The 90,906-nt window shown below is 42.4% G+C and carries 88 protein-coding genes and 1 tRNA gene (1 of these 89 cut by a window edge); 29 read left to right on the top strand and 60 right to left on the bottom strand.

What is annotated here, in order from left to right:
* From BSHG_RS18350 to BSHG_RS18340, 3 genes are all read left to right on the top strand, one after another.
* Nucleotides 1–1,072 carry the 3' portion of an MATE family efflux transporter gene (locus tag BSHG_RS18350; RefSeq protein WP_008657522.1) on the top strand. Its footprint begins 281 nt before the window's first position, so only the last 1,072 of its 1,353 coding nucleotides appear in the window; its start codon lies beyond the left edge, outside the window; the stop codon is at nt 1,070–1,072.
* 40 nt (nt 1,073–1,112) lie between these two features.
* A complete protein-coding gene (locus tag BSHG_RS18345) occupies nt 1,113–1,682 on the top strand; it encodes a Crp/Fnr family transcriptional regulator (RefSeq protein ID WP_008657523.1) in 570 nt (189 codons plus the stop codon).
* A gap of 284 nt (nt 1,683–1,966) precedes the next feature.
* On the top strand, nt 1,967–2,458 hold the full coding sequence (locus tag BSHG_RS18340) for an HU family DNA-binding protein (RefSeq protein WP_008657524.1): 492 nt from the start codon (nt 1,967–1,969) through the stop codon (nt 2,456–2,458).
* 217 nt (nt 2,459–2,675) lie between these two features.
* Here BSHG_RS18340 and BSHG_RS18335 read toward each other — a convergent pair whose 3' ends face one another.
* A complete protein-coding gene (locus tag BSHG_RS18335) occupies nt 2,676–4,886 on the bottom strand; it encodes a patatin-like phospholipase family protein (RefSeq protein ID WP_008657525.1) in 2,211 nt (736 codons plus the stop codon).
* A 188-nt stretch (nt 4,887–5,074) separates the two neighbouring features.
* Complete coding sequence (locus BSHG_RS18330; protein WP_005790896.1) at nt 5,075–6,466, bottom strand: MATE family efflux transporter; 1,392 nt, start codon at nt 6,464–6,466, stop codon at nt 5,075–5,077.
* 107 nt (nt 6,467–6,573) lie between these two features.
* Here BSHG_RS18330 and lysS point away from each other — a divergent pair, with 107 nt between their 5' ends.
* From lysS to BSHG_RS18315, 3 genes are all read left to right on the top strand, one after another.
* The gene (gene lysS, locus BSHG_RS18325) at nt 6,574–8,301 is read left to right on the top strand and encodes a lysine--tRNA ligase (protein ID WP_005790897.1); all 1,728 of its coding nucleotides are present in this window, start codon (nt 6,574–6,576) and stop codon (nt 8,299–8,301) included.
* A 99-nt stretch (nt 8,302–8,400) separates the two neighbouring features.
* Nucleotides 8,401–9,396 (top strand): NAD(P)H-dependent glycerol-3-phosphate dehydrogenase, encoded by a 996-nt coding sequence (locus BSHG_RS18320; RefSeq protein WP_005781396.1) that lies wholly within the window; start codon nt 8,401–8,403, stop codon nt 9,394–9,396.
* 47 nt (nt 9,397–9,443) lie between these two features.
* Entirely contained in the window at nt 9,444–10,781 is a 1,338-nt protein-coding gene (locus BSHG_RS18315; RefSeq protein ID WP_005790898.1) for a glucose-6-phosphate isomerase, read from the top strand.
* Nucleotides 10,782–10,865: 84 nt separating this feature from the next.
* On the opposite strand, the gene BSHG_RS18310 is transcribed toward BSHG_RS18315, so the two are convergent.
* Nucleotides 10,866–11,372 (bottom strand): DUF5035 family protein, encoded by a 507-nt coding sequence (locus tag BSHG_RS18310; RefSeq protein WP_005798172.1) that lies wholly within the window; start codon nt 11,370–11,372, stop codon nt 10,866–10,868.
* Between the two features lie 97 nt (nt 11,373–11,469).
* Here BSHG_RS18310 and BSHG_RS18305 point away from each other — a divergent pair, with 97 nt between their 5' ends.
* Together BSHG_RS18305 and BSHG_RS18300 are read left to right on the top strand one after the other, a co-directional pair.
* Nucleotides 11,470–12,198, top strand: a complete 729-nt coding sequence (locus BSHG_RS18305) for an HAD family hydrolase (protein ID WP_008657527.1) — start codon at nt 11,470–11,472, stop codon at nt 12,196–12,198.
* 229 nt (nt 12,199–12,427) lie between these two features.
* On the top strand, nt 12,428–13,762 hold the full coding sequence (locus tag BSHG_RS18300; RefSeq protein ID WP_008657529.1) for a site-specific integrase: 1,335 nt from the start codon (nt 12,428–12,430) through the stop codon (nt 13,760–13,762).
* Between the two features lie 692 nt (nt 13,763–14,454).
* Here BSHG_RS18300 and BSHG_RS18290 read toward each other — a convergent pair.
* From BSHG_RS18290 to BSHG_RS23205, 43 genes are all read right to left on the bottom strand, one after another.
* Nucleotides 14,455–16,332, bottom strand: coding sequence for a hypothetical protein (locus tag BSHG_RS18290; RefSeq protein ID WP_008657531.1), 1,878 nt, complete (start codon nt 16,330–16,332; stop codon nt 14,455–14,457).
* 11 nt (nt 16,333–16,343) lie between these two features.
* Nucleotides 16,344–16,868 (bottom strand): type II toxin-antitoxin system antitoxin SocA domain-containing protein, encoded by a 525-nt coding sequence (locus BSHG_RS18285; RefSeq protein ID WP_008657532.1) that lies wholly within the window; start codon nt 16,866–16,868, stop codon nt 16,344–16,346.
* An 801-nt stretch (nt 16,869–17,669) separates the two neighbouring features.
* A complete protein-coding gene (locus tag BSHG_RS18280; protein ID WP_005789339.1) occupies nt 17,670–18,389 on the bottom strand; it encodes a hypothetical protein in 720 nt (239 codons plus the stop codon).
* Nucleotides 18,390–18,523: 134 nt separating this feature from the next.
* Nucleotides 18,524–18,988: a DUF6808 domain-containing protein gene (locus BSHG_RS18275; RefSeq protein ID WP_008657534.1), complete on the bottom strand. Its 465-nt coding sequence runs from the start codon at nt 18,986–18,988 to the stop codon at nt 18,524–18,526.
* Nucleotides 18,985–19,479, bottom strand: coding sequence for an N-acetylmuramoyl-L-alanine amidase (locus BSHG_RS18270; protein WP_005821740.1), 495 nt, complete (start codon nt 19,477–19,479; stop codon nt 18,985–18,987). The genes BSHG_RS18275 and BSHG_RS18270 overlap by 4 nt, the downstream gene beginning before the upstream one ends.
* An 885-nt stretch (nt 19,480–20,364) precedes the next feature.
* Nucleotides 20,365–20,799 carry a bacteriophage holin gene (locus tag BSHG_RS18265; protein ID WP_032497314.1) on the bottom strand — a complete coding sequence of 145 codons (435 nt, stop codon included), beginning with the start codon at nt 20,797–20,799 and terminating at the stop codon, nt 20,365–20,367.
* A 288-nt stretch (nt 20,800–21,087) separates the two neighbouring features.
* Complete coding sequence (locus BSHG_RS18260) at nt 21,088–21,420, bottom strand: hypothetical protein (RefSeq protein ID WP_005821742.1); 333 nt, start codon at nt 21,418–21,420, stop codon at nt 21,088–21,090.
* 3 nt (nt 21,421–21,423) lie between these two features.
* A complete protein-coding gene (locus tag BSHG_RS18255) occupies nt 21,424–21,708 on the bottom strand; it encodes a hypothetical protein (RefSeq protein WP_005821743.1) in 285 nt (94 codons plus the stop codon).
* Between the two features lie 50 nt (nt 21,709–21,758).
* Nucleotides 21,759–26,222, bottom strand: a complete 4,464-nt coding sequence (locus tag BSHG_RS18250; RefSeq protein WP_008657539.1) for a hypothetical protein — start codon at nt 26,220–26,222, stop codon at nt 21,759–21,761.
* Nucleotides 26,219–28,267, bottom strand: a complete 2,049-nt coding sequence (locus tag BSHG_RS18245) for a hypothetical protein (protein WP_008657541.1) — start codon at nt 28,265–28,267, stop codon at nt 26,219–26,221. The genes BSHG_RS18250 and BSHG_RS18245 overlap by 4 nt, the downstream gene beginning before the upstream one ends.
* Nucleotides 28,264–31,257, bottom strand: coding sequence for a tape measure protein (locus BSHG_RS18240; protein WP_226777236.1), 2,994 nt, complete (start codon nt 31,255–31,257; stop codon nt 28,264–28,266). The genes BSHG_RS18245 and BSHG_RS18240 overlap by 4 nt, the downstream gene beginning before the upstream one ends.
* Nucleotides 31,258–31,357: 100 nt before the next feature.
* Nucleotides 31,358–31,975, bottom strand: coding sequence for a hypothetical protein (locus tag BSHG_RS18235; RefSeq protein ID WP_014299363.1), 618 nt, complete (start codon nt 31,973–31,975; stop codon nt 31,358–31,360).
* 66 nt (nt 31,976–32,041) lie between these two features.
* On the bottom strand, nt 32,042–32,521 hold the full coding sequence (locus tag BSHG_RS18230; protein WP_005821751.1) for a hypothetical protein: 480 nt from the start codon (nt 32,519–32,521) through the stop codon (nt 32,042–32,044).
* Nucleotides 32,522–32,552: 31 nt separating this feature from the next.
* Complete coding sequence (locus BSHG_RS18225; protein ID WP_005821752.1) at nt 32,553–32,921, bottom strand: DUF3168 domain-containing protein; 369 nt, start codon at nt 32,919–32,921, stop codon at nt 32,553–32,555.
* Nucleotides 32,921–33,376, bottom strand: a complete 456-nt coding sequence (locus tag BSHG_RS18220; RefSeq protein WP_005821754.1) for a hypothetical protein — start codon at nt 33,374–33,376, stop codon at nt 32,921–32,923. The genes BSHG_RS18225 and BSHG_RS18220 overlap by 1 nt, the downstream gene beginning before the upstream one ends.
* Nucleotides 33,373–33,696, bottom strand: coding sequence for a head-tail adaptor protein (locus tag BSHG_RS18215; RefSeq protein ID WP_005821755.1), 324 nt, complete (start codon nt 33,694–33,696; stop codon nt 33,373–33,375). The genes BSHG_RS18220 and BSHG_RS18215 overlap by 4 nt, the downstream gene beginning before the upstream one ends.
* Nucleotides 33,693–33,980 (bottom strand): head-tail connector protein, encoded by a 288-nt coding sequence (locus BSHG_RS18210; RefSeq protein ID WP_229067008.1) that lies wholly within the window; start codon nt 33,978–33,980, stop codon nt 33,693–33,695. Before BSHG_RS18210 ends, BSHG_RS18215 begins: the two co-directional genes overlap by 4 nt.
* A 24-nt stretch (nt 33,981–34,004) precedes the next feature.
* Entirely contained in the window at nt 34,005–35,249 is a 1,245-nt protein-coding gene (locus BSHG_RS18205; protein ID WP_005821758.1) for a phage major capsid protein, read from the bottom strand.
* Between the two features lie 10 nt (nt 35,250–35,259).
* Complete coding sequence (locus tag BSHG_RS18200; RefSeq protein ID WP_005821759.1) at nt 35,260–35,856, bottom strand: HK97 family phage prohead protease; 597 nt, start codon at nt 35,854–35,856, stop codon at nt 35,260–35,262.
* Between the two features lie 2 nt (nt 35,857–35,858).
* The gene (locus tag BSHG_RS18195) at nt 35,859–37,109 is read right to left on the bottom strand and encodes a phage portal protein (protein ID WP_005821760.1); all 1,251 of its coding nucleotides are present in this window, start codon (nt 37,107–37,109) and stop codon (nt 35,859–35,861) included.
* Nucleotides 37,110–37,149: 40 nt separating this feature from the next.
* A complete protein-coding gene (locus tag BSHG_RS18190) occupies nt 37,150–38,772 on the bottom strand; it encodes a terminase large subunit (RefSeq protein WP_005821761.1) in 1,623 nt (540 codons plus the stop codon).
* Nucleotides 38,769–39,152 carry a phage terminase small subunit P27 family gene (locus tag BSHG_RS18185; protein ID WP_005821762.1) on the bottom strand — a complete coding sequence of 128 codons (384 nt, stop codon included), beginning with the start codon at nt 39,150–39,152 and terminating at the stop codon, nt 38,769–38,771. The genes BSHG_RS18190 and BSHG_RS18185 overlap by 4 nt, the downstream gene beginning before the upstream one ends.
* Before the next feature lie 301 nt (nt 39,153–39,453).
* The gene (locus BSHG_RS18180; RefSeq protein ID WP_005821764.1) at nt 39,454–39,846 is read right to left on the bottom strand and encodes a DUF5053 domain-containing protein; all 393 of its coding nucleotides are present in this window, start codon (nt 39,844–39,846) and stop codon (nt 39,454–39,456) included.
* Nucleotides 39,847–39,894: 48 nt separating this feature from the next.
* A complete protein-coding gene (locus BSHG_RS18175) occupies nt 39,895–40,050 on the bottom strand; it encodes a hypothetical protein (RefSeq protein WP_225481586.1) in 156 nt (51 codons plus the stop codon).
* 77 nt (nt 40,051–40,127) lie between these two features.
* Nucleotides 40,128–40,430 (bottom strand): HNH endonuclease signature motif containing protein, encoded by a 303-nt coding sequence (locus BSHG_RS18170; RefSeq protein ID WP_005821766.1) that lies wholly within the window; start codon nt 40,428–40,430, stop codon nt 40,128–40,130.
* 257 nt (nt 40,431–40,687) lie between these two features.
* On the bottom strand, nt 40,688–40,873 hold the full coding sequence (locus tag BSHG_RS18160; RefSeq protein ID WP_005821768.1) for a hypothetical protein: 186 nt from the start codon (nt 40,871–40,873) through the stop codon (nt 40,688–40,690).
* Nucleotides 40,874–40,905: 32 nt separating this feature from the next.
* A complete protein-coding gene (locus BSHG_RS18155; protein WP_005821769.1) occupies nt 40,906–41,184 on the bottom strand; it encodes a hypothetical protein in 279 nt (92 codons plus the stop codon).
* A 14-nt stretch (nt 41,185–41,198) separates the two neighbouring features.
* Nucleotides 41,199–41,750, bottom strand: a complete 552-nt coding sequence (locus tag BSHG_RS18150) for a hypothetical protein (protein ID WP_008657554.1) — start codon at nt 41,748–41,750, stop codon at nt 41,199–41,201.
* 19 nt (nt 41,751–41,769) lie between these two features.
* Nucleotides 41,770–42,051: a DUF3127 domain-containing protein gene (locus BSHG_RS18145; RefSeq protein WP_008657556.1), complete on the bottom strand. Its 282-nt coding sequence runs from the start codon at nt 42,049–42,051 to the stop codon at nt 41,770–41,772.
* A gap of 195 nt (nt 42,052–42,246) precedes the next feature.
* Nucleotides 42,247–43,188, bottom strand: a complete 942-nt coding sequence (locus BSHG_RS18140) for a hypothetical protein (RefSeq protein WP_005793660.1) — start codon at nt 43,186–43,188, stop codon at nt 42,247–42,249.
* A 668-nt stretch (nt 43,189–43,856) separates the two neighbouring features.
* Nucleotides 43,857–45,140, bottom strand: a complete 1,284-nt coding sequence (locus BSHG_RS18135) for a PcfJ domain-containing protein (protein WP_008657561.1) — start codon at nt 45,138–45,140, stop codon at nt 43,857–43,859.
* Between the two features lie 3 nt (nt 45,141–45,143).
* On the bottom strand, nt 45,144–45,563 hold the full coding sequence (locus BSHG_RS18130) for a PcfK-like family protein (RefSeq protein WP_005821775.1): 420 nt from the start codon (nt 45,561–45,563) through the stop codon (nt 45,144–45,146).
* 68 nt (nt 45,564–45,631) lie between these two features.
* Nucleotides 45,632–46,387: a DNA-methyltransferase gene (locus BSHG_RS18125; protein ID WP_005793656.1), complete on the bottom strand. Its 756-nt coding sequence runs from the start codon at nt 46,385–46,387 to the stop codon at nt 45,632–45,634.
* Nucleotides 46,387–46,731: a hypothetical protein gene (locus BSHG_RS18120; protein WP_223129628.1), complete on the bottom strand. Its 345-nt coding sequence runs from the start codon at nt 46,729–46,731 to the stop codon at nt 46,387–46,389. Before BSHG_RS18120 ends, BSHG_RS18125 begins: the two co-directional genes overlap by 1 nt.
* A gap of 2 nt (nt 46,732–46,733) precedes the next feature.
* Entirely contained in the window at nt 46,734–46,946 is a 213-nt protein-coding gene (locus BSHG_RS21100; RefSeq protein WP_014299380.1) for a hypothetical protein, read from the bottom strand.
* A gap of 22 nt (nt 46,947–46,968) precedes the next feature.
* Entirely contained in the window at nt 46,969–47,406 is a 438-nt protein-coding gene (locus BSHG_RS18115) for a recombination protein NinG (RefSeq protein ID WP_005793653.1), read from the bottom strand.
* A complete protein-coding gene (locus tag BSHG_RS18110; protein ID WP_005793652.1) occupies nt 47,384–47,734 on the bottom strand; it encodes a hypothetical protein in 351 nt (116 codons plus the stop codon). Before BSHG_RS18110 ends, BSHG_RS18115 begins: the two co-directional genes overlap by 23 nt.
* A 54-nt stretch (nt 47,735–47,788) precedes the next feature.
* Nucleotides 47,789–48,217, bottom strand: coding sequence for a hypothetical protein (locus BSHG_RS18105; protein ID WP_005821779.1), 429 nt, complete (start codon nt 48,215–48,217; stop codon nt 47,789–47,791).
* Nucleotides 48,218–48,235: 18 nt separating this feature from the next.
* Nucleotides 48,236–48,469 (bottom strand): hypothetical protein, encoded by a 234-nt coding sequence (locus tag BSHG_RS18100; protein WP_005821780.1) that lies wholly within the window; start codon nt 48,467–48,469, stop codon nt 48,236–48,238.
* Nucleotides 48,453–48,767, bottom strand: coding sequence for a helix-turn-helix transcriptional regulator (locus tag BSHG_RS18095; RefSeq protein ID WP_005821781.1), 315 nt, complete (start codon nt 48,765–48,767; stop codon nt 48,453–48,455). The genes BSHG_RS18100 and BSHG_RS18095 overlap by 17 nt, the downstream gene beginning before the upstream one ends.
* A gap of 16 nt (nt 48,768–48,783) precedes the next feature.
* A complete protein-coding gene (locus BSHG_RS18090) occupies nt 48,784–49,341 on the bottom strand; it encodes a hypothetical protein (RefSeq protein ID WP_005821782.1) in 558 nt (185 codons plus the stop codon).
* A 32-nt stretch (nt 49,342–49,373) separates the two neighbouring features.
* Nucleotides 49,374–49,607, bottom strand: a complete 234-nt coding sequence (locus tag BSHG_RS18085) for a hypothetical protein (protein ID WP_005821783.1) — start codon at nt 49,605–49,607, stop codon at nt 49,374–49,376.
* 12 nt (nt 49,608–49,619) lie between these two features.
* Nucleotides 49,620–49,826, bottom strand: coding sequence for a hypothetical protein (locus tag BSHG_RS23205; RefSeq protein WP_005821784.1), 207 nt, complete (start codon nt 49,824–49,826; stop codon nt 49,620–49,622).
* A 153-nt stretch (nt 49,827–49,979) separates the two neighbouring features.
* Between BSHG_RS23205 and BSHG_RS18075 the strand changes: the two genes are divergently transcribed.
* Nucleotides 49,980–50,369: a hypothetical protein gene (locus BSHG_RS18075; protein WP_005821785.1), complete on the top strand. Its 390-nt coding sequence runs from the start codon at nt 49,980–49,982 to the stop codon at nt 50,367–50,369.
* Between the two features lie 103 nt (nt 50,370–50,472).
* A complete protein-coding gene (locus BSHG_RS18070) occupies nt 50,473–50,988 on the top strand; it encodes a hypothetical protein (protein WP_005821786.1) in 516 nt (171 codons plus the stop codon).
* A 90-nt stretch (nt 50,989–51,078) separates the two neighbouring features.
* On the opposite strand, the gene BSHG_RS18065 is transcribed toward BSHG_RS18070, so the two are convergent.
* On the bottom strand, nt 51,079–51,258 hold the full coding sequence (locus tag BSHG_RS18065) for a hypothetical protein (protein ID WP_005821788.1): 180 nt from the start codon (nt 51,256–51,258) through the stop codon (nt 51,079–51,081).
* A gap of 182 nt (nt 51,259–51,440) precedes the next feature.
* Here BSHG_RS18065 and BSHG_RS18060 point away from each other — a divergent pair, with 182 nt between their 5' ends.
* Both BSHG_RS18060 and BSHG_RS18055 read left to right on the top strand, forming a co-directional pair.
* Nucleotides 51,441–52,694: a C10 family peptidase gene (locus BSHG_RS18060; protein WP_005821789.1), complete on the top strand. Its 1,254-nt coding sequence runs from the start codon at nt 51,441–51,443 to the stop codon at nt 52,692–52,694.
* Complete coding sequence (locus tag BSHG_RS18055) at nt 52,691–53,347, top strand: hypothetical protein (RefSeq protein WP_008657565.1); 657 nt, start codon at nt 52,691–52,693, stop codon at nt 53,345–53,347. Before BSHG_RS18060 ends, BSHG_RS18055 begins: the two co-directional genes overlap by 4 nt.
* A 207-nt stretch (nt 53,348–53,554) precedes the next feature.
* Here BSHG_RS18055 and BSHG_RS18050 read toward each other — a convergent pair.
* Nucleotides 53,555–53,626: transfer RNA gene (locus BSHG_RS18050), tRNA-Arg, on the bottom strand.
* Between the two features lie 219 nt (nt 53,627–53,845).
* On the opposite strand from BSHG_RS18050, the gene asnA reads away from it, so the two are divergent.
* Nucleotides 53,846–54,883 (top strand): aspartate--ammonia ligase, encoded by a 1,038-nt coding sequence (gene asnA, locus BSHG_RS18045; RefSeq protein WP_005790904.1) that lies wholly within the window; start codon nt 53,846–53,848, stop codon nt 54,881–54,883.
* A 6-nt stretch (nt 54,884–54,889) separates the two neighbouring features.
* Nucleotides 54,890–55,552, top strand: a complete 663-nt coding sequence (ung, locus tag BSHG_RS18040) for a uracil-DNA glycosylase (RefSeq protein ID WP_005798174.1) — start codon at nt 54,890–54,892, stop codon at nt 55,550–55,552.
* 110 nt (nt 55,553–55,662) lie between these two features.
* Here ung and BSHG_RS18035 read toward each other — a convergent pair whose 3' ends face one another.
* On the bottom strand, nt 55,663–58,401 hold the full coding sequence (locus tag BSHG_RS18035) for a putative LPS assembly protein LptD (RefSeq protein ID WP_005802226.1): 2,739 nt from the start codon (nt 58,399–58,401) through the stop codon (nt 55,663–55,665).
* 91 nt (nt 58,402–58,492) lie between these two features.
* Complete coding sequence (locus BSHG_RS18030; RefSeq protein ID WP_005790909.1) at nt 58,493–59,029, bottom strand: HD domain-containing protein; 537 nt, start codon at nt 59,027–59,029, stop codon at nt 58,493–58,495.
* A gap of 435 nt (nt 59,030–59,464) precedes the next feature.
* Between BSHG_RS18030 and BSHG_RS18025 the strand changes: the two genes are divergently transcribed.
* From BSHG_RS18025 to BSHG_RS18015, 3 genes are all read left to right on the top strand, one after another.
* Nucleotides 59,465–61,771, top strand: a complete 2,307-nt coding sequence (locus BSHG_RS18025; RefSeq protein ID WP_008657570.1) for a family 20 glycosylhydrolase — start codon at nt 59,465–59,467, stop codon at nt 61,769–61,771.
* Between the two features lie 137 nt (nt 61,772–61,908).
* Complete coding sequence (locus tag BSHG_RS18020; RefSeq protein ID WP_008657581.1) at nt 61,909–64,083, top strand: retropepsin-like aspartic protease; 2,175 nt, start codon at nt 61,909–61,911, stop codon at nt 64,081–64,083.
* A 37-nt stretch (nt 64,084–64,120) separates the two neighbouring features.
* Nucleotides 64,121–66,355 (top strand): glycoside hydrolase family 3 C-terminal domain-containing protein, encoded by a 2,235-nt coding sequence (locus BSHG_RS18015; RefSeq protein ID WP_008657583.1) that lies wholly within the window; start codon nt 64,121–64,123, stop codon nt 66,353–66,355.
* Between the two features lie 346 nt (nt 66,356–66,701).
* Here the strand turns inward: BSHG_RS18015 and BSHG_RS18010 are convergent, their stop codons facing one another.
* On the bottom strand, nt 66,702–67,157 hold the full coding sequence (locus BSHG_RS18010) for a GNAT family N-acetyltransferase (RefSeq protein ID WP_005790915.1): 456 nt from the start codon (nt 67,155–67,157) through the stop codon (nt 66,702–66,704).
* A 17-nt stretch (nt 67,158–67,174) separates the two neighbouring features.
* Nucleotides 67,175–68,092 carry a bile acid:sodium symporter family protein gene (locus BSHG_RS18005; RefSeq protein ID WP_005790916.1) on the bottom strand — a complete coding sequence of 306 codons (918 nt, stop codon included), beginning with the start codon at nt 68,090–68,092 and terminating at the stop codon, nt 67,175–67,177.
* Nucleotides 68,093–68,199: 107 nt separating this feature from the next.
* On the opposite strand from BSHG_RS18005, the gene BSHG_RS18000 reads away from it, so the two are divergent.
* The 3 genes from BSHG_RS18000 (at nt 68,200) to dnaA (ending at nt 72,136) form a co-directional block, all read left to right on the top strand.
* Nucleotides 68,200–69,444 carry an N-acetylmuramoyl-L-alanine amidase gene (locus tag BSHG_RS18000; protein WP_005790917.1) on the top strand — a complete coding sequence of 415 codons (1,245 nt, stop codon included), beginning with the start codon at nt 68,200–68,202 and terminating at the stop codon, nt 69,442–69,444.
* 19 nt (nt 69,445–69,463) lie between these two features.
* A complete protein-coding gene (locus tag BSHG_RS17995) occupies nt 69,464–70,357 on the top strand; it encodes an MlaD family protein (RefSeq protein WP_005790918.1) in 894 nt (297 codons plus the stop codon).
* Nucleotides 70,358–70,705: 348 nt separating this feature from the next.
* Nucleotides 70,706–72,136: a chromosomal replication initiator protein DnaA gene (gene dnaA, locus BSHG_RS17990; protein ID WP_008657587.1), complete on the top strand. Its 1,431-nt coding sequence runs from the start codon at nt 70,706–70,708 to the stop codon at nt 72,134–72,136.
* Between the two features lie 87 nt (nt 72,137–72,223).
* Here the strand turns inward: dnaA and BSHG_RS17985 are convergent, their stop codons facing one another.
* Nucleotides 72,224–72,967: an NADPH-dependent oxidoreductase gene (locus tag BSHG_RS17985; RefSeq protein ID WP_014299392.1), complete on the bottom strand. Its 744-nt coding sequence runs from the start codon at nt 72,965–72,967 to the stop codon at nt 72,224–72,226.
* A 284-nt stretch (nt 72,968–73,251) separates the two neighbouring features.
* Here BSHG_RS17985 and BSHG_RS17980 point away from each other — a divergent pair, with 284 nt between their 5' ends.
* The 5 genes from BSHG_RS17980 (at nt 73,252) to BSHG_RS17960 (ending at nt 81,720) form a co-directional block, all read left to right on the top strand.
* On the top strand, nt 73,252–75,795 hold the full coding sequence (locus tag BSHG_RS17980) for an adenosylcobalamin-dependent ribonucleoside-diphosphate reductase (RefSeq protein ID WP_008769973.1): 2,544 nt from the start codon (nt 73,252–73,254) through the stop codon (nt 75,793–75,795).
* Between the two features lie 197 nt (nt 75,796–75,992).
* A complete protein-coding gene (locus BSHG_RS17975) occupies nt 75,993–78,695 on the top strand; it encodes a 4-alpha-glucanotransferase (protein ID WP_008657591.1) in 2,703 nt (900 codons plus the stop codon).
* 129 nt (nt 78,696–78,824) lie between these two features.
* Complete coding sequence (locus BSHG_RS17970; protein ID WP_008657593.1) at nt 78,825–79,856, top strand: acyltransferase family protein; 1,032 nt, start codon at nt 78,825–78,827, stop codon at nt 79,854–79,856.
* A gap of 50 nt (nt 79,857–79,906) precedes the next feature.
* Nucleotides 79,907–80,275, top strand: a complete 369-nt coding sequence (gene folB, locus BSHG_RS17965) for a dihydroneopterin aldolase (protein WP_008657595.1) — start codon at nt 79,907–79,909, stop codon at nt 80,273–80,275.
* A gap of 23 nt (nt 80,276–80,298) precedes the next feature.
* On the top strand, nt 80,299–81,720 hold the full coding sequence (locus BSHG_RS17960; protein WP_005798202.1) for a TlpA family protein disulfide reductase: 1,422 nt from the start codon (nt 80,299–80,301) through the stop codon (nt 81,718–81,720).
* Between the two features lie 564 nt (nt 81,721–82,284).
* Here BSHG_RS17960 and BSHG_RS17950 read toward each other — a convergent pair.
* Genes BSHG_RS17950 through mtaB form a run of 4 tightly spaced genes read right to left on the bottom strand, consistent with a single transcriptional unit; the run spans nt 82,285 to nt 86,050 of the window.
* A complete protein-coding gene (locus BSHG_RS17950) occupies nt 82,285–82,803 on the bottom strand; it encodes a methylglyoxal synthase (protein WP_005790931.1) in 519 nt (172 codons plus the stop codon).
* 4 nt (nt 82,804–82,807) lie between these two features.
* Complete coding sequence (locus BSHG_RS17945) at nt 82,808–83,839, bottom strand: glycosyltransferase family 2 protein (RefSeq protein WP_008657599.1); 1,032 nt, start codon at nt 83,837–83,839, stop codon at nt 82,808–82,810.
* Nucleotides 83,832–84,728, bottom strand: a complete 897-nt coding sequence (locus tag BSHG_RS17940) for a lysophospholipid acyltransferase family protein (protein WP_005790934.1) — start codon at nt 84,726–84,728, stop codon at nt 83,832–83,834. Before BSHG_RS17940 ends, BSHG_RS17945 begins: the two co-directional genes overlap by 8 nt.
* Nucleotides 84,729–84,730: 2 nt before the next feature.
* On the bottom strand, nt 84,731–86,050 hold the full coding sequence (gene mtaB, locus BSHG_RS17935) for a tRNA (N(6)-L-threonylcarbamoyladenosine(37)-C(2))-methylthiotransferase MtaB (protein WP_005802175.1): 1,320 nt from the start codon (nt 86,048–86,050) through the stop codon (nt 84,731–84,733).
* A 428-nt stretch (nt 86,051–86,478) separates the two neighbouring features.
* Between mtaB and BSHG_RS17930 the strand changes: the two genes are divergently transcribed.
* Both BSHG_RS17930 and BSHG_RS17925 read left to right on the top strand, forming a co-directional pair.
* Nucleotides 86,479–88,152 (top strand): long-chain fatty acid--CoA ligase, encoded by a 1,674-nt coding sequence (locus BSHG_RS17930; protein WP_005798215.1) that lies wholly within the window; start codon nt 86,479–86,481, stop codon nt 88,150–88,152.
* A gap of 158 nt (nt 88,153–88,310) precedes the next feature.
* The gene (locus BSHG_RS17925) at nt 88,311–88,529 is read left to right on the top strand and encodes a hypothetical protein (RefSeq protein WP_005790940.1); all 219 of its coding nucleotides are present in this window, start codon (nt 88,311–88,313) and stop codon (nt 88,527–88,529) included.
* A 323-nt stretch (nt 88,530–88,852) separates the two neighbouring features.
* Here BSHG_RS17925 and rplI read toward each other — a convergent pair whose 3' ends face one another.
* From rplI to rpsF, 3 genes are read right to left on the bottom strand one after another with little or no spacing between them, the layout of a single operon-like run.
* The gene (gene rplI / locus BSHG_RS17920) at nt 88,853–89,296 is read right to left on the bottom strand and encodes a 50S ribosomal protein L9 (protein ID WP_005790944.1); all 444 of its coding nucleotides are present in this window, start codon (nt 89,294–89,296) and stop codon (nt 88,853–88,855) included.
* A gap of 11 nt (nt 89,297–89,307) precedes the next feature.
* Nucleotides 89,308–89,580, bottom strand: a complete 273-nt coding sequence (gene rpsR / locus BSHG_RS17915) for a 30S ribosomal protein S18 (protein ID WP_005790946.1) — start codon at nt 89,578–89,580, stop codon at nt 89,308–89,310.
* A gap of 2 nt (nt 89,581–89,582) precedes the next feature.
* Complete coding sequence (gene rpsF, locus BSHG_RS17910) at nt 89,583–89,927, bottom strand: 30S ribosomal protein S6 (protein ID WP_005781453.1); 345 nt, start codon at nt 89,925–89,927, stop codon at nt 89,583–89,585.
* 161 nt (nt 89,928–90,088) lie between these two features.
* Between rpsF and BSHG_RS17905 the strand changes: the two genes are divergently transcribed.
* A complete protein-coding gene (locus tag BSHG_RS17905) occupies nt 90,089–90,535 on the top strand; it encodes a MarR family winged helix-turn-helix transcriptional regulator (protein ID WP_005790948.1) in 447 nt (148 codons plus the stop codon).
* Between the two features lie 141 nt (nt 90,536–90,676).
* A complete protein-coding gene (locus tag BSHG_RS23210; protein WP_005790950.1) occupies nt 90,677–90,853 on the top strand; it encodes a hypothetical protein in 177 nt (58 codons plus the stop codon).
* The last annotated feature ends 53 nt before the right edge of the window (nt 90,854–90,906 follow it).

The following is a 90,906-nucleotide window of genomic DNA, read 5'->3' on the forward strand; positions in this document are numbered from 1 at the left end:
CACACAGGCACTTGCCTTTTCGGCCTTACTTATTCTAGTGCTATCGGCACTCTGCTGCTATTTCGCAGAGCCTATCGGCCGATTACTCGGCAGCTCGGAACGGTTGTTGCCTCTGGTGGTGGAGTATATCAATTGGTACGTACCTTTCCTCGTATTCTACCTGCTCCTAAGCGCCGGCATGTTTTACATCCGCCTGGACGGATCGCCCAACTATGCCATGATGTGCAACGCCGTATCGGCCATTATCAATATCATACTCGATTATGTCTTTATTTTCCAATTGGGCTGGGGAATGATGGGAGCTGCTTTTGCCACCAGCCTGGGCACTATGGTCGGCGGATTGATGACACTCATTTATCTCCTCCGTTTTTCCCGTAACGTAGGTATTTACCGTATCAAGCTGAGCTGGAAAAGCATGCGGCTTACCTGCCGTAACATCGGCTACATGATCAGGCTGGGATCTTCCGCCTTTATCAGCGAGGCATCCATTGCCAGCATGATGTTCCTGGGGAATTATGTGTTTATCAGCCATTTGGGAGAAAGCGGTGTAGCCGCATTCAGCATTGTATGTTACTTCTTTCCTATCATTTTTATGGTATACAATGCCATCGCCCAATCGGCACAACCCATCATCAGCTATAATTTCGGACAACAGAACCCGGTACGGGTCGCACGTACCATCCGGTTGGCATTGAAAACAGCTTTAGGCTGCGGCATTTTTTTCTTTGCCGCCACTCTGGTATTCAATCACCAGATAGTCGGGCTGTTTATCGATAAAAGCTACCAAGCCTATGATATTGCGGTAAACGGTATTCCTTACTTTGCAGTCGGCTATCTGTTTTTTGCGCTCAACATAGTGGGCATCGGCTATTATCAAAGTATCGAACGTGCCCGGCGCGCCACTGTCATCACCCTTTTCCGGGGAACATTGTTCATGCTGGCAGGTTTCCTGCTCTTGCCTCCGGTGCTGGGAGTAAGGGGCATTTGGCTGGCCGTTCCTTTGGCCGAACTGCTGACCTTATTGCTTATTATCGGAATTTACCTGAAGGACTCTTTCACCGTTCGCCGATGATACGTATCTTTGCATCACTCAAACAGATGCAAAGAGTCTTATGGAAACATTTATTGAAAAGTTCAGAAACAGCTATCATCTTTCAGAAAACGACACGCAAACCCTGCTCAGCTATATGGAGGAGATCCGTTTCAAAAAGAAAGAAGTCATCGTCCATGAAGGCTCCAAAAACGGAAATCTGTATCTGATAAAGCAGGGCATCTGGCGTGCCCATTATCTGAAAGATGGAGTGGACACTACCATTTGGTTTGCCGGTGCAGGCGAAGCTGCCTTTTCGGTATGGGGATATGTGGAAAATACTGCATCGCACATCACGATTGAAGTCATGTGCGATAGCATAGCCTACTGTATTCCGGGATCAACCCTGAACAATCTTTATGCTTCATCGCTCGGACTCGCCAACCTGGGACGGCAACTGATGGAACGGCAACTGCTCAGCCTCGAAAACTGGCTGATCAGCGCCGGAAGCCCCAAAGCTAAAGAACGTTATCTGACTCTTATCAAAGAACACCCCGAACTATTACAAAATGTGCCTTTAAAGCATATAGCCTCTTATTTGTGGATTACACCACAGTCGCTGAGCAGAATCCGGAGAGAAATGACAATGTAATTTCGGAGCTTGACACAGCGACAGAGCGGGTGAAGACCTCAACAGAGGCTTTGCCATACTCCTCTTTCCATATTTCTCTCGTTATACCAATCATTCGCTCCATTTAGTCCTCAATCTCTTTCCTTTCTATCTCTTTTTAGTTACCTTTGTAAGGAAGCGAATACGAGTTGCACAACTGGTACATGACGAGTTGCACAACTGGTATACGACGAGTTGTACAACTGGTAACGTACAAGTTGTGTAACCGGTACATCGAATCATATTAACCTTTCATACAAAGCACTATGGGACTCATTTATTTAGTCAGAAAGAAAAAGTTCAGAACAGCCGAAGGGATCAGAGAACTCTATTTTGCCATCCAGCGGAAACTTCAGAAAAGAGGTGGCAAGAACGAAGAAGACCTTGCCGAAATCCTTTCGGCAAACAGTTCACGAAGCAAAGGGGAAGTATTGAGCATCCTCACCGATCTGCCGGACGTGATAGAAGAGATATTGAAAAATGGAGAATCCGTATCCATCAGAGGGTTGGGATCGTTTCATGCCTCCATTACAAGCAATGGCTTCGAGCATCCGGAAGATGTATTGCCTCACGAGGTACGGGTATCCAAAGTATATTTCATTGCCGACCGCAAGTTTACCCAACGTGTCAGCCGGATGAAATTCTTTCGCTACCCACTATCCAAATATTTCCCAAAGGACTTGTTACGCCCCGAAACAATCAGGGAAGAAGAGACTCGGGAAGAGGAACCGGAGTTCATTCCTGACGATGACGAATGAAACGGATACCGCATAAAAAACATGGAGCTTGTCCGGCATCTCTGCCCGATCAAAAGAGGAATCTGATACATCCCATTACAGACAGATGACAGCAGCCCTCCGGATTCATGAGTAAACTGACGAACCGACTTGAACTTCAGGCCTGCGTCATCCGGTGGTCTGCGGCAAAGGAGACCGGTCCGGGACAAGCTCTCTGTCTCGTTCCCGAACCGGTTTATCAAAAGACATATCCCAGATTTACATAAAATCCCACCTTGTGAGATCTGCTGGAGTATCCCAAAGAAGCCTCGAGCGGACCGAACAGACTATCGTAACCATATCCCACACTACCGCCCCAAACCGGTTTTGCTCCCCAGATATCAAAAAAGTTATCATTCCGGAAAGCCACGTTTCCGGTAAAGGTGACATAGTTCTTGCTACCGATACGCTGCCGCAACTTCAGGCTTGTCACCAGAACAGAGTTGTCCACAATCTCCAGATTCGTGATGCCGGCAAAAGGAAGTTGTTGAGGCAGATAGTGCCCGAAATTCTCGCCTCCCATGGCATTCAGATACGGATAAGGTATATTTTTACCGATAAGCACCCGCCCATACAAAGAGGGAATCAGGGCAAAGCGATCGGTCAGTGAAAAGACACCGGCCCATGATGCCGCAAGGGCAGAGAAGGGAGCATGGCCTTTATAATGTGTCAGATTATCGGTATAGAGCGAGTAGCGTCCCTGCACATCGGTCCCCTTGGAAGGGAAATATCCCTTGTTGTACGTATTGTAATGCAACTGTGCAAAATAGCTGAAGAAGTGTTGGGGCTTCACCTCCAGACGCTGCCCGCCGGTGTTGTAAAGAAAGTCTTTATACTTAAAGAACTCAAAATTCAGCCCGGCGCCAAAGCGCAGGTTGCGAAACCATACATCCGAGAATCCAAACTCACCCGAATGATACTTATAAGTAGTGTTATAGGAACGCCTTCCGTGATCGTAGATATTGATATCGTTGTACTCAAACTGATAAGCAAAATTGAAATTGCGCATCTGCATCGGTGCCAATGTATATTCGACCCGGGCGAGATAACGTTTTCCCAGCCTTCCCGTCACCGAAACCCACGAAGGAACACGCGTATCGAGCCGGCTCCTGACGTTCAACAGAAGCGAGGCAATCTCTTCCGAATCAAAACGGATACCCAGATTAAGATTACGTTCATACTTCTCTTCCAGGATGAAGTGCAACTGATATCCCTGAGGGGTGTCGGTCAGTTTATAGCTGACATTGGAGTAAGCCTGACTGCCGCGCAAGGTGGTCAGAGCTTCATAAAGCTGTTCCATACGCATCTTGCTGTTTTCCTTCAGGTGACAGCGATGCATGATCCATTTCTTGTCACTATCCTCGATGCCGTCAAAAGTGATCTCCTTAACAAAAATGTCTTTCGAAGACCACAATGAACTGAACGGACCATGACGCGGGGCAACATAGTTCTCAGGCAGTCCTATTTCCTTCTTCAGCTTTTGCAAAGCGGTCCACTGTTCACGGGCAGCCTCTTCGCCCCGGTTCACCAAAGTATCAAGCGCGGGAATATTGAAACTTGCAGCAGAATACCCTTTCACATCCACCTTGATATAGACAGTGGCCAGTTTGATATTCTCTTCGTATCGGGTCTGCCCGGTCAGATTGATAATCTGATTGAAGATTTCACTGAGGTTGTTCAGTTCATCGGCAGTGCGGAGATCATTCTGCACATCGACACCGATAATGACATCAGCTCCCATGGCATGGGCTATGTTGGTCGGGAAATTATTTTTCATGCCACCGTCCACAAGAATCTTATCACCCAGGCGCACCGGAGTGAATACGCCGGGAATAGCCATACTGGCGCGCATGGCGGTAGCCAACACTCCGTTATGAAATACGACTTCATCTCCGTTTACTATATTCTCCGAAACACAGGCAAACGGGATAGGCAGTTTATTGAAGTTGATGGAGTCGTGATAACCGACTGTCAGTTCCGAAAAAAGATTGGCCAGATTCTGGCCTTTGATAACGCCTCCGAACACATTGGCCTTCAGATTCTTCTTTAAAGGAACAGAGAGGACGTAGGTTTCCGAGTTCTGACGTTCGGTCATGGTCTGGTCTTCCCAACTGATACGGTCGCTGAGCAAGAGAGGCCAATTCTGATGATTGACCATGCTATCGAGCTGATGGGGAGTATAACCGATGGAATAAAGCCCGCCGATGATGGACCCCATACTAGTTCCGACAATATAATCGATAGGGATACCTGCTTCTTCAATCACTTTCAGAGCGCCGATGTGGGCCACTCCCTTGGCACCTCCACCACTCAAGACCACAGCAACACTCTTACGCTGCTGGGCATGTACAGGTGAGAAAACAAACAGACTGATACACAGGATAAGGACAAAACAGATTCGCTTTTTCATGACTACTACATTGGTTTCTGATCATTACAGATAAAAGACAAATGCCGGCTGCAATTTGTTTAGCCCACCGGCATGAAAGTAGTCAATCCTTATTTTTGCTTCAACCGAAAGAATAGAATAAGGTGTGCATGAAGGAAGACGGTCCGCATGGTATACGCCGCAACGTTCTCCGGCAGTTGCCACCGAAGTCAGGCAGCCTGTCTGTCATGGATACGGAACAAGCGGAACTGCCACCACAACATCCCCGCCGAGATCAGACTGGCTATCAAGTCGGAAACAGGCATACTTACCCATACGCCTGTCTGACCGAAATACCGGGGCAGGATCAACAGACAGGGAATCAGTATCAGCACCTGACGGGTGATAGACAGAAAGATAGCTTTACTCGCCATCCCGATGCTTTGGAAGAAGTTCGACGTCACCATCTGGAACCCGACTATCGGAAAGAACAGCACCACAATCCGAAGTCCTTCGGCCGACTGACGGATCAATTCTTCGTGGGAAGTAAAGATAGATACGGCCAAGCCGGGGATCAACATTCCCATCAGGAAACCCGTAGTTGTTACAATGGTGGCTCCATAAATGGTAAGCTTCAACACACGGGTCACCCGGGGATAGAGCCGGGCGCCGAAATTATATCCGGCTATGGGCTGCATCCCTTGGTTCAGCCCCATCACAATCATCACAAACAAGAAAACAAGACGATTGACAATACCAAACGCACCGATAGCAAGATCTCCGCCATATTTTTTCAACCCCTGGTTAATCAGGATTACGATAAAACACGACGCAAGGTTCATCAGGAAAGGAGCCATACCGATGGCGAGCGAGTCGAATACGATTTTCCGTTTCAACCGGAAAATGCCCCGATGAAAATGGAGCAACTCTTCCTTATTGCTGAATAGCCTGAACTGCCACATCAGAGAAATGACCTGTGCCAGGATAGTGGCTATGGCTGCTCCTTGAATGCCCCAGCCGAAGCCGTAAATAAACAGGGGATCGAGAATCGTATTGATAACCACTGTAGCAATAGTGGCATACATTGCCTTTTGCGGATGACCGGCCGAACGAAGCACGGCATTCAGTCCCAGGTAAAGATGGGTAATGACATTACCATAAAGTATCACTTTCATATAATCGCGGGCATACCCCACAGTTTCGTCGCTGCCTCCGAAAAAATAAAGGATAGGATCGAGAAAAATAAGGGTAAGTATCGTAAAAGCAAGCCCGATGATGATATTCAGCACCAATACATTTCCCAGCACACGTTGCGCCGTATCGTAATCTTTTTGTCCCAGCTTTACCGAAACCAGCGTGGCAGCCCCCACTCCGACCAACGAACCGAAAGCCGCCGCAAGATTCATCAGCGGAAATGTCAGAGCAAGCCCCGAAATAGCCATCGGACCAACCCCGTGACCAATAAAAATGCTGTCTACCATGTTGTAAAGTGAAGATGCGGTCATAGCGATAATAGCCGGAATGGCATACTGCATCAAGAGTTTTCCAATCTTTTCGGTGCCCAGCGCAGTGGGCGTCTTTTGTCCTGTCATACCTATTATTTTGAGGGTGCAAAGATACAAATCTATTTAGAATTAAAGGTGAAGAATAAAGAATAAGAGTTACAATGCCGTATTTCTAAGAAAAGTTTCGTATTTTTGCCTCCAAAATTGAGTTAATATCTAACGAAATGAACATATTAGAACTAAGTGAACAGGAAATCATCCGACGTAACAGTCTGAATGAACTTCGCGCGATGGGCATCGAACCCTATCCCGCAGCAGAGTATGTAACCAATGCTTTCTCAACTGATATTAAAGCCGAATTCAAAGATGACGAGACACCCCGCCAGGTATCCGTAGCCGGTCGCATGATGAGCCGCCGCATAATGGGTAAAGCCTCTTTCATTGAATTGCAGGACTCTAAAGGCCGCATCCAGGTATATATCACCCGTGATGACATTTGCCCGGGAGAAGACAAGGAAATGTACAACACTGTGTTCAAACGCCTGCTCGACTTAGGCGACTTCATCGGAATCGAAGGCTTCGTATTCCGCACACAGATGGGCGAAATCAGTATCCATGCACAAAAGCTGACGGTACTCGCCAAATCGATCAAACCACTGCCTATTGTTAAATACAAAGACGGCGTAACTTACGACTCTTTTGAAGATCCTGAATTGCGTTACCGCCAGCGCTATGTCGACCTGGCTGTCAACGAAGGTGTTAAAGATATTTTCATCAAACGCAGCAAAGTATACAGTTCCATGCGCGAATACTTCAACTCAAAGGGATACATGGAAGTGGAAACTCCGATCCTGCAGGCCATTGCCGGAGGAGCAGCCGCGCGTCCGTTCATGACTCACCACAATGCTTTGGATATTCCTTTATACATGCGAATCGCCAGTGAGCTTTACCTGAAACGCCTTATTGTCGGCGGTTTTGAAGGTGTATACGAGATCGGTAAAAACTTCCGTAACGAAGGTATGGACCGTACACACAATCCAGAATTCACCTGTATGGAGATATATGTAGCCTACAAAGACTACAACTGGATGATGGAATTTACTGAAAAAATGATCGAAAAGATCTGTCTGGACGTAAACGGTACTACCGAAGTAAAAGTAGGCGACAACATCATCAATTTCAAAGCGCCCTATAAGCGTGTCACTATGCTGGGAGCCATCAAAGAGCACACCGGTTACGATCTGACAGGAATGAATGAAGAGCAGATTCGCGAAGTTTGCAAGAAACTGAACATGGAAATCGATGATACGATGGGTAAAGGTAAACTGATCGATGAGATCTTCGGTGAGTTCTGCGAAGGCACTTATATACAGCCTACATTCATCACGGATTACCCGATCGAGATGTCTCCTCTTACCAAGAAGCATCGTGACAACCCTGAACTGACAGAACGTTTCGAATTGATGGTAAACGGTAAAGAGTTGTGTAACGCATATTCTGAGTTGAACGATCCGATCGACCAGTTGGAACGTTTCGAAGACCAGATGAAGCTGAGCGAAAAGGGAGATGATGAAGCGATGATCATCGATAAGGACTTCGTCCGTGCATTGGAATATGGTATGCCTCCTACTTCGGGTATGGGTATCGGTATGGACCGTCTGACTATGCTGATGACCGGTCAGTCGACCATTCAGGAAGTATTGTTCTTCCCACAGATGCGTCCGGAGAAAGTCGTACCGAAAGACAGTGCTTCCAAATTTATGGAACTGGGCATTGCCGAAGAGTGGGTACCTGTCATCCAGAAAGCAGGATACAATCAGGTGGCCGACATGAAAGAGGTTAATCCGCAGAAATTCCACCAGGATATTTGTGGCATCAACAAGAAATACAAATTGGAACTGACCAATCCGTCAGTTAACGATGTAGCCGAGTGGATACAGAAAATTAAATAAATTAAGAATGAAGAATGGCGATGAGGAGCCGGAGCATTTGACCTCCGGTCTTCCCTGCACCATTCTTCATTCTTCATTTTTAATTCTTAATTTATAGAAATGAAATTACCCGGTAAGATAGCGATAATGGGCGGAGGAAGCTGGGCTACAGCCATCGCAAAGATGTGTCTGGCTCAGGAAGAGTCTATCAATTGGTATATGCGGCGCGACGACCGCATCGCCGATTTCAAACGGCTCGGGCATAATCCAGCCTATCTGACAGGCGTAAAGTTCGACATGAAGCGCATTAATTTCAGCTCCAACATCAATGATGTGGTGAAAGAGTCTGATACGCTAATCTTCGTCACCCCTTCTCCATATCTGAAAGCTCACCTGAAAAAGCTGAAAACACGGATCAGAGACAAGTTCATTATTACCGCTATCAAAGGTATTGTCCCCGATGACAATCTGATTGTCTCGGAATACTTTAACAAGGAATATGGCGTTCCTCCCGAAAATATTGCCGTACTGGCCGGTCCATGTCATGCCGAAGAAGTGGCTCTGGAACGTCTCTCTTATCTCACCATCGCTTGTCCGGACAAGGATAAAGCACGCGTTTTTGCCCGCCGACTGGGCAGCAGTTTCATCAAGACTTCTGTTAGCGATGACGTGATAGGAATTGAATACAGTTCCGTACTGAAAAATGTATATGCCATAGCAGCAGGCATCTGTAGCGGTTTGAAATATGGAGACAACTTCCAGGCCGTACTGATATCAAACGCTATCCAAGAGATGAATCGCTTCTTAAATACGGTACATCCGATAAACAGAAACGTAGATGAATCTGTTTATCTGGGTGATTTGTTGGTGACCGGCTACTCTAACTTCAGCCGTAACCGTACGTTTGGTACCATGATCGGTAAGGGATACTCTGTAAAAAGTGCCCAAATCGAAATGGAGATGATAGCGGAAGGATATTATGGAACAAAGTGTATTAAGGAAATCAATAAACATCATCACGTAAATATGCCGATACTGGATGCTGTATACAACATCTTATATGAGCGCATATCTCCGATGATTGAAATAAAATTGCTGACTGACTCGTTTAGATAAACAAGGAAGCAGACAAATAACTCTTTAACTCCTAAATAAAGAAAGATATGATTAGTTTGAACATTGAAAAAACTTTTGGATTCATTTCCAAGGAATCGGTTTCTGCCTACGAAGCTCAGGTAAAAGCCGCACAGGAAGCGCTGGAAAACGGCACTGGTAAAGGTAACGACTTTCTGGGGTGGTTGCATCTGCCCTCTTCTATCAGTAAAGAGCACCTGGCCGACCTGAAAGCTACCGCACAAGTATTGAGAGACAATTGTGAGGTAGTGATCGTAGCCGGTATCGGAGGAAGTTACCTGGGTGCCCGTGCGGTGATCGAGGCATTGTCAAACAGCTTCACTTGGTTACAGGAAAAGAAAACAGCACCGGTCATGATTTATGCCGGCCACAATATTGGTGAAGATTATCTGTACGAACTGACAGAGTTTCTGAAAGATAAAAAATTCGGTGTAATCAATATCTCTAAATCCGGTACAACTACAGAGACCGCTCTGGCATTCCGCCTGCTGAAGAAACAGTGTGAAGATCAACGCGGCAAAGAGATGGCAAAGAAAGTAATCGTAGCCGTTACAGATGCCAAGAAAGGTGCGGCACGCGTTACTGCAGATAAAGAAGGATACAAATCTTTCATTATCCCTGACAATGTAGGAGGACGTTTTTCCGTGTTGACTCCGGTAGGTTTATTGCCCATTGCAGTAGCCGGATTCGATATCGAGCAACTGGTAAATGGTGCTGCCGACATGGAGAAAGCTTGTGGAGCCGATGTTCCTTTCGCAGAAAACCCTGCAGCGATTTATGCCGCTACTCGTAACGAGTTATACAAGAACGGCAAGAAGATAGAGATTCTTGTTAACTTCTGCCCGAAGCTTCACTACGTAAGCGAATGGTGGAAACAACTTTACGGAGAATCTGAAGGAAAAGATAATAAAGGTATCTTCCCGGCAGCAGTCGATTTCTCTACAGACCTGCACTCGATGGGTCAGTGGATTCAGGAAGGTGAACGCACAATCTTCGAAACAGTGATCTCTGTAGACAAAGTGAACCATAAGTTAGAAGTACCTTCGGATGAAGCTAACCTGGATGGCTTAAACTTCCTGGCCGGCAAGCGCGTAGACGAAGTAAACAAAATGGCCGAATTGGGAACCCAATTGGCTCACGTAGACGGAGGAGTTCCCAATATGCGTATCGTGATTCCGGAACTGAGCGAATTCAGCATCGGACAATTACTCTATTTCTTCGAAAAAGCTTGCGGTATCAGCGGCTATCTGCTGGGCGTAAATCCGTTCAACCAGCCGGGTGTAGAAGCATACAAAAAGAACATGTTTGCTTTACTGAACAAACCCGGATACGAAGAAGAATCAAAAGCTATTCAGGCAAGACTGTAAGAGCCCAATAAAACAAGTATATAATAGAAAAGAGCGGTACTATCGGAAGTATCGCTCTTTTCTATTATATACCGATCCGTCAGATCAATCGTCTTGTTTATCGGAAGTTTTGATTTCCAATTCATACTTGGCCCCTTCACAATTAACAGGTTTGGAGAAAAGGTAGAATTTAAGTTTCACTCCATCTTCGGTCACTTGCTGCACCTTTGCCCTGATACCTATTTGAGTCTGAGAAACTCCATCCTTAAACCCTAACTTGCCATTATCCTTATCCGTAAACTCTTTATCATCACTGAGCGTCTCTTCCGGCAAATCATTAAAATCAATCTCCACAGCAGTCTCTTTACTACCCGGAGTTTCCTCTTTTACCAGAAACGTATTCAACTCCTCTCCATTGCCGTCCAGTTTTAACGAAATTTCGAGTTCATCATCTACTTTGAGAGGAGGTAAGGCCTCCATTTGCCGGGTATAATCCATCTCTCCGTCATTGACGTACAGTCCCTGCATTTCGATCGTAGGACTTGGAACAGAATCTTTGCAAGCGGTAGTCAGCAAGCATAACGACAGTAAAGGGAAAAATAGTTTTTTCATGCAATCATATCACTTAATAGATTTTGCAAAAATACATATTCTGTTCGATTCACCAAAATAATCGTATCTTTGCACTCCAAATCAATAGGTATATATCATGTTTCAGGAAGCAATTGCGCAATATCTCAAGCAAAATCATTATGAATCTATCCAACTGAAATCCGTGCTTTTCGATATGGACGGCGTACTTTTCGACTCCATGCCTTATCATGCCGAAGCATGGCACAAGACCATGAAGGCCCATGGACTGAATCTAAGTCAGGAAGAAGCTTACATGCACGAAGGCCGTACGGGGGCCGGAACTATCAACATCGTATGTCAACGTCAATTGGGACGTGACGCCACTCAAGAAGAAATAGAGAGCATTTATCTCGAAAAGAGCATCGAATTCAACAAGCATCCCCAAGCCGAACGCATGCCGGGTGCATGGGAATTACTACAAAAAATCAAAGCGGAAGGTATCATCCCGACCGTGGTTACCGGTTCCGGACAAGCCTCACTGCTGGATAGACTCGAGCATAACTTTCCGGGAATGTTTCGTCAGGAATTGATGGTGACTGCCTTCGATGTCAAATACGGAAAGCCGAATCCGGAACCCTATCTGATGGCATTGGAAAAAGGAGGATTGAAACCTAATGAAGCTATTGTCATCGAAAATGCCCCTTTAGGTGTAGAAGCCGGACATAAAGCCGGAATATTCACCATTGCTGTCAACACCGGACCTCTGAACGGGGAAATACTACTGAATGCCGGTGCCGATTTATTATTCCCTTCAATGCAAGCCTTATGTGAATCCTGGGAGAAATTAGTCCGGCTCCTACATTAATTGGTCAATAAAACTAAAATGGCTGATAATTGTTTAATTATCAGCCATTTCTTTGTACTCCCGAAGGGAGTAATATTTTTAAAACAAAGCAAAACAGAAATAAACATATTCTATTGATTTAATGCACATTTACAAAATAATTACTCCTAATTATGTTTGGTTTTGTTGTGCAATATTGCGTATATGTTGTGCAAAAGCCTTATATTTGCACAACCAAAAACAATAAAGAATGGCAACCGTAAAAGCATTTATTAGAACTGGCAAAAAAGACAGAGAAGCTAATATCAGGTTTCGTATTTCAGATGGACGAAATGTCCAACTATACCACAAATCCGAACTCCTAATACTACCTTCCTTATGGGATGAAAAGAGAGAGCAATATAAAGCTAAATGCATCGTCAAAACAGAAGACCGAATACGGTTAAATACAGCGATATCAGATCGTAAAAAACTACTCCTTTCTATCTACAATGAAACCCCAGGCATAACGAGCGAGAAGCTGGAACAACTTGCAGATGAACATCTACATCCCGAGAAGTACCATAAAAGCAACAATAACTTTTTCGATCTAATGGAAAGCTATCTGCAAAAGAGGAAGTTGTCAGAAGTTAGAGAAAGAAACTTTCAGGTACTCTTACGATCATTGAAGCGATATGAACTATTCATTTCAGCTTGCTATAAAAAAGATTTTAAACTAGACATTAACAAGATAGACACCGATACAATCGAAGATATAGAAAGCTTTCTTCGTAATGAACATACACTTTATAATGAATATCCTGAGATTTACGAAAAAATCCCGGCAGTAATCGGTACGATACGCAAAGCACCAAAGCCTCAGCCCAGAGGCAATAATACTATATGCGCACTCTTCAGCAAATTTAGAGCTTTCTATAATTGGTGCAACAAACAAGGAATAACCAACAATCGCCCTTTTGAAAAGTACAGTGGCAATACAACAGAGAAGTACGGAACCCCTTTCTACCTAACATTAGACGAACGTAATATCATAGCGGACTTTGATCTCTCAGCACGACCACAATTAGCAATACAAAGAGATATTTTCATCTTTCAGTGTTTAATCGGATGCCGCGTTTCTGATTTACTAAAAATGACCCAAGGTAACATCATTAATGAAGCAGTAGAATATATACCACATAAAACCAAAGATGAACGCCCTGCGGTTGTCCGTGTACCTCTTAATGGACGTGCAAAAGAATTAATAGAAAAATATAAAGGCATTGATACAAAAAAGCGTTTATTCCCGTTCATTAGTGCTCAAAGGTATAATGACGACATAAAAGACATACTTCGGTTATGTGGAATAGATAGATATGTGACCATACTTAATCCCACTACAGGAAAAGAAGAAAAACGACCAATTTATGAAGTGGCTTCTTCGCATATGGCCCGTAGAACGTTTATTGGCAATCTTTATAAGAAAGTGAAAGACCCCAATTTAGTTGGTTCATTGTCGGGACATGCAGAAGGCAGCAGGGCATTTACCCGATATAGAGAGATAGACGACGATATTAAGAAAGAACTTGTTGATATGCTTGAATAGCAGGCAATTATAATAGTATATTGTACAACCTAAAAAGTTCCCAAAGATAAAGGCGACTTATTCAGTCGCCTTATTCATTTCTTCTGTCATCGCTCTATCTGATACAGCCGATTAATCACTGAGTTATAAAACAGATCAAGGAGATGCTTCTACGTGACAAAGATGGTATTTCTTTCCGATATACCTCGAATCAGGAAGGCGAGGTATATAAAAAAATTGCCAACTCCAAAAAGTTAAGGCAATTGATATTAAACTTAACTTTCTACTTCAAATCCATGATCGAACTATTTCCTAAACGCAAAGATCAAGGTTTAGAATTATCTTCCCAAATATAAACTTGAGCAACATAACCTGCATCGAAGTACTCTATAGATTCATCTTGGGGGAATTCGAGAATATAATAAACCTGACCTGACTTAGTCCCATAAAACGTACTAAATTCAGGCACTTCTTTTTCTTCTTTTCTTTTTGTAGAATCAATTAATTGGGCTTGAGAAACAGCTTGTATTCTATGGTCTACAAAACAATGTGGTTTCTCTTTTTTCTATCAAAAGTCTTTCACAATTGACTCTCTTGCCTATTATCATATTCCTCAATGACATATAAATTAAAAAGTTAATAGGTAAAGATAGAATAAATATTAAAAAGATGTATTTATTAGTTACATGTTTTGAGGACATAAGAAAAGGTAGCTATTGTGCTACCTTAATTTGTTGCATTTCCAACTTCTGTTTATTATGCAATGAATCTTTTACTATAGATTCAGTCTGTCCTATCTTATCTATTACGGACCGACTAGTTTCTGCTAAAGTAAAAACCAATATAACATATATAGCTATAAATACTATACCGGCAATAAAACGACCTGTTTTTAAATATTGACGCCAATTTATCCTCTGAATTAATAATGGTGAAATAAACAAATATAAAGATGCAAAAAGTAACAATAATATTCCAAAGCCAATCGTATTAGCTGTTAATTGGTATAAATCCAAAGTAGTATTATTTATAAAGATATTCACAATACCAAAAAGAAAAGTGATAGCAGCTGTAAATATCGCTATTAAATCATAAGCTTTTTTATCTGAAGTTTTAATATCATTTTTTATCTGAGTTATCTCCTTCCTTTCCATTGATAAATCACAACGAAATCTCAAATACTCTTTAGTCCTATTAAATTGCTCTAATCGCTCTTTCAGCGTATTATAGTCAATATATCTAGCATAAGCGGAAGGTACAAACAAGTTGATAGACTCATTTCCAGCACTATACATAGATTCTTCAAATGGTAATTGAAAAGGAAAAAATTGATGTGCCCGACTCCATTCATAAGCCTCTTTATATAAATCAATTACACGGCTCAATTCCTCCAACTTATCCTCTATTAATCTTTCATCAAAATCTTCTTTCCCAATATGAAGCTCAATACATCGAATTATAGCTTCTATAGCCTTCTCATAGGGGTGAAAATTTTTCACACCAGTCCTTGCTTGTATATTTTCTATATGACGTAATTCTTCTTTTATTTGCTTTAAGTTAGGTTCACATTTTTGAACATAAAATGAAAAACGACAGTTATACAAGAAATTAAATATCGAATTCAAAGAAAACCTATCATATTTTTCTATTGAATTACTAGGGCTAATGAATGCTTGTGTATTTCGTCTTATTTGATAAATATTTGAAAACTGCTTTAAAACTAAATCCATCTTCTTTATGTCAGACTTGTCTATAAAATTCTGTTTGTAATATTTCATTAACAAGACAAAAGATTTCAATTTAGGATTAGCACTATTAATATTATCTAAAAGCTCACTTACTTTTGATTCACTACTACATTCTTCTATAACAAACTCATCATAGTAACCAATATCTAATTCTTTAGGATTTAGGCATACAATATTGGATTCTGAATTAATATATAAAGGAGTTTCTTTAATTTTACGTATAATAAAATGACATTTATGAAGCAATACAGATAAAATAGCTCTTCTTTCTGAACTACCTTCACTTATGTATTCCATTAGTCTGTCTCTACTAAAAAGTAGTTTTTGGAATTCATCCTCACTAGTAGGGAACCGATAATCAAATAAGCACAGAGGCATTGTTATCTCAGAAAATAATTTTAAAATTATATCTGTTGATTTTATGTTTTTCAACTTATAAAAACCGTACTCATACCTATCCTCTTCTGTATCAAATTTGTTTTTTGAGATTGTTACGAAATAATTATAGTGTTTTAATGCATTATAAATAGAATAATTTAAATCCCGATATCTTGATAGAAGCTTGTCTACTTTTTCATTAACTGCCCCAGAAAGTGAAGGGGGAGCATATTCTACTGTTGTCTTTTCAAGGAAGTTGTTCAACACATCAAGAAAATTAGGAACATTAATATACTCCCCACTAATGATCGACTTACTTAATAGTATAAAGCATGTCTCAAAAAAGCTTTCAATCTGAATATTTTTGGAAAAAAAGACAACTTCCTCCTCATTACCGTTTGGAAGCCAAGATTCAGGAAACTCTTCTATGAATTGATCATAACATTGCTCTAATATAGAACTCATCCTATTTTAATTTATTCAAAGTATTTATTTCTATCGTTCCTAATCGATTCTACGGTCATTTTATAACTTGACATCTCCATTAACTTAGCAAAATCTATAGACTGCTTCCAGCTTTCCCATTTATGTGTAATATCCACCAAATCAAAGGCATTCAATAGTATAAGATGTTTATTTTTCACCTTTAAAGCATTTACAGCCTCCTCTACTTTAACATAATCCTCTATCCTATATGGCAATGTATCTATTACTTTTTTAGTTATTGATCTTTCTGTTATTGTGTAAGATGGTAAGTTGTTACCTTGAATGGCATTATAGATATCACTTTCGACAGGACCATAAGGTAATGCGAAAAATTTATTAAATATATTCAAGAGATCTCCAGTACCTTCTCCTTTAGGAGCTGCAGCCAAAAATAAAAGCTTAAGCATAGACAACTTAGAACAGTTCTCGAATCCTCTATTCTGTTCTTTATTCTCTTCGTTATACCATTCTTCAAATAAGAATAGCATATAATCAAACGCATATATTTTATTCATAGGTCTTATTTATTTCTTCATACAAATAATACTACTCTTGTCTGAATAATACAAATTAAGAACACAAATAGTTTGATGTATTATGTAGTATTAGCACAAAAACAGCGTAATTATGCTGCAAAAGTAGCGTAATTTCTCAAAAGTGAGCATTATTTAGCTAAATAATTAGCTAAATAATGCTGTCAAACATGTATATTTAGATATAGATATTACTAAAAAATGCATCGTTTCTGCACCTTTTTTATCTCAGTGTACTCAACCTCTGACTTCGAATTTAAGTTTACCGCTCCCACAAATTACAATTCACTTCAAAACTAACATAAGGCTCAACTCATCCCCAGCTATTCTGTACCTAATCTGCATGCTTGATACGAACTAGCTTCACTTTACTTGCAACAAATAGGGTCCACCCTTAATTTATCTGAACTCATTTGTATAAAGGATACATTGCAAAAATGTAAAATAAGGGAATAAAAAGCAATTGTATATTTTAAATAGTGGAACTAATCTTCCAGATGCAGAAAGATTTCTTTTGAATGAAAAAGCCCCGACTCCTAAGAATCGAGGCCAGCAACTTAATGATAAGATATTTCTACACAGTGCGAAGATGGTATTTCTTTCTAAACCAGTAACTGCTATTATTAGAAAACAGATAGCCCACCATACACAAGCAACTGTGGTATTGAAGGAGGCTTATTCAGTTATCTTATTCATTTATTCGGTCATTAATCTAATCTGATATAAACTATAATAATACTTCTGCTTAAACCGCTACCATCATTCTCTAAAACAATATATATATCATTCTTCTTTTTTTGCCGAATACTTTATTTTATAATGTTGATCATCATATTCTGATATTTGGACTATCAAACGACCATCCAAACTTTTCCATCCCCCTTTGCCTAATGCTAAATATCGTTCTTCGAAGAAAATATATAAATCCTGCTCTGTTACTTTACTTTTATTCACAATTAAATATGAAGTAAAAAGTGAACCAGTCTGTTTATCAAAGAAATAATATTCTCCCACTGGCGATACTCCTCCCCACCTATAATAAAAGATATCTGGATCTACTTGCATATCATATCCATCTCCTTTTTGTTGAATAAGTTCTTTTTTAGTTAATGTAAAGTTGTATAATGGCTCTAAAAAATTGGAAGGGCGAGGGATAACATTAACTTTTACCTTTATACTTTTCAGGTCTCCTTGAACAACAATATTTGTAGAACCAGCACGCATTCCAACAACCTTCCCGTCGGGAGACACCCTTGCGATTTTCTCATTTTCAGATTTAAAAGAAACCGCCCTTGTACCGTACACATTAATCTTATGAACACTCGGTGGCCAATCCACATCTACCCACAAGGTACTTAAAGTTATTTCATTAACATCCACATACATTTCTGGCGGTGTTAATTCATTGTTACTGGTGCAAGAAGTAAATGAAGCAAACATAAATAAAAATAATCCAATCAAAAACGCAACAAATGCTACTGTTGCATAAAATAATTTTCTCATAACTGTTTTAATAGGTTTTATTATTTTAATATAAAGACAGTATTATAAAGGAAACCCCCTATTCTATTAATGAAAAACACCATATTTTAACAACTTACTTCTGAGCCACGATAATATTCCTTGATTAATAAGGATTACCATTCCCACAAATTATAACTCACCCCAATCCCAACATAAGGGGTTGCCTTATTCCCAGAAAAACCGTATCCGGCCTGCACACCCAGCCCGAACCGTTTCCGCTTTGCCCGCTCTCTGATGAACATCGTGCGCGTTTTGCTGTACACCTCTATACTATCCAGCTTGGCTCGGTATCCTGACACATAAGCCGTATAAAGGCTGTCTTTGTAGATTTTCTGTGTAATAGGCAAATACACCGTGTCCCGAACCGTATCACCCGGCACAGGAACAGGAACAACGAACGGGAACGAATCTACAACGCTTTCATAAACCGGAATGGGTACTGTACCCCAGACCGTATCAATACGATTTGTAATGATCGTATCTCTGACCACTTCACCCGGTACGCGTTCCACCCTTGTCGGGCGGAATACGATAAACAGGACAAGAATGATTATGATAATGTAAGGCAAAGATTTCATGGCCGTATGATTACAGGTTTCATAAAATTAGAGAACTCCTTCCGTACATCGAAACATGGACAAGCCTTGATATATTCAAACGGTTCTACCTCCCCATTATCATTTAAGTCAGGTGATGTATCCCGGTGTCCAAGTACCTCGATAATAGGGTAGTCTCTACAGAGCTTCTCTACCAAATCGCGCAAAGCTATTCGTTGCGCTTCTGTCCGGGTATCAGCAGCTTTCCCATTGACATCCAGGCCGCCGATATAGCAGATACCAATCGAATGTTTGTTATACGACCGCCCACTGTCCCCTTTCGTATTGCAATGTGCCCCGTCCACAGACAAGGGCCTACCGTTCTCCACAGTCCCATCAATATCTATTACGTAATTATACCCGATCTGATTAAAGCCTCTCTGTTTATGCATCCGGTCAATGTCTTTTGCACGCAAATCCTGTCCGAAGCGCGTGGCCGAACAGTGAATAATGATTGAATCAATTGTTTTCATATTGTTTATTTTTTTATTAGTTTATAAAACTTTTCAAGAGTTAAGTTGTTAAGGAGATAAAACATAACATAAATCAATAACTTTGTTGCCTTAATAGCCGTTTGTAACGCTTTTGCCTGTGAAGGTAGAAGCGTTATTTCTTGTTTTCACATTTTTAAATACAAATTCATTACACAAGCTCAATAATTATCCTTATTTATTCCCTCCATGAAAATATCTCCATGATAAAAAATATTATTATCCCACAGGTTTATAAGCATTTTTAATAGATACACAATGAACTTTTATAGGAATAAATATGCTATATAACATGCTTAAACTTTAAAAACACGGTTATGCGGTCTGTGAAGATAGTACGCCGTATCTTATTGCATACAGATGAAAAACTATATCTTTCAAAATAATAAATGCATTTAAGATAAATGCTATGTGCATCCATTATTAATAAGTCAAAAACCGACTCAATTAAAAAATAGTCCAATAACAACTCCTGCTTTTTTCTTCATCGCTAATGTAACATCAGCCATTCCGTAATGATAGCCACCGAATGTTGCAACAGTGTCTCAAGAGATGATATTTATCCCAAATTGGTCAAAATATTCTAAAACAACCTCGCTAAACAATGAATTACTTTAACTATCAGAACATTACTTGTTCCAAGCACTGTAACCACATCGCTATGACTTAATTCTTGGAGTAAAAATATTGCATATATTATTCTTTTAGCGGTTTTATTAACACTTTTATTAAAAATAAAAATCAACCTTTGTATTCCAATATTTTATATTTTGTAAACTTGGTCTGGGAAGATAAAGTTATACATTTGTTTGTTTTGTTTGTGTAATTCCCCGTCGCTAAGCGTAGCGACGGGAGATTTTATCTAAACTACTCTTTCTTTCCCGAAACATTATCGAACCCCTTCAGCTTATTTATGATAGCCTTCGGGAAAAAGCCCGGGCAAATCTCTTCTACGTTCTCAATAATACTTAAGGCCTCACGTATCATTAATGCCGTACAAGCGAAATACCGGAACCAGACGAAACTATCGACCACCTGACCGGCGATCGAGAAATTACCCATCACATGTGACAGGATCAATACACAACTGTAAATGATAAGCTTACGCCCAATCATACCATATGCCTTACTACTGATGTCTTTGGATAACCAGTGCTTGACAAAGCCGAGCACCGTATCAACACATACAAGGACAATCAACCATTTGACAAACTCCCAGTCACCAAAGACATAGCGCTCAAAGAGTTCCAGCAAAGGAGAAAGAGGCAAGGCAATCAATGCAATCATCTTCAAATTTTTCATATTCTTGGATATATAAATTTAAATAGTATATTTATTATTTTTTTAAAGAAACTAATTCCCTAAAAGTAGCAAACCATCATAGCTATGATGCAACCTATGTTGATAAGAACTATTTTACTCTATATAATTTTTTTATTAGAATGTACAACAATTATACGAATTTACGTGTTATTGAGAGAACATCTTAAATAAGTATTATCAAATGCGGTATGAATAAACTACGGTTATTATTCATTTCCTTTATACCGCATCTTTCCGCCCCATCTGTGAAGACAGGGCGGATTCTTGTTACTTGGATTTAGATGCCGGTTTGGGCTCTAAAGTGGCTTTTACCTCTTTGGTGATCTGATCGAATACTTCAAAGTGCGCTGCAACATTCTCCGACTCCGGAAGGGACATTTGTTTACTGCCTGATTCTAACAGCAAATACCCGATATACCGCCCGGAGGTTACGGGTTGCTTACCTGTAGGGGTGTCAATCTCTTCCGTGACCGTTTTAATGATTTCACAATGAAGACGACTGAGATTATCGTTATTGACACTGTAGTTTACATTGTACTGATAATCTCCTGAAACGGCTTTACCGTTTACTTGAACTGTTCTTGATTCTTCTTGAAACATAATTTATTGATTTTGAGAGTTCATAATTACTTTGTCTAATTCATTATAAATAGCGGTTTTCACCACTGCGAGGATCGGAGCCGGATCAACGTAATTTCGAATGATATTTGCACCTTGTTCGTCAACTTCAACTTCACCTTCTTTATATATCCGTTGGGCAAACTCCAATTCACCCAAATCGGGTGTATTACAGTAAATAGCGTTTCCTACTGTTTTAGCTACGTCGAACTCTTTAATTTCTCCATCAATAGCTGTTTTTACTTTAATTCTTCTAAAATTGATTTTCATATTCTATTTCTTTTGAATTTATTATTGTAATCTGCGCTCACAATGGGCATTTACCAAACATTGCGACCTACAACGAACACACGGAATGGACAATCACGGGGACCCTTGTTTGCGTCAAGCATTAAAACCTCAAAATAAGAGTTGTTTTGTGTCTCTACCTGACCGAATACCCAGCCATACCCCCCTAAGCCTTGTACTAAAACAGCGTACTGCAGATGCTTCAAACTGTGGTATATCCTGTATTTTCCAGTAGCTATTTTCTGTGCACTGGTTAAGGTGCACCCGTTGCCCCATTCATTAGTGACTGTACCCGCTTGATATACATATCCGGTACACAGCATTCCGGGAGCGTTCCACTTTTCACCGCCCCTTTGGGCGAAAATATGACTTCCATACGATTCTATCGAATTTGCAGTGCCTGCGTTAGCCAAACATCTTAGAGCAAAACCGGAACTTCCGTATGATTCAATACTTAGACCACTGTAATTGTCGTTTCGTATGGACATCAATGCAGTGCGTGAAGTTGTAGGGCTGTCCCCCTCTTCGTTAATACGAAGGAATTTATTACCGGACATGTTTAACAGGATCTTAGCCTGCGAATTGCTTGCCGAAACAAGAGAGCCTCCCGATATATTCCAGGCACCGATCTTTGCACCATCAGTTACCGTAAGGTTTCCGGTTGTGATCCTCTGTGCTGAAAATGCCTGTGCCACCACTTCCGCAGCTTCAATCACATTGGCAGACAGTTTGCCGTTTGCGTTGATGGCGGCTGTCTGTTGACCTGTGTTATTTTGGAATAGCAGGTTATCGGCTTTCAGAATGATTTTTCGGGACGTGATGTTGATTCCGGTTTCGACTAAGCCGTTTTGGGTGGCGGTGACACGACCGTCTGCGGCTTCGGCTTTGTTATTGGCTGTGCCTGCTAAGGAATTGGCGGAATTTGCCGCTTGTTCTACTACGCTTAATTTTGCGTGGTCTGAACTTAGAGTTAACTCAGCCGCACTTAATCGCCTACCTTGATCGTCCACTTTGTTCGCAGTTAAAGCTATGCTTTCCTGCGTCTGCTTTATTTCGGTATAGTATCCGTATGTGCGGACGGGTTCAGTTCCATCGGTGCGAACGGGGAACGATGTATTATACGAACCGTGATAATCGGTTTGATAAACGTTGATTACGTTTGGGTCAATAGTATCATCTACGGTTACGTCATACATAGAACCGCCCCTAATACCCATTCTACACGTAGACGTTTCAGTTATTTGTCCCAAATCAACAACTATCTTTGCACCCGCAGAAGTCCATGCTTTAGTATAGTCAAAGATATTGGTTACTGCTGGCAACGAACCCCAACCCGAACCGGACATCTCAAACGTTAAGTTCATAGAAAAACCGCCATCGTGAGTACCGTATGAAGGTTTTCCGTATCCCGCATCAAGAGGCCTACTTATTTCAACCCTTGTTTTGTGGTAAACCGGAATACTTATAACCAACGGGAAAAACTTATTATTGTCCCATCCTCTTAAATCTATTCGCTTTGATATATGCCTATTGGTGGTACTATTAATAACACCAATATCACCAACAACAGACGTGATACTTTTTTCGGTCTGTTCGACGCGTGAAGCAAGTCCGGTAACACGTCCATCAACGGTATTTATCTTTTCAACGGTGGATGTTATCTTACCTTCGACTACACTAATTTGACTATTAGTATATTCAGCACCTTTGTAAACTGCATCCTGAAAATTGGGACTCCATGCGGTTGCAATTTCACCCGCTTCTACTTTAAAGTCTTTTACCCATATATAAGCCCAATCAATTCTTTCTATATCAACAAAATTATATACATCCTTTTGTTCCTCTGTATTTTTCGTTACGTTAAATGTATGCTTGAAATAACTCCATTGGTTATCTGCTGTTGATTTAACAATTACGTTTTCAGAATCACACACATCAATAGTAAAACCAACTGGGGTATTTTGACTACCTTTAATCCATCCGGAAACGGTATACTTACCGGGGATAGGCGGGATAATATTAGGTATCCGCATAGCTCCTCCATTACCTTGTGAACCAACCAAATAGAAACCATGCAGAGACATTTGCCTTTCAATAGTAGGAGATGGATATAAAGTATTAAGCAGTGAACTTGTGTAACTATACAGGTTGTTAGCACCTATACCCAAATTTTCTACCTTAGTTTTAACGGATAGTTCAATTTTCCCGTCAACGGCAAGTATTTGTGTGTCGGTGTACTTTTTTGACTCAGTGAAAGAATCTTTAGGGGCAGGCTTCCATCCGGTCGCCGTGTCTCCTATTTCTATTTGAAAGTTATTGATCCGGCAAACTGATCCAGCGCCTAACTGTATATATGCAATAATATCAGTATCCAAAGAGTCCTCTATATCTTCGGGGACTTTGATAGTGTGAACGTACCTACCTTTGTCAGCCGTGGGGCTGGTAGAATCTACATACTTAAATGCACCGATATAGTAATATTGGGATGTGCCCGATTTATAAATAGCTTTTTCAAGCCCGAACCTTTGTGATGATCCCATCTTTAGATTGCTATACGCATAGTCGAACGAGATTGTTAAGGTTTTGCCTTTTAAATCCGTCCACGCTTTCGATAACTGAAACGCATATTGTGCGCCTGATCCATCCAATGCCTGTTGGGATTGTAACATCAGGTTTTCGCCTCCGATATTCAATTTTCTTTCAGTTGCAGACGGTATCCAATTAGCTACACCCACACTACCCTCGGTGATTACAGCCCATTTAATGTATGTCTCCGTTGATTCCTGTTGGGGAAACTTATAGAAGTAGAAATATGCCCCATCCGGATTAATAGGCGTTATAGGCTGCGAAAGTACCGTTTCTTCTGCGCTTTTCGGCAAAGTGCCTATCCAGCCGTACGAAGGATTGTTATACGCCCTGATAACATCAGAGTCCGCACACTTATAGCACACTGTAAGGGTATAGGTTTTGCCTGCTTCTAAATGAACGTCATACTTATACGATCCCATTTGATAGGGGTTAGCATTTAGTTTGTGGTTAGAGTCGTAAAGCAGATTAACGTCCGCTACTTTCATACTGCGTATGGCAAGCTCGATCTTTCCCGGTATAGCCGCTAACTCGGTAGCAATATTACTAAACTCCTGTTCAATGCTCTTTCCATTTCTCAGAATGAAAATACCTTTCAGGAAACAGTTCATCGCATACAGGCCGTATCCGGAGGGTTGGAAGTCAGCCGGAAAGTCTGTATCCGTCATGCCATCGAGACAACCCAAAATCACTTTGTTCTTTCCGGCCAAAGACGTGGAGTTTACCCCGTCCAGTACAGAAATGCGCGGCTTGCCATCTTCCGAAGCTGTGAGATACAAAATGCCCTGTCTGTTCGGATTCGTGAGGTTACCCATCTGAACCAGATCATCACCAACGGCCGGAGTTGTACCATTGGGAAATACGGATTTAAGTATAAGAATCGAATCATCATTAACCGAGGCAACCGGAACCCAGTAGTATTTAACGTGTCCGGATGTGTAGACCTGACAACGTACCAAGTCATCAGCGACAAACATCATGTCGCCCTCTATACCTAAAACATAGTAAGCCGGATCGCCGGACGTTTCCGAAACGGACTTAACACGCCCGTTAGCAGATGAAATCACCAGACCGCCGTTAACCGCACGAACTTTCGAAATGATAAGTTCAAAAATGGTCATGGCCTTACGGACTACGGCATTATCTATTTCAAGGTTCCAATCCCCATTGATAGCCTTGTATAGCTTCATCCCTTCACCCATCAGTCCGGGGATGAATCTTTCTGAACTGATATAGTCCTTGACTATGGTTTGAAACAGGGTTGCGACGTGCTCAACATTCAGATCGTATGTTTTTGCAAGTGCCTGAACGAGTAAATTTAAAGTATGCGTGTCACCTTTAGCCCAAATATCCGCGCCTGTTGAAATATTCCCTTCCGAATGGAGTGTGCCAACATTGGCCGAACCGGTTACTTCCAATGTAGCGGCTTTAACTTTCATCCGGGCAACTAAAGATTGCAATTCCGTGTCGCCACTTTCGTTGATAAATGTAAGCCCATCACCAACAAACAGCCCTTTCAGGAAAGTGATAGGCTCTTTAGCTATATCCGCTTTTACCTTGCTTAAATAAAGATCATCTATCTTCTTCAAAGCCTCTTTAATCGCTGCATCTATCTCCTTCAAAGTGCGCTTTGAAGAAAGCGTATTATCATCGGTTAATTCCGTGGTTGTATCCGATTCGGCAATGATACGCGAACGGATCTCTAACAGCGTCCGGAGCGATGACAGTACGTTGCTATCGGTAAACGACTTTGTGTCGGTAGCCTTTACAATGTCAACCGAAGCACCTCCACCGCCTCCGCCGTTAACAGTAATGCCGCCAGCCGTCCGGGTGATAACAGCCCCAGCCGGATAGTTCTTTGACCGGGGTTTCGCAGGAATGGATGTAGTTTTAATCTTTACGTCTTTCATGTCTCTATCATAATACACCGGAACTGCTCCATCTTATAATCGATACTTCCTCCGGCATTAATGAATATCTTATTAACCAGAGATTTGTCCGACAGTCTGGAAATAGGAGTTAAACCAATCGTTTCTTCTATTTCTTGTGTTAGCTTGATACGAGTAGTGCTATATCGATTGATTATACGCTGGATTAAATGCTCCTCCGGACGAATAGCCCTGTCAACCAGTACCGAATACAAATTATCACGAAGATAGTCCTCTCCTATCATCACTTTCGAATAGCATGCCCCATCATTGTTGTAACTGGATATTTTAAACTCGATTTCGTCTAATTCGTTAATGTAGTCTTCGTTAACGACATTTTCATAATAACGGTCTGTATTGTCGGTAGTCTTTTCGGCCTCGGTGCTCTTTCCATATTTAAAGGAAAAGTCTTTTAACAAGAATCCATTTATAAAAATAGCATTATGTATTTTAGATGCGTAAAGAGTAAATTCAAGCTCGCCATATAATAGGGTATCAATAGGGATTATTACGCCTGAAACACCTTTATATGGCATATATATTGTTTTTTGGTTCTCAATGGATACATAATCTAATCGGGCTTTGTTATTCTCTTCGGAGGCGGGAAGTCTAAAAAAATAATTGGGATTTGCAGACCATGCGAATGGGGCCAATCCGTTAGTACTGCCATAATATTTATTACCGATCCGTAATTGGCAAGCAGCCAACGGCATGTACGTGCCCCGGCTATTGTCCCAAGGAATCAAATCCATATCCGCTATCGTCTTATAGCTTCCAGATACAGCAAAGGCCCCTGATTCGTACACTGAGGACGCACCTTTAAAATCCATTATCTTTGTTAAGAGTTCCAGCCCGCCTATCATTGATAAGTCACCGACAGCACCCAAACACCTGGCTTGTATAACATTTGTAAACGAATAGTCTGAAATATCCGGCTTACCGTCCACTATTTTATAATTGCAGTACCTTTCCTGTATTCCTCCTATAAGTTTATGCGCATCATAAGCACGTAACTCTAAATCGTCATTGGTGATAACCGTATCGCCATCATACAGATACATGTTCCAGTTTTTCGGATAAAGAAACTGACGGTAACATTTTCTATCTTTATTCGTATTTAAACGTGACGAAAGAACTTTTGCATCTTCGTAACTCTCTTCCGGAAGTAAATTCCCAACCGGATAATTACTGTCTTTTACTGTTACTTTATTATAACCGCCCAAAATATCGAGCGTATGATTATCGCCGCTAAAGCCAACTTTTTGGACGTTGATAGTAAATCCCCTCACGGTTGCATATGCGGAAAAGTCCAACGCATACTTATAGTAATCGCCTGCATGATCCACATCTACGAAGTAAAGATCACCCCTCCAATCCACACAAGTCCAATTGAGGAATTTGCATATCTCTTCAAGCACCTCTTTTAGTTTCATTGGCTTGTCATCTTCATCAAAGAAATTCTGTTCACTTATCATCATGTCCTTCAGAACATTTGTCCAAGCCGTATAATTCGATTTATCCTTTGCGTAAACATGTGGAATATATACGTTTGAATAACAGCCTCGAGATTCAGAGACACAACGGGTTAATAATTCCCATAAAGTTACAAACCCTCTTTCTGTCCCGTTTTTGGGTTTATAATCGATATACTCCAAAGCGGACATGGCGCTGACACATTCAAGTTCCAATTCGAATATAGTACTGCTATAATCTTGTGTGTACAACTCCGGCTTGATAAAGCCACACCACGTTACCACGCCATCACGCTTAAATGTTACACGGTATTGCTGATAAGCTGTGGAAAACAAACTTTGCAAATAATCCGAACCTACTATCCGGATATTGGCCGTACTGAACCTGGACGGGACGTATAAGAAATCATCATCATCGATATCTACAGTAAATGGATTTCCAGCCCCCACTAATTCAGTAGGAGCCCCCACATACCCTTCTTTCTCTATTTCTATAATGCAAGATTTATTACGGAGACTTGCAAAAGGAATCGTATAAATCAATCCGTAGCTCATAATGGTTTCTTTCCTTGTTTTTTTAATGTGTTATTTATGGAGAGCAGAATATCCGGTCCGAGCACCTTGGCTTTCCCAAATTCTATTTGGACCCTATTTGAACTCCCCAAATTACCAGAGTTGATAGCATCAAACAAATTAGATTGCTGGGTCATATTCAAAATCATTTCCCCTTTATTCAGACGCGCCAATCCTTTATCTCCAAAAGATGTGCCCCCTAAATAGATCCCCCCTGAATTAAATCCGGGAGCGCTAATTCTCGCTGCTTCTATCATAGCCATCATTGTCGCTATTTGTCCCGCTGCCAGAGCCGCCCCGACAAAAGGTATTCCCGCATAAGCCGCTGTACTCTTCGATGCCATTTCTGTAACAGCCGCCGCACTTTTCTTCTGACTATTTTCTAATTCCATTTTTGTCGCTACCTCATCTGCGGCTATTTTAACAACTGTTCCTGCAACCGTTCCTGCTGTACTTTTCTCAAGTCCTTGCTGTGCCTCCTTGGCGCCAGCCAACTTTTTAGCCAAAACTGATATATTCTCAATAGTACGAACTATAGACGTAAAAGAATCAATCGTATTTATCATTGCATTCCAAATGGCCATGATTTTCTCCCATCCCGTTGCATCTACATCATTCATCACATCACGAAGGCTCGTAAAGGCCGATACGACACGATCGGAGCTTGTAGCGATATCCTTGATCCCTGAGTAAAGCGATTCATCCAGCTCCTTAGTGAATTTTTTCACGTCTTCTTTTACTTTAGCTAATTTCAAAGCCTCCTCCAAAGTAGGGACATTGGCTATCGCATTTGACAGTTCATCCGAAAGTTCCTTACCTACTTTCTTTGCCTGTTCCTGTAATTCTTTTGCGTATTCCTTTGCTTTATCAAGATTCTCAGAGGCAATATCCACTTTTGATTTTTTATAATCAAAAGTGGTATCGCGTGATTTCATCTTCACGGATGGGATATGTGATATCGCCTGATCCAGCATGTCCTTGATAAAAGCATCAGCCCTCTCACCGATTCCTTTAATGCTTGCGGCAGACTTAGCGGCCTCAACCGATAGCCCCGCAAGATGTTCATTGAAAGCCTTTTGAGAGATAAGTCCTTTTGAAAGCAAGGTTTTATTTTCTTTAACCTTATCATTGTACTCCTTCTGCACCTTCTCCATCTCTGCGGCCGCCTCATCATATAAAGGATGATCAATAACATCCTGAAGCATTTTGAGATATTTGCTATTAAGTATCTCTTTGTCACCTGACGCTTTGGCCTCTATCAACATCTTCCTCCCGAGTTCATCGACAGCTTTATAATATTCCGACTCCGACATCTTCTCGACTTCCCGGCGGGCATCCAATTCCCTTAAGGATTTAGCGTATTTCTCTTCGGCCTTTTGAAGTTCCGTCTTTTTAGAATCAGGTTCAGGAGGTGTAGAATCAGCCGTAGCCACAGAATTAGCAATCTCCTTGCCTAATCGACCTTTAGCGTCTTTTAGTATCTTGGCGTGTTCGATAAATGCATTCAAGTCATCTTTAAGCCCGTTTTCCCAGCCTAAAGCATCTTGGGTATGCACATCGTATTTCTTTTTAAATCTTTCCTCTTTTACTAAATCCCCGCGAGCCATCGCCCAGTCCGGAGCCATACTTCGTATCGTTTTGCCATTATATGATTTACCACCAATCTTTCCTAATTCATTTTCGCTATCAGCCACCTCTTTAGCAGCCAGTTCGGCTCTTGCTGCACTTTCTAATAATGATATACGCTTTTCAATAACTTTGTTAACATCTTGATTAACAATCAATTCAGTCCCTAAAATCCCATTTATCTGGGCTAAAATTCTTTTCTTATCTGATAATGTGACATTGGTCTTATTGTATTCCTCTTGCAGAGCGCGAATCTTGATTATTTCAGGAGTTTTTGAGGGAACATCATTCATTCGTTTCTGATATTCATCGAATAACCCTTTTATACGCTTTGACTCCCGATAGGCATTATACAATTTAGCGACTACAGCCCCAATGACCGTCAATATAGCCGTAGGAGCCATGGATATCAGGGTTGCCCTAATCGACATGGCGGCCTTAGAGAACGCCATTTTAATGGAGGCAGAAGTTCTCTGTGCTTTCCACGCTATTTCATTGAATTTTTGGCCGGCATCTTTAGCCGCCCGGCGTGCAGCGGATTTAGCAGCCAACTCAGCCCGGGATATCGACAGAAGTATTTTATTCACCAACCGGCTTGTTACCATAACCATGATGGCGGCAACCGTATAGGTAATTACCGATCTTATATTGTCAGCCGCCACCTTTACCGCGTTCGTTAGCCAATCGATCAAGGCTTTATATTTGCTCTGTACTTCCGTTCCATTCACGAATTCAGTGAATGCATTCTTAAGCCGGTTCACGGAAGTTTCCAAATTATCCGTATCTACGTTGGGAATCATCTTGTCAAGAGCCTCAGCAAACTTAGGAAGAACATCTTTACTCATTAATTTGCCCTGCTTTAACAACTTGTCAAGCCCCCCTACCGATACCCCTGCGGCTTTTGCCATGGCTTGCAGAGCGATAGGTAGGCGCTCTCCCATTTGTAAACGAAGCTCCTCTGAACTAACCTTTCCCTTGGACATCATTTGAGATAATGCCAGAAAGACGCCGTTGCTATCTTCCGCACTCATCCCAAATGCGGTTACTGCACGGGACACAGACTCAAATATTTTCCGCTGATCCATCATAGACATGCCCGATATGGAAGCGGCAGCCGTAAACTTAGCGTAATTCCCGGTCAACGCGTTGATCTCAATACCATATTTCTTCGCCATGTCCAACAAAAAACGCTGGTTATCAGCGAACCGGACCATGCTACCGGATACATTCTTCAAAGCAGTGGTAACCCGGCTGGTTTCCCTGGCAACATCGATCAGACGGGATACAAAGTTGCTCAACCCCAATCCACCGGCACCCAGTGCCGCCGCAAAAGTTAAGACCTGCATCTGCATCACTCTTAGACCGTTTTTAACGGAATTCGTACCTCTCTTGAAGTTTTCAGTCAGGAGGTTTATCGCAATCGAAAATGATAATCTACCTGCCATACTATTTATTTATTAGTTTCTTACCCTCTTTCATAAACTGTTCGAAGCGGTCTATATCTTCATTTATTGCTCTTTCCGCTTCCCTGGCCGCCTCTACTTCCTCCCATGGGAATGTTATCAGGTCCATAGCCCCGTTTTTCATCTTCTTGGAATCAATATGCGGCAACATGGTAAAGAATGTCCATAACCGGCTGGCTTCCATCTCTTCTTTACGTTTACGTTCATAGGCTTCAATATACATGGGCAAATCACACAACTCCATTTCCTCCAATGCATATGTAGCATCCAGACCGGACATGATAAGCGTTGACACGATATTGCCTATCATCCCCGGAGTGGTATCGGAATTGATCTTATCTGTACCAGCTCGTTTATTTTGAAACTGGGCCAATACAGACATCCTATTTTCCAAAGACAATACCATCTCACGAACCAATTTCCGGTTGGATAGTGTCTTTTTAAAAACATCAAACGTATATACTTCTCCTTTAGCAACTATTGTGGAGGTATATAACAATGCGTTTACATCCTCTTTATCTGAATAGTCCATTAAAGAAAATGATTTACCCCTGAGTTGTTCCCAGCGGATAACAGCCTTTATTGTCAATCTTGCTTCCATCCAATTTATTAATTAAAAAGGCGGCCATCTACGGACCGCCTTCGATATTCATCATTATTGTATTTCTTATCCTCCCACCCCGACAGGCTCAACCGGGGCAAGGGCGCCAATTCCCTTAAAAGAAGCACTGCATGAAACAATCTGTCCATTATCTGATTTAATGGATAAGGACGTGATAATTACTTTACCCGTATAGTTCTTTTGCTTTGTATCCTTAGTGAAAGTTCCACCGAAATTATCCTTATCGGCAGACGCAGGGCTCCCCAAAAAGAAGTCAAGTACCTCACCTGCTATCTGCTTACTCAAAAGAGTGTCAAAGCTCATTGCACCTTCTTTTCGGGTTAACAATGATTCACTTGACAGGGTAAAGCTTTTTTTCCCAGGAAGCGAACCGGCCCAGTCCCCCATCATTTTATTAGAAATATCAATCTCTTCTGTTGAAACATCCAACCCGCAGCTGGAAGCAAAAGCAATAGGTTCATCACCGATGAAAAGCATAAGCTCCCCCCGATAAATGTCTTTGCTGGAATCTAATTTTGTTGCCATTGTTTTTAAAATTTTAGTTTTACGTTTCATATTAATCAATTGAAAACTGCAAGACTTGGAAATATTTTCCGGATTCATAATCCTCTGTAGAATCTTCCATCCTGATTTTCATTACCGGATCTACAAAATCCCCCTCCAAAGCATCATAGATAAGACTTGCCAATTCCTGGGAGCGGGTGTAATTATCACTCACGGCAGTTACGAATATGGTCGGAACCTGACGGGCAACTGCCATCTTGGTGTACTCCTGCTTGAATCCATCCCGTTGATATATAATAAAATCTCCCTCGGTTCCATTCGGGGCAACCAACGGAAATATTTTATCACCTACCATTGTCTTGATACCCAAAGAATCCTGCAAGATAGTCCGTACCTCTGTTGTTACTTTAAACTTGTTCATTATCCCCTGTCGTTAATACGTTGCACGGCTCTTTCAATCCCCGCATATAGAGCATCCATCGCCTTCTTTTCCTCAGAAACTTTCGCATCTTCCCAGAATCGGTTAGCAGGCATAAGTCCGCGAGATGCCCCCGCCCTTACGCTTTTCTTTCCGGTGGTAGTTCTCGCCCTGGTTCCGGCATCAACCAAATGGGAGTGATTTCCTCCCGGACGATCAAAACCGGCCAAAGCCCCTAATTTGTTCCGTTTAACCCTGGTGGTAAAAGAGTTCATCAAATGCCCGGTCTGCTTCCCGTGATGCAATAGACGCGAACGTAAATTGCTACGCCCTCTCACACGAAAAACATTCACAGCGGCCCGAAGCCCACTTTTTATGGCCTTATCCTTCTCAAAGGTCTCTAACTGGTCTACCAAATAAATTATGTTTTCCCTGTCTATGGTCCTTATCTGTATCATATATTCAGTTTTTCAAGTGTGATTACAAGCGTGTTATCTCTTTGTGGATCAATCATCTTTATCGCATATTCCACTCCCCGATAAACAACCCTCTGGTTTTCTTTAATCGCCGGATAATTCCGAACCTGGAATACTATAATACTACCAATAAATTGCTCCATGGCATTCACTCCGCTCTTGTCTGCAACAGCAGACATCTTCCGGCGCGAAGCCTTGCAAGTCAACACCGTTTCATATCTATTGGATACAAAACCGTTCAGGTCCTGGCTTTTCACCTCTTCCCTGAATTCCAGAATCTCACGTAACAGTCCCGCTTTCATTTGGAGTAATCAATGTATGGTTGTAATAAATAGTCCAGCAAACCGACTTTGTCCCGCGCCCGTTCCGCGACAAAGTTGACTTCCCGATCCCGAAACAAACCTCCGGCAACAAGAAGGATAGCTGAGAGAATAGGGTCGGGCAGCTTCCCTTCGCTATCCTCCAGCGTATCTAGATCCCGACGTATGTGATTAGCTACAGCCCCTTCAGCGGCGGCAACATATACACCAATGATACTATCATCATCGGTGTATTCTGTTTCGATGTAAAGGTGCTTCTTCGCCAAATCTAACGATACGTACTTCATGGCTTACTTCATTGAGGCAATGGAGAATGACTCAGGGCGAATCATACCCATATTCCAATAAGAATTAATCACCAAACGTACAACTCCCTCCAACATGCGGGAATACGGATCCACTTTGATTTCCAGCGCTCCCCACTGACCTATAAAGTAGTCATTCCAGTTACCAAAAACAATGCCGAATTCATCTTTAGCGGTCTGCAAGCCTTTAGGCAGGTTATTGGTGCGAAGCGCTTTATATCCGTTAAGAGTACCTTCACCCTTATCGCCAAAAATGAAGCCTCCGGCACCGGAAGCATCTTTCACTTTAGTTTTGGCCTTACCTACCAAAGACGGGTGCATAATGTAAGCCAAATTACCAAAGAGCGCATTGTTGATATCCGCATTGGTTTCCAACTCCACAATTTTAGCCCAATCCATGACACCGTTAATGGCCGGCACTGTCTGAAACAGCCCGTCGGGCGTATTATCATTGTGAGCGTGCGTACCAAATGCGGTTTGCTCAACCTTTTGCGCAATAGCAGCAGCCAACGTTTGTCGAATAATTGCCTCAACCGAAGTATTTTCCTGGACAAGCAACTGCTCGGAGATATCAACATAAGCCGTCAGTCTCTTGGGTTTATAGGCGTCACCTTTGCTGAATTGCCCGGCACCGTCTTTGGCTTTAGCGTTTTCACCCTCCCAGAAAACATTGGAACCGCTATACTTCGGCCAATAAATATCCCCCTGTAAACCGGTCATAAATCTGGCTCCCGCCTGAGCCAAGACCAAAGAGGATTGAAGCGGCAGCAACAATTCCTGCTGCTCCTGATCAATGACTACTCCCGTAGCCGATTCGGTTGCCGCCGTAAACATTGCCCGCTTCTCCAAGCTCATCGGGATTACCAATGAATTTTGAGATGACCTCGTTACCCCTGCGCTATTATGCAGGCGCGTTGCCGCCTCAATAACGGAAGCATCCGCATCATGCTGTCCCTGTCCGGAAATATAGTTGGCCAATGAACGACGGAGAGAAAAGCGTTCCTGACCGGGTTCTACATGGGGAGTCCCTTTACCTCTGTTCTCGGCCTCCTTGGTTGCAATCTCCATATTAATGTCAGTCATCCGGCACTGGATCTCTCCAAGTTCCGTATTTTCGCCCTCGTTTAACATGCGTTTTTCGGCTCTCGCACCATCAGTTATCGCTTTAGCACGGATAGAAAGCTGGGTTCTTTCGTCTTTTAAATCTGTAATTGATTTTTCTCTTGGCATAATCGTTAAATTAATTATTAAATAATTTTTCTATATTCTCGTAATATTCATCCAACTCTCCGGATTTTCTCTGTTCTTCCTGTTTACGAAAATCTTCTTCGGCCTGCTCCTTGCCTCTCATATAAACCGATGTTTTGCTATATGCGGCATTATATACAGGCGCGACATCATATAAATGATCTATTTTCAATATTGTCCGCTTCCATGTTCCATCACTTTTCTTTTCCCAAGTCTCTTCCTCTACATCAAAGCAAAAAGAACTCTCGGCGATCTCGCCTCTCCGGATATTTTCCATCAGCTCATCTCCGAGCCCAGTCTTTGGAGCCTCAAAACGGTATCTCAATCCCTTGCTATCAATAGATAATGTCAACGAGCCAGTCCCCCGATTGCATCGGGCAAGAATCCCCCGACTTTGGTCATGGTTTAGCAACGCAAATACATCACTTTTCTCAATAACACCATCCAGAGCTCCATGCTCAATCACCTCTTCAAAACTTAAACCGTCCGAAGACACGCCAAAAAGCAAAGCATACCCTTCAACGGTTCGCTTTTCTTCGTCTGACACCACTTGATAGGCAGTATTTCTTATTTCTCTCTTTTCATCCATAATCAATCCTTTTCTTCATTAACCACAGAACTGTCGGACAACTTGGAATTTTTATCTATGACAGGGTCGGCTACCGCACGATCTAATGTTTGTGTATTGACTTGCACAAAGGCTTTATCTCCATTTTCTAATCGGGGCAAATTATTCTCCCGGCGAATTTCATTGGGTGTCATCCCTGCAACATAAAACATATCCTTTGCATATGCGGCCTGCGCCTTTTTGTCTGTACGCAAAATTGCCGATGTATCAAATTCAGCCAATATCCGGCCACGTTCGGATTTAAGAAAAACTTTCCGATTGATCTCCTGCTCAATCTTGGTAATGACAGCCAGCACCGTATCCGTCAGGTATTGAAGCTGCGTAGCCTCAACAGTGGAGTAGCTCGATTTAGACAGGTCAAAAGCCTTAACAGGAGAGACGGAGAAAAAACGGCATAAATCCACCACATTAAACTCCCTGGACTCCAATAGTTGCGAATCCTTGGGACTGATAGTGATCGGCTGGTACTTCATATTCCCTTCAAGCACAGCAATGCCATTGGGTTTCCCCCCTACAGAAGAAGTACGATTTTCCCAAGTTTCATAGATCTGGTCTTTTTGTTTTTTATCCAAGCGGCCCTCAAATGCCAAGATACCCGCCACGTTACCGCCACCCTTAAAGAATCCTGCGGCATGCGCCTCACTGTCAGAGGCGATACCCAGCGTTTGCCGGGCATGGGTCAGCGTAGACACCCCAATGATTCCGTCATAAGAAAAGTTCAATACATGAATCATATCCTTAGGCTGTACCAGATCCTTAAACCCTGTAATCCTGTAACGTTTTCTACGAATGCCTTTCGCATCTACTATCCATTCTATACCTACTTGGAAAGAAGGAACATAGATTAGTTGTAAATCCGTCCCATCCCTTTCGATATAGGCATAACCGTTACCTGTTAAAAGGACTGAGGCCATCAATGTTTTAAAGAAGACGTACCTGGTCATGTCTTCATTAGGCTCTGTATTCAGAACATGGTAAGCTGGATGCCATTTACACTCCTTCTTAAAACCTTCTTCATCCAATTGATAGGTTTTTAATGGCAAGACAGCCACACTGTCAGAAATCAAGTCCACACACCGATAAACAGTAGAAAGCAACATTGGCTTATCACGGCTCAACAACAGCGATCTTCCACCGGAACTCCAAGCAGCTATATTAGATACCTCCTGTTTGGACGCTTTTCTAATCTCAATATTTAGAATTGGTATTTTCATTGTTTTCCTTTTACCATCTAACCAGAAAATTGTCCGACAGTTAATAGAATTCCCCGTACCGCGGAGACATCAGATAAATGCCAAGGGCTTCCAGCTTGGCTATTACTCCGTCTATTTTCTTCTCTTCAAACTGCTTCGACGGTTTGGTATTTCCATTCCGATCCCGTGCCATAATCACATTGCGGAAACAATGCCGGTTAATGACATTGTTGTCAATCACTGCCCGTCCGGATAATAACAAGCGCTCCATCTCCTTTGTGGGACGGTTAAAGTTTCCCAATGCTTGGGAAAACTCCTCCATCGGCAACCCCTGATCTGTGGCGTTGATAACAAACTGTGTTGCGTTCCATGCATCATAAGCCACTTTTTGAATGAAAACAATCTCCCGGATACGCATCAGGTCATTGAGTATATAATCATAGTCCGTTACATTGCCCGGCGTAATGGTAATCAATCCCTGCCTACGCCAATCGCCATACAAATCCTTAAATCGTTTTTCTTGTAACGCCGCCTCTGGAAGATAATACAGGGTTTTAAAGTAATATTTGTCCTGAGTCGGAAACATAAAACTCATACAGGTGAGATCACTCGTACTTGATAAGTCAATACCTGCATAGCAATCCATGTCCCGGAATTGCTCGAAATCAAGATTGGCAGAAGCGTTAAGGATGTAGTGATCCGGTATCCAAACAGTTTCCGCATCACACCACATATTGATATTCTTCGTTTTGATTCCAACTTCTTCTGAAGGAGAATTTATTGCCTTTTGAACCTGTTCCCTCAAATATTTAGGCTTTACTGTGACCCCTAAATTAGGATTACTCTTGCCCCACACTTTTTCATTTTTCCAATCATCCCCTTCATCTAAAGCATAAATCAAAGCAAAAAGGGTATCATCTTCTTTCAAGCCCTTCAACACTTCCGTACACATTTCACGAAACTGGTAGCATGGACCCAATTTATCAAAACCGGCGGTAGTGATAATGATACTCATCGGATCATCACGCATACCCTGCCCGGATTGGAGTACATCTTTCAAACCTGAATTTTTAGCCGCATGGTATTCATCAAGTAAAAACATAGACGGATTAGGGCCATCTAATTTGCTGGAATCAGCGGCAAGCACTTTCAAAAACGACAATGTTTTATCGAAGTTTATTTGATCGCGGAAAGACACAAGATACCGATGCTTAGGATCAAGCCCGGATACAAAGTTACGGCACATTGTAAAACTAACCTTTGCCTGATCTTTACTGTTAGCCGCCAAGTAGACTTCCGCAGCCGACTCGCCATCGGCGATAAGATGATATAGACAAAGTGCAGCCGCAAAAGCCGACTTGCCATTTTTACGGGCCATCTCAATGTATACAGATGAAACCAACCTGCACCAAGAGCCATCCTCATCTTTTTTATAGAATCCGTAGATACTTGCTACTGCAAACTCTTGCCAAGGCAGTAACGTAAACGATTTTCCGGCATGACGACCGGTGTAATGCCTCAACAAAGAAATAAATTCAATAGCATAATCCGCCCGATTCTCTCTAAAATCTATATCATCCCGTTCAAAAAGAACATAAAACCGTTCGACGGCCTGCTTAATAAACTCTCCCACTACAATCTTGCCATCTCTAACATCAGCGGCATATTGATAGTATCCTTTCATCGTCTCTCACGGGCCCCTTTCTTTAAAAATTGGTCTAAAGGAGAATCATTTTTATCTTCTGATTTCATAGCCTTAATATTTCCACGGCTTTTAATAGTCAAACCATACTCTGTCATGATTTTCATTACCTGAGCATAGTTTTTAGTGGCAATATTTTGAGCCGGATTAGCTGCTTTTTCGTATTTTATCTCAATAACGGGGCCTTCTTTAAGCAGGATATCAGTTGCCTGCATATACATCTCGTAGCTGGTTGCAAGCATTCTAATAGCTCCGAGATCAATATTCTGAATAGCTTTTCTAGCATTTAGCTCTTTTACCACATCCTTTATAAACTTCTGTGTTTCATCGGATAAATTATCGGGCATTACAAATTTCACCATATTCTGTTTTTATAATAACCACATGAATGTCCGACAAATAAAACGTTAATGCTTTAACAAATTCAAAATTTGAAAAAATTCCGTGCGTGTGAAGAAGGGTTGGGCGAGGTTTCGGAAGTCGATTTGCTCAAAATTCAACCCCATACCCGTGGAACAATGTTAATCCAGTTTTAACACAGTGTTTCACGGAAACACTGCCGTGGAACATAGCAGACTGCGTTTTAACATATAGTTCCACGAAAAGTGGAACAAAAAAGCCCCACCTTTACAGATGGGGCCACAAACTATTGCTTAGTTATCGTCAAAAAACAAAAGCAGCAGCTTGACTTATCTTCTTACCTATATCGGTCAATGCACCGGCCAAGGTTTTTAACTCAGCATCATTAAACCGAATGGGCTTCCCGTTGACAATACTTCCATTTAAACGTTGGTAAAACCACTGGGGAGACCTCTTAAAATATGTTTTGGCTAATGCTGAAACAGAGATAAACGGCAACACCGATTCCAACTTCTCTCTTAGTAATATTTCATCCGCTTCTTTGTTGGTGTCCTTGATGCATTCTATCAAACCTTCCGCAAACTGATCCATATCTTGATCCGCCAAAGCTTTCATCTCTTTGTCTACTGCCTCAATCTCCGCTTCGGTATTAGCATTGGCAAAGCGTTCCTTTAGTCTTTCTATATCTGTCTTCATAACTTCTTTATTTAGCCTCCCTGTCTTTCAAGGGAGGCGGTTGACAACTTACATTTCCTTTAACTTTTTAGTTAATAACTCGATTTGATAATCAAGCTCTTGTTTATAATGCCCTCTGTCCTGTAGCTCTTTGTAGTAGCGAAGGTAGAACAGCAAATCCTTCTCTAACTTTATCCGTTCTTTACTTACCGGTTTTTCTCCCATATTGCTTTTGTTTTTTGACACTACAAATATAATAACATTATTGTTATTAAGCAAATATTCCAATAACTTTTTTGTTATTATTTTGAGTTATGTATATTCTGATGGCATTGCTTACAAAGGCTCATTAAGTTGTCATAATCGTATGCTAATGATTTACGCTGTAAAGGATCATTCGTAGTCATGAATGATACGATATGATGAACATCCTCAGCCGGTGTAGCCAATCCCTTTTGCCAGCATACCTCACATAGAGGGTTATTCACCATCTTCCATGCTCGAAGCCTGCGCCATCGCTCTGAATTATATATCTTACGACGGGCATCATCATACATATTATTGCTCTTCTGTTCCCTCTTTTTGGGTTTGTAAATAGTCGGCATATGGTATTTCTCTTAATTGTTTAGAATCTTGAATTATCTGAAATGCTATCATTTTGTAACGATAGCAAAAGTGTTTTATAATATCCTCTTCCGATTCTAACAGGCTGGCCTCAACATCTTGAATGACATAAAGCACCGTGTCCTGAAAGATGTCCTCACGAGATAGTGAGCCATGAAACGTATCGAATTCGACACAACAAAGCGATCGAAGCTTAAGATAATTCTTTCCGATTGCTTCGGCCACCTTAGGATAATAACTATTTCGCTTGTACCTGTTTCTCATTTAGAATCAGATTACCGGAATCATCCGTTATTTCCCTCAAACTGCGCGCAACCATGCTTCTGATTACAACTGACATATTGACTCCCATTTTCTCAGATACCTCTTTCAATAGCATCCAAGTATGTTCATCAAATCGGACTGACCTTCTTTTGTTTCCCATTCCAATACGACTTATTAATCCTCTAAAACATATCAATAATTATAATTCGCCCGCCTAGGCTGATCAAGCCGGCGGCTATCCGTCAGCCGTGACAACTCTTCCTCCTTCCGGTGTATAGAAACCATCAGGTTATTACGAATATCCGAAAGACGCAGCCACTCTTCCAAGGAGGGGGTATCTTTAGCTCCCAGCTTTTCATTGATCCGGGCTAACTCTTCACTGCTGCGATTAATTTGACTACGAATACACAGTATCCGATCCTGTCTGGTTTGAAATCCACCCAGACCATTACTATCTATCGTTGTTTCCATTTCTGTATCGAGAATTAATATTTCTTCCCGTGCATTTTCCCACAGTGTTCATTATACTTCATCTTCTGCTCAATGTGCCACTCCAAATCCATATCGTAAAATTCGGCAAGCTCAAACACCTGACGAATAGCATAATTAAGACATTCCTCCGTTGTGTATTTGTAATTCACAATATCTTTGATGATAGCATAGCAGTTCTCGGTAAATGACTTCTTCCTGCTTACAATGTATGCAACAATGAATATACCATTCAAATTAATACCCCGAAGACCGGCCATATCAAGCATACGAATAACCGTATCGGCCAATTCAGCCTCAACCGTATCTTTGACCAGCCTTTCAAAAGCATCCACAAAAGCCTCAGACATATGATCGGAATTGGAACTGACAACCGATTCAAATTCCGCTTTGTCAGCCCGCCTGCCTTTTCTGTCAGCTTCTACAGCTTCGGACAACTCTGTTATTACAAGCATGAAACAATGATTGTCACTCAATTCTCTATCATGAAATCCATGATCACAGGCATTTTGATAAGCCCTGTTACGAAGGGTGTTCAAATCTAACATAACGTATATCTTTATAAGTTTAACATTCAATATTCTCCGTCCGATGCGCTCTTACTTCATTATACCAGTTCCCTTTATATTCGCGGGCCTCAACGGTAAAGTTAACTCTGATCTTATTTCCTACCTTTGGAGGGTTCTCAACAGGACCATCGAAACTGCAAACGGAAAAGCGCATCTTACTGTGATAACGTTCGCTGGTTTCCATGATGTACTCTCTCTTCTCCCAGTCTTTACCATCCTTGGTAACTCCACCGGTGGATGGCAGCTCCACCAAAATTTTGCCTTCTGCTTCACATTTCATATATTCAGTTTTTAAATTATAATTTATCAGCCCTTATAAGTCGGTTCCCGACAACCCTGCGGGCTGTATAGGACAAGTTGCCGAAAAGTGTTAAATTTTAGATTTTAAAAACGTAATCACTTAATTTCCAACATTTTAATTGCGCACCATAAGGTGCTTTTTGTATTTACAGATAAAATGCTGATTTTCAATATGTTATATTTTTCTGCAAATGGGCGTAAATATCCCTGTCTGGTAGCCTGATAAAAGTTTGTCCTTAAATTCACGCTCCATGTCACCGATTTCCTCCACGTACTTCTCACGCTCTTCCGGCCAGCTACGGGCAAAATTGCGTATAGTCTCCCATTGCTTTTTAGTCAGCTTACCCGAAAGATAAAGCTTCTTGTAACGCTCCTTGTACCGGGTAACTCCTATCCGGTATATCTCCCTGGCCCTTTCAAGCTGGGACACCTTTACGCCCTTGGCCGCAGACAGTTCTCTGGTAAAGCATATTTCTGACCAGTCCTTATAGAATATACGGCCGATCCTCGACAAGAAGAGGTTGTCCGTTAGCTCCATCAATGAAACAGACTGGTGCTTGTATATCGTTTCGATACGAAGAATGTTAGCCCCGACATTCCGTCCTTTCTCCCCGGCCTCAAAGCTCTTATCATAGACCTTCAGGATCTTCCGGAAATACTTGCTTTTCTCCGTTGTCTGTTGCTTGAACGCCGAATAGTTGGCATCGTTCCAAAGGAGCTTTCCTGAGACTTCATACATCTGTTTAATGTAAGAATCGGCAGGAAGGGACATCTTCATTGTGATACCTATCTCGTAATACGTTACCACGGCATTCTCAATACGGACACATAGCCTCAACAGCAGCTCTTTGATTGTCCTTACAGCTATTGCAAAGGTTATCGGGCGGCTGTTATCCAGTTTCCCGGTCTTTCCCTTGGAGTAAAGCTTGCAAATGGAACATGTGCACCGTAACCTGTTACCGCGAACCTCAATGAAACAACCATCAAAGTTGGCGTAAGCGGTAGACTTGTAATAGACTTCATCGCCCTCCGTACACTCCTCCAAATAATTTCGTAAAACGATCGTCTCAATATCCGCCGTGTCAATCGTTGCCTTTATGGTTATCTTGTCGAACATCTCTTCTTCTCTATAAAATACTCACACATTCTAAGGCCGGTTGATCGCCCACAGTCATGTATCGGGCAATACACCATGAAATTCTCAACCGGGCCGGCGCGTCTGCATTGCCGGCAATCACACTTTACTTTCTGCCTGATTTCCTCTTCTTTTCCCTTATTCTTATTCATCGCCTTGCTTTTTGATAGGTTGACGCTTTCAAAGACTTACACCTTCTGCATTCAGAACTGAAGGTGGAATAGACCTTCTCTCCCCGATTTAAAGTTCTGGGGTAGAACCGGTGAAAATAGTACCACTCGCCACAGATGGAACACCGTTTCATTAAACGACCGTCGGGGGAAGTACGGTAATTGTTTCTTTCCCGTCGATGGACCAACCGGCAATTTATACACTCTTCGTCCGTAAGTTTATACCGCCTGCAATGGGATAAAGACTTCTTTCCGCATTTGGCGAATGCCTTGCAATCAATACGCGGGATGGTTTGGGGGATATTCATAAACTGAGCGTTTTAAGCCTCCCACTCCGGGGGAATCCAAATCCCGGGGAGAAGTCCCCAGGGAGTGGTTTGCAAAATATAAAACTTAACCGGGGCACACTCCCGACGGCATCCTTTAGTACCGGCATTGGTTATTGTTTAACATGTTTCCTGCATTTAAGCAGGACTCCTTTCATGATGCAAGTTTTTGTTTGATCAACCTTGTGTTCTTTTTCACAAGCCCTATGATCCGGTCATGGTATTCAGTGTTCTGGTTACAGGCTCCTCGGGACTGTACGACATTTAAGGTTTTCAAGTCAACCTCAATTGTCTCGATACGCTTGTCACCAATGCGGGCGGAGAGAATAAGGGATTCAGGCTTCAGGTAATAATTATTCGTAAATACGCAGTGATGAAGTGCATCTCCTTCCTCCATGACTTCCCGAACACTTTCAAGTACCCTCACTTCAATAAACCCGTCAGTAAATCGCAACCCAAAAAACTTAGCTTTGAGGGCTCTAAATTTAGCTTCGTCTTCAATTGCCCTCTTTCGTTTACGTTCAGCTTCTTCTTTTTCCTGAAGTTGCCGTTTCTTAATGACCAACTTATCGTGTTCTTTCTTAAGATTATCCGGGCAAACATAGTGTGCATTATGCAGGTCTTTGTGGAAGTACCGAAGCAAATCAAGATAATCAAACCATATTTTCACATCCTTTATCCTGTATTTGTTTCTTAGGCATATCTTTATGGACGGCCAATAACGCTCAATCTTATATTTTTCATTTGAAGCATACCCTAATAGTTCGTACCTCCTTGCCTTTAGCAATGTTTCCATTTTCGGGTTATCAGGAATCATGTTAATAGCTTCCAGTGGCGTAAGCCCTTGCAATCTGTGGTCTATACCGTAGCGTCCTATATCCGGACGGAACTCAGAATCAGGATGCAGCCTGGAAGGATAAATATCATACCTGACACCGGAAGAATAGTAACCACGTCTATGTTCAACACGTATCTCCATATCTCCGCCCCAGGAATCACAATACCAATTCACAGTGTGATTCAATGCGACAACCGTATTCTTTCCATCTTGCCGTATCCAGTGTTGGAGTACCTCATTAATAAAGTATTTTGGAACCGCACCGGCTTTATAGTACGCCCGAATCTCAAAATTCCGAATTACCTGAAACTCCCCATGAATCTCAGCGATCGCAACATACCTGCTCTGTTTGTCTGTAGTGCATCTTGATTGCTCTACTTTCAACTTTGCCCCACAGTGAGGGCATACAGCCAGTTTACGCCTGACAATATCCGGGGAGAACCTCTGGCCGCAGTCCATGCAAACAACCCGTGATTTAGTCGCAAAGCCTTTATGTTCCAAGCAGTCCGTTTTAGCCCATGCAAGCATATAGCTATCAATATCAGGAAGACACCTGCTTTGCTCCAATATCTGAACTTGTAACTTGGTCCTTGGTTTCATAATTTAGAATAATGACATCTGTTGAACTTCTATTATCTCTTTCTTTGCCCGTGTAGGCTTTTTCTTGAGCAAGGCATACTGTTCCTCTTCCAAGCGTCTTAATGCCGCTTCACGGGCTTTCTCCTTATCCTCCTCGGTAAGTACCGTAGAGGCAGACAAACCGCTGACTGAGGATCCGGTATTTGCGGGTATCTTCTCTACTTTGATATTATCCTCATCGTAATAGTGAACCGCCATGCCGAATACCTCCGCATCAGAGATGGCAACCGCGTTGCCCCTCTTTTTCGCTTCTCCCAAGATATAGCTGCAGCATTCATCAATACTCTTGTTTTCTTTGTTATAAGCCTTGGCAAAGAGTTCGTCCGCCTTGGCACGCTCATCAAGATAAGACTTGATGGCGGCTTGAAATGAATTGTCTTTCATAATTGCTCTATCGTTACCAGTATTGTTTAAATCCTGAGTTTTATATTCATTTTTTGATATTAAGAGAGTTATACAAATAGCGATTGCTGAATACGTGATAATATCAATTTATTAGCATCAGCAAAGAACTGCTTCTTAATCTCGAACCCGTAAGCTTTTCGTCCCAATTGGGCGGCAGCCAATAAAGTAGAACCACTACCGGCACACGGATCTATGACTACATCACCCTTGTCGGTGAATATTTCTATCAATCTACGGAGTAGCGGTACTGGCTTTTGCGTTGGGTGCACCTTGGGAGTCTCACCGTCCCGCACCCAATCGAAGCAGTTGAATATCATCCGTCCGTCATTGTTGAACTTAGGGAGTTTGTCTCTATATAAAAGCAAACCATACTCACAGTTACCGACAATCTTCATGTTTGCCTTTAAGACTTGTGCGGAGAAGTCTTTTCTAAACACAAGGTTTATGTAATTATTCAGCCCGTAACGTTTCCCGAGTTCAATGTATCTGAACTGATCTTCAAATTCACAGAAGATAATCATACAGGGAGCCTTACCCTTCTCCTTCGGTTCTTTCATCAACATTTGGCTACAGAAGTGCATAAACTCTGCGGGTCTAAAGTCTTTATCTGTATCAAAGAACTCTTTGCCGGCCAGATCGCTTTCGCCATTCTTGTTATCGCCATCGACATACCAAGAAGGATTGGAGGCATAAGCGTTGTTTCCAAGATTGTAGGGCACATCTGCAATGATTAATTGTGCTTTGGGAATCCCGTAAACTTTATAATTCTGGAAATGATTATTAAATAATTCGATATCTTTCATTACTCAACCTCCTTTTTAGGTTCCCAATCGGCCGACACCTTGGCCCACTCCCTGAATGACTTGTCGAAGCCATCCAAATCGCCAAACATATCCATCTTGGATTTATCCGTAGTTACAAGCGTGGCGAACTCTCTGAAATAGCGGTCAGCACATTTCACAAAATCATTATGCAGCTTCTTCAGGTTTCCAAGTAACAGACCCTTGGCCAACATAACATCGGACGCTTCCTCTATCAGGCTGTTTGCCTCGCAATTCAACAGATGCGCGGCTGAGAGGAGCATATTCATTCTGTCTATACTGCCATCTTTTACGGCTGTTTCAATTAATTGTTTCTTTGGTTTCATAATCATATTTTCTTTGTTGATTTCCTGCATCTAAGCAGGGTTGATTTTATGATGATCGCCCTATCTGTCAAGATGGTGGATTCATCCGAACGATGCAGCAATGTGCGCTTCTTAATTCCTATGTCGTTTTCATCCAAATGCTCAAAAATGGCACTGAGAGAACCGAAGTAGTAGTTCTTCTTTTTGAAGATCAAATACACATGTATCACTTTCATATTTTCAAAAGTTCCATATATGTCATATTTGGCGTATCTGCTTCTCTTCTTTCAGACGTTTAACCTCGCCCTGATAATACTTGATCATGGCACTGTACTCAAAATCGGAGATCTTATTTGTCTGAGTCTTCATGGATTCAAGCAACAGAACCGCAGGTTCACCGTATTTCAATATCAGACCACGGCGATAACCCTGCATGTTGCCTTCATCGAAACGATTGCACGATCGGCATTGGGCATTGCAGTTTTTTTCACTGAATCGGGTGGACATGTGCTGCCTGTTTATGTAATGCCCGCAATCCGCCTGATCCAGAGGCAAAATCCTCCCACAGGAGATGCACTGAAATGTCCCGTCTTTCCTGGCGTCACGTAAACGGATAAAGCGGCTGAACACAGTATCCAACTTGTTCTTCAGATTAGGAGACTTCTTCTTTAAATCAGTCGTTTTCTTTTTCCACATCATGCCTTTGAGTTATTAAGCGGTATTGTTCGTCACTTCGAAAGCGGATGGCGTTTTCGTACCAGACATCATTGGCGGCCTGATACGCTTGTACACCGTTTATACGGTCTTCATCTATCAGTCGGGCAATAATGGCGGAACCTCTATAGGCGGTATCCCAGAACAAAGCTAAATCACCGATCCTGGGAGTCTGCTCTATATGGTCCGTTTCCTGACAGAAGAAATCTGAAAGATTCTCCGGTTCAAATGTGATTATTAACCTATTGTCTACAGCCTCAACAGAGGCATGCCGACATTCGGGGGGAATACTAAAGTTTTGTATCTTCATCTTATTGATTCAGTTCTTTCTTATTAAGAATTTAACTTTTCATATCTTATTCGTTTAGAGGTATTTCTTTAGTTCTTCTCGATCTATAAAAAAGGCACATGCCATATACTTACCTGGTAAACCCATTGTTTGGGTAAGGGCATCATCTCCGCAAACTTTTTCAGTCCCAAAGCCAACGATTGAGCCGCGCGGATCATCTTTAACATCGACTATCGTAGTGGTCATTCTCAAACCTTTATTGTCATCTGCTGCCATTCTCTTAATAGCATCCAGAATTTTATTACCATCACTATTCATTTCTTCTATGCTGTCTAATTCTCTCCTAAGCTCTATGATTTCATCCGAACGGGATTCATAACCAGCCGTTACACAATCACTGATGATTGTTGTTAAATCAATGCCATGTACTTCAAGGCATTTTTCAATAAAGTCGCTATAATAGCGATTAATTTTTCCTTTTACTTCTTCTATCTTTTGCTTCATTTCTAAACTGATTTGAATTTAATAGGCGATTGAATCATAGAACTGTCGATTACGCAAATACTCCTTTACCACATCCGATGAAGTGGCACGATCACCGATACGATCATGGATGTACTGGTACTTCTCAAAACTCATACCTGAGAGGATATCATCATTCATCTCTACGTTGCCGGCATAGATGCAACCGGCAACCGTAACTATGGATATGATGACCATAAGCAGATGCTTAGAAAGACTATTCATATTCTTCATCGGTTCGTTTATTTTTAAGAATTGAATCAATATCACTTATTTTATAGCGACGCTTCCCGCCTATCTCAACAGGACATAAGTATCCCTTTTTGTTCCAACTCCATAAAGTACTACGATTAACACAAAGCATCTTTGCGGTTTCGTTGACGGTTAAATACTCTTCATCCGACTTCATATTAGAGGCCAAAACCTCTTTGATCGTCTGTTTTATAATATGATCCGCAAACTCTTTCAAATCAGTAGATTTTATTGTTACACTTAAATTTGAATCACTACTCAGTATTTCTTTAATGCTCATTTGTTACCTCCTTTCCTCACTGATTACCATTCAAAATGTAGTCATAAAGCCTCTGAGCATCTTCTATCCGGAGATACACCTGATCTTTATTGGTCTGCTCTATGCAGTATTTACGAAGTTCTATATCACTAAGAGATGAAGGCGGCGTAATAGTACCATTAGGCGTGGCGCTTTCGGGGCTGAGGCCGGATTTAGAGACACTCTCTGATTTGAGATTAAGCTCTTTTCCCGCTTCTTGCATTCCCCTTGCTAAGAGATGTACTGGAATGCCGTAGAACTTACAAATATCCTCCAAGCAGTCACGGAGACTCCGTGTGCTATCTAAATCCAGAGGACAGAGGCTGGATTTAGATGCGTTCTCTGAATCGGGGCTAAGATCTTTCTTCGATTCACCGATATACTTCACTAACAGATGCTTTAAACTACTATAGGTTCCATATATATCATTCCGACTTTCTTTTGCGGATTCGTCGATTAAGTTCCTTATATTGCAACATTGCCAAATGACAGCCACTCCAAGTACCAGCACGAGGGCGGCAATTAATGTTAAAAAGATAATTGTTCCTGTAGTCATTGTTATTTCTCCTTATTGTTTTAATTTAGTTATTACTCAAATTCTATTGTTTCATCTCCCTGGTAATGATCCGCGAAACATACCGGACATACTGTTATCATTTTAGTGCCGGGATGTCCGGATATGATAGCCTCAACTTCGATACTGATACCTTCACCCGGTTCTATTTCGATTCCGCAATCTTCGCAATGAAGATGATCGGGCGGGCATTTGCACAGATCAGGACAGAGGCGGCAATTGCCGATGCAGTTCGGTTTTTCTTCCACTGTCAATCTTTCCTATTTTAATCTCATTACTGCTGTTGTATCAATCCGGCCGGCGCTGGACACGCTAAATAGATATCCTTTCTTTTTCAGCTTAATAGCTGCATTGCGGATAGAGTACTCTTTGAAATCTTTGATGTTGATTTCAATAACTTCTTTTACGGACATGTTGGCTAATGTTCCGGTCAATGATTTTTTGGTCACGAAATTTGTTGTTTCCATAATTTAATATTATAATTGTTGATTATTTCAAATTGTAATTCGTGGTTAATAGGGTTTGATATTAATCACGATGCAAATATAAAGATTATATTCTTTTATATTCACTTTATCAAAGAATATAATCTTTAATTAACACTTATTAAAAAACGCACTATGACAGTCAAAGAGAAAATCAAAGAATTCCTTGATTATAAAGGGATTTCACCGACATCAGCAGAACGAGAATTAAATTGGGGAGTTGGCGCTTTCACCAAGCCTAAAAGCATAACCGTAGATAGAGCTAAAGAATTTCTTCTTTTATACACTGATTTATCCTCTGAATGGCTATTCCGTGAAATTGGAGAAATGATCAGGCCTACAATAAATGAAACCAAAATATCACCTATCAACGTCGATGGTGAATTAACAAATACAGAAATGGAAAAAGAAATCAAGAGATTAAGAGCATCGATAGACGCTCTCATCGAAAAGAATGAAAGGTTAGAGGCTGAATTAGCCAAGTATAAAGAAAAAGAAAGTCTGAATAAAGGACTTGCAAGCTAACACTCATACCTAATATTGATAACAAAATTATAAAAAAGAACCAAACCTAACGCCTATGGGTGGGAGGGTGGATATTAATTAATCAATGCTAAAACCTCAAGATATGGAATGGATTATTATGGGATTACTCGTTTTTATTGTTGCCGTAATATTGATTTTGAAAAGTGATTGGCAGAACGAAAAAGATAAAATTCTGAAATCTCAAGAGCATATATCACGGCGAAACGAATTAACCGAATCTCAGCAATATTATATCGGAGATAAATGCATCGGTCTATCAGCACGTAAGGGATACGGTAAATTTCCAATAGCTGGGGCGTATTACAGAGATCTTCCAATTACCATGGTAGGAAAGTTTAACGGTTATGCAATTGCGCAAACTGACAATGAATATGATCAATATGCAATAGCAGTATACAACGATGCTGGAATCCATATAGGTTTCTTGCCTAGAGGGAACAAAAAGCAACATTCCTATATTATTGATGAAGGGGAAGATAAACGAGTTCACGCTTATGGTTATCTAGCGTGGCACGGATCAGGAATGTATGGAGAGGTGTGTGTCGAAACAGACAAGAATGCAGTCACAAAAAGGAATAAACCGTATATCACAGATTAACCGTCACGGATAAATGTAAATAACCGTAATAGCAACAACATTAAGGCTATAAACACATGAATATGGAATTGAAAGATTTTATAAAAGGGACTACAGTGGTTGAGGGTAATAGGGTTTGGCATCTGGAGACTTTCCTGTTTTCACGAACTGATACATAAGATCAGCTAATGCGATAGGAGTACCTTTTATACCATGCTCGTTCCCTTTAAACCAACTGAAGCATTCTACGGACAACTCTATACACCGAATACGTAATTCTTCGTCTGACATAATTAATAAAGTTTTTAAGTGAATATACAATATAACCGCTGCGTTGTCGGACAAATTAACTAATATAGTTATTAACCTAAATACACTACAAATGAAAATGCAAAAGAGCCCTTAAAAAATATTTTTAACCCGCGGTAATGTAATATGGCTCAATTACAATCCCGCATAAACAATCAAAAACTATGAATAAAAATCTGAAGAACAAACTGTATGTGATAATCTTCACATCACTACTATTCTACTCCTGTGGAGAAAATAATGTAATTGCTTCTTTTGATCACTCAACTAAAGCGGAGAGTTTTAAAGACATTTCTTATAAAATCCCCGTCTCGGATGCTGTCTTCACAGTCCTCGATGTGATTAACTCTACAAAAGGAAGTACCCGGAATGCTTATTCGGCGGAAATCGAAAACATCGAGGTTGTAAAAACGACACCAGCAATAACCCGTTCATTGAAAGCAAATTCATTAAGTAGCGATACATTGCTATACATTATCAATTTTAAAGATGGAGGCTTTGGAGTAGCAGCGGCAGATAGCAGAACCGCACCTATTTATGCATACTCAGATAAAGGACACTTTAACTTAAAAGACACATGCCAGGTTCTTGCTTTAAAGATGTTCATAAAAAGTGCTATACACACTATTTTATATGATATCAATAATCAAGGAAATAATCCGAGATTCGCTGAAACCCCCGAAACCAGAAATGAATTACTAGAACAAGTAGGTCCTTTCATGGATATAGAGTGGTCACAAAACAACCCTTATAATAAAGAATGTGTCATTGGCACAGAATATGCCAAAGCCGGATGTGTAGCCATTGCAACAGCACAGATATGTGCATATAATAAATATCCAAACACATTCGAAGGATATAATTATGATTGGAATACCATTTATAAAATCAAAAGTAGTTCAGACCAATACAAGTACCCCGATGCAACGAGTCAATTAGCGCATTTTATTAGAAGAGTGGGATTAAATGTAGGTATGAAATATGGAGTGAAAGAAAGCGGTGCTAAAAGTGAAAAAATCCCAGGTCTATTAAGAAAAATGGGCTATACATGTAGTGATTTAATTAGCTATAGCGACAAAGGACTAGTCGAGTCTTTAAAAGCCGGGCACCCAGTATATCAATGTGGATTTGATAAAGAAAGCGACTATTTCATCTTTCAAACACATTCAGATGGCCATGCATGGGTAGTGGATGGCTATCGATATGAAATGTTAAACATTAGAATATGCAGACCAAGAAGAGGCGAGATGGACTGTGACTCTGAAAAGAGACGTTTTCTATTTGTACGCAACAACTATGGATGGGGAGGGTTATATAATGGATGGTACCAACCATTTGTTACAATGCCTGATACTAACGGAAAGAGAATCCCAACTTTCGCATTTAAACCTAGAATGATAACCAATATACACCGATGAAAAAAATATATATATTATTATTGTCACTTTTGACCCTTTGTTCATGCGAAGAGCAAAAAATAACAGGAGCTTTATTTTCAAAAAGCTTCCTACAAGGATTTATTGATATTAAAGAAATTGTATCCGGAAACATAAGCAACAACGATGAATTGTATTTTATGTTTCAAGGTGAAAATATTGCCAGGGGAAACCCGCAGTATGATGAACTTTGCACTAAATATGGTGATGTCAGCTATAATCGCTATATGGTTCCTTTCTCTAATCCGTGCCTAGTTGATACTATTACTTCACTTGATTTAATATGCAATACCGATTTTGACAATAACCATAAAAAGGGAAGTTCACTAAATGATATTGCAATACTGTATTATTCCTCACCATTGGAGTTTATAAAAAGCGGGTATAAAGAATATCCTAAAACAGAAGACACAACACCCGCCCCGTATAGACCCTCTAAGGAATACTATCCTTATTCTAAGTCATTTTCAGATTTAAAAGGCGAAGAACTGATTCTTTTATATCAGATGGGTTATATTAAATTTCTGGTACACCCATTACAAAGTAGACAAAGTATCACTTTTAGGGTGCAGACAAAATCAGGAAAAACAATCTCAACTGATTTTGAACTTAACTTTGCCCCAACAAGGAAATAAGGATCATCATAGCTATTCATTCGAATACCATAAAATATCCCGGGTCCTAATTGGCCCGGGATTTATTTATGCCTCTACTTGATTTAGGCAATGTTCCATTAGCTCATCAACATCTATACGATGCAAAATGTTGTGCAAAAGTTGTGCAATCTCAATAAAAGCAAAACGCTAATCATCTTATATTTAAGAAATTAGCGTTTTTAAATGTACTCCCGAAGGGAATCAAACCCTTATCTTAGGTACCGGAAACCTACATTCTATTCGTTGAACTACAGGAGCATTGTTTTTATGCGACGACAAAAGTATAAAAAATCTTCGCATTTTCCTAATGATTCACCTTTTTTTGTAGTATTCATCTACCGAACGCTATATTATCAAATATTATTTTGCAACTCTTATGCTATATAAAGCGATCAATTTGATAACATTTTAGCCTATTATTCATACATATATAGATATTATTCATATCTTTGCCGACAAATAACAATCAATAAACCTATGAGTTACCTAATAAAACCTCAGAATTATAAACCTTTGCTTGACCTGAAACAGACAGAACTGGGCATCAAACAAATTAAAGAGTTCTTCCAGCTGAATCTTTCTTCGGAGCTGCGTCTGCGCCGTGTCACAGCCCCACTCTTCGTACTCAAAGGAATGGGTATCAATGATGACCTGAACGGTATAGAACGTCCTGTCTCATTTCCCATCAAGGATCTGGGCGATGCACAAGCGGAAGTAGTACACTCACTCGCTAAATGGAAGCGCCTGACCTTGGCAGATTATCACATTGAACCGGGTTATGGTATTTATACGGACATGAATGCCATCCGCTCGGACGAAGAACTGGGCAATCTGCATTCACTTTATGTAGACCAGTGGGACTGGGAACGGGTAATTACTGCCGAAGACCGTAATGCCGACTTCTTAAAAGAGATCGTAAACCGCATTTATGCCGCTATGATCCGTACGGAATATATGGTGTACGAAATGTACCCGCAAATCAAACCTTGCCTGCCACAGAAGTTGCACTTTATCCATTCGGAAGAATTACGCCAGTTGTATCCCGATATGGAACCTAAATGCCGCGAACATGCCATCTGTAAAAAGTATGGAGCCGTATTTATCATCGGCATCGGTTGCAAGCTGAGTGATGGCAAGAAACATGACGGACGCGCCCCGGACTATGACGACTATACCAGCAAAGGGTTGAACGACCTACCCGGACTGAATGGTGACCTGTTGCTCTGGGACGATGTGCTGCAACGCTCCATTGAGTTGTCCTCAATGGGTATCCGTGTAGACAAAGAGGCTCTTTTACGCCAGGTGAAGCAAGAGAATCAGGAACAAAGACTGGAACTCTATTTCCATAAAAGATTATTGAATGATACGCTTCCACTCTCTATCGGCGGCGGTATCGGACAATCACGCTTGTGCATGTTCTACTTACGCAAAGCTCATATCGGCGAGATTCAGGCAAGTATCTGGCCGGAAGAAATGCGTCGTGAATGTACAGCCCTTAATATACACCTTATTTAATAGCCTATGAACGTACAAATAGAAGAGAGCTGGAAAACTCATTTAGAACCAGAATTTGAGAAGGATTATTTCCGCACACTGACTGAATTTGTCAGAAGTGAATATAGCCAGTATCAGATCTTTCCCCCGGGAAAGTTGATATTCAATGCATTCAATTTATGTCCGTTTGATAAAGTAAAAGTAGTCATTATCGGTCAGGACCCCTACCATGGTCCCGGTCAGGCACACGGCCTTTGTTTCTCGGTGAATGACGGAGTAGCCTTTCCGCCTTCTCTGGTGAACATTTTCAAAGAAATAAAAGAAGATATCGGCACGCCAGCCCCGTCCACCGGTAACCTGACAAGATGGGCTGAACAGGGCGTCCTGTTGCTGAACGCCACCCTGACAGTACGCGCCCACCAGGCCGGTTCACACCAACGTCGCGGTTGGGAAGAGTTTACAGATGCTGCCATCCGTGTCCTGGCCGAAGAAAGAGAAAATCTGGTATTCATCCTTTGGGGAAGTTATGCACAAAAGAAAGGTGCCTTCATTGACCGTAACAAGCATTTGGTACTCAGTTCGGCACATCCTTCTCCCCTCTCTGCCTACAATGGCTTCTTTGGGAATAAGCATTTCAGTAAAACAAACGAATACCTGAAAGCCCATGGAAAAACAGAAATAAACTGGTAAACAGAGCAAACTATCAAACGATAGTCGATAAACGATAAACAGCCGGCAATTTATGCTATAGAAATTTTAAGCATAAATTGCCGGCTGTTTATCGTTCGTCCATCAGATATTTAATACCACTGAATATTACTTTGAGTCTGACTTCTCTTATCCCACTTCAAGTCACGCAGGATACTTGCCGTAGCCCGAATCGTAAAATTATAATAGCGATAGCGGCCGAAAGGCGAAATACTGGCAGACATATTGAAACAATGCAAATCACGTGTAATCGTGCAAGAAGTCTGAGTGATCTCCTTTGCCTCGAAATCATATCCGGAATTGAATGTAAACGACCAATTATTGGAAATCTTCAGGTTACCCGACATGTTGATATTTTGCGTATACTTAAACGGATAACGCATCGTATTACGATTGATCGGCTTACTGCGATCCTCGGAAATACGGAACGAATAGTTAACATTCAGCGACCATGGCATCTTAAATACCTGATAACCGTCACGATCCGCCTGTGCTTTTTCTACTCTCTTCTCAGTAACCGCTTCGTCACCGGTAGAATTTCCTTTTTCTTCGTCGGCACCGTCCTTTTTCTTCTTTTGATCGTTATCCTTATCTTTCCCGAACAACTTCTTCCAGGTATCATTATTGAATGTATAGTTGATGGAAGATCCCCATCCCTGGAAACGCCCGAAGCGGCCATAAGACCATTCGGTGCGGTCACCCACTATTACATTACCCGACTTATCGAATGTATAGGCATAGGTTGCGAATACCGCGTTCATATTCAGCGTATAGTTATTAAACTTCTTGAACTTCATACGCAAACGCATATTCAGGTTACTCCATGGTTGCTTCTTTGCAGCCATATTATAAGAAAGATTGAAACCGATTTCATCAATCAAACTGACTTTCACAAGAGAGTCTTTCTTGTTACGGTATTTCATCTCCAAGTTGTTCGACACATCAAAACTAACCGTTCCGGACTTCTCACGCGGAGCTGTACCAAACTGCTGACTGGAATAAGGCGAGTAATACTGATCATTACCGTCTGCATCACGATAATATTCCCAGAATTGCCCGAAACTTGGAGAGCCATTCAATGAAATCTGCGGGGTAAAGACATGGCGAATCTGTATCTCTTTCTTCTTCATAAACAGCGGCTGGTACATACCATACATCTTGGTACTTAAAGCCAGGCTGGCCGAATAGTTGAACACCCGATAGAATCCATGAATCGTATCGCCGGGGTGTGTATCCCATTTCCGGGTAGTTTCGTCATAGCTCTTCATCACCTTACGGGTATACCAACGTTCAGTGTAATTAAATGAAGGTACCACCTGCAAATACTTGAAAAGAGTGAAAGTTGCCTGTACCGGAATGTTATGCTGCATTGCATTCTCCCATTCCCTGAAACCGGCTTTAAACAAACGGTCGTCTTTTGTCTTCAGGCTGTTAGTCAGACGTCCCGAATAACGCAATGAGATCTTTTCGTACCAACGCTCCTCACCTACCGCACGTTTACGCTTAAAAGGGAAAATAGTACTCAGAGTAATATTCAAGTCAGGCAGGGTGACAGCAATGGAAGAGTCACGCATGGTTTGCGCTATGTTGAAAGTACCCGCGAGTGTCAGCTTCTGATCCGGGAAACTACGAGAGTAGCTTACACTCGAAGTTTTTGTATTCTGGGTCATCAACTGAGAATTATAGAGGTTGTTGATATTGGTACGTTCGTAACTACTGGTAGCGAAGTTTACACTTGCCGAGAAAGTGCTGTTGGGACTCGCCTTCTGGTCTTGCCGGTGATTCCACACAATCTTGAAATCTTTAGCAACCGAGTAGTCCGGCATACCTTTATCCCCAAGTTTGGTTACCTGATAGCCGGCCTGTAACGAACCGGAATATTTATAACGCTTGTTATAATTGGTTTCCATATTGGCGGCCCATGAACCTTTAGTAAAAATATCGGCAGTCAGCTTGAGGTCCATCAGGTCACTGACAGCAAAATAGTAGCCACCACCGGTCAAACCGAAACCACGGCTGGAGTCATCCATATAACTCGGCATGACAAAGCCCGAAGAATAGCTGCTGGAAAACGGAAAGAAGAAAAACGGTACGGCCAAAGGCAACGGTACATCTTCCACTACCAGATAAGCAGGCCCCGTTACCACATTTTTCTTAGGACGGACCTTGGCTTTGGTCAACTGCATATAGAAGTGCGGATGATCGTGGTGGTCGCAGGTCGTATATCGTCCATTCTCCATGAACAGTTCATCGTTTGCGCCTTTCTTCGCATTGTTACCTACCACGTAGCCTTCCCCCTGCTGGGTAACGACGTTATTGATAAATCCTTTTTTACTCTTGAAGTTATACCGGATAGCCTTCGTTTCATAAGGAGTCTCTCCATCCTTAAACACCGGTTTCCCCTTCTCCACTCCCACAGAGTCGATCACTCCACGGGCATAGACCGTACTGCTGTCCATGTTCATGGTGATAATTTCGGCTCCCAGCTCGATGTTCTCGTAGTTCACCTTTCCATCTCCATACAAATGGGCAAATCCTCCTTGTGTAAAGACAATAGAGTCATTGGCAGAATATACAACGGGAGCGTCCAGGGGTTGTTTCTTTTTCTTCACCGATTCCGCCGACAATGTATCGGCCTTCAATACATTGGCTTTCAATGTATCGTTTTTCAGTGTGTCGACTCTCAGTGAATCGTTCTTAGGGGGTGAATAGACCACCGGCCCTTTCAACTCCCTGACACGGCGACGCTGAGCCATAGCTTCGTACGGAAGCATCAGGAGGATCAACAGTAGTATGGATGATATTATCGTATTTGCTTTCAATGGCGTCATTAACTAATAGAGTTTACGCTTGAAGGGGCAAAAGTACACAATCTTCACCAAATATACTTGAGAATCTTCATTTTTAATTCTTTTTTAGGCACTAAAGAAATAGCTTACACCAATTGTTAAAACGTTGCAAACCTTCATCTCCATACTTGGCGATGCTCTTACGAGCCCCCTCCACAGTTTTCTCACGGTCGAGATGGGTTTTCGAAAAAAACTTGTCGGCAAAGCAAATCACTTGTTCTTCCATACTTACCGGCAACATTTCGCGATGGGGGACAGGAAGTTTTTGATCCATAATATCTTTCAGTGAAAGTCCCGCCCCGGTATGCCGTTCACAGACTAATGCGTGTCGGGGGAAACCTTCCTTACGGACAAGTCCGGCTCCGAGATATCCATGACAAATGTAAGGTTCCGTCCCAAAACATTGAATACCCGGAGCATGTGTCAGGAAGATACCAATATCATGCAACATGGCGGCTTCTTCCAGAAAGACAGTATCCAGATTCAGTTCCGGATGTTTTCCGGCGATCCATAGAGCTTTATCAGCCACCGACCGGCTATGCACGTTCAAAATATGTTTCAGTTCATTATCCTGAGGATAATATTTGTCTATCAAATCAAGCACTTTCATATTCTATTATTCATTAATTCAAAAACCACTTGCCATTGGTTTCCGGAATGGAAACCCTTCATAAGCCAAGTGTGTTCGATTGGTTTCTTAAGCACATTTCTTTCCTTCTTTACCCCTCTTTCCCGGCCTTGTTTAGTGGGCTCGGACTCGTGTGCCCATCAGCCCGGATACCCGAGCCCGCTGATGAACAAGTCAAAAGTCGTTAATACTCCCATTCAGGCTTATCCAAGAGGGCAAACCGGCTAAACAAATTAACTTCTTCCACATAGAAAACAAGTCATGAATGAGGAAGGTTCCTGCCAAAGGCAAAGATAACAACTGTTTTTTAATACGGAATGAAGATAATCAAAAGAATTGATTGTATATTTGTGCATTTCATAGTAACCCGGAAAACGGATCTGATATCATATTAAAAACAATCCAATATTTATTCCTATGACAAAACCTTCTTACAAACAGTGGATAGCAGCCTGTACTCTCACGAGTACATTGCTATTGGGAGCCTGCGGTCCCGCTCCCGTTACCAGAGACGCATCAATCGTACCGTTGCCTAACCAAATTCAACAATCCGGCAACGCTTTTGTACTAACCCCGAACACTACAATCGGTACCACCGACCCGGAATTACAGCCAGCCGCCCAATACCTGAAAGAAATTCTTTCGGCCGCCACGGGCTACGACCTTCAGGTTAAAGAAGGCAAGGGGACAATCACTCTTGCGAAAGCCAACATCGAAGGAAAAGAAGGTGCCTATACACTTTCGGCAAAATCAGACCGGATAGACATCACAGGCAACTCTTATGGAGGGGTGATAGCCGGTATCGAATCGCTTCGCCAGTTATTCCCACCGCAAATCGAATCCAAACAAATCGTAGACAGTGTGGCATGGGCCATTCCCACGGCAGAGATTCAAGACGCCCCCCGATTCGAGTGGCGCGGGATTATGCTCGATGTATCCCGTCACTTCTACACCAAAGAGGAGGTAAAAGAATTACTCGACCTGATGGCACTCTACAAAATGAATAAGTTCCACTGGCATCTGACAGACGATCAAGGTTGGCGCATCGAAATAAAAAAATATCCGTTACTGACGGAGAAAGGCGCATGGCGTACCTTTAATTCACACGACAGATCGTGTATGAAGTCCGCTAAATCAGAAGACAATCCGGATTTTCTGATTCCGGAAAATAAACTCCGCATCGTCGAAGGCGACACGTTATATGGCGGATACTATACGCAGGAGGATATCAAAGAAGTGATTGAATATGCCAAAGTACGCGGGATAGATATCGTTCCCGAAATTGACATGCCGGGACATATGCTGGCTGCTGTCAGCAACTATTCCGGAGTAGCCTGTACCGATAAAGTAGGCTGGGGAAACACTTTCTCCTCACCCGTCTGCCCCGGAAAAGAATCGGCAATGGAATTCTGTAAGAATGTATATAGTGAACTGATCGACCTGTTTCCCTACAAATATGTACACATCGGAGGAGATGAAGTTGAAAAAGCAAACTGGAAGAAATGTCCCGATTGCCAGAAACGTATGCGGGATAATCATCTGAAAACCGAAGAAGAGCTGCAATCCTGGTTTATCCACGATATGGAGAAATTTTTCAATGCAAAGGGGAAAGAGATGATCGGCTGGGACGAAATCATCGAAGGCGGACTGAGCCCGACGGCTACCGTAATGTGGTGGAGAAGCTGGGCAAAAGATGCTCCCGCAAAGACAACTCAACAGGGGAACTCCATCATTTTCACTCCAAACGGACAGTTCTATCTGGATTATCAGGAAGACAAAAACTCTGTACGCAATATTTATAACTTCAATCCGGCAATCGAAGGATTGACTTCCGAACAACAGGCATTAGTCAAAGGCGTACAAGGAAACATCTGGTGTGAATGGATTCCTTCACGCGAACGCATGCAGTATATGGCTGTTCCACGCTTGCTGGCTATCGCCGAACTGGGTTGGAGCCAACCCTCACAAAAGAACTGGAATGACTTTGCACAACGCATGGCAAACCAATTCGAACGCCTCAACATCATGGGTATCAATTATCGCATCCCCGACTTGGAAGGCTTCCATCGCAACAATGCTTTTATCGGTGAAGGAACCGTAAAGGTAACCTGCCTCGATCCCAATGCCGAAATTCATTATACGACGGACGGCAGCACTCCTACTCTGCAATCGCCTAAATACGAAGGGCCTATTCAAGTAAAAGAAACAACGGACTTTACGTTCCGCACCTTCCGTCCCAACGGAAAAGCCGGTGACATCTCCCGGACACGCTTCATCAAGAGCGAATATGCTCCGGCTACGACTGTCACTCCCTCTGCCAAAGGATTGCAGGCTGAATGGTATGAGTTTAAAGGCAACAAGTGTGCAGACATCACTAAAGCACCGCTGAACGGAACTTACCCGATAGAAAAAGTTATGATTCCCGAAAAGGCAAAAGGAAATATAGGACTGGTTATCAAAGGGTTTATTAATGTGCCGAAAGACGATATCTATACCTTTGCCCTTTTGTCGGATGACGGCAGTACGCTGGTAATAGACGGTGAACAGGTGATCGATAACGACGGACCGCACGGGCCGCGTGAAGTTATCGGCCAGAAAGCATTATCGAAAGGGTATCATCCGATAGAAGTACGCTATTTTGACCAAAACGGTGGTCAACTGAAAATGACGGTAACCGGCACTGAAGGAAACGAAATTCCGACAAGTGACTTATATGCAAACTAACATTATTGCTCAAAGGATAAATTGACATGACACACAAGGGTGTGTCATGATCCACCACAGAGTAGCACCGAATTCTACAGATCGAACTTAATCTATTATTGATAAATGATATTTATCTGTGTAAATCGGTGTACTCTGTGGTGAATACGAGTTTAGGTACACCCTCCGATACACGGATTATAATTCAGTTCCGCTCCATAACACAAAAAATCGATATCATGATAAAACTTAAACTAAGCATTCTTGTATGGGCGATCGGCCTATCGATGACCGCCTTTTCTCAAACAACTTCGTCCTTGCGGGCGAAAGTGTTAACCTTGAACGACTATCCGGATGCTCTCCGGTTGTGGGAGTTATATAACGATTCCGCTTCTGTAATGGATAAAGCGACACAGTTGCATGCCAAAGTGTCATTATATTATTATTTCAACCGTCCCGATGAAATGCTCCAATGTGTTGACTCCCTCCTCACATTGTACCCCAAAGAATGCACCACAGAACAAAAGCTGGCATATTGTTATGTAAAAGCCGAAAAGCTTTTGGAAAAAGGGCACTATAAGAAATTAAACACTTGGTGGAAGTCTTTACGAAAAGACAAAAAACTCTACAGAGAAATAGAAAAGCAGGAAAACTTCCCTTGTTCGGAAAAGGCCATTCAAGGATTGTCGGATAAGGACGACTTCCGAATGGACTTTCCGGAAAGTTCATCGACAGTTCCCACAAGCTATACTTACCCGTTGGTACTTTCAGTGACGATAAACGGAACTACCCTGCCGGCTACCATTTTTGACACAGGGGCCCCTTATACTTTTCTGACCAAGGAAACAGCAACGAAATGCAACGTACAATGCATGGGTGACACCATACCAGTGAAAAGTATGTTCGGAACCTCACAGGCAACAACCGGATTCGTCAAGACATTACAGTTGGGCAGCATTACGTTTCATAATGTGACAGTCCATGTTTCTCTGCTCGAGAAAGATCCGATCTTTTCCGGACACGATGCTTTATTAGGGCTAAAGGAACTTCGTGGAATATCCGCCTTAGAGTTTGAGTTTGGCAAATTAACTTTGAAGCAAAAATCACTAAGAAGTCCTCTCGATCCCAATATGTGTTTTGCGGAAACTGGTTGTGCATTTTTATTTGCCAACGGACAGAACTATCTGTTAGATACAGGTGGAGAAGGCAGTTTCAGTAATACGCCTGATAGCGTCTCTACCAAGGTGATAGACGTAAACGGTTATCCGGTACAATTCTTCAATACATATACAACAATCCCTGCCGCCCAAAAATCGGGTTTATTAGGATTTCCATTTTTCTCCGGATTTAAAATTTGTACACTCGACTTCGATCGTATGAACTTCTCCGGAGAAGGTTACCGACTCAGGAAAAGCTATTCGGAATTAATGAACAGTGGCGATATGATAGGACTCGACATTGAATACGAACGAATCAGCAAGACAACAGATGAAATGGGCAAATGGCTTACCAACGCATCACTCGAAATGATGAAAAACAAACCCGAAAGTTGCATTCAATACACAGACAGTCTTTTGGGGAAATATCAGCAGGAGCTTGGTGGCAGCATCATATATGTACTCAACCTCCGGGCTGCTTCACTAGCCTATCTCGGACTCTATAAAGAAGCAGGCGATCTGATGAAGATGTGCGCACAAGCCGTACCGGACATGATAAACGGCTACAATAAATGCATGGCATTAACCCCCTTTGGCGCCCAGCAACTCAGTTGGGAACAACCGGAAGTGACTCTAAACACCACTTTTAGCGAGAAAGGATTTTTGGCCTCGGCTGAGATAAACGGAAACAAGAATAAACTCTACTTTGCTCCTGATCAAATAAACTCAAGTATCTCGGAAGCGGATGCCGGAAAGTTAAACATGAAAATCATCGAATTCGAAGACCATACAACTGCAACAGGTAAAAAACGTATGGCTATAGCCAATGAATTGAAGCTGGGCAACCTACTGATAAAAAATGTACAATTCAATCTTACGGAAGGAAATGATATCATATTAGGCAACAGCCTTCTTCGTCTCATTCCTCAATTTAGTATAGAAAGCCAAAAGTTAGTACTGATGCAGCAAGTACAGAGTTTTACGAATGCCAAGCAATACCCTCTGCTCTTGATCAACTACACTTTCTGCTTTCGCGACCCGGATGACGATACCCAAAAATATTCGATAGGTAATCCAACTCCTTATACCCGAAAAATCACATTACAGGATTTATGTAAAAGCAGTGGTAAGATAGTGTTCGATATGAAAGATATGAAGCTACTGAAAATCAACTGAATCATAATAAAATTCTAATCTAACAGACACATACCAAATGATCATGAAAAAAATAATCACAGCAAGCATGTTGAGCCTCTTATTGGGAGGTACTGTACAGGCACAAAGTCTCCCTGTCTATCTGGACGATAGCAAACCGATTGAAGATAGAATTGAAGATGCACTTTCACGAATCACCGTTGAAGAAAAAGTAGCTTTGATCCATGCACAATCTAAGTTTTCCTCTCCGGGTGTAGCACGCCTTGGGATTCCGGAATTCTGGATGACGGACGGTCCGCACGGTATCCGTCCCGAAGTGTTATGGGATGAGTGGAACCAAGCCGGATGGACCAACGACTCTTGCGTTGCATTTCCGGCACTGACCTGCCTGGCGGCAACCTGGAATCCGAAAGCAGCACTGCTGTACGGACAAAGCATCGGAGAAGAAGCACGCTATCGTAACAAAACAGTATTGCTGGGTCCGGGCGTGAATATTTATCGGACACCACTGAATGGACGAAACTTCGAATACATGGGAGAAGATCCATATCTGGCTTCACAAATGGTAGTACCCTATGTAAAAGGTGTACAACAAAACGGAGTAGCAGCGTGTGTCAAACATTATGCACTGAATAACCAAGAAATCAACCGGCATACCACCAATGTTATTGTAGATGACCGGGCACTGTATGAAATTTATTTGCCGGCATTCAAAGCCGCAGTTCAAGAAGGGAAAGCATGGGCCATCATGGGATCTTATAACCTGTATAAGAATCAACATAACTGTCATAACCGGTATTTACTGAATGATATACTAAAAGGTGAGTGGGGATTTGATGGGGTCGTAGTTTCTGACTGGGGAGGTGTTCACAACACAGAAGAGGCCATCTATAATGGAATGGATATGGAATTCGGCAGTTGGACCAACGGACTTTCCAAAGGCATGGGAAATGCTTATGATAATTACTACTTAGCACATCCCTATCTGAAACAGATAAAAGAAGGTAAAATAGGGACAAAAGAATTAGATGACAAAGTAAGACGTATTCTTCGGCTGGCCTTCCGGACAACTATGAACCGTAACCGCCCGTATGGGGCAATGCTTTCGGAAGAACACATTGCCGCAGCCCGCAAAATCGGTGAAGAGGGAATCGTTTTATTACAAAACAAGAAGAACATATTGCCTATCGACCTGAACCGGACAAAGAAAATAGCTGTTATCGGAGAGAATGCATTGAAAATGATGACCGTAGGTGGTGGCAGTTCTTCACTCAAAGTACAGTATGAATGCTCTCCGTTGGATGGAATCAAACGAAGAATAGGCGATGGGATAGAGATCAGCTATGCCCGCGGATATGTAGGAGACACAGGAGGACAGTTTGATGGCGTCTCTTCCGGACAGAATCTGAAAGATGATCGTTCTGCCAGACAGTTGATCGAAGAAGCTGTACGCATAGCACAATCGGCCGATTATGTAATCTTCATCGGAGGATTGAACAAAAGCGGGCATCAGGATTGTGAAGACACCGACCGTAAAGGTCTTGAACTGCCTTATAAACAAGATAAAGTGATAGGAGCCCTGGCCAAAGTAAATAAGAACCTGATAGTAGTCAATATATCGGGAAATGCTGTAGCCATGCCTTGGATCAGTGAAGTCCCTGCCGTCATACAAGCTTGGTATCTGGGTACGGAAGCAGGCAATGCCATCGCATCAATTTTAGTAGGAGATGTAAATCCGTCAGGTAAACTACCCTTTACTTTCCCGGAAAAGCTAGAAGACGTGGGCGCCCATCAATTAGGTGATTATCCGGGCAGGCAGAGAGAAGATGGCATATTCGACGAAAAATATAATGAAAGTATATTTGTCGGTTACCGCTGGACAGATAAACAAAAAATCCGTCCACTGTTTCCGTTCGGACACGGATTGAGTTATACCACCTTTGCTTACGGAAAGGCTACCGTAAACAAGAAAGTGATGAAAATAGACGAACAAATCGCTATCACTGTTCCCATAACCAATACGGGAAAGCGCATTGGGTCAGAAATCGTACAATTGTATATCAGTGACCTCAAATCGTCATTACCTCGTCCGGTTAAAGAACTGAAAGGATTTAGTAAAATACAACTTGCACCGGGAGAGACTCAAGAGGTCACTTTCTTAATTGATAAACAAGCGTTAAGCTTCTTTAATGATAGTCGTCATGAATGGGTAGCAGAACCGGGAAAGTTTGAAGCACAAATTGCGGCTTCGGCTACAGATATAAAGTCAAAAGTCACTTTTGAACTCGAGTAGACCCAATATTAGAAGATACCATAGAGGCTATGTCAGAACTCTTTTTCCACAGCCCCTCATTGATCATCACAGAGTTTTAGATCAGAGAGTACGTGATAGGGCAATAATACACTGTGACACTTTTGACATAGCCTCTTATTTTTTATAAAGACCTTAAGTAGTCACATCTTTCTAAAAAAGAGAAATTTTAAGGATATACTTACAAAATGGAAATCGTGATACGATCCGCTATGCGCCCATATAGATCTATTTCATTAAAAATATATTGAATCACAGCAAACGAATCACAGCAAACTTATGTCAAACCTCAAATATCAAAAATCCGTCATAGAAGACAACCGGGAATTTATATTTCTTTTTGATAGACACGTGTATGTTCCCCCCAAGGGTGATAGCAATCTCCTATATATACAAAATTGAAATGTTCATAATAGCCTGTATGAGTTGTACACAAGTATAAATTCCCGAAGCCTAACCGCCGGGTATCCTCTTCTACTGCTTTGATTAGTAAGTTTCCGTAATTATGCCCTCTATACTGCTCTTCGATGAATAAAGCAACCAACCACGGGTATAAGTCCATACGTGAATTAAAATCATTTGTGGCAAGTCCGGCACAACCTATAATTTCTCCTTCTCCATTCATCAGAAGATACCATTGTGGCAGAGGAGATTCCGACTCCAAACAAGTTCTGAAACAGTTATCATAAACCATTCTACTATTTTCGTCAGCCCACTTCCTTTGGAAATAAGCAATTGCCTCCTCTAAATATTGAGGGCTTTTCCGTAATGAAATGATATCCATAATTATAATCTTATTTATTAGCCGCTTACATTATTACTGCATTTTTCACTCTCTTTCTTTCTCTTCTTCCAAAGTTGCCAGCTATTAATAATGTTTTGCCACAATACATAGCTTCCCGGCCCTACAGCAGAAAGTGGATTCAGATAAGTATGAGCCATCCAGATGGCAAGAATAGTATTCTTTTGCCCTAAAGCCTGTCCACCACTAATACGATCGTTGTATATACTGCCCAATGTTTTACCCAGAAAAAATTGAAGACAACATGCTATCAGGGCGACAACCGCAATCATAATCTCCGTAAGTCCGTCTGCCGGATCATTAATCAAAGAATAAAGCGTTTGTGCAGTGACAATAGCAAGAGAAATTCCCCATAAATAAAAGGCCAGTTCATGATAACCCAACAGCACTTTATGCACCTTGGGAATAAACCTCTGCAAGAACCAGGCTGCTAAGAAAGGACAGATCAATAAAGGAAAAACCTTACTGAGAATCACCAGAAAAGCATCTATAAAACTAATACCGGGATTGGCCTCTATCAATGGAAACAGGATCGGAACAGCAATTGCAGCTCCAATATTGGCTATCAATGTATAAGTTGTCAGACTGGCGGCACTTCCCCCCAACTTCGATGTAATAACGGCAGCCGCAGTAGCCGTGGGGCAAATAACACAAACCATCGCTCCTTCTGCCACAATTTTATTAAAACGATAAAGTAGCAGATAAACAATCAAAGATCCGAATATCTGAATCAATAAAAGCCATAAGTGTAACGGCTTCGGTTTTAAGTCACGCGGAGATACCTTACAAAAAGTGAGAAGCAACATAGTGAAAATCAGTATCGGAGTAAGGAAAGAAAAGCTGATAAATACCGGATAACCAACAGCACCTACCAGCATAGCTATCGGAAGCGTCCAATTTTTCAAGAACTTCAGCATTGTTATATCGTTTAAATTTCAGGTGCAAAGTAACGTAAAAAACTCAAAACTTAACACTAAATAGTGAGTTTTCAACAAATTTCTGCTACATTTGCACATTATTTTATATGGAACTACGTAGACCACACATATTATATATATTGATTTGCCTTTGGCTACTCGTTTCTCCATCAAACGTCAGTAGCGTCTGGGCAAAAGATTTCGTTGTAGTTATTGACGCCGGACATGGCGGTCACGATCCCGGAGCCATCGGAAAGATATCCAAAGAAAAGAATATCAATCTGAAAGTAGCATTGAAATTGGGTAATCTGATCAAACAAAACTGCAATGATGTGAAGGTGGTCTATACCCGTAGCAAAGATGTATTTATACCACTTGACCGCCGTGCAGAGATTGCCAACAATGCAAAAGCCGACCTGTTTATTTCAATCCACACCAACGCTCTGGCCAATAACCGGACCGCAAAAGGTGCTTCCACATGGACATTAGGTCTAGCCAAATCAGACGCCAACCTGGAAGTGGCCAAACGGGAGAACTCTGTAATTTTATATGAAGATGATTACAAAACTCGTTACGCCGGATTTAACCCCAATTCCGCAGAATCGTATATTATCTTCGAATTTATGCAAGACAAATATATGGAGCAGAGTGTACACCTGGCTTCATTGGTTCAAAAACAATTCCGCCATCACTGTAAACGGGTGGACCGGGGAGTACATCAGGCCGGATTCCTTGTATTGAAGGCTAGTGCCATGCCAAGCATTCTGGTTGAACTCGGTTTTATCTCTACGCCTGAAGAAGAACGTTATCTTAATACAGAAGAAGGAAGTTCTACTTTGGCCAAAGGTATATATCGGGCATTTCTCTCTTATAAAAGAGAACACGAAATCCGTTTGACAGGCAGCAGCCGCACTGCACTTCCCAATGATGATGAAGTAACCGATACTGAGGTTGCACAGATAGACAGCACAGAAAGCGAAAACAAAAAGCCCCAAAATACTCCACGCACCGACAAGCTTGTAACAGAAGCAAAAACTCAACGCCCAATTGTTGTAGAAAGCACAACAAACGACTCTGAAATTACGTTTAAGATACAAATACTGACCTCTTCACGTCCACTATCTAAAAATGATAAACGACTGAAGGGATTGAAAGATGTAGATTATTACAAGGAAAATGGACTATACAAATACACTTACGGGGCATCGTCCGATTATAATAAGGTATTACGGACACGCCGTAATACAGTCACTCCATTATTTAAGGATGCCTTCATCATTGCATTCCGCAACGGAGAAAAGATGAATATCAACGAGGCTATAGCCAATTTTAAGAAAAGAAGAAATAAATAAAAAGACTAAATAACAAAACATGAAACTCATTACAAAAGAAGTCAGGATAGGAATAGCAGGTGTTGCGGCCTTGTGCTTACTCGTCTTCGGGATCAATTATCTGAAGGGCATCAACATGTTTAAGCCTGCCAGCTATTTTTATGTAAAATTCCATAATGTAAACGGTCTGGCACAATCGAGTCCAGTATTCGCCGATGGTGTCCGTGTAGGTATCGTCCGTGATATTGCTTACGATTACAATCAACCGGAAAATGTAATAGTGGAAGTAGAAGTAGATACTGACTTACGCATACCGAAAGGAAGCTCAGCCGAACTGGTACCCGAACTGATGGGAGGAGTAAGAATGAATATTTTATTGGCCAACAATCCTCGCGAACGCTATACAGTAGGCGATACGATTCCGGGAACGCTAAACAACGGCATGATGGAGAAAGTTGCAGCAATGATGCCCGCTGTCGAAAAGATGTTGCCCAAATTAGACTCTATCCTTACTTCACTGAACACAATCATGGCAGATCAAAGCATTCCGGCAACTCTGCATTCTATTGAAAAGACAACAGCCAATCTCGAAGTTACCAGCCGTCAATTGAAAGTATTGATGAACAATGATATCCCACAATTAACAGGAAAGCTCAATACTATCGGTGATAACTTTGTTGTAATCAGCGGCAATCTGAAAGAAATTGATTATGCTGCCACATTCAAAAAAATAGACGCCACTCTTAGCAACGTAAAAATGCTTACAGAAAAACTTAACAGCAAAGACAACACTGTCGGATTACTGTTAAACGATCCACAATTATACAATAACCTGAACCAAACAACCATTAATGCAGCAAATCTGCTTGAAGACCTGAAGGAACATCCGAAACGATATGTTCACTTCTCTTTGTTTGGTAAGAAAGATAAGTAGAGAATGCGCCTTAAATAGAATTTATCTAAATAAGCGTGTACCAAACGAGGATAGGATGAAATCCTTTAAAAGTCTATTCATAGACAGAAAGGATACGTGCACCAACTATCAGATTAAAGAATAACAGGTGGACCGTCACGTGATAAGCAATTAATTAACAAGTAGTTATAAAAAAGCAATAGCTTCCCATGAGGAGTATTTTATAGGGAAATGATAAGTCACTGAAAGTAAACACATTATTCTTTCAGTGAGAAATACAAGAAAAAGGAGATTTGTTTTTCTCGAATAAGATTCCCAATTTTGCAACCGTAGAAGTTTTGCTTAATTAATAAATGTATTACAGCCGCTATGAGTGAATCGAGTCATGTCGGCCTATGGAACCGCTGTCTTGAAATTATTAGAGACAATGTTCCTGAGTCGACATACAAAACATGGTTTGTTCCCATTGTTCCTTTAAAATATGAGGACAAAACGTTAATCGTACAAGTTCCCAGCCAGTTTTTCTATGAATTCCTGGAAGATAAATTTGTGGACTTGCTACGTAAGACGTTATATAAGGTTATAGGCGACGGCACGAAGTTGATGTACAACGTGCTGGTGGACAAAAGTTCAGGGGCAACCGTGAACCAGGAGTCTACTACCCGCTCTACGGCTATTCCCCAATCCGGACTTCCCCGTGTTGATGAAAGGAAAGCTCCGGGCTTGCTGCGTGCACCGGCCGTTCAGGATCTTGATCCCCATCTAAATCCGAACTATAACTTTGAGACCTTTATTGAAGGATACAGTAATAAGCTTTCAAGAAGTGTTGCCGAAGCTGTTGCCGAGAATCCGGCAAAAACAGTCTTCAATCCGCTGTTCCTCCATGGAGCATCGGGAGTAGGAAAGACCCATTTGGCCAATGCCATCGGTACCCGCATCAAAGAGTTGTATCCGGACAAAAGAGTGCTTTATGTTTCAGCACATTTATTTCAGGTACAATATACCGATTCCGTACGTAACAATACAACGAATGACTTCATCAACTTCTACCAAACAATCGATGTATTAATTATTGATGATATTCAAGAATTTGCAGGTGTCACCAAAACACAAAACACTTTCTTCCATATCTTTAATCACCTACATCAGAATGGCAAACAACTGATATTGACTTCCGACCGTGCTCCTGTATTATTGCAGGGTATGGAAGAGCGCTTACTGACCCGGTTTAAATGGGGAATGGTAGCCGAATTGGAGAAGCCTACCGTAGAACTGAGAAAAAACATATTAAGAAATAAAATTCATCGGGATGGATTACAATTCCCTTCGGAAGTAATCGACTATATTGCTGAGAATGTTAATGAAAGCGTGCGTGACCTGGAAGGTATTGTCATTTCCATCATGGCCCACTCTACCATTTACAATAAAGAAATCGATCTGGACCTGGCACAACGCATTGTTCGTAAAGTCGTTCATTGTGAGACAAAAGCTGTCACTATCGATGATATCATCAACGTAGTTTGCAAGCACTTCGATTTGGAGTCATCTGCTATCCATACCAAATCAAGAAAAAGGGAAGTCGTACAGGCACGCCAAGTAGCCATGTATTTAGCTAAAACACATACAGACTTCTCTACTTCCAAAATTGGAAAATTCATAGGCAATAAAGATCATGCCACCGTTTTGCATGCATGCAAAACAGTAAAAGGGCAATGTGAGGTTGACAAAGGATTCCGATCGGATCTGGAAAACATAGAAACTTTACTCAAGAAAAGAAACGTGAGTAACGGTGAACGGTAGACGATGAACGATGGACATACTGCAAAATAATGTAAGATGTTCATCGTCCATCGCTCGCCCCATTTATCGCTCACTGTTCATCGTTATTTAATCCATAAAGCCCTGCCGGCGAAGTACCTTCAACAGATTCTCAGACATAAATTCATTATCCTTCTTTGTATAGCGGACATCCGTGAATACTTGGGCCAGAGTCTCTTTCTGATTCTCTTCTATAAATAACTTGTTCTCAGGCAAAGATTCCTTATAAGCATATAACCGGTTTATATCTTCGGCGGTATAATCGTGATAGCTCTCTTCATGTATAATGCCCTCTATCGGCAGACGGTCTACCTGTTTCGGAGATTCCGCCGGATATCCCACAGTCACTGTAGTAATGGGAAACACCAACTCGGGCAAGTGCAAAGCATCGATGATCATTTGAGGATTATAGGTAGTAGTACCCAAATAGCAAATACCCAATCCGGCTTCCTCGGCAAGCGTACAGAAAGTCTGTGCAACCAATAAAGTATCCATAGCGGCATTCAAAAAGGACATTAAATTACCATATCCCGGCACCGCATTCCTTTCCTGACAATATTTGCAAAAACGACGAAAATCCGCGCAAAATGTCAATACAACCGGAGCCTCCTTTACCATCGGCTGATTAAAATGAGCCGGAGAAAGCATTTCTTTTTTCTCGGCATCACGGGTGACAACCACACTATAAAGCTGCATTCCACCCATCGTAGAAGCGCGAAATGAAGTTTCAAGCAAATCATTTAACAAATCCGGCGTAATATCTTTTTGCTGGTATTTGCGGATTGTCCTTCTGTTCTTAACTGTATCCATCATATCTTTTTTCTGCAAAGATATAAAAAGAATAATCATTCTATCTCATTTATAAAATAGAATAATTTTCTTTTTGGAAAACTTCAAGCGTCGAACAAAAGCATCATTCATTTGTTTATCAATTGCTTATCGTTTATAAACGGATAACTTAGTACCGGTTAATAAATTATCTCGTTTTTATTTTGATATACCAAAAAACATTCATAGCTTTGCAGGCACGTTTGTTAATGATAAGTAAGCTTCTACATATTTACTTATTAATAAAGAAATCTAAGACACATTGCATCGTGGAAAAGCAAATTTACTCTTACGAGGAAGCCTTCGAAGAATCTTTACGATATTTTCAGGGCGATGAACTTGCTGCGCGAGTTTGGGTAAACAAATACGCAGTAAAAGACTCTTTCGGAAATATTTACGAGAAGTCACCGAAGGATATGCATTGGAGACTTGCCAACGAGGTGGCTCGCATTGAAGCAAAGTACCCCAACGCACTAAGTTCCGAACAGTTGTTTGAGCTGTTTGATCATTTTAAGTATATCGTACCGCAAGGTAGTCCGATGACAGGTATAGGTAACGATTATCAGGTTGCTTCACTTTCCAATTGCTTTGTGATTGGTATTGATGGTTCTGCCGATTCATACGGTGCCATCATCAAAATAGACGAAGAACAGGTGCAACTGATGAAAAGACGTGGTGGTGTAGGTCATGATCTCTCGCACATCCGTCCCAAAGGTTCTCCTGTGAAAAACTCCGCTCTGACTTCTACCGGTCTGGTTCCGTTCATGGAACGTTATTCCAATTCCACACGTGAGGTTGCTCAAGACGGACGTCGCGGCGCACTGATGCTCAGTGTATCGATCAAGCATCCGGACTCGGAAGCATTTATCGACGCCAAAATGACAGAAGGTAAGGTAACAGGAGCCAATGTTTCAGTTAAGCTGGACGATGCATTCATGTCAGCAGCCGTAGAAGGCAGAAAATATACCCAACAATACCCTATTGACTCCGATCACCCGACTACGGTAAAAGAGATCGAAGCTTCCAACCTATGGAAAAAAATTGTGCATAACGCATGGAAATCAGCAGAACCGGGTGTATTGTTCTGGGATACCATTATTCGCGAATCAGTGCCCGACTGTTATGCGGACCTGGGATATAAAACGGTTTCGACAAACCCTTGTGGTGAAATTCCATTATGCCCCTACGATTCTTGCCGACTGTTGGCCATCAATCTATATTCATACGTAGTCAATCCGTTCACCAAAGATGCCTACTTCGACTTCGATCTCTTCCATAAACATGTAGCACTGGCTCAGCGCATCATGGATGATATCATCGATCTGGAATTGGAGAAGATAGAACGTATCATAGAGAAAATCGATCAGGACCCCGAAAACGAAGAAGTGAAACACACCGAACGCGGACTGTGGGAAAAGATCTATAAGAAGAGTGGTCAGGGACGACGTACCGGTGTCGGTATTACAGCCGAAGGCGATATGCTTGCCGCTCTCGGAATGCGTTATGGAACAGAAGAAGCGACAGAGTTTTCAGAGAAAGTGCACAAAGCAGTCGCTTTGGGCGCTTATCGTTCATCAGTGGATATGGCCAAAGAACGCGGAGCATTCGATGTATATGACTCGGAAAGAGAAAAGAACAATCCGTTTATCAACCGCTTGCGCGAAGCCGACCCGGCATTGTATGAGGATATGAAAAAATATGGTCGCCGTAACATTGCGTGCCTGACCATCGCTCCTACCGGCACAACCAGTCTGATGACCCAAACTACCTCGGGTATCGAACCGGTATTCCTTCCGGTATACAAACGCAGAAGAAAAGTAAACCCGAACGATACCAACGTACGAGTCGACTTTGTTGACGAAACCGGAGATGCCTTTGAAGAATACATCGTATTCCACCACAAGTTTGTGACTTGGATGGAAGCAAACGGCTATGATCCGGCTAAACGATACACTCAGGAAGAAATAGACGAACTGGTAGCAAAATCACCTTATTACAAAGCAACGTCCAACGATGTGGACTGGCTGATGAAGGTGCGTATGCAAGGTAAAATTCAGAAATGGGTAGACCACTCCATCAGTGTGACCATCAACCTGCCGAACGATGTAGACGAAGAATTGGTAAATCGCCTGTATGTGGAAGCCTGGAAGTCAGGCTGCAAGGGCTGTACGGTTTATCGTGACGGTTCCCGTTCAGGAGTGCTGATCTCTGCGAAGTCCGACAAAGATAAGAAAGAGGAACTCCCTCCTTGCAAACCACCAACGGTAGTCGAGGTACGCCCGACAGTGCTTGAAGCCGACGTCGTACGCTTCCAAAACAACAAAGAGAAATGGGTGGCCCTGGTCGGCTTGCTCGACGGCAGACCTTATGAGATATTCACCGGTCTGCAAGACGATGACGAAGGAATCATTATTCCGAAAAGCGTAAATACCGGACGCATCATCAAGAACGTCGATGAAAACGGAAACAAACGCTATGACTTCCAGTTCGAGAACAAACGCGGATACAAAATGACCATCGAAGGTCTGTCTGAGAAGTTCAATAAAGAATACTGGAACTATGCTAAACTGATTTCAGGTGTACTTCGCTGGAGAATGCCGATCGAACAGGTGATCAAACTGGTAGGTTCGCTGCAATTGGACAGCGAGAACATCAACACCTGGAAGAATGGTGTAGAGCGTGCGCTGAAAAAATATGTGCAGGACGGAACAGAAGCCAAAGGCAAGAAGTGCCCCAACTGCGGAAACGAGACATTAGTTTATCAGGAAGGTTGCCTCATCTGTACCACTTGCGGTGCATCCAGATGTGGATAAACTTAGCCAAGTAAATGATTAATATGTAAGCAAAAAGTGTTGAAAGGAGCCCATAGGCTCCTTTCAATGTTTAATCATACAAAGAGCACAAACGTTTGCATACTATTTTAAAGTAGTTCGACGAAAGTAAAGATACGACATATGTAGAATATTTCTATACTTGCAAAATCATTAGTCAATAATTAAATCTAATATATATGATAGTTACATTTCATATTGAATATCGCACAAGCTGGGGAGAAGAAGTCAGAATATTAGGTTCTGTCCCCGAACTTGGGAAAAATAATCCGGAGCAGGCTGTAGCCCTTACCACAGTAGACGGCATTCATTGGAGCAATGAAATATCCATTCAATTGCCGGCCGAAGGGGTTGTCGAATACAGTTATCACATATACCGTGACGGTAAGGCCATCCGTACCGAATGGAACTCCTTTCCGCGACGCATCTATCTGCCGGCCGACGTTAAGAAAAGCCTGCGCATCAACGACTGCTGGAAGAATCTTCCGGAGCAGCAATACTTCTACAGTTCGGCATTTACCGAAGCACTGCTGGCGCACCGCGAACGAAGCGCAATCCCCAAAAGCTACAAAAAAGGATTGATGATCAAGGCTTATGCTCCACGCATCAACAGCAAGTACTGCCTGGCCATCTGTGGTAACCAGAAAACACTCGGCAACTGGGACCCGGACAAGGCATGGCCCATGAGTGATGCCAACTTTCCGGAATGGCAAGCCGAACTGGATGCTTCCAAACTGGAATTTCCGCTAGAATACAAATTTGTATTGTACAATAAAGAAGAGAAACGTGCCGAAGCTTGGGAGAATAACCCCAACCGCTATCTGGCTGCTCCCGAAATCAAAGCAAACGAAACGTTGGTCATTGCCGACCGATATGCCTACTTTAATATTCCTTCCTGGAAAGGTGCAGGCGTAGCTGTCCCTGTATTCTCACTAAAGTCGGAAAAAAGTTTCGGTGTAGGAGACTTCGGAGACCTGAAGAGAATGGTGGACTGGGCGGTCAGTACCAGCCAGAAGGTAGTACAGATCTTACCGATCAACGATACCACCATGACTCATACATGGACAGACTCTTATCCCTACAACAGCATTTCCATTTATGCCTTCCACCCGATGTATGCCGACCTTAAACAGATGGGCAACCTGAAGGATAAGGAAACTGCGGCCGCCTTCAACCGGAAGCAAAAAGAACTGAATGCACTTTCCGCCATCGACTACGAAGCTGTCAACCGGGTGAAATGGGAATATTTCCATCAGATATTCAAGCAAGAAGGAGAAAAGGTGCTGGATTCGAAAGCCTTCCGCAGTTTCTTCGAAGCCAACAAAGATTGGCTGCAACCGTATGCTGTATTCAGCTACCTGCGCGATTTATACCATACACCGAACTTCCGCGAATGGCCCCAATACTCGGAGTACAATGCTCAAGAGATTGAAGAACTGTGCCGCCCCGACACGGCGGACTATGCCCATATCGCCATCTACTTCTATATCCAGTTCAATCTTCACCTGCAATTGCTCGAAGCCACCACTTATGCCCGCGAGCATGGAGTAGTGCTGAAGGGGGACATCCCCATCGGTATCAGTCGCAACAGTGTAGAAGCCTGGACAGAACCTTATTATTTCAACCTCAACGGACAGGCCGGTGCTCCACCCGATGATTTCTCTATCAACGGGCAGAACTGGGGTTTCCCCACCTATAACTGGGATGTGATGGAGAACGACGGTTATAAATGGTGGATGAAACGTTTCCAAAAGATGGCTGAATACTTTGACGCCTACCGCATCGACCACATTCTGGGATTCTTCCGCATCTGGGAAATCCCGATGAATGCCGTGCATGGATTGCTGGGACAGTTTGTACCCGCCCTTCCCATGAGCCGTGAAGAGATAGAAAGTTACGGACTCTCTTTCCGTGAAGAGTTCCTGCGGCCGTATATCCATGAATATTTCCTCGGACAAGTGTTCGGACCACATACCGACTATGTAAAGCAGACGTTCATCGAACCGACTGAAACTTACGAAGTATACCGTATGCGTCCGGAATTTGATACCCAACGCAAGGTAGAAGCCTTCTTTGCCGGCAAGAACGACGAAGACAGTATATGGGTCAGAGACGGATTATATGCCCTGATCAGTGACGTATTATTTGTTCCCGACCGCAAAGACCCGAACCTGTACCATCCCCGCATCGGCGTGCAGCACGACTTTATCTACCGTGCCCTGAACGACTGGGAAAAAACAGCATTCAACCGCCTTTACGACCAGTACTACTATCATCGTCACAATGACTTCTGGCAACAGCAAGCCATGAAGAAATTGCCACAGCTTACCCAGTCTACCCGCATGCTGGTATGTGGCGAAGACTTAGGCATGATTCCCGACTGCGTGGCATGGGTGATGAATGACTTACGTATCCTGAGTCTCGAAATTCAGCGGATGCCCAAGAATCCGGCAGAAGAATTCGGGAGGCTGAACGAATATCCGTACCGTTCGGTCTGCACCTTCTCCACCCACGATATGTCGACCCTGCGGGGCTGGTGGGAAGAAGACTATCAGCAGACCCAACGCTACTACAATCAGATGCTGGGACATTATGGTACCGCTCCTGCCATAGCAACACCGGAGCTGTGCGAAGAAGTAATACGCAATCACCTTTACAGCAATTCCATCCTCTGCATCCTATCCCTGCAAGACTGGCTGTCGATGGATGGAAAATGGCGCAACCCGAATGTACAGGAAGAACGGATCAATATCCCCGCCAATCCGCGTCATTACTGGCGCTACCGGATGCACCTGACACTGGAACAACTGATGAAAGCAGAAAGCCTGAATGAAAAAATCAGGGAATTGGTGAAGCAGACAGGCAGAAATCCGGAAAAGTAACATCCGCCTGTCACTTTAAGAAGAAAAAGAACAAAGAGAGAAGAGTGAAACCAAGTGTTTTTCACTCTTCTCTCTTTGTTTTCAGTAATATTCAGTATCTTTGTCAGACCAACTACACAAACATCCGGAATGGGAGATGACAAAAACAAACGAATAGATTTTGTGGACTTAACGAAAGGAGTCTGCATCATTCTGGTAGTAATGGCACACATAGGTGGAGCCTTCGAAAAACTTGATTATCACTCGATGATTGCCAGTTTTCGCATGCCTCTTTATTTCTTCATCTCAGGCATTTTCTTCAAATCCTATGAAGGCCTTTTCGGCTTCTTCATCCGAAAGATAAACAAGCTGATCATCCCTTTCCTCTTTTTCTATCTCAGCGCGTTCTTTCTGAAATACATTGTATGGAAAATCGCTCCCGGAGTCTTCCAGCTTCCGGTCAGCTGGACGGAACTCCTAGTTGTGTTTCATGACCATGCGCTGATCAAGTTCAACCCTCCCATCTGGTTCTTGCTGGCACTCTTCAATTGCAACATCTTGTTCTATCTGGTTCACAGTTTGCGCAACCGGCGGTTAGGTCTCATGTTTGCCCTCACTTTGCTGATCGGGACAGCCGGATTCTATATGGGCAAGCATCAGATAGAATTGCCCCTTTATATGGACGTAGCCATGAGCGCCCTGCCTTTCTACGTAGCCGGATTCTGGATTCGCCGTTACAATTTCTTCCTCTTTCCCCATCGTTTCGACAAGCTGATTCCCTTATGCATCCTGGCAGCCCTGGCAGTGATGTACTTCACCGCCACATTCGTGGGCATGCGCACCAACAATTATGCCGGCAACATTTTCCAATTTTGGCCCTCAGCCTTTGCCGGCATATTTATGATCATGCTTTTCTGCAAGAAATTCAAGAAGCTGCCCGTCATCTCGTATATGGGGCGTTACTCGGTCATAACACTGGGCATACACGCACCTTTACTCCATTTTGAATATCCGGTTGTCAGCCGGTTTATCCACAACGAATGGGGACAGGCCATTGCCTTACTGCTGCTGACGCTGACCGTCTGCATCATTGCGACCCCCATATTCCTGAAACTGATTCCGCAAGCAGTGGCACAAAAAGACTTTATTAAAACCAAACAATCGACACAACAAGGATCATAATTGCATTAATTATCCTATTTTTGCCGGAAGATACATCAATTATAAAACTTATGACTACCCAGCATTATATCTTCCTGGAAAACGTACGTTTCTACAGTTATCACGGAGTGGCCCCCCAGGAGACCGCCATCGGCAATGAGTTTATCATCAACCTGAGACTGAAAACAGACTTCGGCAAAGCGACCGAAACCGATGAAGTGGAAGATACCGTGAGTTATGCCGACATATATGCCACACTGAAAGAAGAGATGGAACTGCCTTCAAAACTGCTGGAACATGTATGCGGACGAATCGTAAAAAGGCTCTTCCGGGACTTTCGGAAAATCAGGGAGATAGAAATCAAACTGGCGAAAAGAAACCCGCCCATGGGAGCAGACATCGACTCTGCCGGAGTAGAGATGCATTGCACGCGAGACTGAATCGACATTAAAACACTAATAAGATGAAAAAACTTTTATTAATCCTCCTACTGGTACTGGCAGGAGAAATCAGCGCACAACAAGCAGCAACGATTGTAGTCAAGACTACCCCGGACAACGAAATTGCTTATTGGCCTACAGGCAAAGAACACCTGTTCTGCATTGCTCTGGGAACCAAAGCACAAGCCGGCCCTCTGGGAGAATTTGTCCATCAATTCCGCACCGACCGCCCCGGCATGGTGCAGGTATGGACCCAAGGGAGTGATTCTTTTACACTCTACCTGACACCGGGAAGCAAAGACACCATTACCGTGACCAAAGATACCCTGATCATCAGCGGTACAAACTCGGCCTATAACCGATGCCTGAAAACAGTGAACGATTATCAGAAATACAGCGATAAACTGGTGTACATGCAGCCGCACGAACTGCGAGGAATCACTTCACTGGAGCAATATCACCGGCTGGCAGACGCCAGAATGCGGCAGGCACTCGACGCTGTAAATGCTTCCGGACTCAATGAAGAGTTTCTCGCGGAACAGCGTGCACACATCGATTACATCCGCCGGTCTATATTTATACATATTGCAAGGCAGCTGTCGAGAAAAGAAAAACTACCCGAAGATTGGCAAAGAGAACTGACAGAAGTCATCAATTCATCTGTCAACGGTGATTATCTGCGTTCCTACCGCGGAATCGGATTCTTTGTAAACGACCTGGTTATGATGCAGTTCACCAACCTCGAAAACGGTGACCTCAAAGAGATAAAGGATTACGCCTCCTTCCTCTTCGACCGGTATCGGAAGTTCTTCACAGGAGACAATCTGCAATACATGCAGGCCCAGCTTATCTACGAAGATGAATTTCAGGGTAGCAAAACTCCTTCGATCCCCCAACTATACGAAACTTATAGGGCAGAGTTCCCCAACAGTCCTTTTTTGAACGTACTCGAACCGGGCGTTAAAGAAAACCTGCGCTTTCAGAATAGCCGTATCACCGACAAAGACTATCATATTCTGACATGCGACTCCACCATCACCAGTCTGGAGGATGCGGTAAAACCCTTTAAAGGTAAAGTTGTCTATATCGATGTATGGGCTACCTGGTGCGGTCCCTGCCTCAAAGAGTTCCAATACCTGCCCGCCCTCAAGGAAAAAGCGCACAACATGGACGTTGTATACCTATACATTTCGATAGACCGTCCGGAGGAGCGGAAGAAATGGGAAAAGACCATCGCATACCATCAACTGAAAGGTTATCATTTATTAGTAAACGAAAAGTTAGGAAAATCGCTATACACCGAATTGGGAAACGAACGGCAAATACTGAGTATCCCCTGCTTTGTCATTATTGATAAGACGGGAAAGATAGTCATTCGCCATGCCGCAGCACCGAGTGAACCCGAAAAAGTGATCGAACAGTTGAGCACCTATTATAACAAGTAAAAACAGACTTCGGAATAAGCTGATCAAGAAAAGAAAAACGGGCAAAAGCTTGACTTCCGCAAAGAAAAAGAGTATCTTTGCCTATGTAATCATAAAGTATATTCCAATTAAAGTACGGTAATAGGGAGAAGCCAATGCTTCTCCCTATTTTTTATACTACTAACAGTGCGTTTCCGCAGAGCCGGTTTCCAAAGCTTGCAGAGCCGGTGTTCACCTACTTTAGAGCCGTTGTTTTCCTCATTTACACGGTTGCTTCCGCTACTTTTCCCGGTATGTCGGCTCCCATTTCCCGGCATGAAAATCGTTTTTCACCAGAAGATAATTTCTTATCTCCTATTGATAATGAACAACGGAAAGGATGAAGTCCCGAAAGTTAACAATACATAAATCTGCTATTGACAAAAATAGGCGGAAAGACAGCAGCCGGAACCGATACATCACAAAGTAAACGCGCCACAAAATACACAGAGAGCACAAAGTTATTATATAGTGATTCTACATAATTAAAACTCCGTGCTCTCTGTATACTCTGTAGTGAAATATATTTCGTAACCGAATAGGCTCTTATTTCTTTCTCTTTCTTTTCTTCACCGATTCTACCGCCTCGGTCACCACCGGTTTATTCTCGAAACGTTTCGTATAGCCCGAGTAGTCCGGATGTGTCCGTTCATAGTCCGGATCAAGGAAGAGCGGACTTGAAATAATATGATCGGCAGTGGAACGGTTGCAACAAAAGACGATGTTTTCCACACTTGCCAGACGGGTCAGTGCCTTCACATCCGTATCGTGCGGCTGAAGAGTCATCGGGTCGGTAAAGAAGAAAAGATAATCGATCTCTCCATCCACAATACGCGATCCCATCTGCTGGTCGCCGCCCAGAGGACCGGATTTCAGGATAGTAAAATCCCACTCCACATCGGGATGTTTCTCTTTCAATGCCTCCTGTATCAGGGTACCGGTGGTACCTGTACAATAAAACTTATGTCCCATCAATAACTCCGAGTTCCAAAGAACCCATTCAATCAGGTCTTTTTTCATAGCATCGTGCGCTACCAGCCCGATTCTTCGAATTAGTTTTTCCATAACGTCATCCTTTTAAATCTGATAATTGTGAAAAGAACTTCCGCCCTTTCACATAGAATTGCACTAAGATACTACTTTTTATCCGTTCGGGAATAAAGTGTGAGGAAGTTTTTCTGAGATTCTCCGCTCTTGCATCCCGGAAACTGTCACGTAACAACTTGAATTCGCGACGGGCACAAACCACCGCTTTCGCATTGGGCAACTGCCCTTTAAGCGCAAACGTAGCAGCCGCAATGTAATCGAGCCAGCAACGTACACGCATCACTCCGGCCAGTTCTCTGTCCGGAAGATTCTTGTAAAGCATGACAAGGTTATTACGAAAATTGAGGAAGGTCTTGTGCGGATTCTCCTTCTTCAACGTGGCTCCTCCTACATGATAGACCACACTTTGGGGGATGCAAACAATTCCACGTCCGCGGGCACGGAGTCTCCAACAAAGATCGATCTCTTCCATGTGGGCAAAGAAGCGTCCGTCCAGTCCTCCCGCTTCGCGATAGTCCGCCAGACGGATGAACATGGCTGCACCGGTAGCCCAGAATATCGGCAGTACGGTGTCATATTGCCCCCGGTCCGCTTCGACTACTCCCATCACCCTTCCCCGACAAAACGGATATCCGTAGCGGTCGATGAATCCGCCGGCAGCTCCGGCATATTCGAACCATTCTTTTTGTCGCCAACTGCGTATCTTCGGCTGGCAGGCAGCCACCTCAGGATGGGCGTCCAGATAGGCAGCCATCGGTTGCAACCACTGTCCGGTCACCTCGACATCGGAATTGAGCAGCACCACATACTCGGCCTCCACCTGCCGGAGGGCAAGATTGTACCCATCTGCAAAACCATGATTCCCATCCAGCAGAATCCGGCGTACCGAGGGAAACTCGCGGCGCAGCATCTCCACCGACTGATCCGTAGAACCGTTATCAGCCACACAGACTTCCACACCTTCAGCCTCCGAATATCGAAGCACGGAGGGAAGAAACGAACGGAGCATCTCGCAACCGTTCCAGTTCAATATAACGACAGATATCTTATTCATTTTTCTTTTCGGGGCGTTTCAGCTTCCAACGCTTATGCGACCATAGCCAATAGGCCGGTTCTTTCCGGATGGTCTGTTCCAGCCTGCGGGCAAATATTTCGGTAATCTCCCCGTCGGCTGTCTCCTTCGGACGGTCGGTTACCAGATCGAAGTCTACCCGGCAATATCCTCTCCGCTCCTTCCGCAGCTCGCAATAGAAAACCGGAAAATCCATCATCTTGGCGATACGTTCGGCACCATCCATAAATACCGTATCCTGATTCAAGAAAGTAGTCCAATAATGGGCTTCATGCATATTGGGCGATTGGTCGGTAATCAATCCGATGGCCATCTTCTTGCCAGCACGCTTCAGCTTAATCACTTCGCGGGCGGTAGAGTGTTTCGGAACATTATATCCTCCGAAACGGGCACGGATGTATTTAAAGAGTCCATCCAGATAGACATCTTTCAAGGGCTTGTATACCTGCACGGGCACATCGCCCGGACGCATAATCATTCCCATACCCGTAATCCACTCAAAATTAGCGTAATGGGGTATCAACAGGACAATCCCGCCCCGTTCGTCTATCATCCGGAGGTAGGTTTCCTTATTCTCGTAGGTCATCCGTTTGCAAAGTTCTTTCTCCGACATGCGCAGCATTTTCACATCTTCGAGCATATAGTCGCAAAGATAATGAAAAAACTTGCGTTCGATGGCCTTCAATTCTGCTGCCGACTTTTCCGGAAAAGAGTTCTTCAGGTTGGTACGTACCACCTTCCTCCGGTAACCGATCACATGATACAGCCAGAAATAGATAAAATCGGACAGTGCATACAATACCGGAAACGGAAGAACAGCCAAAAGCCACATTCCTACATAGGTCAACAAATAGAGGAGTTTCGATTTCATGTTTATTGTGTTATAGTTCCTTTCAGTGCGGTACCCTCTTCATTAAAATCTCCCAAAAGAACATTCACTACTTTATTATCCAACGCGGCGTCACTCTCCACTTCCACACGAATATAGTTTGCCGTAAATCCATGCATCGGCGCTCCCGCTTTGGGCTTTTCCATCAGGACAGGCATGGTCTGCCCGATGTGACGGGCATAAAAGGCTTTTGTTTTTTCATCCGACAGTGCAAGCAGACGCTGGCTTCGCTGGTGTTTCTCTTCAGGAGTCACCACATGGTCTATTTTCAGGGCCTGGGTTCCCGGACGTTCCGAATAGCTGAACACATGCAGCTGGGTGACGTCCAGTCCGTGAATAAATTCATAAGCTTTCTCAAAGTACCCGGCAGTTTCGCCCCGGGTACCTACAATCACATCCACACCGATAAACGCATCGGGCATCACCTCTTTTATCTTCGCAATCTTCGAAGCAAAAAGTTCTGTCCCATAGCGGCGACGCATCAGTTGGAGAACTTCGTCACTACCGGACTGCAAAGGGATATGGAAATGTGGCATGAAACTGCGTGAACGGGATACGTATTCTATAATTTCATCCGTCAGCAAATTGGGTTCGATGGAAGAAATACGATAACGTTCGATACCTTCCACCCGATCGAGGGCCTTTACCAGATCAAAGAAGGTCTCTCCGGTGGACTTTCCGAAATCGCCGATGTTGACTCCGGTCAGCACTATTTCCTTTCCGCCTTCGGCAGCAGCCTGCCGGGCCTGTTCCACCAAAGAAGCAATGGTACCGTTACGGCTTCGTCCGCGGGCAAAGGGAATAGTACAATAAGAGCAGAAGTAATCGCAACCATCCTGCACTTTAAGGAAAAACCGGGTACGGTCACCTCGCGAACAAGACGGTGCAAACGAACGGATATCTTTTGTAGCGGTCGTATAGGCTTCTCCTCCTTCGTGCTTATGCAGGTCGCCCAGATACTGAAGCAAATCTTTCTTCTGTTCCGCACCGAGTACAACGTCCACTCCCTCTATCTTTGCCACATCGCCGGGTTTTAACTGGGCATAGCAACCTGTCACCACCACAAAAGCGCCGGGATGTTGTTTCACCAGCCGATGAATGGCCTGACGGCATTTCTTGTCCGCCATCTCGGTCACCGAACACGTGTTGACAATACAAAGGTCAGCCTTTTCACCTTTCCGGGCTGTACGTACACCTGCCTCACGCAGGATTTTACCAATCGTCGAAGTCTCTGAGAAATTCAGTTTGCAGCCTAATGTATAATAAACGGCTGTCTTATCTTGAAATACAGTGGTATCTATCATAATCTGTAAAAACGCATATTCAGCGCAAAGTTACACATTATTATTAGGAGTAAAGAGGTGAAAGGAGTTAAAAGGAGTTAGAGGGGACCGAAGAAGAGGTACGGGACGTGAAGGACACCGGAAAGAAACATTCCACGTTTGTAAATCCTTCTGCCTGCATCAAAAGGCATCCCTCTTTGGTTTAAAACCAGGGAAGCATTGACTTTAAGCCAAAGACACCTGCCTTTTAAAGCAAGAGCCCGTTGCTTTAAAAGGTATTTCCGTAAAGGATAGAATGCTATATTTCAACCGATTAGAGAAGAGTACGGACAGTTATCGTTTCCTCTTCATGTAAAGATATAAATAAACAATAAGCCTAATTAACACCTAAAGGTTTCTTAATCCGGAAGTTTATACCTACTTTTGCACAAATCTTCAAAAAACGTGCAATGATAAAAGAAAACTTCATTAAACTCTACGAGAACAGTTTCCGTGAAAACTGGGATTTACCTTGCTACACCAACTATGGCGAACCGGAAAGTTATACCTACGGTGAAGTAGCCGAAGAAATAGCCAAACTTCATTTACTGTTCAAGCACTGTAGTTTGCGACGGGGAGATAAAATAGCCGTTATCGGAAAGAATAATGCCCGCTGGTGCATCGCTTACATGGCTACCATCACATACGGAGCCATCATAGTGCCCATCTTGCAGGACTTCAATCCGAACGACGTACACCATATTGTCAATCATTCCGAATCCGTTTTCCTTTTCACCAGTGACACCATCTGGGAGAATCTGGAAGAAGAACGCCTGACGGGTATCCGTGCTGTCTTTTCACTGACCGACTTCCGTTGCCTGCACCAGAGGGACGGAGAAACAGTACAGAAATTCCTGAAGCATATCGATCAGTACATGACAGATACTTATCCGAAGGGATTCCGGAAAGAAGATGTGCTCTACACCACCCTGTCCAACGATAAGGTGATGCTGCTGAACTATACTTCCGGCACCACCGGATTCAGCAAAGGAGTGATGCTGACAGGCAACAACCTGGCCGGCAACGTGACTTTCGGTATCCGCACGGAACTGCTGAAAAAGGGTGATAAAGTGCTTTCTTTCCTTCCGCTGGCTCATGCTTATGGATGCGCCTTCGACTTTCTAACAGCCACGGCAGTCGGTACGCATGTAACCCTTCTCGGTAAAGTGCCCTCACCCAAAATCATCATGAAAGCATTCGAAGAGGTAAAACCGAATCTGATTATTACGGTACCGCTGGTCATCGAGAAAATCTATAAAAACGTGATCCAGCCCATCATCAGCAAAAAAGGAATGAAATGGGCCTTGAGCATTCCTCTACTGGATAATCAGATTTATGGCCAGATCCGCAAAAAGCTGATCGATGCGCTTGGCGGACGCTTCAAAGAAATCATTATCGGTGGAGCCGCCATGAACCCGGAAGTAGAAGAGTTTTTCCACAAAATCAAGTTCCCCTTCACCATTGGCTACGGCATGACGGAATGCGGTCCGCTTATCAGTTATGCTCCTTGGGACAAATTCGTCCCCTCTTCATCGGGCAAAATACTCGATATTATGGAAGCCCGCATCTATAAAGAGAATCCCGAAGCCGAGACCGGAGAGATTCAGGTACGGGGAGAGAACGTAATGACCGGATATTATAAGAACCCGGAAGCCACTCAGGAAGTGTTCACTAAAGACGGATGGTTGCGCACCGGTGACTTAGGCACCATGGATGACGAAGGCAATATCTTCATTCGCGGCCGACTGAAGACGATGATCCTCAGTTCAAGCGGGCAGAACATCTTCCCCGAAGAAATCGAGGCTAAACTTAATAATCTTCCATTTATTCTTGAAAGTCTCGTGATCGAACGAAACAAAAAACTGGTTGCCTTGGTCTACGCCGATTATGAAGCTTTGGACTCTTTAGGACTCAACCACGAAGACAACTTAAAAACGATCATGGACGAGAATCTGAAGAATCTGAATAATAATGTAGCCGCCTACGAAAAAGTAAGCCAGATCCAACTCTACCCCACTGAGTTTGAGAAAACTCCGAAAAGAAGTATCAAACGCTATCTATATAACAGTATAGCAGAAGATTAGATATGTTTTAAAACATACAAAAAAACATAATGAAACATTCTTCTAAAAAAAAAATAAAAAAAAGTTGGGCTTAGGAGTACAACATATACAAAAAGTACATACCTTTGCAGCGTTTTAATAAGCAATTGATTGTATTACAGATTTAAAAAGCAAAGAAAATGAAAAAATTAGTTTTGATGTTCGTAGCTATCGCAGCAGTATCATTCGCATCTTGTGGTAACAAAGCAGCTGACGCTGAAAAAGCAACTGCAGATTCTATCCGTATCGCTGACTCTATCGCAGCAGTAGAAGCAGCTGCAGCTGAAGCAGCAGCTCAGGCAGCTGATACTATCGCAGCTGACACTACAGTAGTAACTGAAACTGTTGTAGCTGAATAATCTCGAACAACATTAGAGAGAATTGAAAGTCTGCCGTGCCAAAGCACGTACAGACTTTTTTTTGTGTCCTTACCTCTCCCCTCTCCTCAAAACAAACTCTTCCGGACGGCAACAGACAGTGTCTCCATACCATAATCGAAAGAAGTTAATATCGCAGCAACAGGATATTAACATCCTGACTACAGCAAGTTAACTTCCTGTCATCAGCAAATTAACTTCGTATCAGCAAAGAAGTTAATATCGTAACGTCACATAAGGATACTAAAAAAAGGGCATTCTCTTTCAAGAATACCCTTTCCTTATATCTCGGTATTGTATGCTACTTATTCAGCTACTACTTCGAAAGGAATTTCTACAGAAACTTCTTTGTGCAGTTTAACGATAGCTTTGTAAGCACCAACTTCTTTCACAGCGTCTTTTACAACGATGATCTTTCTGTCGATCTCGTGACCCAATTTAGCCAATTCCTCAGCGATCTGGATGTTACCAACAGAACCGAAGATAGTACCGGTTGAGCTAACTTTTGTAGCGATAGTCAATGATACGCCTTCCAACTTAGCAGCCAATGCTTCAGCATCTTTCTTGATTTTCTCAAGTTTGTGAGCACGTTGTTTCAGTTCTTCAGCCAACATTTTCTTTGCAGAAGGAGAAGCAATAACAGCTTTTCCAGTGGGGATCAAGTAATTACGACCATAACCAGACTTAACAGTTACGATGTCATTCTTATAACCCAAGTTTACTACGTCTTCTTTCAATATAATTTCCATACTTTTCCTCCTTATTTCATCATGTCAGTTACAAATGGAAGTAACGCCAGGTGACGTGCTCTCTTTACAGCCTGCGCAATACGACGCTGGAACTTCAAAGAAGTACCGGTGATACGGCGCGGAAGGATCTTACCTTGTTCATTCAAGAATTTCTTCAAGAATTCAGGATCTTTGTAGTCGATATACTTGATACCGCTTTTTTTGAAACGGCAGTATTTTTTCTTTTTAACGTCTACTGAAGGCGGAGTTAAATATCTGATTTCTGATTGAACTTGTTGTGCCATGATTAATCCTCCTTTTTGTTTGATTTAACACTTCTTCTCTTTGCAGCATATTCTGCAGCGTATTTATCCATTCTGAAAGTCAAGAAACGGATTACACGTTCATCACGACGGAAATTTAATTCCAACTTGTCAATTACAGTAGGTTCTGCATTGAACTCAATCAACTGATAGAATCCTGTAGACTTCTTCTGGATTGGATAAGCCAGTTTCTTCAGTCCCCAGTTTTCTTCATTGATAATCTCAGCACCTTCAGCCTGAAGAATGCCTTTGAATTTTTCTACCGCTTCCTTCATCTGAACATCAGACAAAACGGGAGTTAAAATGAAAACGGTTTCGTATTGATTCATACTCGTTTTAATTAAATAAATAAATTATTTGATTTTAAAAATGCGGTGCAAAGGTAGGCATTTTATTTTGAACTGCAAACATTTAATCTTTTTTTGTGTTACGAGATAGGATTTGTCAAAGAAGACATCTATCTTTGCAAAGTTGCTTAAACAATAATTTCATGATCGAACAATTTAACTTTGATATCAGGCTGATCTTTGCCATCTTGAATGGTAAGGTCTCTGCTGCCATTAATCGGAAACTATACCGGAACTTCAGACAGAACGGTCTGGAAATCAGTCCGGAGCAATGGACGGTTCTTATTTTTCTCTGGGAAAAAGACGGAGTGACACAACAAGAGTTGTGCAATGCAACTTTTAAAGACAAACCGAGTATGACCCGCTTGATTGATAATATGGAACGCCAACATCTGGTGGTACGCATCTCCGATAAAAAAGACCGCCGTACCAATCTGATTCATCTGACCAGAACAGGAAAAGAGCTGGAAGAAAAGGCCCGTATCATAGCTAACCGGACCCTTAAAGAGGCGCTGCATGGCATCACAGTCGAAGAGCTAAGCGTAAGCCAGGAAGTATTAAGAAAAATATTCTTCAACACCAAAGATTAATCGACAGGAGGAAGAAGTGAGAGCAACAAAATCAACTATTTATGGCTAATTAATGGTTTTTTTGCGAAAAATATTTCGTCCGTTAAAGAATTATGCGTTAATTTGTGACTGGAATATAATAATCTATTAAAATACACACACATGAAAGGCTTATTAAAGAATTTAGGATTGCTATTAATCTTAGTCGGAGTAATCATTCTGATTGCTTGCTCTCTGACCGGAGAAGTAAACAACAACGCTGTCTTGGGAGGCTCGATAGTATTGGTGGTACTCGGACTGATTACTTATATTGCGATAAACAAAAGAATTGCAGATTAATAGTTTCAGCAAGAAATAAAAAAGCGAACGAAGAAGTTACGTTACGTTTTACG

Source organism: Bacteroides sp. 3_2_5 (genome assembly GCF_000159855.2).
GTDB lineage: Bacteria > Bacteroidota > Bacteroidia > Bacteroidales > Bacteroidaceae > Bacteroides > Bacteroides fragilis.

What these genes read in the sequence shown, in the direction of transcription:
- BSHG_RS18345 (WP_008657523.1), top strand. Translation starts at nt 1,113, where the DNA reads ATGGAAACATTTATTGAAAAGTTCAGAAACAGCTATCATCTTTCAGAA.
- BSHG_RS18340 (WP_008657524.1), top strand. Translation starts at nt 1,967, where the DNA reads ATGGGACTCATTTATTTAGTCAGAAAGAAAAAGTTCAGAACAGCCGAA.
- BSHG_RS18335 (WP_008657525.1), bottom strand. Translation starts at nt 4,886, where the DNA reads ATGAAAAAGCGAATCTGTTTTGTCCTTATCCTGTGTATCAGTCTGTTT.
- lysS (WP_005790897.1), top strand. Translation starts at nt 6,574, where the DNA reads ATGAACATATTAGAACTAAGTGAACAGGAAATCATCCGACGTAACAGT.
- BSHG_RS18320 (WP_005781396.1), top strand. Translation starts at nt 8,401, where the DNA reads ATGAAATTACCCGGTAAGATAGCGATAATGGGCGGAGGAAGCTGGGCT.
- BSHG_RS18315 (WP_005790898.1), top strand. Translation starts at nt 9,444, where the DNA reads ATGATTAGTTTGAACATTGAAAAAACTTTTGGATTCATTTCCAAGGAA.
- BSHG_RS18310 (WP_005798172.1), bottom strand. Translation starts at nt 11,372, where the DNA reads ATGAAAAAACTATTTTTCCCTTTACTGTCGTTATGCTTGCTGACTACC.
- BSHG_RS18305 (WP_008657527.1), top strand. Translation starts at nt 11,470, where the DNA reads ATGTTTCAGGAAGCAATTGCGCAATATCTCAAGCAAAATCATTATGAA.
- BSHG_RS18300 (WP_008657529.1), top strand. Translation starts at nt 12,428, where the DNA reads ATGGCAACCGTAAAAGCATTTATTAGAACTGGCAAAAAAGACAGAGAA.
- BSHG_RS18290 (WP_008657531.1), bottom strand. Translation starts at nt 16,332, where the DNA reads ATGAGTTCTATATTAGAGCAATGTTATGATCAATTCATAGAAGAGTTT.
- BSHG_RS18285 (WP_008657532.1), bottom strand. Translation starts at nt 16,868, where the DNA reads ATGAATAAAATATATGCGTTTGATTATATGCTATTCTTATTTGAAGAA.
- BSHG_RS18280 (WP_005789339.1), bottom strand. Translation starts at nt 18,389, where the DNA reads ATGAGAAAATTATTTTATGCAACAGTAGCATTTGTTGCGTTTTTGATT.
- BSHG_RS18275 (WP_008657534.1), bottom strand. Translation starts at nt 18,988, where the DNA reads ATGAAATCTTTGCCTTACATTATCATAATCATTCTTGTCCTGTTTATC.
- BSHG_RS18270 (WP_005821740.1), bottom strand. Translation starts at nt 19,479, where the DNA reads ATGAAAACAATTGATTCAATCATTATTCACTGTTCGGCCACGCGCTTC.
- BSHG_RS18265 (WP_032497314.1), bottom strand. Translation starts at nt 20,799, where the DNA reads ATGAAAAATTTGAAGATGATTGCATTGATTGCCTTGCCTCTTTCTCCT.
- BSHG_RS18260 (WP_005821742.1), bottom strand. Translation starts at nt 21,420, where the DNA reads ATGTTTCAAGAAGAATCAAGAACAGTTCAAGTAAACGGTAAAGCCGTT.
- BSHG_RS18255 (WP_005821743.1), bottom strand. Translation starts at nt 21,708, where the DNA reads ATGAAAATCAATTTTAGAAGAATTAAAGTAAAAACAGCTATTGATGGA.
- BSHG_RS18250 (WP_008657539.1), bottom strand. Translation starts at nt 26,222, where the DNA reads ATGAAAGACGTAAAGATTAAAACTACATCCATTCCTGCGAAACCCCGG.
- BSHG_RS18245 (WP_008657541.1), bottom strand. Translation starts at nt 28,267, where the DNA reads ATGAGCTACGGATTGATTTATACGATTCCTTTTGCAAGTCTCCGTAAT.
- BSHG_RS18240 (WP_226777236.1), bottom strand. Translation starts at nt 31,257, where the DNA reads ATGCAGGTCTTAACTTTTGCGGCGGCACTGGGTGCCGGTGGATTGGGG.
- BSHG_RS18235 (WP_014299363.1), bottom strand. Translation starts at nt 31,975, where the DNA reads ATGGAAGCAAGATTGACAATAAAGGCTGTTATCCGCTGGGAACAACTC.
- BSHG_RS18230 (WP_005821751.1), bottom strand. Translation starts at nt 32,521, where the DNA reads ATGGCAACAAAATTAGATTCCAGCAAAGACATTTATCGGGGGGAGCTT.
- BSHG_RS18225 (WP_005821752.1), bottom strand. Translation starts at nt 32,921, where the DNA reads ATGAACAAGTTTAAAGTAACAACAGAGGTACGGACTATCTTGCAGGAT.
- BSHG_RS18220 (WP_005821754.1), bottom strand. Translation starts at nt 33,376, where the DNA reads ATGATACAGATAAGGACCATAGACAGGGAAAACATAATTTATTTGGTA.
- BSHG_RS18215 (WP_005821755.1), bottom strand. Translation starts at nt 33,696, where the DNA reads ATGAAAGCGGGACTGTTACGTGAGATTCTGGAATTCAGGGAAGAGGTG.
- BSHG_RS18205 (WP_005821758.1), bottom strand. Translation starts at nt 35,249, where the DNA reads ATGCCAAGAGAAAAATCAATTACAGATTTAAAAGACGAAAGAACCCAG.
- BSHG_RS18200 (WP_005821759.1), bottom strand. Translation starts at nt 35,856, where the DNA reads ATGGATGAAAAGAGAGAAATAAGAAATACTGCCTATCAAGTGGTGTCA.
- BSHG_RS18195 (WP_005821760.1), bottom strand. Translation starts at nt 37,109, where the DNA reads ATGAAAATACCAATTCTAAATATTGAGATTAGAAAAGCGTCCAAACAG.
- BSHG_RS18190 (WP_005821761.1), bottom strand. Translation starts at nt 38,772, where the DNA reads ATGAAAGGATACTATCAATATGCCGCTGATGTTAGAGATGGCAAGATT.
- BSHG_RS18185 (WP_005821762.1), bottom strand. Translation starts at nt 39,152, where the DNA reads ATGGTGAAATTTGTAATGCCCGATAATTTATCCGATGAAACACAGAAG.
- BSHG_RS18180 (WP_005821764.1), bottom strand. Translation starts at nt 39,846, where the DNA reads ATGAAGACAGATATAGAAAGACTAAAGGAACGCTTTGCCAATGCTAAT.
- BSHG_RS18175 (WP_225481586.1), bottom strand. Translation starts at nt 40,050, where the DNA reads ATGGGAGAAAAACCGGTAAGTAAAGAACGGATAAAGTTAGAGAAGGAT.
- BSHG_RS18170 (WP_005821766.1), bottom strand. Translation starts at nt 40,430, where the DNA reads ATGCCGACTATTTACAAACCCAAAAAGAGGGAACAGAAGAGCAATAAT.
- BSHG_RS18160 (WP_005821768.1), bottom strand. Translation starts at nt 40,873, where the DNA reads ATGGGAAACAAAAGAAGGTCAGTCCGATTTGATGAACATACTTGGATG.
- BSHG_RS18155 (WP_005821769.1), bottom strand. Translation starts at nt 41,184, where the DNA reads ATGGAAACAACGATAGATAGTAATGGTCTGGGTGGATTTCAAACCAGA.
- BSHG_RS18150 (WP_008657554.1), bottom strand. Translation starts at nt 41,750, where the DNA reads ATGTTAGATTTGAACACCCTTCGTAACAGGGCTTATCAAAATGCCTGT.
- BSHG_RS18145 (WP_008657556.1), bottom strand. Translation starts at nt 42,051, where the DNA reads ATGAAATGTGAAGCAGAAGGCAAAATTTTGGTGGAGCTGCCATCCACC.
- BSHG_RS18140 (WP_005793660.1), bottom strand. Translation starts at nt 43,188, where the DNA reads ATGTTCGACAAGATAACCATAAAGGCAACGATTGACACGGCGGATATT.
- BSHG_RS18135 (WP_008657561.1), bottom strand. Translation starts at nt 45,140, where the DNA reads ATGAAACCAAGGACCAAGTTACAAGTTCAGATATTGGAGCAAAGCAGG.
- BSHG_RS18130 (WP_005821775.1), bottom strand. Translation starts at nt 45,563, where the DNA reads ATGAAAGACAATTCATTTCAAGCCGCCATCAAGTCTTATCTTGATGAG.
- BSHG_RS18125 (WP_005793656.1), bottom strand. Translation starts at nt 46,387, where the DNA reads ATGAAAGATATCGAATTATTTAATAATCATTTCCAGAATTATAAAGTT.
- BSHG_RS18120 (WP_223129628.1), bottom strand. Translation starts at nt 46,731, where the DNA reads ATGAAACCAAAGAAACAATTAATTGAAACAGCCGTAAAAGATGGCAGT.
- BSHG_RS21100 (WP_014299380.1), bottom strand. Translation starts at nt 46,946, where the DNA reads ATGAAAGTGATACATGTGTATTTGATCTTCAAAAAGAAGAACTACTAC.
- BSHG_RS18115 (WP_005793653.1), bottom strand. Translation starts at nt 47,406, where the DNA reads ATGTGGAAAAAGAAAACGACTGATTTAAAGAAGAAGTCTCCTAATCTG.
- BSHG_RS18110 (WP_005793652.1), bottom strand. Translation starts at nt 47,734, where the DNA reads ATGAAGATACAAAACTTTAGTATTCCCCCCGAATGTCGGCATGCCTCT.
- BSHG_RS18105 (WP_005821779.1), bottom strand. Translation starts at nt 48,217, where the DNA reads ATGAAGCAAAAGATAGAAGAAGTAAAAGGAAAAATTAATCGCTATTAT.
- BSHG_RS18100 (WP_005821780.1), bottom strand. Translation starts at nt 48,469, where the DNA reads ATGAAGAATATGAATAGTCTTTCTAAGCATCTGCTTATGGTCATCATA.
- BSHG_RS18095 (WP_005821781.1), bottom strand. Translation starts at nt 48,767, where the DNA reads ATGAGCATTAAAGAAATACTGAGTAGTGATTCAAATTTAAGTGTAACA.
- BSHG_RS18090 (WP_005821782.1), bottom strand. Translation starts at nt 49,341, where the DNA reads ATGACTACAGGAACAATTATCTTTTTAACATTAATTGCCGCCCTCGTG.
- BSHG_RS23205 (WP_005821784.1), bottom strand. Translation starts at nt 49,826, where the DNA reads ATGGAAACAACAAATTTCGTGACCAAAAAATCATTGACCGGAACATTA.
- BSHG_RS18075 (WP_005821785.1), top strand. Translation starts at nt 49,980, where the DNA reads ATGACAGTCAAAGAGAAAATCAAAGAATTCCTTGATTATAAAGGGATT.
- BSHG_RS18070 (WP_005821786.1), top strand. Translation starts at nt 50,473, where the DNA reads ATGGAATGGATTATTATGGGATTACTCGTTTTTATTGTTGCCGTAATA.
- BSHG_RS18065 (WP_005821788.1), bottom strand. Translation starts at nt 51,258, where the DNA reads ATGTCAGACGAAGAATTACGTATTCGGTGTATAGAGTTGTCCGTAGAA.
- BSHG_RS18060 (WP_005821789.1), top strand. Translation starts at nt 51,441, where the DNA reads ATGAATAAAAATCTGAAGAACAAACTGTATGTGATAATCTTCACATCA.
- BSHG_RS18055 (WP_008657565.1), top strand. Translation starts at nt 52,691, where the DNA reads ATGAAAAAAATATATATATTATTATTGTCACTTTTGACCCTTTGTTCA.
- asnA (WP_005790904.1), top strand. Translation starts at nt 53,846, where the DNA reads ATGAGTTACCTAATAAAACCTCAGAATTATAAACCTTTGCTTGACCTG.
- ung (WP_005798174.1), top strand. Translation starts at nt 54,890, where the DNA reads ATGAACGTACAAATAGAAGAGAGCTGGAAAACTCATTTAGAACCAGAA.
- BSHG_RS18035 (WP_005802226.1), bottom strand. Translation starts at nt 58,401, where the DNA reads ATGACGCCATTGAAAGCAAATACGATAATATCATCCATACTACTGTTG.
- BSHG_RS18030 (WP_005790909.1), bottom strand. Translation starts at nt 59,029, where the DNA reads ATGAAAGTGCTTGATTTGATAGACAAATATTATCCTCAGGATAATGAA.
- BSHG_RS18025 (WP_008657570.1), top strand. Translation starts at nt 59,465, where the DNA reads ATGACAAAACCTTCTTACAAACAGTGGATAGCAGCCTGTACTCTCACG.
- BSHG_RS18015 (WP_008657583.1), top strand. Translation starts at nt 64,121, where the DNA reads ATGATCATGAAAAAAATAATCACAGCAAGCATGTTGAGCCTCTTATTG.
- BSHG_RS18010 (WP_005790915.1), bottom strand. Translation starts at nt 67,157, where the DNA reads ATGGATATCATTTCATTACGGAAAAGCCCTCAATATTTAGAGGAGGCA.
- BSHG_RS18005 (WP_005790916.1), bottom strand. Translation starts at nt 68,092, where the DNA reads ATGCTGAAGTTCTTGAAAAATTGGACGCTTCCGATAGCTATGCTGGTA.
- BSHG_RS18000 (WP_005790917.1), top strand. Translation starts at nt 68,200, where the DNA reads ATGGAACTACGTAGACCACACATATTATATATATTGATTTGCCTTTGG.
- BSHG_RS17995 (WP_005790918.1), top strand. Translation starts at nt 69,464, where the DNA reads ATGAAACTCATTACAAAAGAAGTCAGGATAGGAATAGCAGGTGTTGCG.
- dnaA (WP_008657587.1), top strand. Translation starts at nt 70,706, where the DNA reads ATGAGTGAATCGAGTCATGTCGGCCTATGGAACCGCTGTCTTGAAATT.
- BSHG_RS17985 (WP_014299392.1), bottom strand. Translation starts at nt 72,967, where the DNA reads ATGATGGATACAGTTAAGAACAGAAGGACAATCCGCAAATACCAGCAA.
- BSHG_RS17975 (WP_008657591.1), top strand. Translation starts at nt 75,993, where the DNA reads ATGATAGTTACATTTCATATTGAATATCGCACAAGCTGGGGAGAAGAA.
- BSHG_RS17970 (WP_008657593.1), top strand. Translation starts at nt 78,825, where the DNA reads ATGGGAGATGACAAAAACAAACGAATAGATTTTGTGGACTTAACGAAA.
- folB (WP_008657595.1), top strand. Translation starts at nt 79,907, where the DNA reads ATGACTACCCAGCATTATATCTTCCTGGAAAACGTACGTTTCTACAGT.
- BSHG_RS17960 (WP_005798202.1), top strand. Translation starts at nt 80,299, where the DNA reads ATGAAAAAACTTTTATTAATCCTCCTACTGGTACTGGCAGGAGAAATC.
- BSHG_RS17950 (WP_005790931.1), bottom strand. Translation starts at nt 82,803, where the DNA reads ATGGAAAAACTAATTCGAAGAATCGGGCTGGTAGCGCACGATGCTATG.
- BSHG_RS17945 (WP_008657599.1), bottom strand. Translation starts at nt 83,839, where the DNA reads ATGAATAAGATATCTGTCGTTATATTGAACTGGAACGGTTGCGAGATG.
- BSHG_RS17940 (WP_005790934.1), bottom strand. Translation starts at nt 84,728, where the DNA reads ATGAAATCGAAACTCCTCTATTTGTTGACCTATGTAGGAATGTGGCTT.
- mtaB (WP_005802175.1), bottom strand. Translation starts at nt 86,050, where the DNA reads ATGATAGATACCACTGTATTTCAAGATAAGACAGCCGTTTATTATACA.
- BSHG_RS17930 (WP_005798215.1), top strand. Translation starts at nt 86,479, where the DNA reads ATGATAAAAGAAAACTTCATTAAACTCTACGAGAACAGTTTCCGTGAA.
- BSHG_RS17925 (WP_005790940.1), top strand. Translation starts at nt 88,311, where the DNA reads ATGAAAAAATTAGTTTTGATGTTCGTAGCTATCGCAGCAGTATCATTC.
- rplI (WP_005790944.1), bottom strand. Translation starts at nt 89,296, where the DNA reads ATGGAAATTATATTGAAAGAAGACGTAGTAAACTTGGGTTATAAGAAT.
- rpsR (WP_005790946.1), bottom strand. Translation starts at nt 89,580, where the DNA reads ATGGCACAACAAGTTCAATCAGAAATCAGATATTTAACTCCGCCTTCA.
- rpsF (WP_005781453.1), bottom strand. Translation starts at nt 89,927, where the DNA reads ATGAATCAATACGAAACCGTTTTCATTTTAACTCCCGTTTTGTCTGAT.
- BSHG_RS17905 (WP_005790948.1), top strand. Translation starts at nt 90,089, where the DNA reads ATGATCGAACAATTTAACTTTGATATCAGGCTGATCTTTGCCATCTTG.
- BSHG_RS23210 (WP_005790950.1), top strand. Translation starts at nt 90,677, where the DNA reads ATGAAAGGCTTATTAAAGAATTTAGGATTGCTATTAATCTTAGTCGGA.